Source organism: Streptomyces sp. NPDC002513 (assembly GCF_053595355.1).
In genome coordinates this window covers 1-112491 of sequence record NZ_JBSFXK010000009.1, presented here as the reverse complement: position 1 = coordinate 112491, position 112491 = coordinate 1, and the positions used below count along the sequence as shown (strand labels likewise).

Sequence of the window (112491 nt, the reverse complement as noted above, 5' to 3'; positions counted from 1 at the left end):
ATCGTGCGGGCGATGCCCGAACGCAGGACCAGCGCGTCGAGACGGCGCTCCAGCTCGACGATCAGGGCCTCGCCGGTCTTGCCCTGGACCTTGGAGGCACGGTCGTAGGCGCGCACCAGCTGGCGCTCGGAGATGTCGTACTGCGCGCGCAGGCGCTGCTTCTCCAGCAGACGGACCTTGTAGTCCGAGTTCTGCTTGCGGCCGCGGCCGTGCTCACCCGGCGGGTAGGGGCGGGCCTCGAAGTACTTGACGGCCTTCGGGGTCAGCGCGATGCCGAGGGCACGCGACTTCTTGACCTTGGGGCGGGACTGGTTCGCCATGAACCACACACCTCGTGTTTCTGTACGGAATCGGCTTCACCAGGGTTAGGGGAGGTCGCATCCGCAGCCGGGGAAACCCTGCGGGCCCCTGTGGGACCTGCCGGGCAGCCGCTCCCCTGGTCTGGGCACATACGTGCAGCACGCGAGTGGCCCACCGACCTGTCCCCGGATACCGGGTGGTGGTGGGCTGCCCGCGACACCGTTCGACGGTGCGCGACGCTCCTGGATCCCCGTGCCGTACGGCGACGGGGGTCCGGCTGGATGTCCCGCTCTGGTGGTGCCGGCCCCTCATTGCTGAGGTACCGGACACGGGACGCAGCGCTTCGCGCAAGTCTACAGGGTGCGGGGGCCGCCCTCGACCCCCGTCCGGCGCGGGCGTCAGGACCGTCGTCGGCCGAGGTGCTTGCGGGTCCACTCCACCGCGTCCGCGTACCGCGCCTCCGCGCCGTGCCGGGTCGGGGTGTAGTACTCGCGGTCCTTGAGCGCGTCCGGGGCGTACTGCTGGGGGGCGATGCCCTCCGGCAGGTCGTGCGGATACACATACCCCTGGGCGTGGCCGAGCTTGGCCGCGCCCTTGTAGTGCCCGTCGCGCAGATGCGGGGGCACGGGTCCGGCGAGGCCCGCGCGGACGTCGGCCATGGCCGCGCCGATCGCCGTGGTCGCCGCGTTGGACTTGGGGGCGAGCGCGAGGGCGATGGTGGCGTGGCTGAGGGTGAGGGCGGCCTCCGGGAAGCCGATCATGGCGACGGCCTGGGCGGCGGCGACGGCGATCGGCAGCGCGTGGGGATCGGCGAGGCCGATGTCCTCGCTGGCGGAGATCATGAGACGGCGGGCGATGAAGCGGGGGTCCTCCCCCGCTTCGATCATCCGGGCCAGATAGTGCAGGGCCGCGTCCACGTCGGAGCCGCGGATCGACTTGATGAGTGCGCTCGCCACGTCGTAGTGCTGGTCGCCGTCCCGGTCGTACTTCACCGCGGCGCGGTCGACCGTCTCCTCCAGCGTCGCGAGGCCTATCTCCGTCTCTCCCTTGTCCAGGGCGGCCCCGGCGGCGGCCTCCAGGGCGGTCAGGGCGCGCCGGGCGTCGCCGCCGGCGATCCGCAGCAGATGGGACTCGGTGTCCTCGGGCAGGGTGACGGCGCCGGCGAGGCCCCGCTCGTCGGTCACGGCCCGGCGCAGCAGACCACGCACGTCGTCGTCCGTGAGCGGTTCCAGGGTGAGCAGCAGGGAGCGGGACAGCAGCGGGGAGATCACCGAGAAGTACGGGTTCTCCGTGGTCGCCGCGATGAGCGTCACCCACCGGTTCTCGACGGCCGGGAGCAGGGAGTCCTGCTGGGCCTTGCTGAAGCGGTGGATCTCGTCCAGGAAGAGGACGGTCTCCTTGCCGAAGCCGCCGCTGGCGCGGCGGGCGCCGTCGATGACCGCGCGGACCTCCTTCACGCCCGCGGTGATCGCCGACAGTTCGACGAAGCGCTTGTCGGTGGCCTTCGAGACGACGTACGCCAGGGTCGTCTTGCCGGTGCCGGGCGGGCCCCAGAGGATCACCGAGGAGGGCCCGGCGGGCCCGCCGTTGCCCTCGCCGACCAGTCTGCGCAGCGGGGATCCCGGCTTGAGCAGGTGCTGCTGGCCCACCACCTCGTCGAGGGTGCGTGGGCGCATGCGGACCGCCAGGGGGCTTGCGGCCGGGTCCTTCTCCTGGCGTTCTTCTGCGGCGGCGGTGAACAGGTCGGGTTCCACGCTGAAACCCTATGTCACGCCACTGACAACGCCGCCGGGCCCGGCGGCGGGGCCGTGCGGCCCCCGGTCAGCGCCTGCGGATCAGGCCCAGAGCTGGCTGCCCCACCGGGTCAGGATCAGCATCGCGATGATGCCGACGTGGGTGACGGGGAGCACCCAGGTGAACTCGCCGAGGAACTTCTTCACGGGGCGCGGCGCGGGCAGGAAGTCGTTGCGGATGTTGAACGAGGTCACGTACCAGAACATGGTGATCGTGGCGACCCAGGCCAGCGAGCACCACAGGCACAGCGCGTTGATCCGGTACAGCGACTGGAACTGCAGCCAGGTGCAGAAGGCCACGCCGAAGAGCGTGCCGAAGTTGAAGGTCAGCCAGTACCACCGCGGGAAGCGGACCCGGGTGAGCAGGCTCACGCCGACGCAGATGACGATGCCGTAGCAGACGAGGCCGAGCATCGGGTTGGGGAACCCGAAGGCGGCGGCCTGCTTGCTCTCCATGACGCTGCCGCACGAGACGACCGGGTTGATGCTGCAACTGGGGGTGAACGTCTTCCCGCTCACCTTGCCCTCGAGGATCTTGAACTTGTCGAGCGTGATGACCCACGCGGCGAGCAGACCGGCCGCGCCGGTGATCACGAGCAGCAGGGCGAACGCACGGCTGCCGCCCACCGTCCGGGGGACATCCGCGCCGGCCGGCTCGGTGGACCCGGTGGAGACGTCCTTGACTGTCGTCTTGCTCATCACGCCGATTCCGATGCTCGAGGGAATGGACCTGCGGACCGTGGTCATTGTGCCGCACGCGCGCGTGCGACCACCGTTCGGTGCGCGTAAGGACGTACGGACCCGTCCCGGAGCGTTCGGTTCAGGCCGCACTCGTGGCCCTGGCCCCCTCGGGCGTCGCCCGCTCGCGACGGACGGTTCCGGGGCAGGCCGGGGCGGGGTGTCGGTGCCCGGGGCGGGGAGGTGCCGGTTGTGCGCGCCTGGCGCTCGGGCACCGGCATCGTCCGATGGGACGCGTCAGGTTGCGCGGGGTTGACGCTCACGGAGCGTCACCACACCACGCCGGAGGGGGATGGCCAGATCGTGGCACTCCCCGCGCCCGTGGGCACGCCCGGTCGGGGGCGAGCCGTCGCGGCCCGCCCCCGCCGGCTCAGCCCAGCCGGGACTCCAGCTCCGCCACGATCTCGTTCACCCCGACCGCCGTCTGCTCGCCGGACTCCATGTCCTTGAGCTGGACGACGCCCTCGGCCAGATCGCGTTCGCCGGCCACGATCGTGTAGCGGGCGCCACTGCGGTTGGCGTTCTTCATCGCGCCCTTGAGGCCCTTGCCGCCGTACGCGAAGTCCGCCGCGACACCGAGCTTGCGCAGCTCGGTGATCTTGCCGAACAGGATCCGGCGGGCCTCCTCGCCCAGCGGGACCGCGAACACGCTGGTGGACGCGGGCAGTTGGAGCTCGATGCCCTCGGCCTCCAGCGCGAGCACCGTGCGGTCGACACCGAGCGCCCAGCCCACGGAGGGCAGCGCGGGGCCGCCGATCATCTCCGAGAGGCCGTCGTAGCGCCCGCCGCCGCCCACCGCGGACTGGGACCCCAGACCGTCGTGGACGAACTCGAAGGTGGTCCGCGTGTAGTAGTCCAGGCCGCGCACCAGCTTCGGGTCGTCCTCGAAGGACACGCCCGCCGCGGTGATCAGCTCGCGGACCTCCTCGTGGTAGGCCTTGCACGCGTCGCACAGGTAGTCGCGCAGCAGCGGGGCGCCCGTCAGCTGCTTCTGGACCGACTCGCGCTTGTCGTCGAGCACCCTCAGCGGGTTGATGTCGACGCGGCGGCGCGTGTCCTCGTCCAGGTCCAGGCCGCGCAGGAAGTCCTGCAGCGCGGCGCGGTAGACCGGCCGGCACACCTTGTCGCCCAGGCTGTTGAGCAGGATCCGGAAGTCGCGCAGGCCGAGCGAGCGGTAGGCCTGGTCGGCCAGGATGATCAGCTCGGCGTCCAGGGCCGGGTCCTCGGCGCCGATCGCCTCGGCGCCCACCTGCGAGAAGTGGCGGTAGCGGCCCTTCTGCGGGCGCTCGTATCGGTAGTACGAGCCCGAGTACCAGAGCTTGACCGGGAGGTTGCCCGTCTTGTGCAGGTTGGCCTCCAGGGCGGCGCGCAGCACGGAGGCCGTGCCCTCGGGGCGCAGGGCGAGCCGGTCGCCGCCCTTGGTCTCGAAGGCGTACATCTCCTTCGTCACGATGTCGGTGGACTCGCCGACGCCGCGCGCGAACAGCTCCACGTTCTCGAAGCCGGGCGTCTCGATGTAGCCGTAGCCGGAGTTGCGCAGCGGGGCCGCGATCGCCTCGCGCACCGCGAGGTACTTGGCGGAATCCGGCGGGATCAGGTCGTACGTGCCCTTGGGGGCCTTGAAGGTGGTCACGGAGGTCTCGTCACATTCCTCGTCGGGGAGCGTCCGCATCCGCGCGGTGATCTCGGCGGCCGGTGGCCACTTGTCGCAGATACGGGTTGGCGGCGCGCTCCTGGCCGATGGTCGTCTGGGGGCCGTGGCCGGACAGCACCACGGTCGAGTCGTCGAGCGGCAGGCACACGCGGGCCAGCGAGTCGAGCATCTCGGCCAGGTCACCGCCGGGCAGGTCGGTGCGTCCGATGGAGCCGGCGAACAGCAGGTCGCCCGAGAAGAGGATCGGCGGGATGTCCGCCGCCTCGGGCAGGCCGAAGGTCACCGACCCCTTGGTATGGCCGGGCGCGTGCGCGACGGACAGCTCCAGACCGGCCAGCTCCAGCTTCGCGCCGTCGGCCAGCTCCTTGACGTCGTCCGGTTCGCCCACCGTCAGCTCGCCCATCAGCGGCATCCCGATGGAACGGCCGAGCGCCTTCTCCGGGTCGCTCATCATGTACCGGTCCTCGGGGTGGATCCAGGCCGGCACGTCGTGCGCGCCGCACACCGGGACGACCGAGGCCACATGGTCGATGTGACCGTGGGTGAGGACGACCGCGACAGGCTTGAGCCGATGCTTGCGGAGCGCCTCCTCGACTCCCCCGGCGGCCTGGTGGCCCGGGTCGATGATCACGCACTCCTCACCCGCTGCGGGGGCGACCAGATAACAGTTGGTCCCCCAGGCCCCGGCGGGGAACCCGGCAATCAGCACGATCGTCCTTAGGTATGTCGTACGGAGAGTGACTGTTTCGCGGTCAGAGCCTACCGGCGCTGCCGATTCCTCAGCGAACCCATATACGGTACGGGGCACACGCACGCGGACGACACACCAGACGCAGGCGTACCGGTCGGCGTACGAGACGCATGAGGAGACAACCCCGTGGTCAGCCAGGAACAGCGGCGGCGGCAGCTCGCCCGGGAGAAGTTCTTGCGGCAGCAGCAGCGGCGTACGGAGTCACGGCGCAAGTCGCGCCTGCGCAATTCGGTGGTCGGGGCCGTCCTCGGGGTGGTGCTCGTGGGCAGCGTGGTGTCCTACACGGCCGGGGTCTTCAAGGGTGACGACAAGAAGAACACCGCCTCCGACATCACGCCCAGCGCTACGCCGTCCAGCAAGGCCCCGGACCCGTGCGCGAAGCCCGCCGCGGGCACGGTCAAGCCGCTGAGCTGGAAGAAGGAGCCGGCGATGACCATCGACGCGTCGGCGAAGTACACGATGAAGCTGGCGACCACGTGCGGCGACATCGGCATCGCGCTGAAGACGGCGGCCCCGCACACCGTGAACTCGTTCAATTTCCTCGCGGCGCAGGGCTACTTCGACCACACCAAGTGCCACCGGCTCACCACCGAGGGCATCTACGTGCTGCAGTGCGGCGACCCGAAGGGCTCCGGCACCGGCGGCCCCGGCTACACCATCCCGGACGAGAACCTCAAGGACAAGAGCCTCAAGGGGAACGTCTACCCGGCGGGCACGGTCGCCATGGCGAACACCGGGCAGAAGCACACCGGCGGCAGCCAGTTCTTCCTGGTGTACCAGGACAGTCAGTTGCCGCCCAGTTACACGCCGTTCGGGACCGTGGACGCGGCGGGCATGAAGGTCCTGAAGAAGATCGCGGCCGCCGGCGCCCAGCCCGCGGATCCCACCACGGGCAACACCGCACCGAACGCAACTGTCGTGATCAACAAGGCGACGGTGACGAAATCCTGACCGTCAACTGCGGAATTTCGGTCGCGCGGGATGCGGACAGCCGCCCCGCCGGTCGCCTATGTTGGCGGTGACGAAACTGTGGACGATGCCCGGGGGCGCTGAGGCCCTCCGCAGGCATCATGTGGAGGAGGCGCTGTGAGCAGCGACCCGTGGGGCCGCGTCGACGAGACGGGGACCGTGTACGTGCGAACGGCCGACGGCGAGCAGGTCGTCGGTTCCTGGCAGGCCGGCTCCCCCGAGGAGGCGTTGGCCTACTTCGAGCGCAAGTACGAGGGCCTGGTGGTCGAGATCGGCCTCCTCGAGAAGCGAGTGCAGACCACCGATCTGTCGGCGAAGGACGCCCATGCCGCGGTCGGCCATCTGCGCGAGCAGGTGGACGCGCACCATGCGGTCGGCGACCTGGCCGCGCTGCGGACCCGTCTGGACAAGCTCCTGGAGACGGTCGAGACGCGCCGTGAGGAGCGCAAGGCGCAGCGGGCCCGGCAGTCCGACGAGGCGCGTCACGCGAAGGAGGCGCTGGTCGTCGAGGCCGAGGAGCTGGCGCAGTCCGACCAGTGGCGGGCCGCCGGTGAGCGGCTGCGGGCGCTGGTGGACACCTGGAAGGGGCTGCCGCGGCTCGACCGGAAGTCGGACGACGACCTGTGGCACCGCTTCTCGCACGCCCGGTCGGCGTTCTCCAAGCGCCGCAAGGCGCACTTCGCGCAGCTCGACGCGCAGCGCGAGGACGCCCGCAAGGTCAAGGAGAAGCTGGTCGCCGAGGCCGAGGCGCTGTCGGGCTCGACGGACTGGGGTCTGACGGCGGCGCGCTACCGCGAGCTGATGGCCGACTGGAAGGCGGCGGGCCGCGCCCAGCGCGAGCACGAGGACGACCTGTGGAACCGCTTTCGCGGCGCTCAGGACGTGTTCTTCGCCGCCCGCGGCTCGGTGTTCGCCGAGCGGGACGCCGAGCAGGCCGAGAACCTCAAGCTCAAGGAGGAGCTGGCCGAGGAGGCGGAGAAGCTGCTGCCGATCACGGACCTGAAGGGTTCCCGTGCCGCCTTCCGCTCGGTCAACGAGCGCTGGGAGGCCATCGGCCATGTGCCGCGGGACGCCCGGGCGCGGGTCGAGGGCCGGATGCACGCGGTCGAGCGGGCCATCCAGGAGGCCGAGGAGGCCGAGTGGCGCCGTACGAACCCCGAGGCGCGGGCGCGTGCCGAGGGCCTGACCGGCCAGCTGCAGGCTGCGGTGGACAAGCTGAGGGGCCAGATCGAGCAGGCTCGGGCCGCGGGCAACAACGCGAAGGCCGAGAAGCTGGAGAAGGAGCTGGAGGGCCGCCAGGCGCTTCTGGAGCAGGCCCTCAAGGGTTTGCAGGAGTTCGGCGGCTGATCCTTCCAGGCAGAAGCTGACCCTTCCGGGCAGAACAGTGGGCTCCCGTACGGTGCGTACGGGAGCCCCTTCGCGTGTGCCGGGCCGGGGCCCTGCCCGACACCGGCCGGTCCGGCGGCTCGGGCGGTGTCGGTCAGTCCGACGGCCTGCGGGCCGACGTCACGCGGTACACGTCGTACACGCCCTCGACGCCCCGTACGGCCTTCAGCACATGGCCCAGGTGTTTCGGGTCGCCCATCTCGAAGGTGAACCGGGAGGTGGCGACCCGGTCGCGGGACGTCTGCACCGCGGCCGAGAGGATGTTGACGTGCTGGTCGGACAGGACCCGGGTCACGTCGGAGAGCAGCCGAGAGCGGTCCAGCGCCTCCACCTGGATCGCGACCAGGAAGACGGACGACTGCGTGGGGGCCCATTCCACCTCGAGGATGCGCTCGGGCTCACGCGACAGCGACTCGACGTTCACGCAGTCGGTGCGGTGGACCGACACGCCGCTGCCGCGGGTGACGAAGCCGATGATGGGGTCGCCGGGGACGGGCGTACAGCAGCGGGCCAGTTTGACCCAGACGTCCTCGACGCCCTTGACCACCACGCCGGGGTCCTGGCTGCGGCGCCGCTTGCGGCCGCGGCTCCGGGTCGGCGGAACGGCCTCGTCGATCTCCTCGGTGGCGGCCTCCTCGCCGCCGAGCGCCTGCACCAGCTTCTGCACGACGTTCTGCGCCGCGACATGGCCCTCGCCGATCGCCGCGTACAGCGACGAGATGTCGGGGTAGCGCATCTCGTGGGCGAGGGTCACGAGCGAGTCACCGGTCAGGATGCGCTGGATCGGCAGGTTCTGCTTGCGCATGGCCCGCGCGATGGCGTCCTTGCCCTGCTCGATCGCCTCGTCGCGCCGCTCCTTGGAGAACCAGCCCCGGATCTTGTTGCGGGCGCGGGGCGACTTCACGAAGCCGAGCCAGTCGCGGGACGGGCCCGCGCCGGGCGCCTTGGAGGTGAAGACCTCCACCAAGTCGCCGTTGTCCAGGGTGGATTCCAGCGGCACCAGCCGGCCGTTGACCCGCGCGCCGATCGTCCGGTGGCCGACCTCCGTGTGGACCGCGTACGCGAAGTCCACCGGGGTGGCCCCGGCCGGCAGCGCTATCACGTCGCCCTTCGGGGTGAAGACGAAGACCTCGTTGCGCGACAGGTCGAAGCGCAGGGACTCGAGGAACTCGCTCGGGTCCTCGGTCTCCTTCTGCCAGTCGAGCAACTGCCGCAGCCACGCCATGTCGTTGACGGCGTCGTGGTCCTTGGCGTTCTTGGTGCTCGAACGGGGCGCGTCCGTACGGATCTTGGAGGCGCCCGCCACGGCCTCCTGCTTGTACTTCCAGTGCGCGGCGATGCCGTACTCGGCGCGGCGGTGCATGTCGAACGTGCGGATCTGCAGTTCGACGGGCTTGCCGTTGGGGCCGATCACCGTCGTGTGCAGCGACTGGTACATGTTGAACTTGGGCATCGCGATGTAGTCCTTGAACCGCCCCGGAACCGGGTTCCAGCGGGCGTGGACCGTGCCCAGTGCCGCATAGCAGTCGCGGACCGTGTCGACGAGGACGCGGATGCCCACCAGGTCGTAGATCTCCGCGAAGTCACGGCCGCGGACGATCATCTTCTGGTAGACGCTGTAGTAGTGCTTGGGCCGGCCGGTGACCGTCGCCTTGATACGGGCGGCGCGCAGGTCGCCCTGGACCTCGTCGGTCACTATCGCCAGATACTCGTCGCGCTTGGGCGCGCGTTCGGCGACCAGCCGGACGATCTCGTCGTACATCTTGGGGTAGAGGATCGCGAAGGCGAGGTCCTCCAGCTCCCACTTGATGGTGTTCATGCCCAGGCGGTGGGCGAGCGGCGCGTAGATCTCGAGGGTCTCGCGCGCCTTCTTCTCCTGCTTCTCGCGCTTGAGATAGCGCATGGTGCGCATGTTGTGCAGGCGGTCGGCCAGCTTGATGACCAGGACGCGGGGGTCCTTGGCCATGGCCACGACCATCTTGCGCACGGTCTCGGCCTGCGCGGCCTCGCCGAACTTGACCTTGTCCAGCTTGGTGACGCCGTCCACGAGGAGCGCGACGGTGTCGCCGAAGTCGCGGCGCAATTGGTCCAGGCCGTACTCGGTGTCCTCGACGGTGTCGTGCAGCAGGCCCGCCATCAGGGTGGCCGGGTCCATGCCCAGCTCGGCGAGGATCGTGGTCACCGCGAGCGGGTGCGTGATGTAGGGGTCGCCGCTCTTGCGCTTCTGGCCGCGGTGCCAGCGCTCGGCCACCTGGTAGGCACGTTCGACCTGCCGGAGCGTCGAGTTCTCGATCTTCGGGTCGTTGCTGCGCACTATCCGCAGCAGCGGCTCCAGGACCGGGTTGTACGGGTTGGCGCGCTGGACGCCGAGGCGGGCGAGGCGGGCGCGGACGCGGTTGGAGGAGCCGGAGCGGGCGGACGGGGCCGGAGCGGGACGGACCGCGGGGGTGCGCTCGGCGGGAGCCGGCTTGGGGCGCGGCCGCTCGGCGGCCGGCTCGACGGGCGCCGACTGGGCATGCTCCACCGGCCCGTGCGGGGCGTCCTTCGCGCTGCGCGCGGGCTGGACCGCGGCCTTCGACGACGGGTCGGGCTTGGCGGCGGTCAGATGCTGGGCCTCGTCTGGCAAGAGGGCTCCTCGTGCGCGATCCGGGTCCCCCGGTCAGGCTCCGGAGATCCCATGGTAGCGATCCCGGGCTCCGGGCTCGCCCTCAGGCCGCTGGCACGGTCTGCTACCGGATAAACGCACGAGGCGGGCGCCGGATTCCTCCGGACCCGCCTCGCGGTGTACGGCGGCCTTCCCTGGCCTTGCGCGGGGGTGTCCCGCGCGGGTCTCAGAGCTGTCTCAGACCTGAAGGAGCGCCTCCAGCGGCGCCCCGTCGAGGGCCGGTTCCAGCCGGGTCCGGCCGCCCAGGAAGCCCAGCTCCATGAGCACGGACACCCCGGCGACCTCGGCGCCCGCCCGGCGGATGAGCCGGAGCGAGGCCTCGGCGGTGCCGCCGGTGGCGAGGACGTCGTCGATGACCATCACCCGGTCGGCCGCGGTCAGGTCCTCGGCGTGCACCTCGATCTCGGCCGAGCCGTACTCCAGTTCGTAGGCCTGGCTCAGGGTGGCTCCGGGGAGCTTGCCCGCCTTGCGGACGGGGATGAAGCCGACACCCGCCCGGACGGCGACCGGGGCGCCGAGGATGAACCCGCGGGCCTCCAGTCCGACGATCTTCGTCGCGCCGTGCCGCGCGACGAGGTCCGCCAGTGCGTCGGTGAGCGCGGTGAAGGCGCCCGGGTCCGCGAGGAGCGGGGTGATGTCCTTGAACATCACGCCCGGCTCCGGGTGGTCGGGCACATCGCGGATACGGCTGAGCAGCAGGTCTTTTATGCCGGTGGTGGTGTCGGTCATCGACGCTTTCCTGAGGGTCGGCCGCGGCCGCGGCCACGGGACGCGGGCTGGTGGCGCTGGCCGACGACCGCGGGCATGGCGTCCTCCGGTTCGTCGGAGGTCCGCGTCTCGGCGATCTCGTCCTCGGCGGCGGCCTGGGCGCGCTTGGCGAGGACCCGCTTCCTGAGCGCCTTCATCTGCGGCTCGCGCTCCTTCAGGTCGGCGACGAGCGGCGTGGCGATGAAGATCGACGAGTACGCACCGGCCGCGAGGCCGACGAACAGCGACAGCGAGATGTCGTTGAGCGTGCCCGCGCCGAGGACGCCGCCGCCGATGAACAGCAGGCCGGCGACCGGCAGCAGCGCCACCACGGTGGTGTTGATGGAGCGGACCAGGGTGCTGTTGATCGAGCGGTTGGCCACGTCGCTGTAGGTCCAGCGGGTCTGCTTGGTGAGGTCCTTCGTCTGCTCCTTGAGGCTGTCGAAGACGACGACCGTGTCGTAGAGCGAGTAACCGAGGATCGTCAGCAGACCGATCACCGTACCCGGCGTCACCTCGAAGCCGACGAGGGCGTAGATACCGGTCGTGATGGTGATGTCGTGGATGAGCGCGACCAGGGCCGCGACGGCCATGCGCCACTCGAAGGCGATCGCCAGGTAGATCACCACGAGCACCATGAAGATCGCCAGGCCCTGCCAGGCCTTGCCTGCGATCTGCTCACCCCAGCTGGGGCCGACCAGGTCGGCGTTGATCTGCTCGGAGCCGACCTTCAGGTCCTTGGCCAGCGTGTCCTTGATCTGGTCGGACTTGTCGGTGTCGACCCCCGCGACCTGGATGCGCAGACCGCCCGTGCCGAGCTTCTGCACGACGGCGGGGTGACCGGAGGCGTCCTGGGCGTACGTCTCGGCCTGGGCCACCGAGACGCTCGTCCTCGGGGTGGTGAAGATCGCCCCGCCCTGGAACTCGATGCCCATGTTCAGACCGCGCACCGACAGGCCCACGATGGCCGTGATGGTGATCAGGATCGAGATGCCGTACCAGATCTTGCGGTTGGCGACGAAGTCGTAGCCGACCTCGCCTCGGTGGAGCCGGGCGCCGAGGTTGCCGAGCTTCGACATCTCTCACGCCTCCTTCGGGTCGACGGGGGCGGAGGGACGACGAGTGCGGCGCAGGGGCGGCTTGGCGCCGAGGCGCTTGGGGTCGAGGCCGGACCAGCTGTGTCCGTTCGCGAAGAACGAGCGACGCGCGAGGATCGCCATCAGCGGCTTGGTGAAGAGGAAGACGACGACCACGTCGAGGACCGTGGTCAGGCCCAGCGTGAACGCGAAGCCCTGGACCTTGCCGACGGTGACGATGAACAGCACCGCGGCGGCCAGGAACGACACGAAGTCGGAGACCAGGATGGTGCGCCGGGCGCGCGGCCAGGCACGCTCGACGGCGGGCCGCAGCGTACGGCCCTCGCGGATCTCGTCCCGGATGCGTTCGAAGAACACGATGAAGGAGTCCGCGGTGATACCGATCGCGACGATGGCACCGCACACCGCGGGCAGGTTCAGCGCGAAGTGGATCGTGGGGCCGAGCAGCGCCATGATCACGTACGTGAGGGTCGCGGACACCAGGAGGGACGCGACGGCCACGAGCGACAGACCGCGGTAGTAGACCACCAGGTAGATCACGACCAGGGCCAGGCCGATGGCACCGGCGATGAGACCGGCCTGCAACTGCTCGCCGCCGAGCGCCGCGGTCACCGTGGTCACGCTCGACTCCTTGAAGGTGAGCGGGAGCGCGCCGTAGGACAGCATGTTGGACAGGCTCTGGGCATCGGTCTGGGTGAAGCTGCCGGAGATCTCCGCGTTGCCCCCGGTGATCGCCGTCTGGACGTACGGGTGGGAGACGACCTCGTCGTCGAGGACGATCGCGAACTCGTTCTGCGGGGAGCTGTTCTTGGAGAGCTGGCCGGTGACGTCGGCGAACTTCTTCGCACCGCTGGAGTTGAAGGTCATCTGGACCTGCCAGCCGGCGGCGCCCTGGGTGTCGAAGACGGCCTGGGCCTTCTTGACCTCCGTGCCGTCGACCGCGACCGGGCCGAGGATGAACTTGTTCCAGACGTTGTCGTCCTTGCCGCAGGCAACGGTGGGATCGCCGGGCTTGGCGTCCTTGCCGGCGGTGGCGCGCTGCTCGGGCTTGCTGCAGTCGAGGGTGGCGTACTGGGCCTGCAGCTTGCTCGCGTCACCCGACGCGCCGCTCGCGGACGGCGACGGGCTGGCCGCGGCGTTTGCGGGCGCGGAACCGGTCGCGGAGGGGGTGGCGGCACCGGTCGCCGACGGCGTGGCCGAGCCGGCCTTCAGCGCGTCGGTGACGGGGCGGCCCTGCGTGGTGGCGGAGGCCGTCGGGGTGGCGGTGGAGCCGGAGGTCGCCTTGCCCGTGCTGCCCGCCTTGGCGCCGCTGCTCGACGCGCTCGGCTTGGCGCTGCCGCCGGCGCTCGGGCTGCCGCTCGGGCTGGCCGCGGTGGCGGGGCCGGTGGCCTCGCGCTGAAGAACCGGACGGAAGTAGAGCTTCGCGGTGGTGCCGACCTGCGCCCGGGCCTCCGTGGAGTTCATGCCCTTGGGGATGTTGACGATGATGTTGCGATCGCCCTGGGTCTGCACCTCCGCCTCGGACACGCCCAGACCGTTGACACGGCGGTTCATGATGTCGACCGCGGTGTCCATGTTGGTCTTGTTGATCGCGTTGGGCTGACCGGGCTGGTTGACCGCCGTCAGCGTGATGCTGGTGCCGCCGGCGAGGTCGATGCCGAGACGCGGAGTGGTGTGCCCGGAGGCGAACATTCCCCCGGTGAGCGCCACGATGGCGATCAAAATGAGGGCCAGCGAGCGCCCCGGCCTGCTCTGGGCGCTCGCGCTACGGCCCTTCTTCGGTGCTGCCACCTTCTCGTACTCCCTCTCGGGCCGGCCGGCGCCGGACGGGCGCGCGGTCGGCCATGACATGGTGTCGGGACTCCGTGGGGGAATGACACGTCCCGGAAGCCATGCGGCGCGAGCACTGCGCGCCGTGCTCCCGGGGCGTGACTACTTCGCGTCGGACTCGCCGTCGGTCTTCTTCGGCTCTGCCGCGTCGGTCTTCTTCGGCTCTGCCGCGTCGGTCTTCTTCGGCTCTGCCGCGTCGGCCTTCGCGCCGGGCGTCTCGTCGGCGTCGTCGTCGGCCGCGTCCTTCTTGCCGAGGTCGACGGGGGCGTCGGCGACGGGCTCGTCCGTCCCGGTGAGGGAGGAGATGTCGTCCGGCACGACGGCGCCGTCGGCCTTCAGGTCGTGCTCGATGCCGTGGACGATGCGGTTGTACTCGTCGTCGGTCAGGACGGCGCCGATCGCGTTCTTCGCGAAGAGCAGGTCCACGCCCGGGCCCGCGTCAAGGAGGACCGTGTCCTCGTTGACCTCCTTGACCGTCGCGTACATGCCCCCGATCGTGCGGACGCCGGAGCCGGGCTGCATCTCGTTCCGCATGCTCGCGGCCTGCTGCTGCTTCTTCTTGGCCGAGCGCGTCATCAGGAACATGGCCGCGATGAGCACAATGAACGGGAGAAGGGTCAAGGTATTCACGGGACGGAATTTCCTTCGCACGACCGCTCGATCGGCGGCCTGGTGGATGGGGGTGGTCGGCACCGCCCACAAGGGCGGCATCGGCGGAGTCTAAGCGAGTCCGCACGCATGGAACAACGCCCAGCATGGCACCCGGGTTCCTGCCCGTGCGAGTCCCGCGCCGTCACGCCCCGAACAGGTCCTGTTGTCCGTTTCCCCCGGTCGTGCCCCCGGTTCCGCCCCCGGGCGCGCCGTTCGGAGCGGTGAGGCCGAGGTGGGCCCAGGCGGCCGGCGTGGCCACCCGCCCGCGCGGGGTACGGGCGAGCAGGCCCTCCCTGACCAGGAAGGGCTCGGCCACCTCTTCCACGGTCTCACGTTCCTCCCCCACCGCGACCGCGAGCGTCGAGAGCCCCACGGGGCCGCCGCCGAACAGTTTGAGCAGGGCCTGCAGGACGGCCCGGTCGAGGCGGTCCAGGCCCCGCGCGTCCACCTCGTACACCCTGAGCGCCGCAGCGGAGATCTCGCGGTTGATCACTCCGTCGGCCTTGACCTGCGCATAGTCCCTGACGCGCCGCAGCAGCCGGTTGGCGATACGGGGTGTGCCGCGGGAGCGTCCGGCGATCTCCGCCGCGCCGTCGGGGTCGATCTCGACATCGAGCAGGCCCGCCGAGCGGTGGATCACGCGCTTCAGTTCGGCGGGTTCGTAGAACTCCATGTGCGCGGTGAAGCCGAAGCGGTCGCGCAGCGGGGGCGGCAGGAGGCCCGCGCGTGTGGTGGCGCCGACCAGGGTGAACGGCGGCAGCTCCAGGGGAATGGCGGTGGCGCCGGGGCCCTTGCCGACGATCACGTCGACCCGGAAGTCCTCCATCGCCATGTAGAGCATCTCCTCGGCGGGCCGGGACATGCGGTGGATCTCGTCGAGAAAGAGGACCTCGCCCTCCTGGAGGGAGGAGAGGATCGCGGCGAGGTCGCCGGCGTGCTGGATGGCGGGGCCGCTGGTGATGCGGATGGGGGCGCCCATCTCGGCCGCGATGATCATCGAGAGCGTGGTCTTGCCGAGGCCGGGGGCACCGGACAGCAGTACGTGGTCGGCGGTGGCTCCCCGGGCGCGTGCCGCGCGCAGCACGAGGTCGAGCTGTTCACGGACCTTCTCCTGGCCGATGAACTCGTCCAGGTCCTTGGGGCGCAGGGCGGCCTCGACGGCCTGGTCCTCGCGGTCGGCGACAGAGCCCACCAGCCGCTCGGAGGCGGCGGTGTCGGTCGTGTCGTCCCAGTTCATGGAGTGTGCCTCGCGGTCTCGTGGTGGCGCGGATGGTTCAGCGGGCGCGGTTCAGGGTCTGCAGGGCCGCCTTCAGGAGCGCGCCCACCTGGGGCGTGCCCTGACCGGCCTCGGCCTGCGGGGCGACCGCGGCCACGGCCTCGTCCGCCTCGCGGGTCGCGTATCCGAGGCCGATCAGGGCGGCGTGCAGTTGGTCGCGCCAGCCGGCGGTGACCGGCGCGCCGACCACGGGTGCGCCGGTCGGCTCGCCCAGGCGGTCCTTCAGCTCCAGCAGCAGTTTCTGGGCCCCCTTCTTGCCGATGCCGGGCACGGCCGTGAGGGCCTTCTCGTCGCCGGTGGCCACGGCGCGGCGCAGGGCGTCCGGGGCGTGGACGGCCAGCATCGCCTGGGCCAGGCGGGGGCCGACGCCGCTCGCGGTCTGCAGCAGCTCGAAGACCTGCCGCTCGTCGTCGTCCGCGAAGCCGTACAGCGTCAGGGAGTCCTCCCGGACGACCAGGGAGGTGGCGAGCCTGGCCGGCCGGCCCGTCCGGAGTCCGGAGAGGGTGTTCGGCGTGCACTGGACGGTGAGGCCGATGCCGCCCACCTCGACCACGGCGGAGTCCGGGGCGAGGGCGGCGACCGGGCCGCTGACGAAGGCGATCATGGGGTACGGCCTTTCGAGGCGTGCAGGGCGAGGGCCTGCTGGAGTCGGTTCTCGGCGGGGGCGCGCCAGATGTGGCAGATGGCGAGCGCGAGGGCGTCCGCGGCGTCGGCGGGCCGGGGCGGTGCGTCCAGCCGCAGCAGCCGGGTGACCATGGCGCCGACCTGGGTCTTGTCGGCTCGTCCGGTGCCGGTGACGGCGGCCTTGACCTCGCTGGGGGTGTGCAGGGCGACGGGGATGCCGCGGCGGGCGGCGCAGAGCATGGCGACGGCGCTGGCCTGGGCGGTGCCCATGACCGTCCGCACGTTGTGCTGGCTGAAGACGCGCTCCACGGCGACGAACTCCGGTTGGTGCGTGTCCAGCCAGAGTTCGATGCCCCGCTCCACGGCGACCAGGCGGTGGCCCAGGTCGGCGTCCGCCGGCGTACGGACGACGCCGACGCCGAGCATTGTCAGCGGCCGGCCGGGCACGCCCTCGACGACGCCGATGCCGCACCGGGTCAGTCCCGGGTCAACCCCCAGTACGCGCACCCCCGTGTCTCCCTTCGCTCTCCCCCCAGCCATCGCTGGGCGGTACCCCGGTTCGGGCAGGCTATCGGGTGCCACTGACAACGACCGGCAGAGCGACGGGCCGACGGGGGTGTCCCGTCGGCCCGTTCGGTTCGCGGCGGCGCTAGTGCTGCGACCGGAAGGGTTCACCGGCTCGCGGCGTCCGGTACGGCACCTCGCCGCGTTGTCGCATCACCCGAGTACATCCGGTACGCGGGCGATGCTCCGCCTTGCGATGCACCGCACCGGACGCCGCGAGCTTCCCGGCGAACCTTTCCAGCCACAGCACTAGACGCCGACCTTCTCCATGACCTCGTCGCTGACGTCGAAGTTGGCGAAGACGTTCTGCACGTCGTCGCTGTCCTCGAGTGCGTCGATCAGCTTGAAGATCTTCTTGGCGCCCTCTTCGTCGAGCTCGACCTGCATGGTCGGCACGAAGTTGGCCTCGGCGGAGTCGTAGTCGATCCCGGCCTCCTGGAGGGCGCTGCGGACCGCGACCAGGTCGGTGGCCTCGCTGATCACCTCGAAGGACTCACCGAGGTCGTTGACCTCCTCGGCGCCCGCGTCGAGCACGGCGCCCAGGACGTCGTCCTCGGTCAGCTCGCCCTTGGGGACGATCACGACGCCCTTGCGGTTGAACAGGTACGAGACGGAGCCCGGGTCGGCCATGGAGCCGCCGTTGCGGGTCATGGCGACGCGGACGTCCGAGGCGGCGCGGTTGCGGTTGTCGGTGAGGCACTCGATGAGTACCGCGACGCCGTTGGGGCCGTAGCCCTCGTACATGATCGTCTCGTAGTCGGCGCCGCCGGCCTCCAGGCCCGCGCCGCGCTTGACCGCCGAGTCGATGTTCTTGTTCGGGACCGACTGCTTCTTGGCCTTCTGGACGGCGTCGTAGAGTGTCGGGTTGCCGTCGAGGTCCGCGCCTCCCGTCCGGGCCGCGACCTCGATGTTCTTGATCAGCTTCGCGAAGAGCTTGCCGCGCTTGGCGTCGATGACGGCCTTCTTGTGCTTCGTCGTAGCCCATTTAGAGTGGCCGGACATCTGCCTGTCTCCTTCGCGTAACCCATCCTGTACGAACTCCCCCAGGCCTGAAGGACCAGGGGGGACCCCGGAGATCCTACAAGGACTCCGGCGTCCGGTCGGCGCGCACCATGTCGACGAACAGCGCGTGCACGCGGTGGTCGCCAGTCAGCTCCGGGTGGAACGACGTGGCCAGCGCGTTGCCCTGGCGTACGGCCACGATGTGACCGCCGTACTCGGCGAGCACCTCGGCCTGGGCGCCCACGGACTCGACCCAGGGAGCCCGGATGAAGACGCCCTCTACAGGATCGCCCTCGATGCCGGCGACGTCGACCGCCGCCTCGAACGACTCGTTCTGCCGTCCGAAGGCGTTGCGGCGCACGATCATGTCGATGCCGCCGACGGTCTCCTGGCCGGAGCGCGGGTCGAGGATCTTGTCGGCGAGCATGATCATGCCCGCGCAGGTGCCGTAGACGGGCATGTCCTCGCGCACGCGCGCGCGCAGGGGTTCCATCAGCCCGAAGAGAACGGCCAGCTTCGAGATGGTGGTGGACTCGCCGCCGGGGATGACGAGGCCGTCGACCTCGGCGAGTTCTTCGGGGCGTCGCACCGGCCTGGCCACGGCGTCGGCCGCGGCCAGGGCGATGAGGTGCTCCCGTACGTCGCCCTGGAGGGCCAGGACGCCTATGACGGGTGTGTCGGTCATGTACGTGATGTCCTCAGTGGGGTCGTGCGGTGTCCGGCCGAGGTGCGTCCTACCAGCCGCGGTTGGCGTAGCGCTCGCTCTCGGGGAGGACGTCGCAGTTGATGCCGACCATGGCCTCACCGAGGTTGCGGGACGCGTCGGCGATGACCTTGGGGTCGTCGTAGAAGGTGGTGGCCTTCACGATGGCGGCGGCACGCTTGGCCGGGTCGCCGGACTTGAAGATGCCGGATCCGACGAACACGCCCTCGGCACCGAGCTGGCGCATCAGCGCGGCGTCCGCGGGGGTGGCGACACCGCCGGCGGAGAACAGCACGACCGGGAGCTTGCCCAGCTCGGCGACCTCCTTGACCAGCTCGTACGGGGCGCGCAGGTCCTTGGCGGCGGCGTACAGCTCGTGGTTGTCGAGGCCGCGCAGACGGGCGATGTCACCCTTGATCTGGCGCAGGTGGCGCACGGCCTCGACGACGTTGCCGGTGCCGGCCTCGCCCTTGGAGCGGATCATCGCGGCGCCCTCGGCGATACGGCGCAGGGCCTCGCCCAGGTTGGTGGCACCGCAGACGAACGGCGTGGTGAAGGCCCACTTGTCGGAGTGGTTGACCTCGTCGGCCGGGGTGAGGACCTCGGACTCGTCGATGTAGTCGACGCCCAGGGCCTGCAGCACCTGCGCCTCGACGAAGTGGCCGATCCGGGACTTGGCCATGACCGGGATGGACACGGCGCTGATGATGCCCTCGATCATGTCCGGGTCGGACATGCGGGCGACGCCGCCGTCCTTGCGGATGTCGGCCGGGACCCGTTCCAGGGCCATGACGGCGACGGCGCCCGCGTCCTCGGCGATCTTCGCCTGCTCCGGCGTGACGACGTCCATGATCACGCCGCCCTTGAGCTGCTCGGCCATGCCTCGCTTGACGCGGGCCGTGCCGGTCTCGGGGGACTGGGGGGTGGAGAGCGTGCTGGACACGGGTTCGACCTCACTCAGGAAAAAGGCTGATTTCTGCTGGACCGAGGAAACGCCCGGTGAACGGACCACGGCAAGGGCCAATGGGGAGGCGGTGGATCGTTTTGGACGACCGCACAACCCGCGCCGCCCGCTACGGCACGGTCCGCCGTCCTTACACGATCAGCCGGTCCGTCAGCGCCGCCGGGGGCTCGTCGTCCATCTCGAAGGCCATCGGGAACGGGGCGTGGCCGGCCAGCCGGAACCAGCGCACCTTGCGGTGGCGGCGCAACGCCCGGGCCGCGCGTACGGCGTCGTTGTGGAACCTCCGGGCCATCGGCACCCGGCGCACGGCCTCGGTCAGCTCATGGGCCGCCGCCTCGCCGCCGGGCGCCTCCCGCACCGCCTCCACCTGCTGCGCCTCGCCGAAGACGGCCCGCAGCGCCTGGCTGAGCTCGCTCTCGGCGACCTCCCGCTGCTCCTCCTCCGCCTGCCGGGCCGCATGGGCGGCCTCGTACAGCACGATCGACGCGGCCGGATCGAGCACGCCCGAGGTCGCCAGCTCCTGGGCGACGGAGGCCCGGCGCAGCAGCTGGGCGTCGAGCGCGGCGCGTGTCGCGTCGATCCGGGAGTGCAGCCGGTCGAGGCGGCCCGCGGTCCAGCTCAGATAGAGGCCGATCGCGACGACGGCGACGAGGATCCAGATGAGGGTTGCGGTCACGGGCGGCAAGGCTACCGGGCGGCCCGGCCGCGGGGCCCGCGTGCCGGGCTCAGTCCCGGACCAGGCCCAGGCGGGCCCGCAGGCCCGTCCGTTCGTCCGCGGCCACCGCGGCCGCGCCGTCCGTCACCGTCTCGTAGACCGACAGGATGTCCGCACCGACCGTGGACCAGTCGAAGCGCCGCACGTGGGCGCTGCCGCGTGCTCGCAGTTCCGCGCGGCGTTCCGGGTCCGCCAGCAGCCGCAGGGCGGCGTCGGCGAGCGCGTCGGCGTCCTCGTTGGCGAACAGCTCACCGGCCGCCCCCTGGTCGAGGACCTGGGCGAAGGCGTCCAGATCGGAGGCGAGCACGGGCGCGCCCGCCGACATCGCCTCGACCAGGACGATCCCGAAGCTCTCGCCTCCGGTGTTGGGCGCCACGTACAGGTCGACGCTGCGCAGGAAGCGCGCCTTGTCCTCGTCGCTGATCATGCCGAGGAACTCCACGCGCGGGCGCAGCCCGGCGGGGAGCGTCGCCACCGCCTCCTCGGCGTCGCCGCGGCCGGCGACCAGCAGCCGGGTGTCCGGGCGTGCGGCCAGGATCTTCGGCAGGGCCTTCATCAGGACGGGCAGCCCCTTGCGGGGCTCGTCGATGCGGCCTATGAAGCCGATCGTGTTGCCCGCCGGGGTCCCACCGCCCTCGACGGAGCCCCGCGCCTCGTCCGACTGCCATTCGGCCTTGGCCTCGGCCTTCGCGAAGAAGTCGACGTCCACGCCGTTCGGGATCACCACGGCGTCGCCGCCGAGGTGTTCGACGAGCGTGCGCCGCGCGTACTCGCTCACCGCGATGCGCGCGCTGATCTTCTCCAGGGCCGCCTGCAGGATCGCGTAGGCGGCGACCATCGCCCGCGAGCGCGGGTTGGAGGTGTGGAAGGTCGCCACGATCGGGCCCTGCGCCGCCCAGCAGGTCAGCAGGCCCAGCGACGGCGAGGCGGGCTCGTGGATGTGGATCACGTCGAACTCGCCGTCGTGCAGCCAGCGCCGCACCCGGGCCGCGCTGAGGAAGCCGAAGTTCAGCCGGGCCACCGAGCCGTTGTACGGCACCGGGACCGCGCGGCCGGCCGAGACGACGTACGGCGGCAGCGGGGTGTCGTCGTCCGCGGGGGCGAGGACGGAGACCTCGTGCCCCAGGCGGATGAAGTACTCGGCCAGATCGCGGATGTGGAACTGGACGCCGCCCGGCACGTCCCAGGAGTACGGGCAGACGATGCCGATCCTCACTCCGCACCCTCCCGGGGGTCCTTGTTCCGGGGGTCCTTGCCGGGATCCAGGTCGGCGAGCCACAAGCGCTGAAGCATGTGCCAGTCCTCCGGATGCTCGGCGATCCCCGTGGCGAAGGCGTCTGCCAGCGCCTGTGTCATGACAGACGTCTTCTCGGCCCGGGTACCTGTCTCGGGTACCTCGATCGGGGGATGTACGCGCCCGCGCATGACGGGCGAGTCGTCGTACCAGAGTGTCACCGGCAGCAGCAGCGCGCCGGTCTGCTGGGCGAGCAGCGCCGGTCCCGCGGGCATCCGCGCCGTCTGGCCGAAGAAGGTGACCTCGACTCCGGAGGCCGACAGATCGCGGTCGGCGACCAGGCAGACGAGTCCGCCGTCGCGCAGCCGCCGGGCCAGGGTGCCGAACGCGGAGCCGCCGCTGTGCGGCAGCACCTCCATGCCGAGGCCCTCGCGGTAGGCGACGAAGCGGTCGTAGAGCGTCTCGGGCTTGAGCCGCTCGGCGACCGTCGTGAACGGCGTCCGCAGCTTGGTGGTGACCCAGGCGCCCGCCAGGTCCCAGTTGGCCAGGTGCGGCAGCGCGAGGACGACGCCCTTGCCCGCGGCCAGTCCGTCGGTGAGGAAGTGCAGGTCCTTGGGGTCGAAGCCGTCCTCGACGCGCGCCGCGCTCCAGGCCGGGAGGCGGAAGGACTCCATCCAGTAGCGCAGATACGAGCGCATGCCCGCCCGGGACAGCTCGGCCAGCCGCTCGGGACTCGCGCCGGGCACCACGCGCGCGTAGTTGCTCTCGAGCCGCAGTACGCCCTTCCCGCGCCGTCTCCAGGCGACGTCGGCGATGGTCCGGCCGAGCCGGGTGGCGACGGGCTCGGGCAGGGTCCTGACCGTGCTCCAGCCGAGTCCGTAGAGCCCGTCGGTGAGCCGCTCCCGCGGGCTGGTCACGTCGTCGCCCCGCTCTCCTGACCGTCCTTCACTGTGCCGTCCCGCTTCTGTGCGAGGCGTTCTGGTTCCGGTGGCCGGACGCCGCCGCGTCCGCCTCGGCGGACTCCCGGCGGACCGTGACGACCCGCTGGATCAGCGTGATCAGGCTGCCGACGGCGACGACCCACAGCGCGATCGGCAGCAGCACCTGGATGCCGGGCACGCCGAACGTGTGCAGACCCGCGAACCCGGCCGCGACCAGTGAGATGACCAGCCGCTCGGCCCGCTCGACGAGCCCGTTCACGGCGACGGGCAGGCCGATCGACTCGCCACGGGCCTTGGTGTACGACACCACCTGGCCGCTGGCCAGGCAGAAGATCGAGACCGCGCACAGGACGTTGTCGTTGCCGGTGCCCGCGTACCACAGGGCGAAGCCGCCGAAGATCGCGCCGTCGGCGACCCGGTCGAGGGTGGAGTCCAGGAAGGCGCCCCAGCGGCTGGAGCGGCCGAGCTGGCGGGCCATGTTGCCGTCGACGAGGTCCGAGAACACGAACAGGGTGATGACGACCGTGCCCCAGAAGAACGCGCCCCGGGGGAAGAAGACCAGCGCTCCCGCGACCACCCCGGCGGTGCCGATGAGCGTGACAGTGTCAGGACTCACGCCCCTGCGGATCAGAAACGCGGCGAACGGTGTGAGGACACGCGTGAAGAATGCACGCGCGTACTTGTTCAGCATGGCCTTCCCGACGGTCGGTGAGCCGCGCGGCCCCTGCTGGCCACCGGCGCGCCCATCGTAGCCACGCTCGTCCGTGCGCGACGGACGGGCACCCGCAGCCGGTGTCACGTCCCGGGGGCGCCGGGGCCCCCGGGGCGGACGCGGCGGGCGCTCCCTGCCCGGGTGGCGGGATCCCGTCCCTCGTATGGACGCACCGTGACGGGAGTGCAAAGCTCGAAGACACCGCGGGCGTCACCGGAGCCGCCTACCGCACGCGGGTCCGCATGTCCGCGCCCACAGTGACCTCACCGTGCACGGGAGGCAAGGCCATGGGCGACAAGGCGAACGCACACCCCGGAGCCGCCGGCAGGGCTACAGCGGCCGACCACCCCGCGTCCGTACGGAATGTGGTGCTGGTCGGCCACAGCGGATCGGGCAAGACGACTCTGGTGGAGGCTCTCGCGCTGACGGCGGGAGCGGTGAACCGGGCGGGCCGCGTGGAGGACGGCGGCACCGTCTCCGACTACGACGAGATCGAGCACCGGCAGCAGCGTTCGGTGCAGCTCTCGCTGGTCCCCGTCGAATGGGACGGGATCAAGATCAATCTGCTGGACACTCCCGGATACGCCGACTTCGTCGGAGAGCTGCGGGCCGGTCTGCGTGCGGCGGACGCGGCCCTCTTCGTGGTCTCGGCCGCGGACAGGGTGGACGGTTCCACCCGCATGGTCTGGGACGAGTGCGCGGCCGTCGGCATGCCGCGCGCCCTCGTGATCACGCACCTGGAGGCCGCCCGGGCCGACTTCGAGGAGATGACCCGGGTGTGCGCGCAGGAGTTCGGCGCGAACGACCCCGACGCCGTACTGCCCCTGTACCTGCCGCTGCACGGCCCCCAGGGTCCCGACGGGCACGCGCCCGTGACCGGACTGGTCGGGCTGCTGTCGCAGAAGCTGTTCGACTACTCCTCCGGCGAGCGCAAGGAGTCGGAGCCGGGGCCCGAACACCTGCCGCTGATCGAGGACGCCCGTAACCGCCTCATCGAGGGGATCATCTCCGAGAGCGAGGACGAGACCCTCATGGACCGCTATGTGGGCGGCGAGGACATCGACCTCGGCACGCTGGTGCAGGACCTGGAGCGGGCGGTGGCGCGCGCGGCCTTCTTCCCGGTGCTCGCCGCCGCGCCCGCCGCCGAGGGCGCCCGCCAGGGGCTCGGTACCGTCGAGCTGCTGGAGCTGATCACGGGCGGTTTCCCCACCCCGCTGGAGCGGGAGGCGGCCGCGGTCACCACCCCGGCCGGCCGGCCCCGTGAACTCGCGCTCTGCGACCCGTCGGGGCCCTTGGTGGCGGAGGTCGTCAAGACGTCCTCCGACCCGTATGTGGGCCGCGTCTCGCTGGTCCGCGTCTTCTCCGGCACCCTGCGTCCCGACGAGACGGTCCATGTCTCCGGGCACGGGCTGACCGACCGCGGCCACGAGGACCACGACGTCGACGAGCGCGTCGGCGCCCTGTCCGTCCCCTTCGGCAAGCAGCAACGGCCGCTGGCGCAGTGCATCGCGGGCGACCTGGCGTGCGTGGTGAAACTGAACCGGGCCGAGACCGGGGACACCCTCTCGGCCAAGGACGACCCGCTGCTCATGGCGCCCTGGGAGATGCCGGACCCGCTGTTGCCGCTCGCCATCCAGGCGCACAGCAAGCCGGACGAGGACAAGCTCAGCCAGGGGCTCTCCCGGCTGGTCGCCGAGGATCCGACCATGCGGCTCGAACAGAACCAGGACACCCACCAGGTGGTGCTGTGGTGCCTGGGCGAGGCACACGCGGACGTCGCCCTGGAGCGGCTTCGCAGCCGCTACGGGGTCCAGGTCGACGTGGTGCCGCACCAGGTCTCCCTCCGGGAGACGTTCGCGGGCGCGTCCGGCGGGCGCGGACGGCACGTCAAGCAGTCCGGCGGGCACGGCCAGTACGCGATCTGCGAGATCCAGGTGGAGCCGCTGCCCGGCGGCTCCGGCATCGAGTTCGTCGACAAGGTGGTCGGCGGGGCCGTGCCCCGGCAGTTCATCCCGTCCGTCGAGAAGGGCGTGCGTGCCCAGGCCGCCAGGGGCGTGGCCACCGGGAACCCCCTCGTGGACGTCCGGGTCACGCTCCTCGACGGCAAGGCGCACTCCGTGGACTCCTCGGACGCCGCCTTCCAGACGGCGGGCGCGCTCGCCCTGCGCGAGGCGGCGGCCGACGCGACGATCCACCTCCTGGAACCGGTCGCCGAGGTCTCGGTGCTCGTCGGCGACGACTACGTCGGCGCCGTGATGAGCGACCTGTCCACGCGCCGCGGCCGGGTCCTGGGCACCGAACAGACAAGTGGCGGCCGGACGCTGGTACGGGCCGAGGTGCCGGAGATCGAGATCGGCCGGTACGCCGTCGACCTCCGCTCCCTCTCGCACGGCACGGCACGCTTCAGCCGCTCCTACGCGCGGCACGAGCCGATGCCGCCGCAGCTCGCCCAGAAGATCCGCGAACAGGCGCAGCACACGTCGTAGTTGGGCCTGCGCGATGTGCTCCCTCCCTCCGGCGGGCGGCTTCTTGGCCGTCCGCCGACGCATGTCCGTGGCTGCGGATACGCTGATGACCTGATCAAGTTGAGACGCGATCACCACGATGACCTGTTCAACAGGTGTGCGGGGCAAGGGATTCGGGAAGGCCGCAGAAGCGGGTTCAGCGGCGAGGGGGCGGCAGTGACGGACGGATTCGATTTCAGCCCCGGGGCACAGGTGCCCCTCTCGGGCTCCGCGGGCCAGACGGCGGCGACCTACGCCCTGGCCTCGGCGGCCTACCGGGACGCGAAGGTGGAGACGATCCTCGACGCCAACAACGAATGGCACGAGTCGAAGGTCAGCCCTCCCCGTCCCTGGGCCAAGCTCTTCCGGCCGAACCTCGGCGAGGCCTTCTCGCTCGCGGTGCGGGACCGCATGCTGGGCGCCGGCCGCAAGCCGCTCATCCAGTCCTTCGGCACCGAGCCCCAGGTGATCGTGGAACACTGCCTGGCCGCCCACCGCATCCGCCGGGAGCGGGACAACTGGCTCTCGGCGGTGACCGTGCTGTGCGGGGTGCTGTTCCTGCCCGGGCTGCTGCTGTGGCTGCTGGTCTTCCAGATCCGCGCCACCATCGCCAAGCGGGACGACAAGCGCGGGTCCGCCCTCGGCACCGCGCTGCTGGTCGCGGTGGGCGCCGCCGCCGTGATCTTCCTGATCCGGATGCCGTTCACGGGCTTCTGGGCGTGGTACGGGCGCGCGGCCGTCATCGTGCCCGTGATCGGCTGGTACTGGGCGAAGCGGATCTGCGAGCGGACCGCGCAGGACCTGCGCGAGCGCTGGGCGAGCCTGCTCGCCGGCGGCGGCCTCGGCGCGAAGATCCCCGAGGCGGTGCCGGGCAGCCCCGGGGAGAACTCCGCCGAGCGGCTGCGCCAGGCGCTCGTCCGGCTGAGCGCCGAGCAGCGGTCCAACTCGGTCTTCTACGCGGGGCCGAAGGGCGTCCTCGGCATGGGCACGCGCTGGGGCAGCTGGCAGCTCGCCGAGGACCTGGTGCCGCGTGACGCGGGCAAGGAGATCCATCCGTTCCGCAGCTGGGACGTGATCAAGGCCATTTACGACCAGCTGAGCATGCTGGAGCGCGGCCCGCTGAACACCGGCGGCTTCCCGACCCCGTCGGTCAAGCACTGGATCGTCAGCCCGATCGGCGAAAAGGCCTCGGAGGTGTCCCGCCCCGAGGGCACGGACGTGGACGCGTACCAGATCAAACCGCACGCGATACAGGAGATCTGCAACAAGCAGCAGTTCGGCAGCGGTGAGCGGCACTACCTCGGGGTCCAGTGGACCCTGTGGGACGGCCAGCTCGTCCTCACCATGCTGATCACGGTGACGGTGCTGCACGAGACGCTGCGCATCGAGGTCACCGGGCACGCCCTGGGGCCGGTGAACTCGCTGTTCACGAGCAAGCCCTCGGCGCCGACCAAGAAGGTGCAGAAGCAGATCAGGTTCTGGGAGTCCCGCACGGTGAAGCTCCCGCTGGTCGACACGGACGAGGTGGTACGCCTGGCGGTCCGCGCCCCGCTCACCTGGTACCCGCCGGTGCTGAACTGGCTGGGCGGCTCGCTGACCCTGCCCGAGCCGTTCGGTCTGCGCCACGCCTGGGCGGACCAGCCCTGGCGGCACCGCTTCATGGCGGACGACGCGCTGCGGGCGGCCACGCCGGTGCTGCGGGTGGTGCACGCGGCGGCGCTCCGGGTGCTGGAGGAGAACGGGGTGAACACGGAGAAGTTCGGGACGCGGTCGGCGTTCCTCAGCTCGCAGGTGCAGGACCCGATGCCGCGGAAGGCCGACGTCTACGACGCCTAGCTGGGGCCGGTCTCCAAAGACACCCGACTATGCGATGGGCGGATGTGGGCCACGCCGGTACGCGCGACCGGGGCTTGTTCGGGTCGCCTGTGGCCCACATCCTCCAAACACTCCGCCGGCGACTGGCGGGACGGGTGAACTGCGCGTTCCTGCGCCAGCCGCAGGTGTCGCAGCCAAGGGTGCGCTGCATCCCGGCCCGCCGCACCCGCACCACGTGCTCGCGCCCGTGCCGGTCCTGGCTGCTGACCTTGCTCGTGTTGATCTGCGGCATGACGCCTCCAGGGAGTACCTGTCCGCTCGCGCAGCAAGGAGTGCGCAGCAACCGGAAGATCAACGGTGTGTAGGGGGCGCTTTCGCACGGCGAGTTGACGGACCGGCCGCAGCAGTTCACACCATCGCCCGTCGCATGGTTGGCTGCCGGTATGGCTGAAGACTTGGAGATCGTCGCATTCGAGTCCGCCGAGGCATTCGAGGAATGGCTCAGTGAGCGACACGCGTCCTCGGCCGGTCTGTGGCTGAAGATCAGGAAGAAGACGCCGGGAGCGGCTGCCCTCGACTACGCCCAGGCACTCGACGTGGCGCTGTGCTACGGCTGGATCGACGGGCAGAAGAAGAAGTTCGACGACGAGAACTGGCTGCAGCGCTTCACTCCGCGTACGCCACGGAGCAAGTGGTCCAAGGTCAACCGGGACAAGGCGAAGACACTCATCGAGTAGGGGCGGATGCGTCCCGCAGGGCTGGCCGAGGTGGAGCGAGCCAAGGCCGACGGTCGCTGGGACGCCGCCTACGACGGTGCGAAGACGGCGTCGGTACCGGAGGACCTCGCCCGCGCCCTGGCGGCCGACCCGGCGGCGGCGGAATTCTTCGCCACCCTGGACAGTCGGAATCGCTATGCGGTTCTCTACCGTGTCCAGGATGCCAAGAAGCCGGAGACGAGGGTGCGCCGGATCGAGAAGTACGTGGCGATGCTCGCCGAAGGGAAGAAGATCCGTCCCTGAGGAACGGCGGTTGAAACCCTGCCGCCCCTGATCCGCCAGGGGCTGTCCGGCGGATCAGGGAGCAGCCGGGCCACGACGCCTGGTCGGCCCCGGGTGAGCGGGACCCGGCGCGGCCGGCCGCGAGGCGCAGGAGGGCGTCGACGCGACGGGGCGAGCGTCGCGCCTGGGCACTAGAACCAGCACCCGAGGTCGTCCGGCCTCGGCCGGACGACCGGGCGGCGCGGCCGGACCCGGGGCTGGTGCCCCCGGGTGCCGTTTCCGGCGCTCTCGGTGCTCCGGGCTCGAGGGCCCCGGAGCACCGGACGGGCCGTGTTCCCCCGCCCTACGCGGTCGGCCAGGCCTCCGCCAGCATCGTGCGGGTGTCGGCCAGCAGCTGCGGCAGCACCTTCGTGTGGCCGACCACCGGCATGAAGTTCGTGTCTCCGCCCCAGCGCGGCACGACGTGCTGGTGCAGATGGGCGGCGATGCCGGCGCCGGCCACCGCGCCCTGGTTCATGCCGATGTTGAAGCCCTGGGCCCCGGAGGCCTGGCGCAGAGCGGTCATCGCCTGCTTGGTCAGCTCGGCCAGCTCCGCGGTCTCCGGCTCCGTGAGATCGGTGTAGTCGGCGACGTGGCGGTAGGGCACGACCATCAGGTGGCCGCCGTTGTACGGGTACAAGTTGAGGACCGCGTACACCTGCTCGCCGCGCTTGACGATCAGCCCGTCCTCGTCGGACTTGGCCGGAATGGCGCAGAACGGGCAGCCGTCGTCGGCCCCCGGACCGCTCGGCTTGTTCTCGCCCTGGATGTAGGCCATCCGATGGGGCGTCCACAGGCGCTGGAACGCGTCCTGCGTCCCCACTCCGATCTGCTGCTCCGGCTCACTCGTCATGAAGTGCAGCATATGGCTTCGCTCGTTCACGGCGTGTCGGCGGGGCTCGGACACAACGGTCCGAAGCGGTGACGGGCCGGGCAGTGGGCTTGGAGGACCACCGCGTCAGCGAAGGGGAGAACGAACCGCGGGGAGGACGACGAGGGCCCCTGGGGCGCTGAACTCCCCGGGGGCCCTCACCTCGCGTACGGGTCAGACGTACGCCTTGGACGTGCGGATCAGACCTGTGCCCGCTCCTCGACGACCTTCACGATCTTCGCGATGGCCTCGTCGAACGGGATGGCGTTCTCCTGCGAGCCGTCCCGGTAGCGGAAGGACACCGATCCGTTCGACATGTCCTCGTCGCCCGCGATGACCATGAAGGGCACCTTCTGCTTCTGGGCGTTGCGGATCTTCTTCTGCATACGGTCCGAGGAGGAGTCGACCTCGACGCGCAGGCCCTTCTTCCGGGCGGCCTCGGCGAACCCGTGCAGGTACTCGACGTGCGCGTCACCGATCGGGATGCCGATGGCCTGGACCGGCGCCAGCCACGCCGGGAAGGCACCCGCGTAGTGCTCCAGCAGCACCGCGAAGAACCGCTCGATGGAGCCGAAGAGGGCACGGTGGATCATCACCGGGCGCTGCTTGGAGCCGTCGGCGGCCGTGTACTCCAGGTCGAAGCGCTCCGGCAGGTTGAAGTCCAGCTGAACCGTCGACATCTGCCAGGTGCGGCCGATCGCGTCCTTGGCCTGGACGGAGATCTTCGGGCCGTAGAAGGCGGCGCCGCCCGGGTCCGGGACCAGCGGCAGGCCCTGCTTCTCGGCGACCTGGCGGAGGGTCTCGGTGGCCTCGGCCCAGGCCTCGTCGGAGCCGACGTACTTCTCCGGGTCCTTGGTGGACAGCTCCAGGTAGAAGTCGGTCAGGCCGTAGTCGCGCAGCAGGTTCAGCACGAAGGTGAGCGTCTTGTCGAGCTCGTCGGCCATCTGCTCGCGCGTGCAGTAGATGTGCGCGTCGTCCTGGGTGAAGCCGCGGGCCCGGGTCAGGCCGTGCACCACACCCGACTTCTCGTACCGGTACACGGTCCCGAACTCGAACAGGCGCAGCGGCAGTTCGCGGTAGGAGCGGCCGCGCGCGTCGAAGATCAGGTTGTGCATCGGGCAGTTCATGGGCTTGAGGTAGTAGTCCACGCCCTCGTCGAGCTGCATGGGCGGGTACATGCCGTCGGCGTACCAGTCCAGGTGGCCCGAGGTCTCGAAGAGCTTCCCCTTCGTCGCGTGCGGGGTGTAGACGAACTCGTAGCCCTCTTCCTCGTGGCGGCGCCGCGAGTAGTCCTCCATCACACGGCGGACGATGCCGCCCTTGGGGTGGAAGACGGCGAGGCCGGAGCCGATCTGCTCCGGGATGGAGAACAGGTCCAGCTCGCTGCCCAGCTTGCGGTGGTCGCGCTTCTCGGCCTCGGCCAGGAAGTCCAGGTACTCCTTCAGCTCGTCCTTGGACGGCCAGGCCGTGCCGTAGATGCGCTGGAGCATCGGGTTCTTCTCGCTGCCGCGCCAGTAGGCGGCCGCGTTGCGCATCAGCTTGAACGCCGGGATCAGACGGGTCGAGGGCAGGTGGGGACCGCGGCAGAGGTCCTTCCAGCACAGCTCGCCGGTCTTGGCGTCCAGGTTGTCGTAGATCGTCAGCTCGCCGGCGCCGACCTCGACGTCCGCGCCGTCCTCGCTGGACGCCGAGCCCTTGAGGCCGATCAGCTCCAGCTTGTACGGCTCGTCCGCCATCTCCTCGCGGGCGGCCTCGTCGGTGACGACACGGCGGGAGAAGCGCTGGCCGCGCTTCTGGATCTCCTGCATCTTCTTCTCGACGGCCTTGAGATCCTCGGGCGTGAACGGCCGCGCGACGTCGAAGTCGTAGTAGAAGCCGTCCTTGACCGGCGGGCCGATGCCCAGCTTGGCCTCGGGGAAGATCTCCTGCACGGCCTGCGCCAGCACATGCGCGGTGGAGTGGCGCAGGATGCCCAGACCGTCCTGGGAGGAGATCTCGACGGCTTCGACGGTCTCGCCGTCCTTCACCTCGTACGCGAGGTCCTTCAGTTCGCCCGCGACGCGCGCGGCGATGATCGAGCGCTCGCCGGCGAAGAGGTCGGCGGCCGTAGTGCCCGTCGTCACCACGCGCTCTTCCCGCTCGGAATCGCGTTGGATGATCACACGGACGTCTGACACCGGTCTCTCCTGACTGCTGGTGGATGCGGCGCCATACCTGGAGCGCGCGCATGACTGGGATCGTACCGACCCACGGCCGCCCTCCGCGAAACGGTCGTGGTCAGTCCCCGTCGCACCCCTCCTCGAAGAAGTCCGCGTCCTTCGTGTTCTCCTGGAGCGACTTCATCAGCCGGTCCCGCTCGGCCTCGTCCACCTGTACAGGGGCCACCCCGGACGCGTCCACCAGGCGCCGGAAGCCACCCCGGCTCTCCAGCCGCCCGTGCACCCGTACCGGCAGCCCGACGAGATGGGCGTGGCCGGCGATCCGGTACGCCTCCTCGTCCAGGGTCATCCGCAGGTGCGCCACCTCGGCCCCGGCGATGACCCGCAGCCGTACCGTCCCCGCACCGCGCGGCGCCGACCGGCGCAGGCGTACGACGGCGCCGGTGATCCGCACCGGCACGGACGGCTCCTCGCGCAGAAAGCGGGCCCCGGCCTCGCGCAGGACGGGCAGGTCGCCCGGCGAGAACTCGACCGGCTCGGCGGGCGGCGCACCCCCCTCGGGCACGCCCGCCGAGGGTGCCCACGCGATGGCGACGCGGGCGCCCTCGGAGCCGCGCACCAGGGCGACAAGGGCCTCGGTCAGCTCCCGGCTCACGCCCGCCTCGACGGCGGCGTCGAAGGCGTCCATGCCCCCGGTGGCGCGGTGGTAGTCGACGGCCTCCCGGGCCGCGTACAGCGCCTGGTGCAGACGTACCGCGAGCGGCCGGCCGGTGGCGACGGGCACGAAGGCGGTGAGCCGGCGGCCCCCGGGGGCGGCGCCGACCAGCACGTCCTCCAGGGCCGCGGCGGCGGGCCTGCGGTGCCGGGCGCCGTAGTAGCCCGCACGCGCGCGGGTGGCGAGCGCGCCGGCCAGCAGCACGCCGCGGGCGGCGGAGCGCAGCTCGTCCTCGACTCCCCAGGGCGCGGTGCCCACGGGCCCCGTGGGCACGTCCCGCCACCAGTGGATCTCGTCGCTGGGCACGGAAAGCCCGACCAGCACGTCACGGGCGGAGGGCGAGCCGCTGCGGGAGAGGGCGAGAAGGGCCTCGCCGAGCAGGTCGTCGCTGTCGGGGAAGGCCCGGCTCTCCGGTACCAGCAGGCTGGTACCGGAGCCGCCCGGACCGGGCGGCGTCCACCGGCCGTAGCGCCCGGGGGCGCCGCCGCGGCGCTGCCACCCGTGCCGGCGCAGCAGGGCGCCGAGCACGGCGGGATCGACCTGCTCCGCTGCGGGCGGCTGGTTCCACGGCGGTTCCGCCGGGTGCGGCCGGACGGCGCGGAGGGGCTCGTCGAGGGGACGGTGGGTCACGGTATGCCTCCCGTTCCGACCCGGGTCATGATCTCGCACAGGGCACGGTCGTCGAAGATGCGCGTGGTGGGGATGCGCACGGTGGTGCGGTGCCGGCCTGTGATCGGATGCCCGGCCAAATTGATCCAGTAGCAGCAGTGCCGCAGGTCGAGGCGGTCGTGGCCGGCCCGCAGCCACTGCTCCTGGGACCGGGGCACGATCATCACGACGAGGATCTTGTGCACGGAGACGGGGGTGCGGGCCAGCTTCGCCAGGTGCTCGTTGTCGAGCGTGAAGGAGAAGGAGGGGCGCATCTGGCGAGGCGGGGGCGCGGCCCCCTCCGTCGAGGGTGGTGGTGGGAGACGGGTGGGCACGTTCGGCGGAATCTGGTAGGTGCACTTGAGCTGCACCTTGATGGTGACCTCGTCGTCGACGGTGTGGCCGGGGGAGCTGTGGCTGACGTGCCAGTCGATGCCGTTGTCCGGAAAGGGCTGTGACAGCGAGCAGCCGGCCGCCGCGGCGACCGCGTGCAGATATCCCACCTGCAATGTCTCCATGCAGGCGGTGGTGGCGAGTGTGCCGCGAAGGGGGCCCGTGCGTTCGGGCAGCAGCCCGCCCCGCTCGGGCTGCGCTATCGCCATGACCAACAGCCTTCCCTGTCGGGCCGATCCCCGTGACGGGTCCGCTGAACTGCAAAGACCCGTACTGCTGTTGTGTCCTTCCGGCGTACGCCGCAAACAGCCCGGGTATCACCAAACAGGCAGAAGACGGTATGTCAACTGACGAAGGTGAACAAGGAGTTGAATGGGTATGGCGTGCTGGTACGAGGGCCCCCTGGCCGCGTTCGACACGGAGACAACGGGCGTGGACGTCGAGACCGACCGGATCGTGTCGGCCGCCGTCGTCGTCCAGAACGCACCGGGCACCCGGCCGAGGGTGAGCCGGTGGCTGGTGAACCCGGGCGTGCCGGTGCCCGCGGAGGCGACGGCGGTGCACGGGCTGACGGAGGAACATCTGCAGCGCAACGGCCGCTGGCCGTCGCCGGTGATGGAGGAGATAGCCCGGGAACTGGGCGAACAGGCCGCGCTGGGACGGCCGCTGGTGGTGATGAACGCGCCGTTCGATCTGACGCTCCTGGACCGGGAGTTGCGCCGCCACCGCGCCTCCTCGCTGGACCGCTGGTTCGCGTCGCAGCCACTGTGCGTGCTCGACCCGCGGGTCCTCGACAAACATCTGGACCGCTACCGCAAGGGCCGCCGCACCCTCACCGACCTGTGCGCGCACTACGGCGTCACGCTGGAGGGGGCGCATGACGCGGGGGCGGACGCGCTGGCCGCGCTGGAGGTCGTACGGGCGCTCGGGCGCCGTTACGCGGCCCGCCTGGAGCGGCTGACGCCGGTCGAGCTGCACACCCTGCAGACGGGGTGGCATGCGGCGCAGGCGCGGGGGCTGCAGGCGTGGTTCGCGCGCAGCGGCACGGAGGAGGTGGTCGACCCGTCCTGGCCGCTACGCCCGGAGCTGCCGGCGGCCGCCTGACCCGGGCCCACGGGGTGAGGGGCTGCTCCCCCGGCACCCCGGCATACGAAAGACCGGTCCGTCGACGACGGACCGGTCTTCTCCGGGTGGGCGATACTGGGTTCGAACCAGTGGCCTCTTCGGTGTGAACGAAGCGCTCTCCCACTGAGCTAATCGCCCGGGAACGCAGTGAACAATACAGGTCCGGTGCGGGTTCGTTCAAACCGCTCGCAGGTGCGCGCGCAGCCCCCGCCGTCCGGCCCGCATCATGAGCCAGTGGTTCGCGCGGAAGACGGGCCGCCCCGGCAGGGCCCAGCGCCTGAGCAACGGCTTGGTGACCTCGACCTCCTGGTCGTAGCGGGCGAGGGTGCCGGAGGCGGCCGCCGTGACCGTCCAGCGGGCCCAGCCCTCGAGGTCGCCGGAGAGCGCGGCCTGAAGGACCCCGGCCGCGGGATCGCGCCGCACCTCCCGCGCGGTGAAGGTGAGGTCGTACGGCAGCAGCGAGCGGACCCGGACGATCTCGGTGGTGTCGTCGAGCCGGATCACCTCCCGCACCTGGCGCCACCATTGCGGGTAGTTCTCGGCACGCTCCAGCGCCGCGTACACGGCGGCGGGGGGCGCGGGCAGCGGCCACAGGCTGCGGAAGCGGTAGTGGTTGCGGTCCATGGGCAGAGTCTGCCCATGGACCGCCCCCGGTGACTGAGTACACCTACTCATGCCATAGGCCGCGCGGCGGACCACACTTGCGGGTGCGAGCGCCGTCGCCCGTGCGGCGGCGCTCCCCGTCGGCCGCGAGTGATCCGGGAACAGCCACCATCACATTCCTGGTGCCCACGCGGACTTGAGGACGGGCGGAACGCCTCTTCCGCCGCACTCCCGAAGGAATCCGGCGGCTTGTGGAATACGTCTGGGGGATTTCCGCAGGCCGACCGGCCCGGGACTTCTTCCAAAAGGCCGCGCAATACCGGAAGTCCCTCTTCACCTCGGCCTTCGGGTACTTCTTTTCGAAGATCTCGACGAACTGATCGATCCTCTTCGCGCGCGACGGCACCCCACCGGACGCAGCGGATCGTGGCCATCCTCGCGGCAGTGCGCCGACGGGCGTGAATCGATTCGGGAAAGCGTTTGCCGGCACACGGCCCGATGAGGCCGGTCGGAGACCGTCGGCCGGCGGGAGTGAGCGCGTACGAGCGCAGCAACTGCATGCGCACGACAAGGGCGGCGGGCGCTCGCGCTGTCCGCGAACATCCGCCACCCTTGATGCTGTGGGCGATACTGGGATCGAACCAGTGACCTCTTCGGTGTGAACGAAGCGCTCTCCCGCTGAGCTAATCGCCCGGGCGCAGGAAGAACATTACCCCATGTCAGGGGTGCCTCCGACCAGGGGCCGGGTCACTCCTCCCTGATGTTCCACGGCGTCGCGAGGCCGAACTTCCAGACGTAGACCCCGACAAGGGTCGCGGCGATCACCACGCCCGCCGCCGTCAGGGCGACGTTCCGGCGGCGCACCCTCGGGTCGAGTGCCCGCTGGGCCGCCTCGGTGACCTTCCGCTTGGTCCAGCGGAGCACCAGTTGGGCCCAGACGAACTCCGTCGCCCAGAGCGCCAGACCCGCGAAGATCACCAGCCAGCCCGGCCCGGGCAGCGGAAGCATGATCACGCCCGCGCCGACCACCGCGAGGCCGGCCACGAAGACGCCCACCTGCCAGCTCAGATGCAGGGCCCGGCGCTCCCGGATGAATTCCGGGGCCCGGGAGCCCAGGGCCCGCTCGGGCCTCGGTCGCTCCTCGGACGCGACACTCTCACCCCGCTCGTCACTCCCCGTATTCATATGACCAAAGCCTACCCGAGAGAAACTGGTCACCGGAATGGACGTACCGCCTGAACTGTGTCTCGGCCGGATGAGCTACGTAAAGACAGGCAAAACACTCAGAGGGGTTTACAACGGCACCGTAGGTGGCATGTCGATTTCGCCGACGTGCGAATCCCCGAGCGCACACTGAGCGAAAGGCCCTGGCGCTTATGAACACCACGGTCAGCTGCGAGCTGCACCTGCGCCTCGTTGTGTCGAGCGAGTCCTCACTGCCTGTTCCCGCAGGACTGCGGTATGACACGGCCGATCCCTACGCCGTGCACGCCACCTTCCATACCGGAGCCGAGGAGACCGTCGAGTGGGTGTTCGCCCGCGACCTCCTCGCCGAGGGCCTGCACCGGCCCACCGGAACCGGCGACGTCCGCGTCTGGCCGTCCCGTAGTCACGGTCAGGGCGTCGTATGCATCGCCCTGAGCTCCCCGGAGGGCGAGGCCCTGCTCGAGGCCCCGGCGCGGGCACTGGAGTCGTTCCTGAAGCGGACGGACGCAGCCGTGCCGCCGGGCACGGAGCACCGCCACTTCGATCTCGACACGGAACTCTCCCACATCCTGGCGGAGAGCTAGCGCACGATCCGTAGCCGCCCGGCGCCGTCCACTCGGGGAGACGACTCGGGCCGGGACAACCGCATACGGCACACCCAGGCGCCGTCACCGCGAGCCCTCGTGGAGGCGGCGCCCAGGCGTGCGCACACAGAGTGACGATCCGACCGCATGCCGTCGCCCACATGTTCCACCGGGCGCCACGGGAGTCAACCGACGCCACGGCTTGGACCGTGACGGCCCCACGGCGGCGCTGAGCCGCTAGGCTCGGCCAGCATCGGCGGGCGTCCGCCCGACCCCCCAGGCCAGGGAGCGACACGTGCTGATCACCCACGACACCCGGTGCGCGCTCGACCTCGTGGTGGATCTGGTGAACACCACACCCGAGGGCGACGACACCGACGGGCTTCCGGACGTCGCCACCCTCGACCGTTTCGCACGCGAGCACGATCTGAGCGATGTCGGTGTGCTGTCGGAGATCGACCTCGCGGCGGTGCGCAGGATCCGCGTGCGGCTCGCCACGGTCTTCGCCGCACCCGACGCCCGGACCGCGGCCGGACTGATCAACGAACTGGTGGCGGCCGCCGGCACCACGCCCCAGCTCACCGATCACGACGGCTACGACTGGCACGTGCACTATTTCGCGCCCGGCGCCTCCGTCGCCGACCACATCGCCGCGGACTGCGGGATGGCCCTGGCGTTCTTCGTGGTGGCCGGGGAGCAGGAGCGGCTGCGGCACTGCGAGGCACCCGACTGCCGGCGTGCGTTCGTCGACCTCTCCCGCAACCGCTCCCGCCGCTACTGCGACAGCCGCACCTGCGGAAACCGCCTGCATGTGGCGGCGTACCGGGCACGCCGCAAGGAGGCGGCGGGCTGAGCCGAGCCCGGCCGCCGGGCATCGGCGCGCTCGCGGCCGGCCGGAAGCGGCCGCGGGACCACTGGCACCCTCGGGGTCACCGGGGTCACCGGGGCCGTCGAAGCCGAGGCTGGCGGAAATTTCGGCTCCGCTACTCTCCGCGAGCGCGGACATGGCTGGACATGGACCCCTCCGGCCCGTCCCGTGGCGGGGCTGACGGAGCCCTCGGCGGGTGGCGCCAGGGGCTCCGCGTACGGCTCAGAGCAGCAGCAGGTCGTGCAGCGATGCCATGAGCAGCAGGCAGCCGATCACCGCAAGGAAGATCATCAGCGGTGGCTGGGAAAGCGCGAAGAGACAACCCCGGCGCTCCTCGGGAGGAACACCGGTGTCGCTCTGGGTTCTGTCCAGCATCTCGCGGCGATGATGACGCAGCCCCCGCCCGCTCCGCGATCAACACGCCCGTAATGTCAGGGAGTTCGCCTATATCCGCTACACCGGGACCGAAGTTGATCTCGGCGTGGCCTCTCGTGATCGTCGCGCGCTCGCCATCCGACCACCGTGTCGTGCCATTCCCTCATATGCCGTGCTTCTTGAGGATGGCCTCGATATCGCTGAAGTCGTCGGCGGAATCGCTCCTGCGGGGGCCGCCCGCGGGCCGGGCCGCCGGGCGGGTCCCGGGGCCGAGGGCCGGCTCGGAGGAGGAGGGGGCGACCGCCTCGCGCCGCGCGCCCCGGTCCGCTCTGCGCTCCTTGCGCCCGCCGCTGCGGCGCTCCACGGCGCGGGTCGTCAGGAAGAGAAGCCAGGCGACACCGAGGACACCGAAGCCCGCCCAGGCCAGGGGGCTGAACGCGGTGTGGACCAGCCAGCCGACGACACCGGTCATGACCAGGCCGACGGGCACGAGCGCGTACGCGGCGATGCGGACGGCCGCGAGGAAGCGCTTGCGGTAGGCCGCGACGGCCGCGACGCCCAGGCCGGCCGCGGAGACGGCGGAACAAACTGTCTCGGCGATCATCCGGTCCTCCAGGCACTGCTCGGTCGGGTGGGGTCGTTTCGCCCCTTCCATCCTGCACCGTCCCGCGCCCCCTGTGCCACGGTCCGAGCGGACCTCAGGGACATCTCCGGGTCGTCTCCTCCTCAGGGAGCGGACGCGCCTCCACCCCTGACCGCACGGGCCCCCCTCTCCCGCGCCCCCCGCCGGCCGCACAGGCCCCGCCGGTCCCCGGCCCGGCTCCGCCCCGCGCCCCGGGGTTCCGTTTGGGCATGGTCCCGGGGGCTGGAAGACTGGTGACCATGAGCGACTCCTCCCCCGCACCCGCCGCCGCACCCGTCCTCGACATCTGGTGCGAACTCCAGTGCCCCGACTGCCACGGGGCCCTCGAGGACCTCCGCGCGCTGCGTGCCCGCTACGGCGACCGGCTGGAACTGCGGCTGCGGCACTTCCCGCTGGCCAAGCACCAGCACGCCTTCGCCGCCGCGCAGGCCGCCGAGGAGGCGCTGGAGCAGGGGCAGGGCTGGCCGTACGTCGAGGCGGTGCTCGGCCGGGTCGAGGAGCTGGGGCTGAAGGGGGAGCCGTTCCTGATCGAGGTGGCGCGTGAACTCGGCCTGGACGCCGAGGAGTTCGACACCGCGCTGATCGACGGCCGGCACATCCTCGTCGTCGACGCCGACCAGGCCGAGGGCAAGGCGATCGGCGTCACCGGCACCCCGACGTATGTCATCGGCGGCGAGCGCCTGGACGGTGGCCAGAGCCAGGAGGGGCTGCGCGGGCGCATCGAGGAGATCGCGGACCGGCTGCTGGCCGAGCAGCAGGCGTGAGCCCGGACCGGGTTCCTCGTGCAGACCTCAGACCAGTTCCTTGTACAGATGGGACGCGGTCGTCTCGTACCCCAGTGAGGCGTAGAGCCGTTCGGCCGGCGTGTTGCCCGCGAAGACATTGAGTTCGATGAGGTCCCTGCCGGCCCCGGCCGCCTGCGCCTCCGCCAGTGCCATGAGCGTGCGGCCGTGGCCGCGGCGCCGCTCCTGCGGGCGGACGTCGACGCCGAGCACGAACGCCGACTCGGGCCACAGCCCGAGCCACAGGCTGCCGACCGGATTCCCCTCCTGCTCCAGCACGCTGATGAGGGTGTTCTCGCTCGCCAGGCCGTCCGGCAGGAATCGGGCGTAGCCCCGGTCCGCCTTGACGCGGGCCTGGCTCTCCGGCACCCCTCGCTCGACCAGGTCGCGTACGAAGCCGTCCCGGTCGTGGGCGAGCCACGGCCCGTACTCCGCCTCGGTCATGGGCCGGGCGGCGCTGCCGGCGGGCAGCCGGGGCGGGGCGGAGGCCAGGCTCTTGGCCATGTTCCGGTTGCGCGGGACGTACCCGAGCGCCGTCAGGAACCCGAGGGCCGCCTCGGTGCCCCCGGACACCGACACCTCGATGCGCGCACAGCCCCAGCCCCGCACCACCTCCTCGGCGGCGAGCGCGGCCACGGTGCCCCGGCCCCTCCCGCGGTCCGGTTCCTCGATCCGCAGGTCTTCGAGCCGCGCCACGGTGGGCCCGTACTCGGGGTGCGTGGACAGCCGCAGGGCGCCCACCGGACGGCCGTTCACACACACGTGGTAGCGCCGTGAACGCGTTCCGTCCGCATGCTGTCGAAGCGGCTCGTCCGGCCGCAGGGTCGTGGTCATCAAGGATTGTTCTACCCGCTGCCGGGCCGCGGGTCAGCCGAATATCCCCGGCTGCCGGGGACCGGGCAGTCCCGGCTGTCAGGGGTCGAGGTCGTCGCCGGACCGCTCGGTGAAGATCCGCATGGCCTTGGCGGTCACCGGTCCCGGCGCGCCCGGCAGTTCACGGCCGTCCACCCGGTGCACGGCCTGGACGTCCCGCAGCGTGGACGTCAGGAAGATCTCGTCCGCGCGCTCCAGCACGTCCAGCGGCAGATCGGTCTCCCTGGCCCCGGCCCACTCGACGGTGAGCGCGCGGGTGATGCCCGCGAGAGCGCCGGAGGCGAGCGGCGGGGTGTGGATCTCGCCGCCGAGGACGACGAAGACGTTCGAGCCGGTGCCCTCGCAGAGCCGTCCGACGGTGTTGGCGAACAGCGCCTCGGAGGCGCCCTGTTCGGAAGCCCGGGCGAGAGCGACGACGTTCTCCGCGTACGAGGTGGTCTTGAGGCCGGCCAGCGCGCCGCGTTCGTTGCGGGTCCACGGCACGGTGATCACGGCGGTGGAGTCGGGACGCCGGGTGGTCTCGCCGAGGGCGACCACGAGGGTCGGGCCCTGCTCGCCCCGGTCGGAGCCCAGCGGACCGTAACCACCGGTGTAGGTGATGCGCAGGCGCCCGAGCGGCATCGGGTTGGCCTCCAGGACGGCGGCGCAGGCGCGGCGGACCTCGTCGAGGTCGGGGTCGGGCAGACCCAGGCCGCGCGCCGAGCGGGTGAGCCGGTCGAGGTGGCGGGTGAGCGCGAACGGCCGGCCGTCGGTGGCTTTGACGGTCTCGAAGATGCCGTCGCCGACGGTCAGTCCGTGGTCGAAGACGGAGACGCGGGCGGCGTCGATGTCCTGCAGCCCGCCGTCGAGCCAGAGCTTCACTGGTCTTTACCTCGCAAGATGGTGGCGGAAGCGTCGTCCGACGCTGGGATGCGGCCGGGAGTCCGGCCCGCGACCACGCCGCGCACGGATGCGCCGTCCCCCGGATGGGCACGGCACGGGAGGTGGCTCATGCCGGTCCCGTGTCCTGGTACTGCCCCGACGCTACCGCGAGCAGCCTGGCGGCCTTCAGTTCGGTCTCGTGCCATTCCCCCTCGGGGTCGGAGCCCCAGGTGATGCCCGCGCCCGCGCCGAAGCGCAGCACGGGGGCGTCCCCGGCGGTCCGGTCGATCCAGAACGTGCGGATACCGACGGCCAGCTCACCCACGCCCCGGTCCGCGTCGACCCAGCCGATGCCGCCGCAGTAGGGGCCGCGGGGTGCGGTCTCCAGGGCGTCGATGATCCGCAGGGCACTGGACTTGGGGGCGCCGGTGATCGACCCGGCCGGGAACGTGGCGGCGAGCAGCTCCGGCCAGCCCGCGTCCGTGCGCAGCTCACCGCGGACGGTGGAGACGAGATGGACCAGACCGGGGTGCTTCTCGACGGCGCAGAGGTCCGGGACGGTCACACTGCCCGTGGTGCAGACACGCCCGAGGTCGTTGCGCACCAGGTCCACGATCATCACGTTCTCGGCGTAGTCCTTGTCCAGGAGTTCCGCCTCGGTCCGCGCGGTGCCCTTGATCGGGCCGGATGCGACAGAGCGGCCCTCGCGGCGCAGAAACAGTTCCGGGGACGCCGTGGCGGTCTCCACTCCGTGCCGCGGCAGACGAATCGTTCCTGCATACGGTGCCGGGTTGCCCCGGGCCAGCACGGAGGTCAGGGCGTCCACGTCGGCGTCGGGCGCGATCGGCGCGGAGAGCACGCGGCACAGGTTCACCTGGTACACCTCCCCGGTCGCTATCTCCTCGCGGATCCTGCGCACACCGGCCGTGTACGCGGCGCGGTCGAGCGAGGACGTCCAGTCACCGACCGTCGGGCCCCGCCACCTCCCGGGCCGGGGCGCGGGCACCGGCTCCTGTCGTACGTCCGCGAAGCGGGCGCAGGTCAGACGCCCCTCGTAGGCCGCGCAGACGGCCCAGAAACCGGTGGAGTCGAGGGCCGCGGGATCACTGGTGACATCGAGGAGACCGGTGGCGACGCGGTCACCGAAACGCGCGAGAGGAGGGAGGTCGGACACACAGCCGAGTCTATGGCGGTGTCCCGGAGGTGGCCCACGCATGTCCCCGAGGGGCCCTGACCATGTCCGTGACCAGGCGCAGCGCAGCACGCTGCGCAAACGCGTTTTTGTGCTGGCCGGGGAATCCGCTAGAGTTCAACACGTCGCCGGGCCGCGGGAGCGGTCCGAAAAGACAAGCGGACGTAGCTCAGTTGGTAGAGCGCAACCTTGCCAAGGTTGAGGTCGCGAGTTCGAGCCTCGTCGTCCGCTCGAAGGAACCAGGGGATCTTCCCGAGCCCCTGCACTCCTGGTGGAGTGGCCGAGAGGCGAGGCAACGGCCTGCAAAGCCGTCTACACGGGTTCAAATCCCGTCTCCACCTCCAAGGACGATTAGCTCAGCGGGAGAGCGCTTCCCTGACACGGAAGAGGTCACTGGTTCAATCCCAGTATCGTCCACTGGACTCCGGCAGCGGATGTCCCACCGGCGCGATTAGCTCAGCGGGAGAGCGCTTCCCTGACACGGAAGAGGTCACTGGTTCAATCCCAGTATCGCGCACGCAGCACCCCCGACCGTCTCCCCGGAGCGGTCGCGGTCCCCAGGACGATTAGCTCAGCGGGAGAGCGCTTCCCTGACACGGAAGAGGTCACTGGTTCAATCCCAGTATCGTCCACACACCGAAGCCCCCCGGCCCTGCGGCCGGGGGGCTTCTTCGCGGGCTCAGCTGGAGAACAGCATATGGCCGAAGCTCTTGTGGCGGTGGTGGCCGTGGTGACCGTGGTCCCCCTGGTGACCGCCGTGCGGGGCACCCCAGGCGGGAGCCGCGGGGTAGGCGGCCGGGGCGGGCGGGGGCGGCGGAGCCGGCTGGGCCCACTGGGACTCCAGACGGGTCAGGGCCTCCAGTTCCCCGTAGTCGAGGAAGATGCCGCGGCAGCCGCTACACTGCTCGATCTGGACGCCGTTGCGGTTGTACGTGTGCATCGGCGCATGGCACTTCGGACACTGCATGGTCTGCTCAACTCCTCGCACTTCGGTGACCCTTCGCCAGGAAGGGACTCGGCCGGTAACCGATCGGTTGCAGCCTACTGGGCACTCCTTACGCCAACCCGGGCGGAATCGTACTCATTCGGACACAGGCGTCGACAACCGCCCGCTCCACCTCGTCCAAGGGGCGTTCCGCGGCGGCGGACTTGGCGATGGCCAGGGCCGCGGTCTGGACGGTGAGGGCGCGGGCGGGGACGTCGAGCACGGGCCAGGGGTCGCCGGCGGAGGGAACGGCCGGACCGCCTTCCTCCCGGTACGCGGCCAGGAAGCGGGACCACTCGTCGGGCGGGAGCAGACCGCAGGCGTACCAGGCGGCCGGGCGGGCCAGGTCCCAGGCCGGGTCGCCCACGCCGAGGTCGTCGACGTCGATGAGGAGCCACCCGCCGGTGTCCGCGGGGTGGCGTACGAGCTGGCCGAGGTGGAGATCGCCGTGGCACAGGGTCCGCGCTGCGGGCGCGGGAGCCTGTGCACGGGCCCAGGCCGGGAGGGCGGCCCAGGCGCGCAGGACGGGCTCGGCGGCGGAGTGGGAGCCGGCCGCGCGCAGCCGCCCGATGGCGCGGGCGGCCTTGGCGGGGCCGCGCATGGGCGGCAGCCCGGCGGGAGCGGGGGCGCGGTGCAGCCGGGCGAGAAGCGTGGCCGACGCCTCCCAGGGAGCGGCCTCGGGGGTGCCGGGATCGACCGGGGTGCCGTACGGCCAGAAGGTGACGAGACGGTCGTGGACCGGGGCGGGGGCCGGCCGGAGGGGCGCCAGGAGGATCCCGGGCAGCCGGGTGGCGGTGGCGAGCCGGCGGGAGAGTCCGGCGGGGTCGGTGCCGGGGGTGTGGGCCTTGGCGACGGTGTCGCCATGGCGGACGACGGCTGCGTCGTCGTCGCGCTCCGCCAGGACCGCGCCCGCGATCGCGCAGCGGCAGGTCCCGCCGACAGGATGCGCCGCGGCATGCGCGGTCGCGGCCAGCGCGGCCAGCAGTGCGTTCACGGGTCCCCTGGGGTGTGCGGACGGCTGTCTCGAAGCGTACGGGCCGGGGGGAGGCCGTAGAGGGAAGGGGGCCTGGTACTCCGGTACGGGCCCATCCTGTGGCGGGCGCCCGGCGCTGCGGCACCGGGCCGATGTCCCGGCTGGTGCCCGGCGTTTCTCCGGCCGCGCAGGGCCGGGATCCGCCGCCCCGCGGTCGACGGGTGCGCCCGCCACGAGCACGGTTCCTACCACTGCGGGCAGGGGTGCCCCGCCAAGTACAACGCCCGCGCAGCTCCCCAGCTGCGCGGGCGTCTGTGCCGTCCGCCGCACCCCCGTCCCCACGGGGTTTCATGGGTGGATGTCCCCGCCCGGACCGCTCTTCCGGGCCCGGGGCGCCGCTCAGCGCCCCAGCATCACGCCCACGGACGACGCTTGTGTGACCACTGCCTCCCAGCCGCCGAAGGCGTACACGAGCAGGGCCGCCAGGGGGAGGACCATCGCGGTCGCCACCAGCGGGTGGCGGCGGCCCGGGCGGCGGGTGCCGAGCGCGGCGTACGCCCTGCGTCCCCGCGTGCGGATCACTGTCCGCGGTGCCGTGTGGGCCATGGCCCCTCCCCTGACCGTGGTGCTGTCCTCGTTGGCGGCGGCGGGTGTCTGACCTCGGGGGACGAGTGCTCCACCCGCCGCCTGACCTCAAATCTAGGCTCCGGACGCCCTGGGGTCGTCATGCCCTCGTATTGATTGCCGGGCCTCCCGGAGGATGAGCGATGACCTGCGGCGTACTCCTCTGGGTGGAGATGTGGTCCTAGGTCTCAGGGTCTTCCCGGAGGGGCCCCCGGCGTGCCCCGTCCGCTCCGCACACCTCGTGGCCCTCACCGCGTGACTTCGCTCACTTCCGCACCTCCCCCGCGCACCGCGGCCGCCCCCCGGCGGTCCGCACCGTCGGTCACCACCGCGTAGCTGCGCGTCGGGGCCACGGCCGTACCGGCATGATCCTTCCTCACGAATCCAATCCCCCTGCACCGACCGCCGGTTGGGATCATGAACGGCGCTTGCGACCGCTCCGTTCACGACTCTCCTGACCGGCTTTCACGTTTCCCGCCCCGCACGGACAATCGATCGGACCGAGAGGGCGCGGCCTCTGCGCGGACGTGGCCGTGGAAACGTAAGCTGTGGCTCGTCAGACGGACCGGGCAGCGGGGATGGACATGGCGATGATGCGCCTGAGGCGTGAGGACCCGCGTGTCGTCGGCTCGTACAGACTTCACCGGCGGCTCGGCGCGGGCGGGATGGGCGTCGTCTACCTGGGCTCCGACAAGCGGGGCCAGCGGGTCGCCTTGAAGGTGATCCGGCCGGACCTGGCGGAGGATCAGGAGTTTCGGTCGCGGTTCGCGCGTGAGGTCTCGGCGGCGCGGCGGATTCGCGGTGGGTGCACGGCGCGTCTTGTGGCCGCCGACCTCGAGACGGACCGTCCCTGGTTCGCCACGCAGTATGTGCCCGGTCCCTCCCTGCACGACAAGGTCGCCGAGGAAGGACCCCTCACGGCCGCCGACGCGGCCGCCGTGGGTGCCGCCCTGTCCGAGGGCCTGGTGGCGGTGCACGAGGCCGGGGTCGTCCACCGCGACCTCAAGCCGTCCAACATCCTGCTGTCCCCCAAGGGGCCGCGGATCATCGACTTCGGCATCGCGTGGGCGACGGGCGCCTCGACGCTCACTCACGTCGGCACGGCCGTCGGGTCGCCCGGCTTCCTCGCTCCCGAGCAGGTGCGCGGGGCCGCCGTGACCCCGGCCACGGACGTGTTCTCGCTCGGGGCCACGCTGGCGTACGCGGCCACCGGCGACTCCCCCTTCGGGCACGGCAGTTCCGAGGTGATGCTCTATCGCGTGGTGCACGAGGAGCCCCAGTTGCACGGGGTGCCGGACGCGCTCGCCCCGCTCGTCCGCGCCTGTCTGGCGAAGGACCCCGAGGAACGGCCCAGCACGCTTCAACTCTCCCTCCGGCTCAAGGAGATCGCGACCCGGGAGGCGCAGGGTCTCACGGATGTGAGACCGCCCGCCCAGCGCGGTGAGCCGGACCGGCCGACCGGGCGGCTGGCGGAGCAGTACGCCGAACAGCGCACCGTGCGGCGCCCGCAGGGGCCCGGCACTCCCCCGCCCCGCAGCAATGGCTCCCGTCCCGGGGTACGCCCCACGCCCGCGCAGCGCAACACGACCCGCTCCGGCGGTCGGCCCGCACCGCGCAGCGGGGCCGGACGGCCGGCGCCCCGCACCACCGGGACCGGGCGCCGCCCGGCCAACCCACGGCTGCTGCGCCAGCGGCTGTTCGTGTTCGTGGTGGTGACGCTGCTGGTGGCGCTGGGCATCGCGGCCGCCCAGGGCTGCCAGGGCCCGGCGCGCGGACTGGACGACGGGCGCGTACGCAAGGACGTACGGCCCGAGTGGTCGTACGCCGCCCTGTCCGGGCCGTCGATGGCCGAGCAGTACCGAAGCCTGCTGAGCCGGAACGGCTGAGGACGGCCGCACCGGCGCCCGGGCGACTCCTGACCCGTCCGGGACCGGGCGGCGGTGGCCCGTCCAAGCGGTAGAGCGCCCGGTGGCCACCGCGCGTGACGTTGGGGTCTCAGGTCTCCGGGTGCTCGCTCAGAACAGTGCCAGGCCCTCGCCACTGGTGTCCGCGATGACCGGCCGGAACCGGGCGGGGAGGCCGTCCAAGCGGTCAGGACCGGCCGCGGCGGCCACGGCAGGGGCCGTCTCGGCCAACCAGATGCCGAACTGCGCGGCGGCTTCGCGGTAGGGGACTCGCGCCAGGACACGGTGCTCGCCGGAGGGGCAGAAGTCGACGGCGACGGTGAGCAGGCAGGAACGGGGCGCCTTCTGACTGCCCGTCCAGGACACGCGCAGGACACCGCAGGGCTTGCGACCGCGGGGGGCGCGGTGGGTCGGGCGCAGCGATCGGCAGGCTATGTGGGCGGTCCATGCGGCGAGGTGCGGCAGGGGCAGGGTGGTGCGTGCGCGGCAGCCGGGGCAGCGGTGCCAGTGGCGGAGCCAGTCGTCGGTGTCGGTGTGGAAGAGGCGTGTGTAGCGGTTCGCCACGCGGATGTCGTTGCTGTACAGGTGGTCGGGGCGTTCCTGTGTGTTGCAGGACTGGCAGACGGGGGCGCGGACGTAGCCGTGTTCGTGGCAGTGGTCGAGGACGGCGGCGGGTGCGATGCGGCAGACGGCGCACGCCCACCCAGCCACCCTGCGGGAGGTACCGGGCTTCCTGCTGAGCACCGAGTACAGCTGGCCTTCCAGCTCTGCGTTGTACGGGCGCAGTGAGGCGGTGGGGCCCTCGGGGCTCGTCGTCTTCCGACTGTCGGCGTCTCGGGCCTGCCGGGGGCGGGAGGGCGGCTCGGTGACGGCTGCGCCTGCCTGGCGGGTCCGCACGGCTCGCACCCACTGCGTTTCGGCGTGCTCGGCCGCGTCCAGCAGCCTGACCACGGCGCGCGGCAGCCACCACGTCCGCTGTGTCCCGTCGCGGGTCTGCTCCACGAGCATCTGTCGCCAGTCGATCCCCGCCAGATGGTACGGCCGGGCGTCTTCACGTCGTGCTCCCCGCTCGGGGCCGCCCAGCTCCTGCAGTTCCCGCGTGATGCGCCGGCGCCAACGCAGCGGCGTTTCCTCGTTGCGCTCCTGCCTCGGCGCCCCACGAGACGGGCCGACGCGGACGAGGTCTTGCCGATCCATCCCCATCGCGTTCAGTTCCGCGGCCGCGCGGCGCACCTCGGCCTCCGGAACGCTCCACTGACCGCCGCTCGCCCTCACCGTCGCCACCACATGGCCGCCGAGCAGGACGTACCCCGCCCGGGCGCGGGAAGGAGAACAGGTGAACGCCCCAGAAGCCGCCGGCACAGCGCCGTCGGCCGTCACATCGACCCACAAAGTGTCCGCGGCATCCAGGGTGATCAGGCCGTCCGTGCGACCGGGCATGACACGCTCCGACATACCGACAGGCTAGCGGCCCCACAACGCGGCAACGGGTCTCCCAGCACCTCGGTCGGCCGGGCCGCCGCCCACGCCGCCCCGCAACTCCTTGTTCCCGAGCATCTGGTTCGTCAGCACCTCCGTGCCGACCGCAGCCTCGCCACCGGAATGTCAAGAACCGGGCACGTCACCCTCGCACATCAACGGTCCCCGAGCCCAGACCGATTGAGCACCAAAGTCAGGGCCTTCCAAAGTCCGGCTGTTCAAGGGGATGTACCGCTCACGGCGTGGTGACGATGGGTGCGGGGGCCGTCACGAACGCAAGGAAGGACCCCACGGTCCGGGGGGATTGACCCTCTTTTACTGGAGCCTGGTCGCGTAGAAGGCCACCGCGGAGGCTGCGGCGACGTTGAGGGAGTCCACTCCTGCGGACATCGGGATCCGGACCCATTCATCGGCCGCGCGCAGGGCGTCGACCGACAGTCCGTCGCCTTCGGTGCCGAGCATCAGGGCCAGCCTCTCGTACCGGCGGGCGGCCAGTTCGTCCATCGTGATCGACTTCTCGTCGAGGCACAGGGCAGCCGTCACGAAGCCCTGCTCGCGGAAGAGCTCGACATCCTTCGGCCAAGAGGTCAGCCGGGTCCAGGGGACGTGGAAGACAGCGCCCATCGACACCTTCACGGCCCGCCGGTAGAGGGGATCAGCACAGCGTGGCGTGAGGAAGACGGCGTCCACGCCCAGAGCGGCTGCGTTGCGGAAGGCGGCTCCCAGGTTCGCGTGATCGACGATGTCCTCGAAGAGGGCGACGCGCCGACCTGCACCCTTTTGCAGACCCGAGGGCAACATCGTGCCGATGTCGGTGTGGTCGTCGACCGACTCCGTGATCACCACTGGGCGGGCGGTGGCCAGCAGCTCGTCCGCCGCCGGCAGCGGCCTGCGTTGCATGGAGGCGAGGGCGCCGCGGTGCACGTGGTACCCGGTGACCTGCTCGGCCAGTTCCGGGCTGACCACGTACACCGGGGCCGGGAGTTCGTCGATGACGTCCCGCATGACGTCGACCCACTTCGCGGACAGCAGCATGGAGCGCATCGCGTAACCCGCCGCCCTGGCCCGTCTGATGACCTTCTCGCCCTCGGCGATGAACAGGCCCTCGGCGGGTTCGCGCTTGCGGCGCAGCTCTACGTCGGTCAGGCCCGTGTAGTCACGAAGCCGCGGGTCGGTGGGGTCCTCGACGGTGATGAGATCGGCCACAGGGTGATACTGCCTTGTCCTGGGGGGCGGCGCCAACGGCTGGAACGTGCCGTGTTACCGCGGGTTACGAACGGCTGGAACAGGTCGGTGGGACCCGCGTCACGCGTCGGGACGCGGGCCTTCCTTCACGACCGGACCGATGACGATCACGGCCGGTGGCCGCACGTCCTCGGCGCGTACGGTCTCGGCGACGGTCGCGAGGGTGGCGTCGACCCGGCGCTGGGCGGCCGTGGTGCCCTCCTGGACCAGCGCGACCGGTGTGTCGGGCGCCTTGCCGTGGGCGACGAGCGTCTCGGCGATCTTCCCGATCTTGTCGACCCCCATGAGGATCACCAGGGTGCCGGTCAGCCTGGCCAGCGACGGCCAGTCGACCAGCGAGCGCTCGTCGTCAGGGGCGACATGGCCGCTGACCACGGTGAACTCGTGTGCGACACCGCGGTGGGTGACGGGGATACCGGCGGCGCCCGGCACCGAGATCGAGCTGGAGATGCCCGGGACCACGGTGCACGCGATGCCTGCCTCGGCGAGTGCCTGCACCTCTTCCATGCCACGGCCGAAGACGAAGGGGTCGCCGCCCTTGAGCCGGACGACGGACTTGCCCTGCCGGGCGTGCTCGATCAGTGCGTTGTTGATGGCCTCCTGGGCCATGAAGCGGCCGTAGGGGATCTTCGCCGCGTCGATCACCTCGACGTGCGGCGGCAGTTCGGTGAGCAGGTCGCGGGGGCCGAGCCGGTCCGCGATGACCACGTCGGCCTCGGCGAGCAGGCGCCGGCCGCGGACCGTGATGAGGTCGGGGTCGCCGGGGCCGCCGCCGACGAGCGCGACACCGGGGGTACGGGTGCGGTGGTGCGGGGCGACGAGCGTGCCGTCGCGCAGCCCCTCGACGACGGCGTCGCGGACGGCCGCGGTGTGCCGGGGGTCGCGGCCCTTCGCCTCGGTCGTGAGCACGGCGATCGTGACGCCCTCGCTGTGGCCCGTCGCGGGGGTCCAGGCGGTGGCCGCGTCGGCGTCGTCGGAGCGGACGCACCACACACGGTGGTGTTCGGCCTCGGCGGAGGCGGCCGCGTTGGCCTCGGGATCGCTGCTCGCGATGAGGGCGTACCAGGCGTCCGCCAGGTCCCCGGTCCGGTACGGGCGCCTGAGCCAGGTGACCTCACCCGCGTCCGCCATGGCCTCGACCGAGACGGTCGCCTCGGGGGACACGAGATGGACGTCCGCGCCGGCCGCGATCAGCGCCGGGAGACGGCGCTGAGCGACCTGGCCGCCGCCGAGGACGACCACGCGGCGGCCGGTGAGGCGAAGCCCTACGGGGTACGGAGGGTGTTCTGCCATGGAGGTGCGGCTCCTCGTCCAGGCGGTGTGGAAGGGGCCTCTACGGCATTGGAGCGGCCCTGACGTGGGGATTTTACGCGCGAGGCGTCAGCGGTGGACCAGCCGGGACCGAGCGGCCGGCCCGCCCGCCCCGGTGTCCCTCCGCTCCGGCCGGGCCGGGAGCGGAAAGACACCGGGAGAGCGGGGAAGGGAGAGGCCGGCCACGAGGCCGTGCGCCCGCTTCGGGGAGGCCTACTTCTCGGTCACTCCGGCCGAGTCGAACGTGGCCACCTCGTGCATCGCCCGCGCCGCGCTCTGCACGAGCGGCAGCGCGAGGAGCGCGCCGGTGCCCTCGCCCAGACGCAGATCCAGGTCGACCAGCGGGCGCAGGCCGAGCTTGTTGAGGGCGGCGACATGGCCGGGCTCCGCGCTGCGGTGACCGGCGATGCAGGCCGCGAGGACCTCGGGAGCGATCGCGCGGGCCACCAGGGCGGCGGCGCCCGCGCTGACGCCGTCGAGGATCACCGGGGTGCGCAGGGAGGCGCCGCCGAGCAACAGGCCCACCATCGCCGCGTGTTCGAGGCCGCCGAACGCCGCCAGGACGCCGATCGGGTCGGCCGGGTCCGGCTGGTGCAGTTCGATCGCGCGGCGCACGACCTCCGTCTTGCGGGCCAGCGTCTCGTCGTTGATGCCGGTGCCACGGCCGGTCACCTCGGCCGGGTCGGTGTCGGTGAAGACCGCGATCAGGGCGGCGGAGGCCGTGGTGTTCGCGATGCCCATCTCACCGGTGAGCAGCGCCTTGTTGCCGGCCGCCACCAGGTCGCGGGCCGTCTCGATGCCGACCTCGATCGCCTGCTTGACCTCGTCGCGGGTGAGCGCCGGTCCGGTCGTCATGTCCGCCGTACCCGCCCGGACCTTGCGCGGCAGCAGGCCCGGGGTCGCCGGCAGATCGGCGGCCACGCCCACGTCGACGACGCAGACCTCGGCGCCCACCTGATTGGCGAACGCGTTGCAGACCGCTCCGCCGCCGAGGAAGTTGGCGACCATCTGGCCGGTCACCTCCTGGGGCCAGGGGGTGACGCCCTGGGCGTGCACCCCGTGGTCGCCGGCGAAGATCGCGACGGCCGCGGGCTCCGGGATCGGCGGCGGGCACTGCCGGGACAGACCGGACAACTGCGCGGAGATGATCTCCAGCATGCCGAGCGCGCCCGCGGGCTTGGTCATGCGCTTCTGCCGCTCCCAGGCCTCGCCGAGCGCCTTGGCGTCCAGCGGGCGGATGCCCGCCACGGTCTCGGTGAGCAGATCGTGCGGGTCCTCGCCGGGCAGGGCGCGACGGCCGTAGGTCTCCTCGTGCACGACCCAGGACAGGGGGCGGCGCTTGGACCAGCCCGCCTGCATCAGCTCCGGCTCCTCCGGGAACTCGTCGACGTAGCCCACGCACAGGTAGGCCACGACCTCCAGGTGCTCGGGCAGGCCGAGGGCACGGACCATCTCGCGCTCGTCGAAGAAGCTGACCCAGCCGACGCCGAGGCCCTCGGCGCGGGCCGCGAGCCACAGGTTCTCGACGGCGAGCGCGGAGGAATAGGGGGCCATCTGCGGCTGGGTGTGCCGGCCGAGGGTGTGGCGGCCGCCGCGCGTCGGGTCGGCGGTGACCACGATGTTGACCGGGGTGTCGAGGATGGCCTCGATCTTCAGTTCCTTGAACTGCTTCGCCCGGCCCTTGGGCAGCGACTTGGCGTACGCCTCGCGCTGACGCTGGGCCAGTTCGTGCATGGTGCGTCGGGTCTCGGCGGACCGGATCACCACGAAGTCCCAGGGCTGGGAGTGGCCCACGGAGGGCGCCGTGTGGGCGGCCTCCAGGACGCGCAGCAGCACATCGTGGGGGATCGGGTCACTGCGGAAGCCGTTGCGGATGTCGCGGCGCTCGCGCATCACGCGCAGCACCGCCTCACGCTCGGTGTCGTCGTATCCGGGCGCCGCCGGGCCGGTGGACTCGGTTGCGTCTTCCACTGCGGCCGTGCTCTCTTCCTGGTCGGCGGCCCGGGTGTCCAGGTCCTCCGCCTGCTGTGCGACTACGTGCCCCGGGGCCGTGAGACGCGGCTCCCGGGCGGACGCCTCGCCCTCTCGGGGCGCGGGAACGATGGCGACGGGCTCCTCCGGCTGTGCCGCGACAGCTGTCGGCTCCTCCCGCTCGGCGCCGGCCGGAGCGGATGCCTCGGGGGCCCGCTGCTCCTCGCGAGGCCCCGGCGGCACGATCAGGGCGTGTGGCGGGGTGGGGGCCAGATGCGGACCGGCGGGCACGGTGCCCTCGACAGGCACGAAACGGCCGAGCGAGTGGTCCGCCGCGGACTCCGCCGGGACGGGGGCCGGCTCGCTGTGCGCCGACTGCTCGCCCAGAGCCTGTTCCGCGGCGGCTGCGAGCACCTCGGCCTGGGCGGCGACCACGGCCTGCACGGGCTCGGCGACCGTGGACTGCGCCTCCACCGCGACCAGCTCCGGAAGCGGGGGCGCGGTGTCCGGGACCTGGACCGGGAACGGGGCCGCCAGATCGGGAACCAGGTCCGCGGGATCGGGAACCGGGACCGGACCGTCGGTCAGCTCGACGAACGGGGCGACGTCCCCCGCCTCGGCCGGCGGCTGGTCCGGCGCGGGGACCACGGCCTGGTCCTGCGGGCGCGGGGCCGGGGCGGGCACGCCGGGCTCGGGGGCCGAAGCGGGCTGCTGTGCGAGACCGGAGGCCGCGGCGGCCTGGGCGTCGGGCGCCTGCGCGGGTACGCCCGCGGGGGCCGCGTCGTACACCGGCTGCGGTGCGTCCGGCACGGCGGCGAAGGAGGCGGCGGGCGGCAGCTCTGCGTCCGCTGCCGCGTCCGGGACCTGGGGGGCGAGCCCCGCCGGCGGTCCGTCCGGAGCATCCGGGGGGAGGGTACCGGCGGTCGAAGCGTCCGGTGCCGCTACGGCTTCGGGGGCCGGCTCGGCGGCCGGGAGCGGTGCGCCGCCTTCCGGGACCTCCACGCCCTCGGGGGCCGGTTCGGCGGCCGGGAGCGGTGCGCCGCCCTCCGGGGCCGGCTCGGTCCCGGCGGCCAGGTCCTCGGGGACGACGGGTGTTCCGCCGGGGGCGGGGACGACAGGGGCGGCGAGCGGCGGGTGGGGAGCCGCGGGCTGGACTGTGGACGGGGCGTGCGCGTCGTGCGACAGGCCCTGGAGGCGCTGCGGCCGGCCCGGAACGTGCTGCGCCGGACTCTGACCGTCCTGCGTCAGGCCCGGAACGTGCTGCGCCACGGAGCCGGTCGGCGTGCCATGCGCCGGGGTGCCCGGGGCGTGCGAGGCCGCGGGACCGACCGGAGTCACCAGCCCCTCGAACTGCCCCGAACCATCGGAGACCTGCGGTGCGGCCTCCGGTGCGAACGGCGCGGCCTCCGGGACGAACGCCACGGGCTCCGCGACCGTCACCGGCTCGGGCGCCGCTGCCGGAACGACCGTTTCCGTGGCGCTCCCCTCCTGACCCACCGGGGCCGGTGCCTGCGGCGGGGCACCCCACGGCACCGCTCCCTGCGGGACGTTGTCCCCGGGGTACGGCACGTCGAGGTACTCGGGGCCGGTCGTCGGCGGCCCCGCCGGGCGCGTCGGCGCGTCCGCCGGACCGCGGTCGGAGAGCGAACGCACCGGGCTCAAGGAGGCGTCGGGGGTGGGCGGGCCGAGGTGCAGCGGACGGCGCGGCGGGGCCGGCTGCGCCACGGGCGCCGGGGGCGGCATCCGGACCGCGCCGACGTCGATCGAGCCGCTGTCCCGGCCGGCCGTCTCGTGCGGTCCCGGCTCGTGGGGGTACGGCGCCGGGCCCGGGGCGGGCTGCGGCATCTCGTTGCCCCATGCGCCCTGCTGGCCGGGCATCAGGAGGAGGTCGTCGTCTTCGGCGGCGCTGTCGGAGGGGGCGAGGTAGGTGTACGCGCCCGGCGCGAGGACGCCCGGCTGATCCACCATGCCTGCGCTCTCCGGCAGTCCCTCGCCCGGGATCTGGCCGGTGTCGGTCATGCGTACCCCTCGCCCATCGGTTAGTGCTTCTACGACCAGCTCGCCCGGAACGGCGCGCCGACCGCCCGCAGTGAAGAACGAGCGTGCGTGCCCAGCGGCACGAACGACCCGCCAACAATGACGACAAAGCCATTCCATGGCATTGTCGCGGCCGTCCTGCCGTCGCGGCAGCCTGATCCACGACTCCCCGCTGTGGACTGCGCCACGTCGCGCGCCCTCCGGTTCTGCCGTACCACACTGCCCCCAAAAGAGGTGTGCTTTCCAGACATTGACTGATGAAGTGCCGGATCACCCATGTGCGGTACAACGGTCGGCCAGCCTACCGCGCCGGTACGACAACCGGATCACGGGGCGCGTTCGGCCAATCGCCCGCTGAGCAGGAACGCGACGCTCCGTTCCTTCTCCGTCCAGGCCCGTGTGTCGAGCTCCACGGACTGCAGCAGAGCGCACTCGACGTCGTAGCCGTGCTCCGTCAGATCCCGGCCGATGAGTTCGGCCGTGTCGCGGGTGGCCGCGTGCGCGACGATGCGCCGCGGGCGGCGGTCGGCCACGGCCGAGACGACCGCGACTCCCCCGCCTCCCACCCGTACCACGTCCGGCTCGGGCAGGTCCTCGAGGATGTGCGGGGCGGTGCCGTGCACGATCTGGAGCTGGACACCGAAGCGGCGGGCGGCGGCCGCCGTGCGGCCGCAGGCGTCCGGGTCCCGGTCCACGGCGAGGACGGCCGCCCCGCAGCGGGCGGCCTCCACGGCGAACGCGCCACTGCCGCTGCCGATGTCCCACACGAGGTCGCCGACCCGTGGTCCGAGACGGGCGAGTTGGACGGTGCGCAGCAGATCCGTCTCCCCTTCGCCGAGCCCGCCGCCGTACGCCTCGGCCGGCAGCGTCCAGCCGCGCGGTGCGGTGCCCGGGTCGCGGCCGGCGATCCAGCCGCCGTCGTCGGCCGCGGTCACCGGTCCCCCGATGACGATGACGACGTTGGGGTCGCGCCAGGTGTGGTCGGCGGCCTTGTCGGAGGTGACGACGGTGACCTGTTCGCGGTCGGTGCCGAGTTCCTCGCAGATGACGAAGGTGCGGTGCACGCCGTCCAGGAGCAGGCCCAGTTCGGCGGGTCCGGCCCCGGGCGAGGTGAGGACCGCGACCTTGGCGTGGGCGCGGCAGACGTTGACCGCGCGGCGCAGGGTGCGCCGGTGCGCGACGACCACTTGGGCGTCGTCCCAGGGCATCCCAGCACGCGCGAAGGCGGCGGCGACGGAGGAGACAGCGGGGACGACTTCGACCTCCAGGCCGAACTCGGGCGAACGCAGGGTCCGTACGACCCCGAAGAAGCCCGGGTCGCCGTCGGCGAGCACGACCGCGGTGCCGCGGTGGGCCGCGATGCGGCGGGCGGCCAGGGCGACGCTGCCCAGGCGGATACGCTCGGCGGTGCGGGGCACCTCGGGAAGCGCCAGATGGTGGGCCGCGCCCGCGACGAGCGTGGCGGCACCCAGGGCGGCGCGGGCCGCGGCGGTCAGCGGCGAGCCGTCCCAGCCGATCACCGTGACGCGGTCGGCCATCGTCGTCATTCTCCAGGGTGTTCGCGCAGGTCGTCGGGGTGGGCTCCGTGAGCGTACCTGTTCACTGAGGGGCACGGGGCAGGCGGCGGTCGCCCGGGGGGTCCGTACCCGTCAGTTCCAGTTGTCGAACGACGTGAAACCACCGGTATCGGCCAGTTGCTCGCCGGCGCCCGCGAGGTCCTCCGGCAGCAGGCTCCAGACGATCACGTCGGTGCGCAGGTCGACCCACTCGCCGCGCTCCGTTCTGCTGCGGACTATCCCGGCGCCACGCAGGACGCCCTCGCTGATGCAGCCGGTCTTCTGGGCGACCTGCTGGGAGGCGGTGTTGTCGGCGGCCGTGCGCAGTTCGAGGCGTTCGAACCGCTGGTCGTGGAAAAGCCAGTGGGCGGCGGCGAGCGCGGCCTCGGAGGCGTACCCCTCGCCGCGGGCCCAGGGCGCGACGACATAGGCGATCTCACTGGACCGGACACGCCAGTTGGTGTTCTGCAGGTGCACGATGCCGACGAGACGCTGGGTGAGGAACTCGGTGACCGCGAAGACGATGCCGCGGCCCTCGGCCCGTTCGGCGGGGGCCAGCTCGGTGATCCACTGCCGGGCGTCGGCCTCGGTGTAGGGGTACGGGACGGAGCTCCAGGCGGTGACCAGCTCGTCGTTCATCATCTCGGCGAAGGCCGGGATGTCCGGCTCCTCGAAGGGGCGCAGGACCAACCGCTCCGTGCTGATGGAGACGTTGGGGAAGGTGCCAGTCATGCGCCGCTCCGTAACCGTTGAAAACCCTCAGGGCCTGCTGAGCTGCTCAGCATGCAGCATGGAAGCACTGCACCGCACCACAGGGTCCACACCCGGTGAAGGCGTGGACCCCATGCCCGGCGATATGGGATCAGAACGACGCGATGACCGACCCCTGGTACTTGTCCTCGATGAACTTCTTCACCTCGGGGGAGGTGAGGAGCTTGGCGAGCTTCTTGACCCGCGGGTCGTTCTCGTTGCCCTTCTTGACCGCGAGGAAGTTGCCGTACGGGTTGTTCTTCGCGGACTCCAGGACGAGGGCGTCCTCGGCGGGCTTGAGGCCGGCGGAGATGGCGTAGTTGCCGTTGATCACCGCGGCGTCCACGTCGTCCAGGGAGCGCGGCGTCTGGGCCGCCTCGACCTCCTTGAACTTCAGGTCCTTGGGGTTCTTGGAGATGTCCTGCGGGGTCGCCTCGCTGCCGGCGCCGTCCTTGAGGGTGATGAGCCCCTTGGAGGCGAGCAGCTTCAGGGCCCGCGCCTCGTTGACGGAGTCGTTGGGGACGGCGATGGTCGCACCGCTCTTCAGCGCGTCGGCGCTCTTCACCTTGTGGGAGTAGAGGCCCAGCGGCTCCAGGTGCACCGTGACGACGGGCACGATGTGGGTGCCCCGCTTCGTGTTGAAGTCGTCCAGGTACGGCTGGTTCTGGAAGTAGTTGGCTCCCACGGAGCCGTCCTCGGTCGCCGTGTTCGGCGTGATGTAGTCGGTGAACTCCTTGACCTGGAGGTCCAGGCCCGCCTTCTTCGCGAGGTTGTTCTTCACGAAGTCGAGGATCTCGGCGTGCGGGGTCGGGCTCGCGGCGACGACCAGCGGGCCGCCGGCGTCGGCGGCGGAGGACGAGCTCTTGCCGGAGCCGCAGGCGCTGAGTCCGAGGGCGAGGGCTCCGGCGGCGAGGACAGCGGTGGTGATCTTGGCGGTGTTACGCACGAAAAGTGCCTTTCCTTATGGGTGGTGCGACCCCGTCTTGGGTGGGCGGGGAGTCAGTGGGGATCAGGGCGGCCTACGGGGGCTTCGGCGGCCCGGGGGGGCTCAGACGGCCCTGTTCACGCCCGTTGCGGCGGGCTTCTTCGCCTTGATCAGCCGCAGCTTCGGCACCGGGCCGGAGCGCCCGCCGCGCCGGTGCAGGGAGCGGGCCGCGTAGTCACCTGCGAACTGGATGAGCGAGATGACGACGGCGAGGATCGCCACGGTGATCCACATGAGCTGGGTCTCGAAGCGCTGGTAGCCGTAGCGGATGGCGATGTCGCCGAGGCCGCCGGCGCCGACCGTGCCCGCCATCGCGGAGTAGCCGATGAGAGCGACGACCGTGGTGGTGGCGGAGGAGATCAGCGACGGCAGGGCCTCCGGTACGAGGACCTTGCGCACGACGGTCCAGGTGTTGCCGCCCATGGCCTGCACGGCTTCCACGAGCCCGCCGTCCACTTCGCGGACGGCCGTCTCGACCAGGCGCGCGAAGAAGGGGATGGCACCGATGGCGAGGGGGACGATGGCCGCCTCGCGGCCGATGGTCGTGCCGGTGACCCAGCGGGTGAAGCTCATCAGGGCGACCATCAGGATGATGAAGGGCATCGAGCGGGCGATGTTCACGACCTGCCCGAGGGCCTTGTTGGCGACGACGTTCTGCACCAGCCCGCCCCGGTCCGTGAGCACCAGCAGGATGCCGAGCGGAAGTCCGCCGACAACGGCGATGAACGTGGACCAGCCGACCATGTAGAGGGTGTCCCAGGACGCCTGCGACAGCAGCGGCTGCATCTCGGACCAGGTCACTTGGCACCTTCCTCGACCGGCGCGGGCTCTTCGGCGACCCGGCTCACGACGTCGATCTGCAGACCCTGTTCGCGCAGGAAGCCGATCGGTACGACGTTCTCGTCGTAGCGGCCGGGCAGTTCGATGCGCATCCGGCCGACCTGCTTGCCGCCGACGGTGTCCATCGCGGCGCCGAGGATCGAGATGTCGATGTTGTAGGTGCGCGAGAGCTGCGAGATGACGGGCTGGGTGGCGGCGTCCCCGTGGAAGGTGACGTCGACGACGGCGCGGTCGTCGCCGGACGCGACGCCGGTGACCGGGAAGAGGGCGGCGGCCAGTTCGGAGCCCGCAGTGGCGAGCAGTTCGCTGACGGTGCCGGACTCGACGATGCGGCCCTTCTCCATGAGGGCGGCCGAGTCGCAGACGCTCTTGACGACGTCCATCTCGTGGGTGATGAGCAGCACGGTGAGGCCGAGCTGCCGGTTCAGGTCGCGCAGCAGTTGGAGGATGGAGCGGGTGGTCTCCGGGTCGAGGGCGCTGGTCGCCTCGTCGGAGAGCAGCACCTTGGGGTCGCCGGCGAGGGCGCGGGCGATGCCGACGCGCTGCTTCTGACCGCCGGAGAGCTGGGCCGGGTAGGCCCCGGCCTTGTCGGCGAGGCCGACGAGGTCGAGCAGTTCGAGGGCCTTGCGGGAACGTTCCTTCCCGGACTTTCCGAGAATCTCCAGCGGTAGCTCGATGTTGTCCTGGACCGTCCGCGAGGACAGCAGGTTGAAGTGCTGGAAGACCATGCCGATCCGGCTGCGCGCCTGACGGAGTTCCCGGCCGGCGCGCGGACCGCGGCCGGCGAGCGCGGTGAGGTCCTGGCCGGCCACGGTGACCGTGCCGGAGGTGGGGCGTTCCAGGAGGTTGACGCAGCGGATGAGCGAGGACTTGCCGGCGCCGGACTGGCCGATGACGCCGTACACCTCGCCCTCGCGTACATGCAGGTCGACGCCGTCGAGGGCGGTCACCTCGCGGCCGCGCGAGCGGTAGACCTTGCTGAGGCCCGATGTGGTGATCACTGGGGTTGGTTTCCGTCACTGTCGAGTGCAGGGCGTGGATGTGCGCCGGGCACGGGTGCGTGCGGGGGAAACGCGGCACGGTTCTCGCGATCGCGAGCGAACCGGAGGAGAACATGTGCGCGGTGGGGTTCCCTCACGCCGTGAGGGCGATGAGGGAGGCTCGGTCGCGTACGAAACGGGCGTACGGACAGGGCACGGCGGACTCGCTTCGGGGCGCGAGGCTCTGGATGGTGCGGGGGCCCTCTAGCAGGCGCACATTCGACGCATACAACGAGCACCGGGCGTCAAGGTCGCCTCGGTCGCAAGGGTGCGGCAGCTCGTCGTGGTCATGGGCCCCAGTAAAGCAGACCCACCGCCGGGGACCGCCCCGGATGTCCGCTATTCGGACAGCCGTGGACAGGGCCCGGTCGTGTCCGCGGGTCGTCGCGACGGGCTCATCGGCCAGTCCTGACAGGGCCGACGGGCTACGCACACGGGTACGCGTCCGAGGAGTGGACCGGACGGGCTGTGGTCAAGGCCACGATGACCGGCGCGGCCGGCACCCCGCGCCCGCTGTCCGCCGAAGCACCTGCCGGGGGCGAGCGCCGAGGGCCTTTTGGCCCGTAATAGGGTCACGGCATGCTTGATGCCCTGACGCTGGCGACCGGTGTCGCCGCGCTGCTGCTCGCCGCCTGGTGCGGCTGGGCGGCCTACCGTGACCAGCCCACGAAGGACTGGCACTTCATCGGCATGGCCGCGGTGACGCTGCTGACCCTGGTCCAGCTGATCGTCGGCCTCGTCCGGCTGGCGCGCGGCGAGAAGCCGGAGCAGGGCACGACGATCTTCGTGGCGTATCTGCTCGGCGCCTTCGCGTGCGTCCCGGCGGCGGGTTTCATGTCGCTGGCGGAGCGCACGCGATGGGGTTCGGTGACCGTCGCGGCCGGCGGCGTGGTCCTCGCCGTGCTGGAGGTGCGGCTCTATGACATCTGGGGAGGCTGAGATGGCGGCCACGGAGGAGAAGCCGGCCAAGGCACGGCTGATCAGCGGGCCCGGCATGCTGCTCGTCTGGCTGTACGGCGTGATGGTGGTCGGGGCGGTGGCGCGTTCGGCCGTGCAGATCTCGACGCAGTTCGACAAGGCCCCGCTGGCGTACTCGCTGTCCGCGGTGGCCGGGGTCGTCTACGGCTTCATCACCTACTCGCTGGTGCGCGGCGGCGAGACGGCCCGGCGGGCGGCGCTGGTGTGCTGCGCGGCGGAGCTGGCGGGCGTCCTCACCGTCGGCACCTGGACCCTGGTGGAGCCGTCCGCGTTCCCGGACGCGACCGTGTGGTCGGACTACGGGGCGGGGTACCTCTTCATCCCCGTGCTGCTGCCGCTGTCGGCCATGTACTGGCTGCGGAAGGCGCACGCGCGGCACCAGCAGGGCTGAGCCGCGCCCCACGCGGGGGCGCGGTGCCGGGCTCAGGCCGTCGTCGCGTACGTCGCCGCGGGGGCCGGCTTCTCCAGGACGATCATCGGTACGCCGTCGGCCCCCTGGGACGTGCCCGCGGTCTCGTAGCCGAGCCGGCGGTACAGCCGCAGATTGCCCTCGCTGCGGTGACCCGTGCTGAGGCGGAACCTCGTCGCGCCGCGTTCCTCGACCAGCGCCGCCTCCGCGGCCCGCAGCAGCCGGGCGCCGATGCCATGGCCCTGCAGCCGGGGGTGCACGCACAGCTTGCCGATGGACGCCGCGCCCTCCTCGGTGGCGGTGCCGCGTACGGAGCCGACCACCTCCTCGCCGAGGCGCGCCACGAAGACGCAGTCCGAGGCGACCTCCTCACGGACCGCGTCGAGGCTCTGGACGAGCGGGTCGATGCGGTAGTTGCCGTACAGCGCGGCCTCGCTCTGGAAGCACAGGTACTGCAGCCTGAAGATCTGTTCGGCATCCTGCTCGGTCGCCACAGTGATGGTCACACTCATGCCCATGTGCGCACGCCTCCCGCTCACCTGATCGCCGGTCGTCCCCCACTCCTATCCCCGCGGGTCGCGGCCCGCAACCTCCGCCGCCAGCAATCGCCGTAGACATCCAAGGCATTTGGAGCGTTCAGGACCAAGACTGCCCTGTGAGATACCCAACTCCCCTGCGATCTCACGGTAGGTCAGATCGTGGGGGGAGAGCAGCGCCGCCATGAGGCGGGGACAGCGGCCGGGGAGACGGCGTACCGCCGCGTACAGGGCCCGGCGGCGGGCCGCCATGAGGGCGTGCTGCTCGGGATCGGGCCCCGTGTCGTCTGCGGGCTCGGCCCGGTAGGGCAGTTCGAGACGGGCGGTGCGACGGCCGCGGCGCGCCTCGGCGCGGACGGCCCGGCGCAGCCACCCCCGCGGGTCGGCGGGCGGCCGGTCCCCCTCCAGCCGCTCCAGGAGCCGCAGCCACACCGCCTGTTCCAGATCGCCCGGCTCCATCCCCGCCGCGTGTGCCTCGGCCGACGCCTCGGCGGTGAGCAGCGGGCGCAGGGCCGTCAGCATCTCGTGGGTCATATGCGGCGGGACGAGGCCGCCCCGGCGACGGGTTGCAGGGGCGGCCGGGAATCACCCCCATCGGGGACCTCGCGTCACGCGTTGACGCCACGTCCGCGCAGGAAGTCCTCGCGGGCGAGCAGTCCGGTGTCGGCGTTGTCGGTGAAGACCCCGTCGATGCCGGTCGCGAAGTACGCCGCGAAGGCGCCGAAGACGTCCCCGTACGCCGCCGGGTCGGTGCCCTTGCGGAAGTCGGCGGGCAGGAAGGTGTTCTCGTTGCGCATCGTGTAGGGGTGCAGGATCAGGCCCGCGGCGTGCGCGTCGGCGACGAGCATGGACGGCCGTGTGAGACGGCCGTTCGCGTCCTTCGGGATGACCAGGTCGAGGGTCGGGCCGATGCCCTGCGCGTACCCGGCGATCTCCTTGAGCCCCTGGGGGGTGACGAGGTCGGCGACCGTACGCGCGTCGCCCGTCTCGACGAAGTCCCACGGGCGCGTGTTCGCGCCGGACAGCAGCACGACGAGCGGGTTGCCGACCAGCTTGTTCAGGCGCTGGATGCTGGTCGGCTCGAAGGACTGGATGATGACGGGCGCGTTCTTGCGGTCCTTGCCGTGCGCCCGCAGGACCTTCGCGAGCCGCTCCTCCAGGCCGAGGCCCAGCTTGCGGAAGTAGGTCGGGTGCTTGGTCTCGGGGTAGATCCACACCTGCTTGCCGCGCTTGCGGGTCTGCTCGTCCTGCCACCGGAGCACCTCTTCGAAGGTGGGGATCTCCCAGCGGCCGTCGTAGAGCGTGTTGCGCTGCCGGGTGGCCGGGATGCGCTCGATCGCGCGCAGGGTCTTCAGCTCGGCGAGGGTGAAGTCCTCGGTGAACCAGCCGGTGGTGGGGACGCCGTCCAGGACCTTGGTGGTCTTGCGGCCGGCGAACTCGGGGTGGTCGGCGACGTCGGTCGTGCCGCCGATCTCCGGCTCGTGCCGGCACACGAGGTGGCCGTCCTTGGTGGGCACCAGATCGCCGGCCTCCACGATGTCGGCGCCCAGGTCGAGGGCGAGCTGGTAGGAGCCGAAGGTGTGCTCCGGGCGGTATCCGCTGGCGCCCCGGTGCCCGATGACGGTCGGCACCGGCAGACCCTTCAGTCCCTCGCCGTGCCGCGCGTCCGCGCTCGCGGCGCCGGGCAGTCCGAGGACCGCCCCGCCCGCGCCCAGCACCGCGGCCCCGAGCAGCGCCCGCCGGCCCGTCCCCCGCCCCTGCTCGTACGACTCCTGCGTCCCCATGGGTTCCTCCCGCCACGCGTGTTCGAAAGCGGGTCGATCGTAGGTGCGGGCGAGTGGCGGCCGGGAGACGTAAAGGAGTCGCAAAGGAGACGCACACAGGAACGCCTGACGCGCGGGGCCGTGCTGCCGGACGCAGGGACGGGCCCGTGCGGGACACCCGTCACCACGACGGCGCGTGACGCCCCGTCACCCTCCCCGGACGCGCGATCTCCGTCACACCCGTCCGGCGGATGCCGGGCGTGCGACAGGACGCCGCCGCAGGTAAACAGTCGTCCATGACTCGTCTCGACCCACTACACCCGATGTGCGCCGGACCGGCCGCCACGAGTATCGTCCTCACCTGCACAGACACATACCGCATCCCTTGACACCGGAGGGCCCGTTGTCCCGCTTCGCGCTCATCAAGGCAGTGCTCGGACCGATCATGCGCCTGATGTTCCGCCCACGGGTGGAGGGCGCGGAACACATCCCGGGAGACGGCCCGGTCATCCTGGCCGGCAACCATCTGACGTTCATCGACTCGATCGTGCTGCCGATCGTGACCACGCGTCAGGTGTTCTTCATCGGCAAGGACGACTACGTCACCGGCAAGGGGTTCAAGGGCCGGCTGATGGCCTGGTTCTTCACGGGCGTCGGCATGATCCCGGTGGACCGGGACGGCGCGAACGGCGGTGTGGCCGCGCTGATGACCGGCCGCCGGGTGCTGGAGGAGGGCAAGGTCTTCGGCATCTACCCGGAGGGCACCCGCTCCCCCGACGGCCGTCTGTACCGCGGCCGCACCGGAATCGCCCGCCTCACCCTGATGACCGGCGCCCCGGTGGTCCCGTTCGCGATGATCGGCACGGACAAGGTCCAGCCGGGCGGCAGCGGTATGCCGCGTCCGGGCCGGGTCACCGTGCGTTTCGGTGAGCCGATGGAGTTCTCCCGCTACGAGGGGATGGACCGGGACCGGTATGTGCTGCGGGCGGTCACCGATTCCGTGATGACCGAGGTCATGCGGTTGTCGGGGCAGGAGTACGTGGACATGTACGCCACGAAGGCGAAGGCCGCGTAGCGCCTTCGGCGACGTGCCGGTCGCCTGGGTGCGGGCCCTTCGCGGGCGCTCGCACCCGGGCGGCAGTGCCGCATATCGGTCGCCCCGGTCCGAGCCGCGCCCCGATCGGGGCGCGGCTCCCGGGTCATGACGAGCTGTCCAGCCGCTGGCCCCGCAGCAGGAACCACGCCGCCACCGCCGTGGCGAGCAGGACCGCCGCGCCCACGCCCGTCGCCAGCCGCAGGCCCTCGACGAAGGTCTCACGGGCCGATGACAGCAGCGCCTCGCCGGTGCCCGCGGGCAGGTGCCGCGCCGCCTCGACCGCACCGCCCAGCGATTCACGGGCCGCGGCCGGGGTGCCCGCCGGGGCGGTGAAGTCGCGGTAGACGCCGGTCACGATCGAGCCGAGCACGGCGATACCGAGGGCCGCGCCGAGTTCGTACGCCGTCTCGGAGACCGCCGAGGCGGCTCCCGCCTGCTCCCGGGGCACGCTGGAGAGGATCACCTCCGCCGTCACGGTGAACGACAGTCCCGCGCCCACGCCCACCACCAGCAGTGCGGCCCCGATCGGGGGATAGCCGGTGGCGCGGTCGAGCAGGGTGAGCGCGGCCAGCGCCAGCCCCACCGCGGCGAGCCCGCCGGAGACGACCCCGCGCACGGAGAAGCGCCGGGCCGCCGCGCCCGCGACGAGACCCGCCGCCACCGCGCCGACGGCGGCGGGCAGTTCGGCGAGACCCGCCTCGAAGGGCCGCCTGCCCTGCACCAGTTGCAGATACTGCGAGAGGAAGAAGACCAGCCCGGCCATGCCGAGGACGGTCAGCAGGTCGGCGAGGACCGCGCCGCTGAAGCCGCGGCGGCGAAACAGCCGCATGTCCAGCAGCGGTACCGGAAGCGTGAGCTGGCGGCGTACGAAGCCGGCGAGCGCGGCGGCGCCGAGGACACCGATGGCCGCGTCCGGCCAGGTGAACCCGTGCGCGGCGGCCTGCTTGACCGCGTACACGACGCCGACCATGCCGATGAGCGACAGCACGACGCTGATCAGGTCCCAGGGGCCGGGGTTGGGGTTGCGGGACTCGGGCAGCGTGCGGATGCCGACGAGGACGAGGACCACCATCACGGGCACGTTGATGAGGAAGACCGAACCCCACCAGAAGTGTTCGAGCAGGAAGCCGCCGACGATCGGGCCGATCGCCGTACCGGCCGAGGCGGTGGCGCCCCAGATCCCGACCGCGAGGCTGCGCTCGCGCGGGTCGTGGAAGATGTTGCGGATCAGGGCGAGCGTGGCGGGCATCAGGGTCGCGCCCGCGACGCCGAGCAGCGCCCGCGCGAGGATCATCGTCCCCGCCGTCGCCGCGTAGGCGTTGAGGACGGATACCAGGCCGAAGGCCGTGGCGCCGCCGAGCAGGATCCGCTTGCGGCCGATGCGGTCGCCGAGGCTGCCCATGGACACGAGCAGTCCGGCGATGACGAACGAGTAGACGTCCCCGATCCACAGCAACTGGGTGCCGGACGGCTCCAGGTCCTCGCTGATGTAGGGGGTCGCGAGGCCGAGAACGGTCGCGTCCACGGCCACCAGCAGCACGGCGAGCACGAGGACGGAGAGCGCGAGCCACCGGCCCGGTCGCCGCTCCGCCCGCGAGGCGAGCTCGGGCTGCAGGGTACTGGTCATGGTTCCTCTCTCCTGAGGGCGCCGCCGAGGAACAGCTCGACGATCATGTAGGTGAAGGCCTTGGGGGCCAGGCGGCCCTCCGCCACGGCCCAGGCGCCGGAGGCCAGCAGGCCGTACAGCGCGTCGGTGAGCCAGTCCGGGGTGAGGTCGATGCGGAATGCGCCGCTCGTCTGGCCGCGCCGGAACAGCGCGGCCAGGCGGGCGTCGATCCGGGCCCAGCCCGCGTTCTGCTCCTCGCCCTCGTAGAGCTGGTTCTCGCTGTAGAGGAAGGCGAGCAGGGCCGCGGCGGGCTCGATCCGCGTCACGAACCGGCGCAGGGCCTCCTGGGCCGAGCCCTCGTCGAGCCGCGCGGCGTCCAGAGCCGCCTCGCACTCCTCGATGCCGAGCGTCTCCATGGCTCGTACGAGGGCGTCACGCCCGGCGAAGTGGCGGTGCAGCGTGGCCCTGCTGATCCCGGCGGCCTTGGCGACCTCGTCCATGGTGGCGGTGGACTTCCGGGTGAGCAGGGCGGCTGCGCTGCGCAGCACGTGGTCACGATCGACAGCCATGAGACAACCATAGCGCACATGAGACATTCTTGTCTCACAAGCGGCATGCGTGTCTCAGACCCTCGCGTTCGGCGGAAGAATCAGTGCCAGGGCAGCTGCCCGCGCCGCTCCCAGTACGCGCGCGGCTCCTCGGCGAGAGCCGACAGCCGGGCGAGCAGGCCCGCGTCGAGGTCGACGGCGGCGGCGTGCAGGTTGGAGGCGAGCTGCGCCGTGGTGGCGGCCCCGGAGAGAACGACACCGGCCCAGGGCTTGCACAGGATCGCCGCCAGGGCGACCGCGTCGGAGCCGAGCGACGTCTGCGCGGCCACGGCCTTCAGCGCCTCGGGCGCGTACGGATCCGCCAGCCGGCCGTTGGCCAAGCCCTCCTTGACGATCACCGTGAGGCCGGCGTCGTGGGCCTCGGCGAGGGCGGGGGCGGCCGAGGTCTCCAGGAGGTTGTACGTGGACTGGACGGTACGGAAGAGGGGCTCCCCGTCGACGGTCACGGCGAGCGCGGCGCGGATCGCGTCGGCCTGTGCCGGGCCGCTGGTGGAGAACCCGGTCGTCAGGCCCTCCGCGGCGGCCTGGGCGAGCTTCGCGTGGAGTTCCTTGTCGGTGAGTGCCGGGCTGTCGGGCGTCACCGAGTGGATCTGGTAGAGGTCGAGCCGGTCGCCGAGCAGGGCGTCGGTCTCGGCGCGCTGCCGCTCGTACGCGGCGGCGCTGTGGTCCTTGACCTCATGGCGCTCGGCGTCGACGGTCCAGTTCGCGGTGTAGGTGTAGCCCCATTTGCTGCCGACGACGACGTCGTCGATCTCGGGGTGCGCGTCGAGCCAGCCGGCGAGGAACTCCTCGGCGCGGCCGTAGGAGCGGGCCGCGTCGACGTAGCGGACGCCCTGGGCGTAGGCCGCGTCCAGCAGCTCATGGGTACGGGCGCGCAGGGCCTCCACGCTGCGGACGGGCGGGAGGTCCCGCTCACGGCCCAGGGTGATGTAGCCGGGGCGCCCGACGGCGGCCAGGCCCAGGCCGAGGTGGCAGGTGGGCGTGGTGGCCAGGGCCAGTCGCGCCAAGGACATGCGGGCTCCCGTTGGTCGGCTCCTTGCGGTTCGAAACAACGTAACCCGCGCCGCCCCTGCCCGTACGACCTACTTCTTCCGCTTCGCGGTGGCCCACGCGTGCTGCGCCGCCAGGTTCGCCTTCACCTCGGCGAGCTGGACCGCGACCGCCTCGGGTGCCGTGCCGCCGCGTCCGTTGCGGGAGGCGAGGGCACCGGGGACGTCGAGGACGGTGCGGACCTCGGGGGTGAGGTGGGCGCTGATCTTGGCGAACTGTTCGTCCGTCAGCTCGTCCAGCTCCTTGCCCTCGGCCTCCGCGGCCTTGACGCACTCGCCGGCGACCTCGTGCGCCACCCGGAAGGGCACACCCTGCTTGACCAGCCACTCGGCGATGTCGGTGGCGAGGGAGAAGCCGGCCGGGGCCAGCTCTTCCATGCGCTCGCGGTGCACGGTCAGCGTGGCCATCATGCCGGTGAAGGCGGGGAGCAGGACCTCCAGTTGGTCGATGGAGTCGAAGACCGGCTCCTTGTCCTCCTGGAGGTCGCGGTTGTACGCGAGCGGCAGGGCCTTGAGGGTGGCGAGCAGGCCCGTCAGATTGCCGATCAGACGGCCGCTCTTGCCGCGTGCCAGCTCCGCGATGTCCGGGTTCTTCTTCTGCGGCATGATCGAGGAGCCGGTGGAGAAGGCGTCGTGGAGGGTGACGAAGGAGAACTCCTTCGTGTTCCAGATGATGACCTCCTCGGCGATCCGGGAGAGGTTCACGCCGATCATCGCGGTGACGAAGGCGAACTCGGCGACGAAGTCACGCGAGGCCGTGCCGTCGATGGAGTTGGCCACGCTGCCGTGCTCGAAGCCGAGGTCCCTGGCGACCGCCTCCGGGTCGAGACCGAGGCTGCTGCCCGCGAGGGCGCCCGAGCCGTAGGGGGAGACGGCCGTGCGCTCGTCCCACTGGCGCAGCCGCTCGGCGTCCCGGGACAGCGCCTGGACGTGCGCGAGCACATGGTGGGCGAAGAGCACCGGCTGGGCGTGCTGCAAATGGGTGCGACCGGGCATCGCCACGTCCGGGTGCGCCTTGGCGAGCCCGACCAGGGCGTCCTGGAGGTCGGCGATCAGCCCGCCGATGACGCGGGCGTGGTCGCGCAGGTACATCCGGAAGAGGGTGGCGACCTGGTCGTTGCGGGAGCGGCCCGCGCGCAGCTTGCCGCCGAGGTCGGGGCCGAGGCGTTCGAGGAGGCCGCGTTCCAGGGCGGTGTGGACGTCCTCGTCGGCGAGGGTGCCCGTGAAGTCGCCCGAGGCCACGTCGGCTTCGAGCCGGTCCAGGCCGCGGGTCATCCGGGTGAGTTCATCGTCGGTGAGGAGCCCCGCCCGGTGCAGCACGCGTGCGTGGGCGCGGGAACCGGCGATGTCGTACGGCGCGAGCCGCCAGTCGAAGTGGACGGACGCGGACAGCCTGGCCAGGGCCTCGGCGGGACCGTCGGCGAACCGGCCGCCCCAGAGCCGTACGTCACCGCTGTTGCTGCTCACTGCGTTGCTCCTCAATGGTCTTGATGTGCCACCGCCTCCTCACCTTGGCAGGTGAGGAGGCGGCTGTCAGGCCGATGCGTGCGAGGTGACCCGTGGGGGTTACGCGAGGTCCCGCTTGGCGGCGATCTTCGACGACAGGCTGTAGATGTCGATGAAGCCCTTGGCCGCGGACTGGTCGAAGGTGTCGCCGGTGTCGTAGGTCGCGAGGTCGAAGTCGTACAGCGACTCCTGGGAGCGCCGGCCGGTGACGACCGCGCGGCCGCCGTGCAGGGTCATGCGGATGTCGCCGGAGACATGCTGGTTGGCCTCGTCGATGAAGCCGTCCAGGGCGCGCTTGAGCGGCGAGAACCACTGGCCGTCGTAGACCAGTTCGCCCCAGCGCTGCTCGACCTGCCGCTTGTAGCGGGCGAGTTCGCGCTCGACGGTGACGTTCTCCAGCTCCTGGTGGGCGGTGATCAGGGCGATCGCGCCCGGAGCCTCGTACACCTCGCGGGACTTGATGCCGACCAGCCGGTCCTCGACCATGTCGATCCGGCCGATGCCCTGGGCGCCGGCCCGCTCGTTGAGCTGCTGGACGGCCTGGAGGACGGTGACGGGCTTGCCGTCGACGGCGACCGGGACGCCCTCCTTGAAGGTGATGATCACCTCGTCGGCGTCACGGGGCTCGGCCGGGTTGGAGGTGTACTCGTAGATGTCCTCGATCGGGGAGTTCCAGATGTCCTCGAGGAAGCCGGTCTCGATGGCCCGGCCGAAGACGTTCTGGTCGATGGAGTACGGGGACTTCTTGGTGGTCGCGATCGGCAGGCCCTTGGCCTCGGAGAAGGCGATGGCCTTGTCGCGGGTCATCGCGTAGTCGCGGACCGGGGCGATGCACTTGAGGCCGGGGGCGAGGGCGACGATGCCGGCCTCGAAGCGGACCTGGTCGTTGCCCTTGCCGGTGCAGCCGTGGGCGACCGTGGTGGCGCCGTGCTTCTTGGCGGCGGCGACGAGGTGCTTGACGATCGTCGGCCGGGACAGGGCGGAGACCAGCGGGTAGCGGTCCATGTAGAGGGCGTTGGCCTTGATCGCCGGGAGGCAGTACTCGTCGGCGAACTCGTCCTTGGCGTCGGCGACCTCGGCCTCGACGGCACCGCAGGCGAGCGCGCGCTTGCGGATGACGTCCAGGTCCTCGCCGCCCTGGCCGACGTCCACGGCGACGGCGATGACCTCGGCCCCGGTCTCCTCCGCGATCCAGCCGATGGCGACGGAGGTGTCCAGACCGCCTGAGTAGGCGAGTACGACGCGCTCGGTCACGGGTTTCTCCCTCACAGTGCATTCGCTGATATGCATGAGTATGCAGGCTCCCGCATGATTCGTCAATCTCATCGGCGGCGTGGCGGGCGATTCCGCTCGACGGGAAGACATCCCGGAGAACGGGGAAGGGTCAATTCCTTAGACAGGCGAAAGACTTTTCCCGGATAATCGGCGGCATGGGAAAGAGCTACGCACGCATAGACGGCAGGCTGCGGTCGTTCATCGAGGCACAGCCCCTGTTCTTCACCGCCACCGCTCCCCTGGGGGCCCACGGCACGGTCAACCTCTCCCCCAAGGGGCTCACCGGGTCGTTCGCCGTCGTCGACGACCGCACCGTGGCCTACCTCGACTTCGCCGGGTCCAACGCCGAGACCATCGCCCATCTGCGGGAGAACGGCCGGATCACCCTGATGTGGTGCGCCTTCCAGGGCCCGCCCACCATCGTGCGGGTGCACGGCCGCGGGGAGCCGGTGTTCCGCGACGACCCGCGCTTCGGGGACCTCCTCGCGCACTTCCCGGACATCGACCCGGCCCCGCACGGTCTGCGCGCGGTCATCGTCGTGACGGCCGAGCACATCCGGGACACCTGTGGCTACGCGGTCCCCTTCATGGCGTACGAGGAGGACCGCGATCTGCACGCCCAGCGCTTCGCACGCGAGGACGACGCGTCCCTCGATGCGTACTTCCGAAGGAAAGACCACGTCGAAACCAGCCTCGACGGCCTGCCGGGACTGCCGTTGCCCCTGCCACCGTCTACGTTCTGAAGCCATGCGCTCCGGTGTCGTCGCCGCCCTCGTCTCCCTTGCTCTCCTCCCGCTGCTGGGTGCCGCGCCGCATCCCGTCGGGGAGGTCCCCCTGCCCCGGCGGATGGCGGACACCGGCGGCGGCACCCAGCTGATCACCGCGGAGGCTCCCACGACCGCCGCGGCCTCGGGCACGCTCACCTGGTGGGACCGCCGGGGCGGGCAGTGGGTGAAAGCCGGTTCGGCGGCCGCGCGGTTCGGCGCGCGGGGTCTCGTCGAGGGCGGCTCGCGCACGCAGGGCACCAGCACGACCCCGACGGGGCTGTACGACCTGCCGTTCGCGTTCGGCATCGCGGCCGCGCCCCCGGGGACGAAGGCACCGTACCGCCGGGTGCGCCAGGACTCCTGGTGGTGCCAGGACAACGACTCGCGCTCCTACAACCGCTGGACGGAGCCCCTCCCGGCCGACTGCCGGGCCTCGGAGTCGGAGCACCTCGCCGCCTACGACCCGCAGTACTCCCACGCCCTGGTCATCGGCTTCAACTACCACGCCCCGGTGCACGGCCGCGGGGCGGGCATCTTCCTGCACGTCAACGGCAAGGCCGCGACGGAGGGCTGTGTGTCGGTCCCCTTGGAGGCGATGCGGACGATCCTGGCCTGGGCGGACCCCGCGCGGGCGCCGCACATCGCGATCGGCACGACGAGCGGGACCACCGCGCTCACCCGCTACTGACCCCGGCCCGGCGGCCGGGCACCCCCGCGGTCACCCGGCACCGGCCCCGCCGGCCGGCAGCCGCACGGTGAACGCCGTCGCGCCGGGGCGGCTGTCCAGCTCCACCGTGCCGCCGTGCGCCTCCGTCACCGCCGCCACGATCGACAGGCCCAGCCCCGCGCCGCCGCCGTGCCGGCCGGGGCGGCGGCGGTGATCGGCCCGGGTGAAGCGTTCGAAGACGCCCGAGCGGAGGTCGCCCGGCACTCCGGGACCGTCGTCGTGGACCGTGAGGACGGCCTCCGGGCCCTCGGTCGCCAGCGAGACGAGCACCGTGGTGCCGGCCGGGGTGTGCACACGCGCGTTGCTCAGCAGATTGGCCAGTACCTGCTGGAGCCGGTGGGTGTCACCGGTCACCGTGACCGGCTCCTCGGGCAACTCCATCGTCCAGCGGTGGTCCGGGCCCGCGGCCCGCGCGTCCGTGACCGCGTCGAGGACCAGGCGGGTGAGGTCGACGGGACGGCGCTCCAGCGGGCGGCCCGCGTCCAGCCGGGCCAGCAGCAGCAGATCGTCGACCATCTCGCCCATCCGCGCCGACTCGGCGGCGATCCGCTCCAGTGCCCGGTGCACCTCGGGCGGGACCGGGCCCGGGTGCAGCAGCGCCAGCTCGGCGTGACCGCGCACCGAGGCGACCGGCGTGCGCAGCTCGTGACTGGCGTCGGCGGCGAAGCTGCGCAGCCGCTCCTCGCTCGCGTGCCGTTTGGTCAGCGCGTCCTCGACATGGCCGAGCATGCGGTTGAAGGCGGTGGCGACCCGGCCCACCTCGCTGCGCGGATCGCTCTCGGGGGCGCGCGGCGGCAGAGCGACCTCACCGCTGGCGAGCGGCAGCTCGCTGACCCGGGCGGCGGTGTCGGCGACCCGGCTGAGCGGCCGCAGGGACCAGCGCACCCAGACGGCGCCCGCGACACCGGTGACCGCGAGGGCCATGCCGAAGACGACGGCGGCGACGCTTTCCAGCCGGTGCACCGCCGCCTGCACCGGTTCCAGCGGCAGCCCGGTGAGCAGGACGTCGCCGTCCCGGCCGGCCGTCGCCAGCACGCGGTAGCCGCCGAGGGACGACAGACGGACGCTGTGGCCCCTGCCGTCCGTGGGGACCGCCGCGAGCGTGTGCTCGTCCCGGGCACTGAGCGGGGCGCGCAGATCGGTGCTCTCGTCGCCGGGGGGCACCACCGCCGCGTGGGTGACGGCGTCGCCGACCAGCCGGGCGCCGAAGGTGCCGGCGGACTGCTTGCGGGTGTCACCGTATTCGTCGCCGTCGTGGTCCGACGGTGTGACGCCGTGTTCGAGGCTCGCCGGGAACCGGGGGCCGGCATCGCGGAGCTGCTGGTCCAGCCGCCCGGTGAGGAAGCCGTCCAGCTCGACCACGGCGGCCACCCCGACGGCGGCGCAGCTGAGCGCGAGCAGCACGACGAGCCCGGCGGTGAGCCGGGCCCGCAGGGTGCGCGGCCGGGGCAGGCGCCACGCCCGCCGTGTCCCCGCCGTCCGCAGCGCCCTCACCGGACCACCGGCTTGAGCACGTAGCCGGCCCCGCGCACGGTGTGGATCATCGGCTCGCGGCCGGCGTCCACCTTCTTGCGCAGATACGAGATGTACAGCTCGACGACATGGGCCTGGCCGCCGAAGTCGTAGGACCACACCCGGTCCAGGATCTGCGCCTTGCTGAGCACGCGCCGTGGATTGCGCATCAGGAGGCGCAGCAGTTCGAACTCCGTGGGGGACAGCTCGATCAGCTCACCGGCCCGGGTCACCTCGCGGGCCTCCTCGTCCATGACCAGGTCGCCGACGGTCAGCCGGGGGCCTTCGTCGAGCTGCCGGGCCATGCCGGCGCGGCGCAGCAGTCCGCGCAGCCGGGCGACGACCTCTTCCAGGCTGAACGGTTTGGTCACGTAGTCGTCGCCGCCCGCGGTGATGCCTGCGATGCGGTCCTCGACGGCGTCCCGCGCCGTGAGGAACAGCACACAGACGTCCGGCTGCACACCGTGCAGGGAGCGCAGCACCGCGAAGCCGTCGGTGTCCGGCAGCATCACGTCCAGGACGACGGCGTCGGGCATGAAGGCGCGGGCCTCGGCGACGGCCGTGGCCCCGTCGCCGGCCGTGCGCACGTCCCAGCCCTCGTAGCGCAGGGCCCCGGACAGCACCTCGGCGAGGTCGGGGTCGTCGTCGACGACCAGGACGCGCACGGGTGTGCCGTCGGGGCGGGAGAGGGCGGAGCGGCCGGACAGGGGTGTGTTCATCGCACCACCAGGATCGCCCCTCCCCTGGGCGTCCGGTGCCGCGGGGGCCTCTGAGTTCCCTGTGAGTGCCCGGCGCTCCCTGTGAGTGCCAGGCGCCCCAGCCCTGGGTGACCTGCGCACCGCCCCCGCCGGCGGCGCCCTCTCAGGGCGCGCTCATGTTCTTCAGAGCGACCTCAGAGGTTTTCCCCGCATAGTTGCGTCCTCGACGCCCGAAAGGAACCTCTATGACCACGGTGTACCAGCAGCAGGCGCCGCCCGTGCCGCCGCTCGTCCGGCGCTCCCCGGCACCCTGGCTGCTGGCCGCTCTGTGGGCGGGGGCGGCCGCCGTGCTCGCCCTGTGGTGGCAGCACACCGGATCGGTGGTGGGCCCGGCCGGCTGGCTCACCGGGGCGGGGCGGATCGCCGGGTTGCTGTGCGGGTACGCCTGCGCGGTGCTCGTCGGCCTGATGGCCCGGGTGCCGCTGCTGGAGCGGCGGATCGGCTCGGACCGGGTGGCGCGCTGGCACGCCATGGCCGGGCGGTACACGGTCTGTCTCCTTCTCGCGCACATCGTGCTGATCCTGACCGGGTACGCGGCCCAGGACCGGACCTCGCTCGTGCACGAGACGACCACCGTCGTCTTCGACTACCCGGAGATGATCAAGGCCACCCTCGGCACGATCATCCTGTTCGCCGTCGGCATCACCTCGGCGCGGGCCGTCCGCCGCAAGGTCCGCCACGAGTTCTGGTACTACGTGCATCTGCTGACGTACGCGGCGGTCTTCCTCGCCTTCGGCCACCAGCTCGCGCTGGGCGCGGAGTTCCTCGGAAACCCGGTCGCGCAGAGCGCCTGGTACGTGCTCTACCTGGGCGTCGCCGCCTTGGTGGTGTGGTTCCGGATCCTCACCCCGGTGCGGCTGAACCTACGCCACCGGCTGCGGGTGGAGTCGGTGCACCAGGAGGCACCGGGTGTGTGGTCCGTCGTCATGCGCGGCCGGCGCCTGGACGAACTGGGCGCGGAGCCGGGGCAGTTCTTCCGCTGGCGGTTCCTCACCGACGGCCTGCGCTGGACGTCCACGCCGTACTCGCTCTCGGCACCGCCCCACCGCAGCCAGTTGCGCATCACCGTCAAGGCGCTCGGGGACCACAGCACGTCGGTGGCCCTGCTGCGGCCGGGCACCCGGGTGTGGGCGGAGGGCCCGTACGGGTCACTGACCGCCGACCGGCGGACCACCGGCCGGTCCCTGCTGATCGCGGGCGGCGTCGGGATCACCCCGCTGCGCGCTCTGTTCGAGACGCTGCCGGGCGAGGTGACGCTGCTGTACCGGGCGCGCTCGGCGGAGGACCTGGCACTCGGCGCCGAGCTGGAGGCCATAGCCCGCTGGCGCGGCGCCAAGGTGCTGTACGCCCTCAACGGCGAGGACGGTGCGCGGCCCCGCCTCACGCCCGGCGCGCTGCACGGCGCGGTGCCCGAACTGGCCGACCACGACGTGTATCTGTGCGGCCCGGCCCAGTTCGCCGAGGACATGTACGAGGCGCTGCGGGCGGCCGGGGTCCCCGACCACCGAATCCACCACGAGTCGTTCGAGCTGTGAGGCCGTCATGCACGCGTTGAGGAAGAAGAGCCCGCTGCGCCGGATCGTGCTGGCGAGCGCCGCGACCGTCTCCGGGATGGTGCTGCTGCTGTCGATGAAGCCGCACTCGTCGCCCGGCATCGCCGTGGCCGCGCCGGCGCCGTCGAGCAGCGCGGGCACGCCGGCCGGGTCCGGGGGGTCGAGCGGGTCCAGCGGCTCGAACGGGTCCGGCGGGTCCGGCGGGTCCAGCGGCTCGAACGGGTCCAGCGGCTCGAGCGGATCGGCCACGACCGGCACCAAGACCGTCACCGGCGCCTCCGTCCAGACCGCCTACGGGCCCGTCCAGGTCCGGATCACCGTGACGAACGGCAAGCTCACCGACGCCACGGCGGTCACCTACCCGCAGGGCAGCCCGAGGGACCAGGAGATCAACAGCTACGCCGTCCCGCAGCTGAACCGGGAGGTGCTGACGGCGCAGAGCGCGAACATCGACACCGTCTCCGGCGCCACTTACACGAGCCAGGGTTACCAGCAGTCCCTCCAGTCGGCGCTGGACTCCGTGAAGGGCTGAACGCATGGCGGCTCCACCACGTACCTCTGGGCCAAGGGGGCCACTGGCCTCACCCGTCCCATGGAGGAACACGGAGGAGACCGTGTCCACGATCGCCGGTGGCCGCGCCGCCCGGCGCCAGACGATGCGCGCCATCCGCCCACGCCGCTCCCCCGCCGTCCCGCTGCTGCTCGCCGTCTGGGCGGGCGCGGCGGGCGTCATCTGGCTGTGGTGGATGAACACGCCGTCCATCGCCGACAACAACAGCAGAATCCTCAACGCGGGGCGGATCACCGGCCTGCTCGCCGGCTATCTGATGGCCCTCGTGGTGCTCCAGATGGCCCGGGTGCCGGCGCTGGAGCGCCGGGTCGGCTCCGACCGGGTCGCCCGCTGGCACGCCATGACCGGCCGCTACACCATCTGCCTGGTCCTCGCCCACCTCTTCCTGACCATGTGGGGCTACGCCCTGCAGAGCGGCAAGGGGCTGGGCGGGATCGTCCAGCAGACCATCGACTCGGTCAACCGACTGCCGGACGTGGGCAAGGCCGCCATCGGCACGGGTCTGCTGGTGCTCATCGGCCTCATCTCGATCGGCCCGGTCCGTCGCAGGATCTCCTACGACCTCTGGTACCACGTCCATCTGCTCACCTACGCGGCCACGTATCTGTCGTTCTGGCACCAGCTCTCGACCGGCAACGAGTTCGCCGCCCAGCCGGAGGCCAGGACCGCCTGGTACGCCCTCTACGGCTCGGTGACCGCGCTGGTGATCTGGTTCCGGGTCCTCGCCCCGGTCCGGCTGAACATGCGCCACCGGCTGCGGGTCGAGGCGGTCATCGAGGAGGCGCCCGGCATCGTCTCGGTGCTGATGACGGGCCGGAGGCTGCACCGGATGGGCGCGGAGGCCGGGCAGTTCTTCCGCTGGCGCTTCCTCGCGCCCGGGATGCGCTTCAGTTCGCACCCGTACTCGCTGTCGGCGGCGCCCCGCCCCCATATGCTCCGTATCACGGTGAAGGCGATCGGCGACCACAGCTCCGCGCTGCGGGACCTCACGCCCGGCACCCGGGTGTGGGCGGAGGGACCCTACGGGGCGCTGACGGCGGACCGGCGCAGCCGCGGCAAGGTGCTGCTGGTGGCCGGCGGGGTCGGCATCACGCCGATGCGGGCACTGTTCGAGACGCTGCCGGGCGCGCCCGGCGACCTGACCCTCCTCTACCGGGCGAACACCACCCAGGACCTGGCTCTGTGGGACGAGCTGGCGCAGATCGCCGAGGAGCGCGGCGCCCGGCTGATGTACGCGGTCAACAGCCCGGAGGGGGAGCGTCCGGACATCTCGGCGGACACCCTGCGCCGGAAGCTGCCGGACATCGACCGCCACGACGTCTTCCTGTGCGGACCGCCCGGCTTCGCGCAGCAGGTGTACGAGGCAGTGCGCGGCGCGGGGGTTCCCGCCCGCCGCATCCATCACGAGTCGTTCGAGATGTGAGCGACGTGCCTGAAGTGGGAGCGATGAGAAAGAGCCACCCCGTACGGCGTGCCGTGCTCGTCGGCGCCGCCACCGTGTCCGGGATCGTACTGCTGCTGTCCCTGAAGCCGGCCTCGAATCCCGCCTCGGCCCAGGCGGGCGGTGCCGCACCGCAGCGGACGGCCGCGGCCCAGGCGGCGCCGCAGGGCGGCGGCGGACAGCGGCCGGGCACGCGGCCGGGCACGCGGACAGTCACCGGTGACGTCGCCAGGACACAGTACGGCCCCGTCCAAGTCCGCCTGACCGTGAGCGGTGGGAAGATCACCAGGGCCGAGGCCGTCCAGGCGCCCGAGGGCGGGCTCAGCGACCAGAAGACCGCCATGTCCGTACCCAAGCTCAACCAGGAGGCGGTGAGTGCACAGAGTGCGACCATCGACGCGGTCTCCGGCGCGACCTATACCAGCACCGGGTACAGGCAGTCCCTGCAGTCGGCCCTGGACAAGGCCGGTGGCTGAGTGGTGGGGCAGGTGACCGATCCCGCCGGGGCACCGCCCGTGCTGCGCCACGCGGAGGAGGTGATGGGCACCGTCGTCTCCTTCGATGTGCGCGGTGGCGAGCCCGAGGCGGTGCGCACCGCGCTGGAGGAGGCGATCGCCGGACTCCACCGGGTGGACGAGGTGTTCAGCACCTACCGGGAGCACAGCCAGATCGCGCGGCTCGCCCGTGGTGAGGTGACCCTCGAGGAGTGCGACCCGGAGGTCGCCGAGGTGCTCGCGCTCGGTGCCGAGGCGGAGCGGCTCAGCGACGGCTGGTTCAGCACGCGCTACGCGGGACGGACCGACCCGACCGGGATCGTCAAGGGCTGGGCGGTCGAGCGGGCGGCCCGGCTGCTGGCGGCGGCCGGGGCGAGCGGAGTGAGTGTCAACGGCGGCGGGGACGTGCAGCTGTACGGGATTCCCGGGCCGGACCGCCCCTGGCGGGTCGGTGTGGCGGATCCGCTGCGTCCCGGCGGGCTCGCCGCGGTGGTCTCCGCGGCCGGCGCCGGCGAACTGGCCGTGGCCACCTCCGGGACCGCGGAGCGCGGCGCGCACATCGTGGACCCGCGCACCGGGCGTTCGGCGGTGACCGACCTCGTCGCCGTGACCGTGGTGGCTCCTCGGCTGACGTGGGCCGACTGCTGGGCGACGGCCGCGTTCGCCATGGGCTCGCGGGAAGGGCTGGCCTGGCTGGAGTCGCTGCCGGACGTGGAAGCGCTGCTGATCACGGCGGGCGACGAGGTGCGGTGCACGGACGGGCTGGCGGCCCGGCTGGGCTGACCGCGCACGAGGAGGGCGCACCGGCCGCGGTGCGCCCTCCTCGTGTGTCCCGGTCCGGGTGGGCCGGCTCAGTGCCCGGTCTGCGCCAGCCTCAGCAAGTGGTCCGCCAGCGCCTGGCCCCCGGTCGGGTCCCGGCTGATCAGCAGCAGGGTGTCGTCACCCGCGATGGTGCCGAGGATGTCGTGCAGTTCCGCCTGGTCGATGGCCGAGGCCAGGAACTGTGCCGCACCCGGCGGGGTGCGCAGGACCACGAGGTTGGCGGACGCCTCCGCGGAGATCAGCAGCTCCTGGGACAGGCGCCGCATCCGCTCCTCCTTGGCCGACCCGCCGAGCGGTGCGCGCGGGGTGCGGAAGCCGCCCTCGCTCGGGACCGCGTAGATGAGGTCGCCGTCGGTGTTGCGGATCTTCACCGCGTTCAGCTCGTCCAGGTCCCGGGAGAGCGTCGCCTGGGTGACGTTCAGCCCGTCGTCGGCGAGGAGTTTCGCCAACTGGCTCTGGGAGCGCACCGGTTGCCGGTTGAGGATGTCCACGATCCGGCGGTGGCGCGCGGTGCGGGTCTGCGGCACGGCTGGTCCCGTGTGCTCATGGTCCTGCGCCTGGGTCATCGTCGTCTCATTCTCCGGATCGTCCGTCCCCGTTCACTGCGTCGAGGATGCCGGGAAACGCCCGGAGGAGCGCCGCCACATCGTCATCGCCGAGGTTCAGCGGCGGCATCAGCCGTACGACGTTCGGGGCGGGCGCGTTCACCAGGAAGCCGGCGTCCTGAGCCGCCTGCTGCGCCTGCTGTGCGAGCGGCTCGCTGAGCACGATACCCAGGAGCAGGCCCGCACCCCGGACATGGTCGATCAGCGGGTGCCCCAGCGACTCGATTCCCTCCCGCAGTCGCTCGCTCTGCCGCTTGACGTTCTCCAGCAGGCCGTCGGCCTCGATGGTGTCGAGAACGGCGAGCCCGGCGGCGCAGGCGACGGGGTTGCCGCCGAAGGTCGTGCCGTGCTGGCCCGGCTGGAGCAGTTCGGCGGCGCGGCCGAAGGCGACGGTGGCGCCGAGCGGCAGTCCGCCGCCGAGGGCCTTGGCGAGCGTGACCACATCCGGCAGGACGCCCTCGTGGGCCTGGTACTCGAACCAGTGTCCGGTGCGGCCGATGCCGGTCTGCACCTCGTCGAGCACGAGCAGCGCCCCGGTGGCGGCGGTGATCGCCCGGGCCGCCTTGAGGTAGCCGACGGGCGGGACGACGACCCCGTTCTCGCCCTGGACGGGCTCGATGATCACGAGGGCGGTGTCCTCGGTGACCGCGGCGGCCAGCGCCTGGGCGTCACCGTAGGGGACGTGGGTGACCTCGCCGGGCAGCGGCCGGAACGGCTCCTGCTTGCCGGGCTGGCCGGTGAGCGCGAGGGCGCCCATGGTGCGGCCGTGGAAGCCGCCGTGGGTGGCGACCATATGGGTGCGCCCGGTCAGCCGGCCGATCTTGAAGGCGCCCTCGTTGGCCTCGGCGCCGGAGTTGCAGAAGAACACCTTGCCGTCCCGGCCGAAGAGCTGGAGCAGCCGTTCGGCGAGGGCGACGGGCGGTTCGGCGATGAAGAGGTTGGAGACATGGCCGAGGGAGGCGATCTGCCGGCCGACCGCCTCGACGACCGCGGGGTGGGCGTGGCCGAGCGCGTTGACCGCGATGCCGCCGACGAAGTCGAGGTACTCCCTGCCGTCGGCGTCCCACAGCCGGGTGCCCTCACCGCGGACCAGGGGCAGCCTCGGGGTGCCGTAGTTGTTCATGAGCGCGCCCCGCCACCGCCGGGTCAGCTCCTGGCTGGCGGAGTGCGCGTCGCCTGCGGAGTCGGCGGCGGCATCGGTCGTACCGGTCATGCGGAGGCCCCCTGAGTGAAATCGTCGGGCACGACCATGGTGCCGATGCCCGAGTCGGTGAAGATCTCCAGCAGGATCGAGTGCTGGACCCGGCCGTCGAGGACGCGGGCGGTGGTGACGCCGTTGCGCACGGCGAACAGGCAGCCCTCCATCTTCGGGACCATGCCGGAGGACAGCTCCGGCAGCAGCTTCTCCAGCTGGGAGGCGGTGAGGCGGCTGATCACCTCGTCGGAGTCGGGCCAGTCCTCGTAGAGTCCCTCGACATCCGTGAGGACCATGAGGGTTTCGGCGCCCAGTGCCGCAGCGAGTGCCGCAGCCGCCGTATCAGCATTGACGTTGTAGACATGTCCGTCGTCCTGACTGCGGGCGATCGAGGAGACGACCGGGATGCGGCCGTCGGCGAGCAGCGCCTCGATCGCGCCCGTGTCGATCGCGGTGATCTCGCCGACCCGTCCGATGTCGACCAACTCGCCGTCGATCTCGGGCCGGTGCTTGGTGGCGGTGATGGTGTGCGCGTCCTCGCCGGTGAGGCCGACGGCGAACGGGCCGTGCTGGTTGAGCAGCCCCACCAGCTCGCGCTGCACCTGGCCGGCCAGCACCATGCGCACCACGTCCATGGCGTCCTCGCTGGTGACCCTGAGGCCCGCCTTGAACTCGCTCGGGATGCCGTACCGGTCGAGGGCCTCGCTGATCTGGGGGCCGCCGCCGTGCACGACGACGGGCTTGAGGCCGGCGTGCCGCAGGAACACGACGTCCTGGGCGAAGGCGGCCTTCAGCTCGTCGTCCACCATGGCGTTCCCGCCGAACTTGATGACGACGGTCTTGCCGTGGTGACGGGTCAGCCAGGGCAGCGCCTCGATGAGGATCTGGGCCTTGGGCAGGGCGGTGTGCTTGCGCGTCGTTCCGGTGCTCATGAGGAGTAGGCGCTGTTCTCGTGGACGTAGTCGGCGGTCAGGTCGTTGGTCCAGATGGTGGCGGTCTCGGTACCGGCGGCGAGGTCGGCGACGATGTGCACCTCGCGGTAGCGCATGTCGACCAGCTCGCGGTCCTCGCCCATGGAGCCGTTCTTGCAGACCCAGACGCCGTTGATGGCGACGTTGAGCTGGTCGGGCTCGAAGGCGGCCCGGGTGGTGCCGATCGCCGACAGGACGCGGCCCCAGTTGGGGTCCTCGCCGTTGATCGCGCACTTGAGGAGGTTGTTGCGGGCGATGGAGCGGCCCACCTCCACGGCGTCCTCCTCGGTCGCGGCGCCCACGACCTCGACCTTGATGTCCTTGCTGGCGCCCTCGGCGTCACCGATGAGCTGGCGGCCCAGGTCGGCACAGACCTCCCGGACGGCCTCGGCGAACTCCTCGTACCCGGGAGTGACACGCGAGGCCCCGGAGGCGAGCAACAGGACGGTGTCGTTGGTGGACATGCAGCCGTCGGAGTCGACCCGGTCGAAGGTGACCTTGGTGGCGGCGCGCAGGGACCGGTCCAGGGTCTCCTGGTCGACGTCGGCGTCCGTGGTGAGGACGACGAGCATGGTGGCGAGGCCGGGCGCGAGCATGCCGGCGCCCTTGGCCATGCCGCCCACGGTCCAGCCGTCCCCGGTCACCACCGAGGTCTTGTGCACGGTGTCGGTGGTCTTGATGGCGATGGCGGCCTTCTCGCCGCCGTGCTCGGACAGCTGGGCGGCGGCCGTGTCGATGCCCGGGAGCAGCTTGTCCATGGGGAGCAGGACGCCGATGAGTCCGGTGGAACAGACGGCGACCTCGATGGCGCCCCGGCCGAGGGCCTCGGCGGCCTTCTCGGCGGTCGCGTGGGTGTCCTGGAAGCCCTTCGGCCCGGTGCAGGCGTTGGCACCACCGGAGTTGAGGACGACCGCGGAGACCTGGCCCGACTTGAGGACCTGCTCGGACCAGAGCACCGGCGCGGCCTTCACACGGTTGGAGGTGAAGACGCCCGCGGCGGCGCGGCGGGGCCCGTTGTTGACCACGAGGGCCAGGTCCGGGGTGCCGTTCGCCTTGATCCCGGCGGCGACACCGGCCGCCGTGAACCCTTGTGCTGCCGTGACACTCACTGCATCTCCTTGGTGGCTTCTCCGCCCGTGCGGCACAGCGGTGCGGCCTTCTCCCCCAGCAGTGCCCCAAGGGCCTGGGCGGCGCTCCGGGTCTGCGGCCCGGCGGCTGCGTGTGCGGTGCTCACGGTGCGACTCCGATCGTGGAAAGCCCGGTGGTCTCGTCGAGCCCGAGGGCGATGTTCATGCTCTGGACGGCACCGCCCGCGGTGCCCTTGGTCAGATTGTCGATGGCGCTGATCGCGATGATGCGGTGCGCGGCGGCGTCGTACGCGACCTGCACCTGAACGGCGTTGGAACCGCAGACGGACGCGGTGGCGGGCCACTGTCCCTCGGGGAGCAGATGGACGAAGGGTTCGTCGGCGAGGGCCTTGGCGTAGGCGGCACGGAGGGTCTCGGCGGTGACGCCGGGCCCGGCCTTCGCGCTGCAGGTGGCCAGGATGCCGCGGGGCATGGGCGCGAGGGTGGGGGTGAAGGAGACGGTGACGGTCTCCCCGGCGGCCGCGCTGAGGTTCTGGATCATCTCGGGGGTGTGCCGGTGCAGGCCGCCGACGCTGTACGGGGACATCGATCCCATGACCTCGCTGCCGAGCAGGTGCGGCTTGGCCGTCTTGCCGGCGCCGGAGGTGCCCGAGGCGGCGACGATCACGGCCTCGTTCTCGGCGAGGCCCGCGGCGTACGCGGGGAAGAGCGCGAGCGAGACGGCGGTCGGGTAGCAGCCGGGCACCGCGATGCGCCGGGCCCCCTCCAGCGCGGTGCGGCCGCCGGGCAGTTCGGGAAGGCCGTAGGGCCAGGTGCCGGCGTGCGGCGTGCCGTAGAACCTCTCCCACTCGGCCGCGTCCGCCAGCCGGAAGTCGGCGCCCATGTCGATCACCAGCACCTCCGCCCCGAGCCGCTCGGCGACCGCGGCGGACTGCCCGTGGGGCAGGGCGAGGAAGACCACGTCGTGCCCGGCGAGAACCTCGGGGGCGGTCTCCTGGAGCACGCGGTCGGCGAGGGGCAGCAGATGTGGCTGCAGGGCGCCCAGCCGCTGGCCGACGCTGGAGTTCCCGGTCAGGGCGCCGATCTCGACCTCGGGATGGGCCAGGAGCAGACGCAGCAGCTCCCCTCCCGCGTATCCACTCGCTCCGGCGACCGCCGCACGTACCGTCATGGAACCTCCTCCTGGATGGCATGACTATACGTAGCTCTGCACGTTTATGCAATCCTGGAGATCGAGCCTCTCTTTCGATGGTGACGGCCGGAGCGCGTCACCGCAGCGGGGGACGCGCGGGAGCGGCTCCGCCCCCGGGAAGCATGATCGTGCGGGAGACGACGAAGGTCACGGGAATCGCCGCGGCGGAGGCGAGCAGCGGGGCGAACGCACTCCCGGCGTGGAGGACGTCGACGATCAGGCACACACCTGCCGTCGTGACCAGGAAATTGGTGGCATTCGTCAGGGGGAACAGCAGGAATTTCCGCCAGGTCGGCCGTGTCCGGTAAGTGAACCGCGCATTGATGAAAAAGGAACCGATCACACTCCCTGCGGGGTGGTGAAGGCGTGCCAGGCCAGGTGGGTCGGCGCCCACTGCAGGGACAGCGCCACCGCGACCACCAGCAGCGTCCACCCCGTGCGCACCCGCCCGGGCACCCCGCGGTGGAACGGCAGGGCGAGGGCGAGCAACAGCGCGGTGATGCCCACCGGGGCGAGTTCACCGTGCGGGACGCGGACCACTGGCGCACGGTGTGGCGCGTCGCCGGGCCCGCGAAGGACCTGGTGCTGACCACCGACTACACACGCGAGCGCCAGGTACCGCCCGGCCGCCCACGCGGAAGGTGAACGCGGCCGGCGGCTCGCCGCCGTGCGGCGTGGAGCGGGAGTCCGCGGGCCGGGCGTCCACCGCCGAGGGCTCCCGGTGGCACCCGGCCCACGGGATCAGGCGAGACCGAACCAGCCGAGGATCGTCTGGACGAGCAGGACGGTGGACATGGCGGCGACGCCGACGACCACGGCGGTCGCGGCGATGCGGTAGCGCGGGCTGTTGGCGGCCCGGCCGAGGACCGAGCGGCGGTTGGTCAGGACCAGCAGGTAGATCAGGACGATGGGGCTGATCAGGCCCTGCAGGACCTGGGTGCCGATGAGCAGCCGGATGACGTCGACCGGCGTCATCGCCACCGTCGCGCCCAGGACGATCTGGGCCGTGAACAGCCCCAGGAACAGCGGGGCGTCGCGGAAGCTGCGGGAGACGGAACGCTCCACGCCGGCGGCCTCTCCTATGGCGTAGCTGGCCGACAGCGGGACGACGGCTCCGGCCAGCGCGGAGGCGCCGATCAGGCCGAACGCGAAGAGGAGTTCGGCGTTCTGGCCGGCGACCGGCTTGAGGGCCTCGGCCGCCTGGGCGGCCGAGGCGAGCGGGCCGGTGCCGCCGATGGCGGAGGCGGTGGCGATGATGATGGTCAGGCTGATGAGGCAGGCGAAGACGGCACCGAGGACGGCGTCGGCGCGGATGAGGGGGTAGTCGGCGGGCTTGGCGCCCCGGTCGACGACGCCTGCGGCGGCGTAGAACTGCATGTAGGGGCTGACGGTCGTACCGATCAGGGCGACCGCGAGCAGGATGAAGCTCTTGTTCGGCTCGAGGTGCGGGACGACCAGGTGGTGGCCGACAGCTCCCCAGTCGGGATGGCCGAGGATCATCGCCACCGGGTAGGCGAAGAAGGCCAGCGACATGATCAGGAAGATGCGTTCGGCCCAGTGGTAGGAGCCGAACAGCACCAGCGCCCACAGGAGGATCGCGGCCGGCGGGATGACCGCCCACTTGGGGATGCCGAGGAGTTCGAAGGCGGCGCCGATGCCCGCGAACTCGCTGACGACCAGGCCCGTGTTGGCAAGCAGCAGACAGAAGACCGCGAGGGCGGTCAGACGGAGGCTGAACTGCTCGCGGATCAGGGCGCCGAGGCCCTTGCCGGTATGAGCGCCGAGGCGGACGGCCATCTCCTGCACCATCACCAGGGCGATGGTCACCAGCACCATGAAGAACAGGGTGCCGTAGGTGAATTGGGAGCCGGCCGAGGCGTACGTGGCGATGCCGGCGGCGTCGTTGCCGGCGTTCGCGGCGACCAGGCCGGGGCCCGCGACAGCCGCGATCATGGTGATGCGCCGCCAGCCGGTGCGGCGTGCGGGGGCGGGGGCCTGCGGTGCCGCGGTGGCGGTGTCGAGGTCGCGGGTCACTGCAGGATCCTCCGGAAGTGCAACCGCCCGCGTTCGGGCAGCATCGCGTCGAGCAGGTCGTCGGCCAGGATCCGGCCGATCGGGCGGTCGCTCACGTCGACCACCAGGAGTGAGGAGGCGCGGGCGGCGACCAGCTGGTCGGCGGCCTCTGCCAGGGACGTGTCGGCCTGGACGGTGTCCGGTGGGCCGAACTGCGCCCTCCACTCGGCCAGGTCGGCCATCACGGTCGTGTCCTCGGCCACCGCCAGGTCGAACAGCGCGATGTCGCCCAGCAGCCGGTCCTCGTCGTCCACGACGACGACCGCGTCGATCTCGGTTCGGTGCTCGGCCTGTTCGGCCAGCCGTCCCCGCACCTCGGCGACGGTCTCGTCCTGGCGGGCGGTGATCAGCAGTGTGGTCATGGCTCCGCCCGCGGTGCCCTCCCGGTGGGTCAGCAGTCGGCGCAGTTCCGCCGCCTCGCCCTTCGGTATCCGTGCCAGCAGGGCCTCGCGCTCCTCACGGGTGAGGTCGCGCAGGGCGTCGGTCGCTTCGTCGGGCTCCATCTCGTCGATCAGGCGGGCGGCGTGATCCGGCTGGGCCTCGCGCAGCAGGTTCTGCAGCTCGGCCGGTTCCATCTCCTCCAGCGCGTCGGCGGCCTGCTCCGGCCCCAGCCAGCCCAGCAACTGCTGGCGTTCGGTGCGGCCGAGGTCTTCGAGGATGTCGGCCAGGTCGGCGGGGCGCAGCCGGTGCAGCGCCGTCCGGGAGGCGCGCAGCCGCACCTCCGGCGGGCCCTCGGTGGCCTGTTCGGCGAAGGGGGCGACGGCCTGCCAGTCCAGGACCCGCTCCGGGGTCGGGCGGGCCTGCCAGCGGCGCGGGCCGAGGCGGCGCAGCAGGGTGGGCAGGGAGACGTCCACCCCGACCAGTACGACCTGATCCACCAGGGGCGCCAGGTACAGGTCGGCGGCCCGGGTGACCTGCACGCCGTCGACGTCGACGAGCTGGTGGTCGAGTACGTCCTTGGCCAGCAGGACCTCGCCCGGGCGGCGGACGAAGTCCCGCAGGTCGACGCGGGCGGTGCGCAGCCGTACCTGTCCGGCGTGCACCTTGCCGATGGCGTCGGCGGGCACGAAGGTAAGGCGCCGGCCGATGCGCAGGATCAGGCCGGTGACCGGCGGGTACGCGTCAGCCCCGTAGAGGCGGGCGACGACGTCGACGACGCGGCCGACCTCCTCGCCGGACTGGTTGGCGGCCGGGCCTCCGATCAGCCCGGCCAGGGAGACCAGCGAGGCGCGGACCGCCTTGGAGGCGGTGGCACGGCGCTCCAGATGGACGCGGCGGTCGCGCAGACGGGCCGAGGTGGACATGAACAGAGTGTGGGCAGCCAAGGTGAACACCTCCTTGCCCCGGTATGGCGGGGCTACGGGCGGCCCACAGCAGCACGCTTCCTCCCCGGGCCCGGCCACAAGACATTCCGCACACACACCGACTCACGGCCTGGCAGGCCGTGAGCTGGACGGGGATCAAGGAAGAGAAGGCTGCTCCGGGCCGCGGAAGGACGGCACGGACAACACGAAGAGGGGCCGACTATGGCCCGGACTACTGTCCATGTCGCCTCCTCCCGGTCACGGCCGCGCACAGAGATGTCGCGGTCCTGCGGCGAGGGGCAGCCGGAGCCGACTCGGCCCGGCGCACCCCAACTCGTCAGAGCTTTGGCACTCCACGGCGTGATCCCCCGCGGGGGAAGCCACCTGGGGTCACCCCTTGAGCCGGGGAGACCTGTCCTGATCCGGAGCGTCTCTCGACGGGTGGGATCAGTGGCCTGTGTCCGTGAAGACGCCTCACCGAACGAGGTGTCCGTTAAATCCGCGCCAAGAGTACGCCCGCCCGGACCGCCTTCCCAACCCATGACCGGCCCTTGACCTGCGCACTACGCGACGGAGACCGCCTCGGCCGTCTTCGTCTCCCCCGCCGCTGCCGCGAGGGCGCGGTTGCGGCGGACGGAGGACCAGAAGGAAGAGGCGATGAGGACGACTCCGACCAGACCGGTGATGATCTCGTTGATCTCGTACTGGATGGTGACCATGAGGATCACGGACAGCGCCCCGATCGCGTAGTGGGCGCCGTGCTCCAGGTACACGTAGTCGTCCAGGATGCCCTGGCGCACCAGGTAGACCGTCAGCGACCGCACATACACCGCGCCGATGCCGAGGCCGAGCGCCATCAGGACGATGTCGTTGGTGATGGCGAAGGCGCCGATCACGCCGTCGAAGGAGAACGACGCGTCCAGGACCTCCAGGTAGAGGAACATGAAGAACGCGGCCCGGCCGGCCAGGACGACCGCCGAGCGCCGCTTCCCGCTGCGGGTGGCCTCCTGTTCCCGCTCCTCGTCCCGCTCCAGCCTGTTCTCGAAGTGGCCGGACAGGCCGCCCACGACCAGGTACGTGATCAGGCCCGCGATGCCGGAGACCAGAACGGACTGTGCCTTGTCGACGTGGGCGCCGCCGTGCTGGTGGGCGTGCGTGGCGAAGGTGAAGGACGTGATCAGCAGGACGATCAGGGAGATGCAGACCGGCAGCATGTCGATCCTGCCGAGCTTGGCCAGCGGGCGCTCGATCCGGCGCAGCCACTGGATGTCCCGGTCCTCGAAGAGGAAGTCAAGGAAGATCATCAGCAGGAACATCCCGCCGAACGCGGCGATCGCCGGGTGGGCGTCGGTGACCAGCTGCTGGTACCGGTCCTTGTCGGTGAGCGCGAGGTGGACCGCGTCGTACGGGTTGAGCCCGGCGGTGACCGCGACGATGACGACGGGGAAGGCGAGCCGCATGCCGAAGACGGCGATAAGCACGCCGACCGTGAGGAAGATCTTCTGCCAGAAGGCGTCCATCTTCTTCAGGATTCCGGCGTTGACCACCGCGTTGTCGAACGACAACGAGATCTCCAGCACGGCCAGGATCGCCACGACACCGAACGCGGTCCAGCCGCTGTACAACACGCCTGCGGCCAGGCCGAGCGCGGTGACCGCGAACGCCCAGCGGAAGGTCTTCAGAATCACTGATCCCCTGTTCCTGTCGTGGCGCGGCCGTCAACGCCCCGCACCGTCATCGGCGTTGTGTACCACGGTCAGCGGTCGCCGGGATGTCCTGGCGGGAACGGGCCACGATCCACCCGTGCACGACCGCCCGGGGCAGACGCCCGCCGGCGGCGATGACGTGCTCGGCTATGCCGGCAAGTCCTAGCGGGTCCCGAGCACCTCGTCGCAGGCGGTGCGCAGGCGCCGTACGCCCTCCATGATCTCCCCCGTCCCGGCGACGGCCGCGAAGCTCAGCCGGAGGTGGGCGGCGGGAGGTTCGGCGCTGAAGTAGGGGCGGCCGCGGGTGACCGCGACGCCCGCGCGCAGGGCGCCCGCGACGAGGGAGGACTCGTCGGTGCCGTCGGGCAGCCGGGTCCAGAGGTGGTATCCGCCCGAGGGGACGTGCGGCAGGGCGAGTTCGGGCAGGTGCAGGCCGAGGGCCGCGGTCATCGTGTTCCGGCGGTGCTTCAACTCGGCGGCCACGGCGCGCAGATGGCGGGGCCACGCGGGCGAGCCCACGAGTTCGAGCGCGGCCTCCTGCAGCGGGCGCGGCACGAAGAAGGTGTCGACGACCTGGATCGCGCGCAGCCGCTCCAGGACCGGGCCGCGTGCGGCCAGCGCGCTGACCCGGAAGCTGGGCGAGGTGGCCTTGGTGAGCGAGGAGACGTGCACGACGACCCCGTCGGGATCCTCCGCGGCCAGCGGAGCCGGCAGCGGACCGGCGTCCTCGTGCGCCAGGCGTCGGACGAAGTCGTCCTCGATGACGAACGCCCCGGCCTCGCGCGCGATGTGCAGCACCTCGCGGCGGCGCTCCGGCGCGAGGACGGCTCCGGTCGGGTTCTGGAACAGCGGCTGGCAGACGACGACGCGGGCCCCGCTCGCCCGGAAGGCGTCCGCGAGCAGGGCCGGTTTCATCCCGTCCGGGTCGACCGGCACGGGCACGGGCCGCAGGCCCGCCGCGCGGGCGATCGCCAGCATGCCGGGGTAGGTGGGCGACTCGACCAGGACGGGCGCGCCGGGCGGTGCCAGTGCCCTCAGCGCGGTGGTCAGCGCGGACTGGCCGCCCGCCGTGATCAGCACGTCGGCCGCGGTGATCGCGCCGCCGATCCCGCGTGCGAACCACTCGCGCAGCTCGGTGACGCCCTCCACCGGCGGCCGGGCCCACACTCCGGGGCGGCGCCCGGCCCGGGACAGGGCCGCGCCCATGGCACGTTCCGGTTGCAGGACCGGATGCAGATAGCCGCCGTTGAACCCGACGACGCCGACGGGCGGGGCAGCCAGCGAGTCCAGCACGCCGGAGGCGTCGACACTCCGGGGCACCAGCTCGGCGGCGGCCTCCGCGCTGAGGGCGACCTCCTGCCAGGCGGTGTCCCCCACCGCCGGGGCCGCCGCACGCGGCTCGGTCCGGAAGGCGCCGGCGCCGGGCCGCGTCACCACGAGCCCCTCGGCGGCCAGCTGCGCGAGTGCCCGCGACACGGTCACCGGGCTGACCCGGAACCGCTCGACAAGTGCCCGACTGGCCGGCAGCTTTTCGCCGGGAGAGTAGCGGTTCACCTCGGACCGCAGCCGGTTCGCCAGCTCGGTGACGCTGCTACGCTCTTGCATGAGAGCAGAGGATAGCGCTACTGGTGGCACGTCGATAGCGGCCGCACAGCCGAACGGCGGCTCGACCACGGGGCCGAGGCCCCCGCATGGGGCGCGGTGGGGCAAAACGGCGGGAACGGCCCTGCGGTACGGCGGCACGCTCCAGGCCGCCCTCGGGGTCGTCGCCTTCTCCCTCACGTTCCCCGCCACCGCCTGGGGACTGGAGGGGTTCGGCCCTTGGTCGCTCGTGGCGGTGCGCAGCACGCTGGCCGCCGTCATCGCCGGCGGCTGTCTGCTCGCGCTGCGGGTCCCCCTGCCCGCGCGGCCGCACCGGGCGGGGCTCGCCGTGGTCGCGGCCGGGGTCGTGCTCGGCTTCCCGCTGCTGACCACCCTCGCGCTGCGGACCTCCACCACCGCGCACGCCGCGGTGGTCGTCGGACTGCTCCCGCTCACGACGGCCCTCTTCTCCGCCCTGCGCGTCGGCACCCGCCCCTCCCGTACCTTCTGGCTCGCCGCCCTGGCCGGCGCCGCGGCCGTCATCGCGTTCACCGTGCAGCAGAGCGGCGGTGCGCTGACCGGCGCGGACGCCTACCTCTTCGGGGCGCTGCTGGTCTGCGCCGCGGGCTACACCGAGGGCGGCCGGCTGGCCCGGGTCATGCCCGGCTGGCAGGTCATCGGCTGGGCGCTGGTGCTGTGCCTGCCGCTCAGTGTGCCGGGCGCGCTCATCGCCCTGTCCTACGAGCCGGTCCACCCCACCGTGCACGCCCTGGCGGGACTGCTGTGGGTGGCGGCCGGCTCCCAGTTCCTCGGCCTGGTCGTCTGGTACCGGGGCATGGCGGCCATCGGAATACCCCGGGCCAGCCAGTTGCAGCTGGCACAGCCGCTGCTCACACTGGTGTGGTCGGTACTGCTCCTCGGCGAGCATCTCACCCCGGCCGCTCCGCTGACGGCCGCCGCGGTGCTGGTGTGTATCGCGGTCACCCAGCGGGCGCGGGCCTGACCGGGGCGGGGCGCGCGGACCGGGTCGACCGGCGCCACCGGCCGTACACCGCGGCCACGGACCGATACTCCCGCACGTGACGAGGAGGCCCCCCAGATGCGCGCGACTGTAGGCGACAAGCTGGTGCAGCACGGCAGGATCGTCGGGCAGCACGACAAGATCGGCGAGATCGTCGAGGTGATGGGCTCGGACGGCAACCCGCCGTACCGCGTCCGCTTCCAGGACGGGCACGAGGGTGTGTGCTCCCCCGGACCCGACACCGAGATCCGCCACAGGGAAATGGGTCAGCAGATCGGACAGTAGGGCGAGGACCGGACGGCGGGGCCCGGTCGGAGCGGGTCCCGTCCTCGTGCCGTGATCCGGGCACGGTGATCCGGGCACGGTGATCCGGGCACGGTGATCCGGGCACGGTGATCCGGGCACGGTGATCCGGGCACGGCGATCCGGGCACGGTCTCAGCGCGGGGCCTCGTCGGCTACCCGTAGTGGTCGGCGACGACCCGCTCCATCGCCCCGGCCGGATCCGCCCCCACCTCCGTCGCGGCGAAGAAGACATGACCGCGCACCTGCGGGTACCGCGCGGCCAGGCTGAGGTGGCGCGAGAGTTCCGCCGGGTCCTGCCAGGCGTCGGACTGCGCCGGGTCCCCGGCCTTGTAGAGCGCCTCCCCCACGTACAGCTGCACGCGCGTGCCCCGGGTCACCCCCGCCCACCAGGACACGAGCGTCGCGTAGTCGGCGGCGGGGAAGCCGATGGGCCAGTAGATCTGCGGGCAGATGTAGTCCAGCCAGCCGGACCGTACCCATGTCCGGGTGTCCGCGTACAGGTCGTCGTACGTCTGCACCCCGGCCCGGGTGTCCGAGCCGCGGGGGTCGGTGGCGGCGTTGCGCCAGACCCCGAAGGGGCTGACACCGAAGCGCGCGGCGGGCCGGAGCATGCGGACGCGCGTCGCGGTCTCCCGCACCAGGAGGTCGATGTTGTGCCGCCGCCAGGCGGCCCGGTTCGTGAACCCGCCGCCGTGGGCCGCGTACGCCTCGTCGTCGTCGAAGACCGCGCCCTCGACGGGGTACGGGTAGAAGTAGTCGTCGAAGTGGACCCCGTCCACCGCATAGCGGCGTACGGCGTCGAGGATCGCGTCCTCGACGAACACGCGCACCTGTGGCAGCCCGGGGTTGTAGTAGAGCTTGCCGCCGTAGGGCACCACCCAGTCCGGGTTCCGGCGGGCGGGGTGCCCGGCGGCGAGCCGCGTCAGGTCGGTGTGGGAGGCCACCCGGTACGGGTTGAACCAGGCGTGCAGTTCAAGGCCCCGGGCGTGTGCCTCCTCGACCGCCGTGCCGAGCGGGTCCCAGCCCGGGTCCTTGCCCTGGGTGCCGGTCAGGAACTGGGACCACGGCTCGAAGGGCGAGGGCCACAGCGCGTCGGCCGAGGGGCGCACCTGGAAGAAGACGGTGTTCAGCCGGCGCCGTACCGCCTGGTCGAGGCGGGCGCACAGCTCGGCGTGCTGCACGGCGGCCGGCAGTCCGGCCCGGGAGGGCCAGTCGCGGCGGAACACGGTCGCCAGCCACATCCCCCGCATCTCCCCGGCCGCCGCGCGGGACGGCTGCGCACGGACGTCGCCCGCCGTCACCAGGGTCGACAGGGCGGCCACCGTGAACGCCCGGCGTGACACTCGCCGCATACATGCCCCCCATACGTTTCGCATCCGTTCGGTCACGGATCGTATCCCCTGGGGATGGGCTCGACCCGGCCGATCGATCACCGGCACGCCGGGGGTAACGTGCAGAGTCGAAAGCAGGCACCGAACCACGGGGGACCTGCCCGAGGGTGTCCTGCGAGCGCGCGAGCCGGCGTGGTGCGCAGGCTCCCTCCAGGCCCGATGATCAGCGAAAGGGACGATGTGACCGACATCGAACGCGTCGGAGTGGTGGGCAGCGGCCAGATGGGAGCGGGCATCGCCGAGGTGTGCGCCCGCGTCGGACTGGACGTGAAGGTCGCCGAGACCACCGGCGAGGCCTTGGAGATCGGCCGGACCCGCCTGCTGAACTCCCTGTCCAAGGCGGTCGAGCGCGGCAAGATGTCCGAGGAGGAGCAGGCGGCGACGCAGGCGCGCCTCACCTTCACCACCGACCTCGGCGAGTTCGCGGACCGCGACCTGGTGATCGAGGCCGTCGTCGAGAACGAGCAGGTGAAGACGGAGATCTTCCAGGTGCTGGACCAGGTGGTGACCCGCCCGGACGCGATCCTCGCCTCCAACACCTCCTCGATCCCGCTGGTCAAGCTCGCGGTCGCCACCTCGCGGCCGGACCAGGTGGTCGGCATCCACTTCTTCAACCCTGCCCCGGTGCAGAAGCTCGTCGAGCTGATCCCGGCGCTGACCACCTCCGAGGGCACGCTCAGCCGGGCCCAGCTATTCACGGAGAAGGTCCTCGGCAAGCACGCGATCCGCGCCCAGGACCGCTCCGGTTTCGTGGTCAACGCGCTGCTCGTGCCCTATCTGCTCTCGGCCATCCGGATGTTCGAGTCGGGCATCGCGGGCCGCGAGGACATCGACAACGGCATGGAGCTGGGCTGCGCCCACCCGATGGGCCCGCTGAAGCTCTCCGACCTGATCGGCCTGGACACCATCGCCTCCATCGCCGATTCGATGTACGAGGAGTACAAGGAGCCCCTGTACGCCGCTCCCCCGCTGCTCCAGCGCATGGTGGAGGCGGGCCGGCTCGGCCGCAAGACGGGCTCGGGCTTCTACACCTACAGCTGACCCGGGGGGGGGCTTCCCCTCCACCTGGTCACGGACCGTGAGTCTTCGGCCCGGACGGGCCCGGCGCCGTCTCCGGTGCCGGGCCCGTGCCGTTCACACGCCGTGCGCGGCGGGGGCACGCATATGCCGTTCAGGCGGCCGCGGTGGAGCACACGCGCCGGCCGCTGCCCGCGGTGGGCGCCCTCACGACGGTGGGCGCCCTCGTCGTGGCGGTCTGGCAGGCACCGGGTCGCCAGGCAGTGGGTCCTGCCCGAGCCTGAGGTGGTGCAGCAGGAGTAACGCGGCCGCCATGGTGGCGGCCGGGACCTCTCCGCGGGCGACCAGGTCGGGGACGAGCTTGAGGGGAACCCATTCCCGGCGGTCCGACTCGAAGTCGTCCACGGGGTGTCCGACGTACTCTCCCTCGTCGGCCCAGTAGACGTGGTGCCGGGCGTCGGTGAGTCCGTTGGAGGGCTCGGCGCTCATGAGATGGCGCAGTGGTCCCGGCCGCCAGCCGGTCTCCTCCTCGAGTTCGCGGGCCGCCGCGGCGACGATGTCCTCACCGTCCTCCACAACTCCGGCCGGGAGCTCCCACCCCCAACTGTCGGTGATGAAGCGGTGCCGCCACAGCAGCAGCACCTCGCCCGCCTCGTTCACGACGGTGGCCACGGCGACGGGCCGCAGCCGGATCAGGAAGTGGTCGAGGTGCCGGCCGTCCGGCACCTCGACATCCGCCAGATTGACGCTGAACCAGCGGTTTGCATACACAGTTTGTTCGTTCAGTTTCGTCCACTGCACGGTTCTGCCACCTTCCGCTGAGTAAGTGGCAATATCGCAGCAGGAGGGACCACTCAGCAGGCTCACAGCGGTGCACGCCCGGCGCAGCGGCAGACGCGGCGGCCCGCGCCGCCAGTCGGCCCGGTGGGCCGACGGGTCTCTACAGCGGTACGCGCAGTGCGCCGTCGATGAGTTCGGCTGCCTCGGCCGTTCCGGCGCAGCCGCTGCGCACCAGGTGCTCGCGTACCGCGCGCAGTCGGTCGCGCAGCCGCATGGACTCCATCCCCCGCGCCCGCTCCGCCATTTCGACCGCGGTGGCCGCCGCTCTGTCGGCGTTGCCCTGCCGCAGGTCGATCTGGCTGAGCATGGCGAGCCGGTGCACCCGGCCACGGTCGTGCGCGGGGGTGTCGACGGCGGCCGCGGCGTGCTCCCCCGCCGCCGTCAGATCACCGAGGCTGAACAGCGCCTCGGCGACCTGGACGTTGACGAGGCCCGGCTGGACATAGCCCGTCTCGTCCGGTTCGTGGCCGCGCCGGATGCGCTCGGCGGCCGACTCGGCCCGCCGGATGCAGGCCAGCGCGCTCGTCGCGTCGCCGAGATGCGCGTACGCCTTCGCCTGCATCGCGTAGAGGTCGGAGGCCAGCGCCGGGGTGAGGTGCTTGCCCGCGGCGCGCAAGGCGGCCTCGGCGAAGGCGACGGCCTGCCGGTACTCCTTCATGAACAGGGACTGGTTGACCAGCAGCGCTATCACATACGCGCCGAGCCCCCGGTCGCCGCTGGCCTTCGCCAGGCGCAGGGCCTGGTGGAAGTAGCGCTGGGCGAGACCGTGGGCGTCGGAGTCGTACGCGCAGATGCCGGCGATCGCCACCAGGCCGCCGGTGGCGCGGTGCAGTTGGCGGCCCATGGCGTCGGTGTAGCTGCCGCGCAGCAGCGGCGCGGTCTCGGAGTTGAGGAAGCCGACGATCCGGCTGCGGGTCGCGATGCCGCCCGCCTTGCGGTACATCTGCTCGTAGTGGGCCCGGGCGGCGCGCAGCATCTCGACGTCGGCGGGGGTGACCCGGTGCCGGCCGCCGCGCGAGACGTCCACGTCCTCGGGCGGGTTCTCCCACTCCCACACCGGCATCACGGCGGGCGTGCCCGTGACGGCGGGGGCGTCGAGTATGTGCGGGCGCTGCTGCTCGTCGGAGCGCCACAGGGCGGTGGCCCGTTCGACGAAGCCCGAGAGGGCGGAGCCGTGCGGCGCGGCCGGTTCGCCGGGCACGCCGAGGCCGATGTCGTCGAGGGTCACGGGGCGGCGCAGCCGGGCGGCGAGCACCTCGCAGATCAGATCGGGCACCTGGCCGCGTGGCCGCTGGCCCTTCAACCACCGTGCCACAGCGGTGTGTTCGTACCGGAGCACGAGTCCGCGCGCCCGTCCCGCCTGGTTGACATGTGCGGCAAGTCCCGCGTGGGAGATCCCGGCCTCGTCGAGAATCGCGTCGAGCAGGGTGTTGGGCTGCATGGAAGGCCCTCCGGTGGCTCGGTGCGGACAGCGTAGTGCGTCCGCGTTCACACGGGGTGTGAACGGAGTGCGCGCATCCGGGCTGTGCGTGCGCTGTTGCGCAGAGTTTCCGGCCGGTTGACTGAAACCCCTCGTAAGGGGCCGGCGGGCCGCCGGCTCCCCCTCGTACAGTGCGGCGGCCCCACTCCGCGCCGTCCGCCCCGCTGCCTGCCCGATACTCCGTGGCGGGGCGGACGGCGCGTCGGCGCTCCGCGCGGAAGGCCGGGTGACTACCCGTGGTTCGTCGGGCGGGGATCCGTCCTGATGTGCCGTGTGGTCCCCCGCGCTCCCGACGGGGCGTCCCCGTGGCGGTCGTTGCGCACCACGAGCAGGGCCACGTCGTCGGTGAGGCGTGCGCCGGTGTGGCGCTGGAGGCCGGTGAACACGGTGCGCAGCACCCTCTGGGGTACGACGTCCTCGCGGACGGCCTCCGTCAGGATGGCGGCCAGGAGGAAGAAGCGCCCCTGGGGATCCCGGGCGTCCTCGGCCCCGTCGGTGTACAGGAACAGCGCCTGTCCGGGCGCCAGCCGTCCGCAGTCGAGGGCGGGCAGATCCTCCGGCAGGGGGAACGGCCCGAGCGGAGGCAGGGGTTCGGCGCTGCTCAGGAGGTCGGCTTCGCCCCGGTCGAGCAGATACGGCCACGGATGGCCGCAGTTGAGGACGCGCAGCTCTCCCTCGCGGCCGATCTCCAGGAGCAGCAGGGTCACGAACTCCTCCGCGACCGGGTTGTCCGGCTCCCCGCCGGACGAGGGGTGTTCCGCCCTGAGCCGCTCACGCAGGTGCCGGGCCAGCGTCCGGTCCAATCGGCGCAGCACCGGGGCGAGTTCGGGCTCGTCGTGCACGGCTTCGCGGAAGCTGCCGAGGACGGCGGCGGCGGTGGCGAGGGCCGCGAGTCCGTGTCCGCGCACATCGCCCATCACGATGCGCACCCCGTGCTCGGTGGCGATCACCTCGTACAGGTCACCGCCCACGGTGGCGCCACGGTCCGCGGACACCTGCGCGGCGGCCACGCGCAGCCCGTCGATCCACTGCGGCAGCGGGCGCAGCAGCACGCTCTGGGCCGCGCCCGCGACCTTCCGGGCCTGTCGCAGCTCCCGCAGGCAGGCGTGGCGGACGTGCAGCAGCAGGCCCGCGCCGGCCGCCAGGAACACGGCGCTGCCCACGATCCGCGCACCGAGCGCGTACTGCTGGTACGTGACCGCGGTCGCGCCCCACACGGTGGGAAGTCCGACCGAGAGCGCCCGTCGCAGACGCCGGGGGCCCCTGCGGACACGGTGCCCGACTCCTCGGGCGACGACCGTGCCCCACCGGCTACGGGAAGGTACACCTGGCCGCGGCCCGCGAGGGGGCCCCGCCTTGATACGGATCATGCCGGCCCCCCATGAGAGCCCCGAGTGCTCAGAATCGGCCCGCGGAGTCTCACCTCACGCCCCTGAGCCGGTCCGATTCTGTCGACCGGACCGCTCACCGGCCGGGGTGATCCAGACTTGCCACCCTAATGAGTGAGGTGGCACAGGGAGTACGGAGCGCGCCCCGCCAGGGGTGAGGGGAGTCGCCCGGTCTCCGGCCACGGGCTGTCCGTGGCCAAAGATGCGCGACTCCCCTCGCTCCCGGTACAGGACATCAGCTGCGCAGCGCCGCCCCGGTGCGTTCGGCCGCCAGTGCGACCGCCGCGTCACGGGCCGCGGAGGCCTCGTCGACGGTCAGGGTGCGGTCGGGGGCGCGGAAGCGCAGCGCGTAGGCCAGCGACTTCTTGTCCTCGCCGAGCTGTGCGCTCTCGTAGATGTCGAACAGCCGGATGGACTCCAGCAGTTCACCGGCGCCCTCGCGCAGCGCGGCCTCGACGTCCGCGTGCGGGACCGCCCTGTCCACGACCAGGGCGACGTCCTGCGTGGCGACCGGGAAGGTGGAGATGTGCGGCGCCTGCGGGGTGCCGTTGCCCATCTGCTCCAGGACGTCCAGGTTCAGCTCCATGGCGCAGGTGCGCTCCGGCAGGCCCAGTGCCTTCACCACGCGCGGGTGCAGTTCGCCCGCGTGGCCCACGATCCGCTCGGTGCCGTCCACGGCGACCGCCAGCTCGGCACAGCGGCCCGGGTGCCATGGCCCGTACTGGCCCTTGCGGACGGTCAGCTCGGCCCCGGCCTCGCGGGCGACGCTCCGTGCCGCCTCGACGGCGTCGGCCCAGTCGGCCGGGCGGCCCTTGCCCCACCAGCCCGCCTGTTCCCGGGCGCCCGCGAGGACGACGGCGACATGACGCGGCTGCTCGGGCAGCACGGCGTTCAGCTCCGCGATCTCCTCGTCGGTCGGACGCCGGTCGACGGACAGGTGCGGGGCGACACGCCGCTGCGGCGGGTTCTCCCCTGCCCGAGCGGAGTCCTCGGCCCGGGGATGGAAGACCAGGCCGGTCTCGAACAGCGCCAGGTCGTGGCTGCCGCGGCCGTCGTTGCGGCGCAGCGCGCCGAGCAGACCCGGCAGCAGCGTCGTACGGAGCGCGGGCTCCTCGTCGTTGAGCGGGTTGACCAGCGTGACGACCCGGCGGGCCGGGTCGTCGTCCGCCAGGCCGAACTGGTCGAAGACCTGCTCGCTGACGAACGGGTGGTTCGGCGCCTCGACATAGCCCGCCCCGGCCAGGCTCCGGCCGACGCGGCGGTGCAGCCGCTGCCGATGGGTCAGCCCGCGGCCCGAGGGGAGCTTGGGCAGCGTGGAGGGCAGGTCCTCGTAGCCCTCCAGGCGGATGACCTCTTCGGCCAGGTCGTTGGGGTCGGTGAGGTCGGGCCGCCAGGACGGGACGGTGACGATCAGCTCGTCCTGCCCGTACACGTCGCAGCCGACCTCCTGGAGGCGGCGGACGACGGTCTCCCGGCCGTAGTCGACGCCCGCGACCCGGTCCGGGTGGTCGGCGGGCATGGCGATGGTGTGCGGCGCGGACGGCGCGATGACCTCGGTGACGCCGGCCTCGGCCGTGCCGCCCGCGAGCAGCACCAGCAGGTCGGCCGTGCGCTGGGCCGCCGCGGAGGCCGCCTGCGGGTCGACGCCGCGCTCGAAGCGGCGGGACGCCTCGGTGGACAGCTTGTGGCGGCGGGCGGTACGCGCGACGGAGACCTGGTCGAAGTGCGCGGCCTCGATGACGACTTCGGTGGTCGCGTTCTCCGGGTCCTCCGCGTCGAGAGCTCGGGGGAGGTCCGCGATCTCCGTGTCGGCGCCGCCCATGACGCCCGCGAGGCCGATGGGGCCGCGGTCGTCGGTGATCACGAGGTCCTCGGCGTGCAGCGTACGCGTCACACCGTCGAGGGTCGTGAGCTTCTCGCCCTCCTCGGCCCGGCGCACGCCGATCGTGCCCTGCACCAGCGTGCGGTCGTAGGCGTGCAGCGGCTGGCCGATCTCCATCATCACGTAGTTGGTGATGTCGACGGCGAGCGAGATCGGGCGCATGCCGACCTTCTGCAGTCGGCGCTGCAGCCAGATCGGGGAGCGCGCCTGGGGGTCCAGACCGGTCACCGCGCGGGCGGTGAAGCGGTCGCAGCCGCGCGGCTCGGAGATCTTCACCGAGGGGCCGAACGCGTTGGGGGCCGGGACGTCGAGCAGCGCCGGGTCGCTCAGCGGCAGGCCGTAGGCGATGGCGGTCTCGCGGGCGACACCGCGGATGGACAGGCAGTCGCCGCGGTTGGCGGTGACGGCGATGTCGAGGACCTCGTCCACCAGCTCGAGCAGCTCGATGGCATCCTTGCCGACCTCGGTCTCCGGCGGCAGCACGACGATGCCCTTGGTGCCGTCGTCACCCATGCCCAGCTCCTCGCTGGAGCAGATCATGCCGTGCGAGTTGCGGCCGTACGTCGTGCGCGCGGAGATCGCGAAGCCGCCGGGGAGCACCGCGCCCGGCAGGACGACGACGACCTTGTCGCCGACGGAGAAGTTGCTGGCGCCGCAGACGATCTCCTGGGGCTCGCCGGTGCCGTTGGCCTGGCCCACGTCGACGGTGCAGAAGCGGATCGGCTTCTTGAAGCCCTCCAGCTCCTCGATGGTCAGCACCCGGCCGACGACGAGCGGCCCCTTGAGGTCGGCGCCGAGCTGCTCGACGGTCTCGACCTCGAGGCCTGCCGAAATGAGCTTGGCCTGGACGTCGCGCCCGGTCTCCGTCGCCGGCAGGTCGACGTACTCCCGCAGCCAAGAAAGCGGGATCCGCATCAGATCTCCATCCCGAACGGCCGGGTGAACCGGACGTCACCCTCGACCATGTCTCGCATGTCTTCGACGTTGTGGCGGAACATCAGCATCCGCTCGATGCCGAACCCGAAGGCGAAACCGCTGTACTTCTCCGGGTCGACGCCGCAGGCGGTGAGCACCCGCGGGTTGACCATGCCGCAGCCGCCCAGCTCGATCCAGCCCTCGGACGAGCAGGTGCGGCAGGGCCGGTCGGGGTTGCCGACGGACGCGCCCTTGCAGACGTAGCAGAGCATGTCCATCTCGGCGCTCGGCTCGGTGAACGGGAAGAAGTTCGGCCGCAGCCGGGTCTTCATGCCCTCGCCGAACAGCGACTGGACCATGTGGTCCAGGGTGCCCTTGAGGTCGGCCATGGTCAGGCCCTCGTCCACGGCGAGCAGCTCGACCTGGTGGAAGACGGGGGTGTGCGTGGCGTCCAGCTCGTCGGTGCGGTAGACGCGGCCGGGGCAGATCACGTAGACCGGCAGCTCGCGCTCCAGCAGGGAGCGGATCTGCACCGGCGAGGTGTGCGTGCGCAGCACGACACCGGAGTCGCCGCCGCCGTCGGGGCCCCGCACGAAGAACGTGTCCTGCTCGCCGCGGGCCGGGTGGTCCGGGCCGATGTTCAGGGCGTCGAAGTTGAACCACTCCGCCTCGGCCTGGGGGCCCTCGGCGACCTCGTAGCCCATGGCCACGAAGACGTCCTCGATCCGCTCGGAGAGCGTGGTCAGCGGGTGGCGGGCGCCGGCCGGGACACGGTCGTGGGGCAGGGTGACGTCCACCGACTCCTCGACCAGTACCCGGGCGTCCCGCTCGGCCTCCAGTTCGGCCTGGCGGGCGGCTAGGGCCTTGTTCACGGCGCCGCGGGCCATGCCGACGCGCTTGCCCGCGTCGGCCTTGGCGTGCGGGGGCAGGGCGCCGATCTCGCGGTTGGCGAGGGCCAGCGGCGAGGCGGGGCCGGTGTGAGCGACCTTGGCCTCGTGGAGCGCGTCAAGGGAGTCCGCGGCGGTGAAGGCGGCGAGCGCCTCGTCCCGCATGCGCTCGATCTCTTCCGGTTTCAAGGCCTCGACCTCGACAGGGTCGTACGACTTATTGGGTGCCGACATCTCTTCCCGTGCTTCCGATTGGCTGGCTGAGGGTCCCCGTCACCGATTCGTGGACGAATCGTCTTTCGTCTTCGGGACGCAAAGGTGCCAAAGGTCGAGTCTAACGGTGCCGGGGAAAGCGGATGCGCCCATGGGGCTCGAACGGCGCCTACAGCAGGTACGCCGGGGTCCCCACGGGCAGGGTAAATCGGAACTGCGCGCCGCCGCCGCGGGCGCGGCCGACCGTGATGGCGCCGCCGTGGGCCTCGACGATGCCCTTGACGATATAGAGCCCGAGCCCCGTGCCACCGCGCTTGCTGCCCCGCCAGAAGCGGGTGAAGACGCGGTTCATGGATTCCTCCGGGATGCCGGGGCCCTCGTCGCTCACGGTGACCGACGTGGCGGTGTTCTGTTCGTCCTCCCCTTCCCGGGGGGACACCGCGGGTGTGACATCGATCGTGACGGTTCCCTCGCCGTGGCGCACGGCATTTTCGATGAGGTTGCTGAGCACCTGGTCGATCTTGTCAGGGTCCGCCCACAGGGCGGGCAGGGGCTGCTCGATGCGGAGCAGGAAGCGGTCCGCGGGCAGGCCCGCGGCGACGTAGGCCTGGATGTGCCGGCCGACCGCCGCGCCCATGTCGACGGGCTGCCGGCGCACCTCCAGCCGCCCTGAGTCGATGCGGGAGATGTCGAGCAGCTCGGCGATGAGCCGGGTGACCCGGTCAGCGTCGGCGTCGACGGTCTCCAGCATCAGCCGTTTCTGGTCGTCGGTGAAGCGTTCCCACTTGGCCAGCAGCGTGGCCGTGAAGCCTTTGACGGAGGTGAGGGGGGAGCGCAGTTCATGGGCCACGGTGGCGATCAGCTCGGCGTGGCTGCGCTCGGTGCGGCGCCGTGCCTCGGTGTCGCGCAGGGAGACGACGACCCGCCGGATCGGCCCGGTCGGGTGGGCGCGCACATACCGGGCCGAGACGAGGACCTCGCGTCCCTGGGGCAGCAGCAGATTGCGCTCGGGCTGCCGTACCCGGGTCGCGAGCCCGCCGTAGGGGTCGGTGAGCTGCCACCAGCGCCGCCCCTCCAGGTCCTCCAGGGGCAGCGCGTGCTCCAAAGGCCTGCCGAGGGCCTCGGCGGCGGGGACGGCGGTGATGCGGGCGGCCGCGGCGTTGAAGCAGATCACCCGGCCCTGCTCGTCGGCGACCACGAGTCCGTCGGGGAGTTCGTCGGGGTCGATGCCGAGTTCGGCGAGATCACCGCGCCGGGACGCGGGCGCGCGGTGCGCGTCCCGTGCTCCCGGTGCTCTGCTCGTGCCGACACCCATCCCCGCACCTCACCTCTCGTCCGGCGTGGGGAACCTGCCTCCCCGCTCAAGCCGAGAGCTGGGGAAAGAACCCCCGAGCCCGCCACCCTACTAGCCGGTGGTGACGGAACGGCACCCTCCGTAGGCGCGCTGTGCCCGGGCGGACGCATAGAGACATACGGCGGCGGCGGTCGCGAGGTTCAGGCTCTCGGCCTTTCCGTGGATCGGCACGCGTACGACGGCGTCCGCGAGCGCGCGCGTCTCCTCCGGCAGCCCCCAGGCCTCGTTGCCGAACACCCAGGCGGTGGGGCCGCCCATGGTGCCCTGGTCCAGCTCGTCGTCCAGGTCGCGGTCTCCGGCCCCGTCGGCGGCCAGGATCCGCACACCGGCCTGCTTCAGGCCCGCCACGGCGCGTTCGACGGGGACGCCGACGGCGACCGGGAGGTGGAAGAGGGACCCGACGGAGGCGCGGACGGCCTTGGGGTTGTAGAGGTCGACGGAGGCGTCGGTGAGGACGACGGCCTCGGCCCCGGCGGCGTCCGCGCACCGCAGCACCGTTCCGGCGTTGCCGGGGTCGCGGACGTGGGCGAGGACCGCGACGAGCAGGGGGCGGCGGCCGAGGATCTCGTCGAAGGGGGTGTCGAGGAAGCGGCAGACGCCGACCAGCCCCTGCGGGGTGACGGTGGTGGAGATGTCGGCGATCACCTCCTCGTCCGCGAGGTGGACCCGGGCGCCGGCCTCCAGGGCCCGCGCCACGATGCCGGCGTACCGCTCCGCCGCCTCCGGGGTGGCGAACAGCTCCACGAGGGTGGCCCCGGCGGCGGTCCGGTGCCCGGCGGCCTCGCGCACCGCCTGCGGTCCCTCGGCGAGGAACAGCCGCTCCTTCCCCCGGAAGTTCCGCTTGGCAAGCCGTCGCGCCGCGCTGACGCGGGGCGAGCGGAGGGAGATCGGCTCGGGGGCGGCGGGGGGCATGTGTGTCACCTTCGGGAGTTCAGGGGTCTGTGTGCGGCGACGGCCGCGCGGCGCCGGCGGTGCGGGGCGCCGAACACAGTCGGACCCGCAGGCTGCACAAGCCTGCGGGTCCGCTCAGTCACGCCGACGGGGCCGGCGCGGCGTTCAGGCCGCCTTGGGGGCGTTCACGTCCGCCGGCAGCGCCTTCTGGGCGACCTCGACGAGCGCGGCGAACGCGCTCGCGTCGTTGACGGCCAGCTCCGCGAGGATCTTGCGGTCGACCTCGACGTTGGCGGCCTTCAGACCCTGGATGAAGCGGTTGTAGGTGATGCCGTTGGCGCGGGCAGCGGCGTTGATGCGCTGGATCCACAGCTGACGGAAGTCGCCCTTGCGCTTCTTGCGGTCGTTGTAGTTGTAGACCAGCGAGTGGGTGACCTGCTCCTTGGCCTTGCGGTACAGACGCGAACGCTGACCGCGGTAGCCGGAGGCCTGCTCGAGGATCGCCCGGCGCTTCTTGTGGGCGTTGACTGCCCGCTTGACGCGTGCCACTTGTTAACTCCTTGTAGCGGGGCCGCGGTGGAACTCACACGGCCCGGATTCGATTGGGTCCCGGTTCAGACGCGCGGCGCTCGAGGAGCGCCGCCGCGTCACTTGCCGAGAAGCTTCTTGATCTTCTTGGCGTCGCCCGGGGCCATCTCGGCGTTGCCGGTGAGGCGACGCGTCACGCGGGACGACTTGTGCTCGAGCAGGTGGCGCTTGCCGGCGCGCTCACGGAGCACCTTGCCGGAGCCGGTGACCTTGAAGCGCTTGCTGGCACCGCTGTGCGACTTGTTCTTCGGCATAGCGCCGTTCTCTCCTCGTCGGTGGCGCTCCGGTGCCCGGTTGCAGAACCGGGCACGAAGGAGCGTCGCTCTTGTATCGGTTACATCCTGGGACTGCCGTCCCGGGCTTTCCGGGGCCCGTACGTCCGCCTCGCGGCGGCTCGTACGTCCGTACGTCCGGTGTTCCCCCGGGGCCACGGCCCTGGGATCACGCCTCGGCGGAAGCCTCGGCCGGGGCCTCAGTGGTCTCGGCATCAGCGGAGTTCTGCGAGCGGCCGGGGTTGGCCTTCGCCTCCGCCTTGCGGGCCTCCTGCGCCTGACGGGCCTCGGCCATCGCCTCGGTCTTCTTCTTGTGCGGACCGAGAACCATGATCATGTTGCGGCCGTCCTGCTTCGGGTTCGACTCGATGAAGCCGAGGTCCTGGACGTCCTCCGCGAGACGCTGCAGCAGTCGGTAGCCCAGCTCGGGCCGGGACTGCTCGCGGCCACGGAACATGATCGTGATCTTGACCTTGTCGCCCTGCTTGAGGAACCGGACGACGTGACCCTTCTTGGTGTCATAGTCGTGCGGGTCGATCTTCGGCCGGAGCTTCATCTCCTTGATGACCGTGTGCGCCTGGTTCTTGCGCGCCTCACGGGCCTTCATGGCCGACTCGTACTTGAACTTCCCGTAGTCCATGAGCTTGCACACGGGCGGACGGGCGTTCGCCGCGACCTCGACCAGGTCCAGGTCGTACTCCTGCGCAAGCTCCAGGGCCTTGGCAAGCGGCACAATACCGACCTGCTCGCCACTGGGACCGACAAGTCGCACCTCGGGAACGCGAATCCGGTCGTTGATGCGGGGCTCGGTGCTGATGGATCCTCCTCGGTAGCACCATGCGGCCGCCTGGCGGACAGCCGCGTATGTCCGGTTGACATAAGGACCAACCACCGCAGCACATGAAAAATGCCCCGGACGGTACACAGGCGGGACTCCGAATACTCCGGAGCACCGCCGCGGTGACCGCGGGGCGCACTCTCGGGCGACTCCACCGTCCGTACGGAACGGTGGTGGTCGCCTGACCGGTGACCCGCCGCCCCGAGGGGCAGTCAGGTGGGAGATCGGAGCCTCCACTTGTGGGCCGGGCACAGCCGTGCTCGGCCGGTCGTCACACAAGGTTAGCAGCTCCCCGGGAGAGGTGCGAACCGGCGTGCACCGGGCATCCGCGGCCCCGGCCGCCGGGCCTCCCCCGCGCGGGCGGGGGCGCGCCGGGGCCTATCGTGTGGGGCATGAGTGACACGTCCCCCGAGGAATTCCCGGCTGCCGCGGAACCCACGGCTGCCGCGGAATCCACGGCTGCCGCCGAATCCACGGCTGCCGCCGAGAGCCCCGACTTCGACGCCATGGCCCGTGACATCGCGGAGGTCCCCGCCGTCGAGGTGATCGTGACCGTCGCCGTCAATCTGATGAGCGCCGCCGCCGTGAAGCTCGGTCTGACCGAGGAGGGCGACGCGTACAAGGACCTGGACGAGGCCCGCAAGCTGGTGCACGCGCTCGCCGGTCTGCTCGACGCGAGCGCGACGGAGATCAGCTCCTTCCACGCGGCTCCGCTGCGCGACGGCCTGAAGTCGCTCCAGCTGGCGTTCCGCGAGGCGTCGATCGTCCCCGACGAGCCGGGCCAGGGTCCGGGCGAGAAGTACACCGGAGCGGTCTACGGCTGACCCGGCCCCCTCGTCACGGCTGATTCATCCCCGTACGTACAAGGGCTCGCCCGGAGGCGTCACCCCGGCCGGCAGCAGTGCCAGGTCGAGACCGCGCACCAGGCGGGCCCTGAGCGTTTCGTCGGCCGCCAGCCGGCCCGCCACGGCGCGCGCGGCCTCGGCCGGGGGTGCCGACGGGTCGAGGACGAGCGCCAGGGTGCCGTCGGCCTCGCCGGGCCCGAGATGGGCGCGGACCACCGACGGTTCCCCGGCGACGGCGGCACGCACGGCCTCGCGCACCGCGGGGTCCGCGAGCGGGTCGACGCCGGCGCGTCCCTCGGCGAGCGCCAGCAGCGCGGGGCCCGTCAGCTCGAAGGGCACCGGCCCGGACATGTCCAGCACGATCGTGTCGGCCTTCTCGTGCGCCGCCGCCTGCAGGGCCCGGTGCAGGGGTACCGCGACGGGGCGGGCGGCCGGGTCCCAGCGCGCCAGGGCGTCCGTGGACGTGAAGGCGGGCAGCGCGGTGCGGTCCCCGGCCCTGAGCGTCGGCACGGCCATGTCACTGGTCTTCTCGCGGCGCAGGCCGTTCTCGTCCTCCTCCACCTCCCCGAGGACCGCGACGACGGGCACGAGGAGCCGTGCGCCCCGCAGCGCCTCCAGAACGGGCCCCACGGCGGCGCGGTCCTCGGCCCACGCCGCGAGCGCCGCGCCGAGCCGGGGGTCGGCCGTGCCGTCGTCGTCGGAGAAGCCGGAGTCGGGAATGTTCTTGTTCGCCACGGTCACCGACCCTATCGAGGGGTCTTCGCCACCCCGGTGCCGCCCCTGACGCACGGCGGCGACCGGATCCGGAAGGGCGTTTCCCCGGTGGAGCCGGCCGCGCGGGCGGCCATCTCCGCGTTCGCGGACGCCCCGTCCTCGAGCGTCGGCGCGCACCGCCGTCACAGACCCCGGGGGCGGGTTCTGGTACGGCCTCGCCACAGCACCACCGACACCGCCAGCAGCACCGCGCCCAGTCCGCCCGCCAGCGGGACGGCCCAGTCCGGGGAGCCGGTGCCGTCGTCGGCCGTGCCGGGGCCGGGGCCGAAGTACTTCCTGGCGTACTGCGCGGCCCGGGGGTCCTCCGGCTTCAGCTTCGCCGCCGCCTCGACGGCCGCCGCGGGATCCACGAGGCCGAAGCCGCGGGAGTCGTCGCGCCCGCCGGCGGGGGCCTCGCGGGCCGTACGCTCCAGGAGTCGCTTGATCTGGGCCGGTGTGAGGCCCGGCCGGGCCGCCTTGATCAGCGCGACGACGCCCGAGACGAAGGCGGAGGCCGCGCTCGTGCCCCAGCCCTCGTAGTACTCGCGGTCGGGGTCGGCGATGACGACGTCGACGCCGGGCGCGCTCACCGTGGCGTACCAGCGGCGGGTGGAGAACGAGGCGCGGGTGCCGTAGTGGTCGACGGCGGTCGCGGCGATGACACCCGGGTAGGCCGCCGGATACGAGATGTGGTCGCCCTTGTCGCCGCCGTTGCCGGCCGAGGCCACGACGACGGCGCCCTTCTTCAGGGCGTACTGCACCGCCTCGTCCTCGGCCGCTTCGGGGTGCGCGGAGTCGGAGTCGTCGCCGAGGGAGAGGTTGATGACGTCGGCGCCGTGGTCGGCGGCCCAGCGGATGCCCTCGGCGAGGGCGTTGCCCCGGGTGTTGCGGGCCTTCGCACGGGCCGGGTCGCCCTCCTCGAGGATGACGCGGACCGGGAGGATCTTCGCCTCGGGGGCGATGCCCATGACGCCGTCGGAGTCGCCGAGGCCATGGCCGTGACCGGCGATGAGGCCGGCCATGGCGGTGCCGTGCCGGGCCCAGGGGCGGTCGCCGCGCCGGGCGCCGAAGCCCACCAGGTCCTTGTCGGGGAGCACATTGCCCGCGAGGTCGGGATGGGTCGCGTCCACGCCGGTGTCGAGGACGGCGACGGTGATGCCCCTGCCCTTGGTCGTCTGCCAGACCTGCTGGGCGTGCAGGGCGTCCAGGGCCCACTCCCGGGCGCGGATGCCGTCGGCGTGCGCGGCGGTGGACGGCAGCAGGGCCAGGGAGCCAGCGAGCAGGACGGTCAGCAGGCGGGCGCCGGTCCGGCGGCGCGCCGTGGCGGCGCCTTCGGCGCGGGTGCGGGGCCCTGGGCGGGCGGCCGTAGGGGGGGTCATGACGGCTGCTCCGTGGCCGCGGTGACGCTCCTGCGGAGGGCGGCCGCGATGCGGTCGGCGAGGCCCGTCGCCTCGTAGCCGAGACCCGCCTGGGCGGGGGCCGTGGTCGCGCCGGTCTTCATGGCGGCCGCCGCGGGCTGCGGTTCGGTGACGGTACGGCCGTCGGCGAAGCCGGAGACGGCGTAGACGACGACGGGGAGGTCCGTGCGGACCGAGATCGTCCAGGAGGCGCGCTGGTCGTCGCCGAAGCCCGCCGCGACGGTGCCCGCGGCGCCGTACGGGCGGGGCATCAGGTCGGTACGCCGGTCGAGGCCCTCCTTCTTGAAGCGGCCGGCGAGGGCGGCCATGGCGGCGGAGTCGGCCCGGGTGAACAGCAGGCCGACGGTGGTGACCTGGCTGCGGGTCGCGTCGGTGTAGGTGGCGCGCAGCAGCCGCAGACAGCCGACGGGGGCGAGGGCCTTGCGCAGCAGCGGGTCGAAGGCGTCCGCGCAGCCGCCGTCGGGGGCGACGGCGACGCGTGTCCAGGTGCGGTCGGCACCGCCGGGGCCGGCGCCCGGGCCGTGGACGGTGGGCGGGAAGAGCCGGTCGACGGGCACGTCGTGCCAGAGGCTTCCGGTGACGGCGAACGCGCCCCTCGCTCCTTCTCCCGGACCGTCACCGATGAGCCAACCGCCGGTCACGGCACCGCCGATGAGCCCGAGGCCGAGGACCAGGCAGATGGCGGCCCCGGCGCTGCGGTGGCCCGCCAGGGCGCCCAGGAGCCGCGGGCGCGCGGTGTCGGCGTCGCGGATGTCGGGCTGGGCGAGGGTGACGACGGGGCGCGGCGCGACGACGGGGCGGGCCTCGTCGGGGCCGGGCCGCAGGCGCGCGGTCGTCTCCACGATGCCCCCGACGGGCCCCGGCGGTGCGAGGTCCGTCGCGGCGACCGGCAGGGAGTTGCTCACGGTGGGCGGCGCGTCCGGAAAGCGCGCGGAGGCCACCGGCGGGGGCGGGGCGGCGGGCTGGGCCTGCGGGTCCAGACGAGGGATGTCCCGCCCGGGTGCGGTCCCCGGCGCGGGCGGCTGCCCGGGGCCGGGCGGGACCCCGGCGTGGTCGCGCGGCGCCGGCAGGGGCGGGACCTGTGGAGCGGGAGGCGTGCGCTCGGGCTCCGCAGGCACCGTGCCCGACGGGTGGGGCGGGTGTGTGGGGCGCGGAGGGATGGAGGCGCGGCGCGCTTCCATGCTCATGCACCCCCCGTTTCGTCGTGGCCGGGCCGCCCCGGGGTCTCCCGGGGAGTTCGACCGCCCGTGGGGAGCGGTCCGTACGCGCGGTGCACGACGCGGCGCCCGTCCCTGGGCAGGCATACCCGCGTGGACGGACACCATCCCGGCGTACGCGCCCGGGCGGCGCCTGTCACGTTCCACGTGCGCGTCACTCTACGGGCTGATGCCCTTCGAACGGGAACCGGTCGCCGGCACCGGGGCATCTGCCCCGGATCGTCCCTCTACCCTGTGGAATTCGCTTCTGGCAGGCTTCGTTCATGACTGCCCGCGCCGCAGACCGGGCCCGCTACGACCGGGCCACCGCCCATCTCGACGCCCCCGTCGCGATCGTGGACCTGGAGGCGTTCGACGCCAACGCCGGCGACCTGCTGCGCAGGGCCGGCGGCAAGCCGGTCCGGGTCGCCAGCAAGTCCGTGCGCTGCCGTGCCCTGCTCGAACGCGTCCTGTCCCGGGAGGGTTTCGCGGGCGTCATGTCCTTCACGCTCGCCGAGTCCCTGTGGCTGGCCCGGTCCGGATGCGACGACGTGCTGCTCGCCTATCCGTCGGCCGACCGCCGGGGCTTCGCCGAACTGACGGGCGATCCCAAGCTCGCCGCCTCCGTCACGGTGATGATCGACGACCCGGCCCAGCTGCGTCTGATCGACGACGCCCGTGACGGCGGCACCGAAGTGGTGCGCGTCTGCCTGGAGTTGGACACCTCGCTGAAGCTGCTCGGCGGGCGCGTGCGGGTCGGTGCGCGGCGCTCGCCGCTGCACTCGGCCGCCCAGGTCGCGGAGATGGCCCGCGTGGTGGCGCGCACGCCCGGCTTCCGGCTGGTGGGCCTCATGGCGTACGAGGGCCATGTCGCCGGCGTCGGCGACGCGGTGGCGGGCCGGCCCGCGCGGTCGCGGGCCATCCGGCTGATGCAGGCCACGGCACGCAGGGAGCTGGCCCGGCGGCGCGCCGAGGTGGTGCGTGCCGTCCGGGCCGTGGCGCCGGACCTGGAGTTCGTCAACGGCGGCGGAACCGGCAGCGTGCAGTACACGGCCGCCGAGGACGCGGTGACCGAGATAGCGGCGGGTTCGGGGCTGTACGTGCCCCGGCTGTTCGACAACTACACCTCCTTCCGGGGGCGGCCGGCCGCGCTGTTCGCGCAGCCGGTCGTACGCCGGCCGGGGGTGGGCGTGGTGACCGTGCTGGGCGGCGGCTACCCCGCCTCGGGTGTGGCGGGAAGCGACCGGCTGCCCGTCCCGTATCTGCCCGAGGGACTCGCCTACGATCCGCAGGAGGGTCCGGGCGAGGTGCAGACGCCGCTGCTGGGCGCACCCGCCGACGACCTGCTCCTCGGCGACAAGGTGTGGTTCCGGCACGCCAAGGCGGGCGAGCTGTGCGAACGGTTCGACGTGCTGCACCTCGTTGAGGGCGACGAGGTCACCGCGACCGTGCCGACCTACCGGGGCGAGGGACACACGTTCCTGTGAGCGCCGCCGCCCCGCGCGGGCCCCGGTCGCGGCCGCCGGGGAGGCGGCCGCGAC

General features: G+C 72.0%; 101 protein-coding genes, 7 tRNA genes, 4 pseudogenes and 1 riboswitch (1 of these 113 only partly in view). Of the genes and pseudogenes, 31 read left to right on the top strand and 81 right to left on the bottom strand.

Annotation, left to right across the window (positions count from 1 at the left end; genetic code table 11):
- The 5 genes from rpsD to ACWD5Q_RS09285 all read right to left on the bottom strand — a co-directional run.
- Nucleotides 1-320 carry the 5' portion of a 30S ribosomal protein S4 gene (gene rpsD / locus ACWD5Q_RS09305; RefSeq protein ID WP_451426399.1) on the bottom strand. Its footprint begins 295 nt before the window's first position, so only the first 320 of its 615 coding nucleotides appear in the window; the start codon lies at nt 318-320; the stop codon falls past the left edge of the window.
- 378 nt (nt 321-698) lie between these two features.
- Nucleotides 699-2054, bottom strand: coding sequence for a replication-associated recombination protein A (locus tag ACWD5Q_RS09300; RefSeq protein WP_451426398.1), 1356 nt, complete (start codon nt 2052-2054; stop codon nt 699-701).
- A gap of 81 nt (nt 2055-2135) precedes the next feature.
- On the bottom strand, nt 2136-2792 hold the full coding sequence (locus tag ACWD5Q_RS09295) for a vitamin K epoxide reductase family protein (protein WP_451426397.1): 657 nt from the start codon (nt 2790-2792) through the stop codon (nt 2136-2138).
- A 409-nt stretch (nt 2793-3201) separates the two neighbouring features.
- Nucleotides 3202-4464: a histidine--tRNA ligase gene (hisS, locus tag ACWD5Q_RS09290; RefSeq protein ID WP_451426449.1), complete on the bottom strand. Its 1263-nt coding sequence runs from the start codon at nt 4462-4464 to the stop codon at nt 3202-3204.
- A gap of 10 nt (nt 4465-4474) precedes the next feature.
- Nucleotides 4475-5194, bottom strand: a complete 720-nt coding sequence (locus ACWD5Q_RS09285; protein WP_451426396.1) for an MBL fold metallo-hydrolase — start codon at nt 5192-5194, stop codon at nt 4475-4477.
- Between the two features lie 168 nt (nt 5195-5362).
- Here ACWD5Q_RS09285 and ACWD5Q_RS09280 point away from each other — a divergent pair, with 168 nt between their 5' ends.
- Nucleotides 5363-6187 carry a peptidylprolyl isomerase gene (locus tag ACWD5Q_RS09280; protein WP_451426395.1) on the top strand — a complete coding sequence of 275 codons (825 nt, stop codon included), beginning with the start codon at nt 5363-5365 and terminating at the stop codon, nt 6185-6187.
- A 135-nt stretch (nt 6188-6322) separates the two neighbouring features.
- A complete protein-coding gene (locus ACWD5Q_RS09275) occupies nt 6323-7552 on the top strand; it encodes a DUF349 domain-containing protein (protein WP_451426394.1) in 1230 nt (409 codons plus the stop codon).
- A gap of 133 nt (nt 7553-7685) precedes the next feature.
- On the opposite strand, the gene ACWD5Q_RS09270 is transcribed toward ACWD5Q_RS09275, so the two are convergent.
- The 15 genes from ACWD5Q_RS09270 to pgsA form a co-directional block, all read right to left on the bottom strand.
- The gene (locus ACWD5Q_RS09270; protein ID WP_451426393.1) at nt 7686-10217 is read right to left on the bottom strand and encodes a RelA/SpoT family protein; all 2532 of its coding nucleotides are present in this window, start codon (nt 10215-10217) and stop codon (nt 7686-7688) included.
- Between the two features lie 216 nt (nt 10218-10433).
- Nucleotides 10434-10985: an adenine phosphoribosyltransferase gene (locus tag ACWD5Q_RS09265; protein WP_451426392.1), complete on the bottom strand. Its 552-nt coding sequence runs from the start codon at nt 10983-10985 to the stop codon at nt 10434-10436.
- Nucleotides 10982-12082 (bottom strand): protein translocase subunit SecF, encoded by a 1101-nt coding sequence (gene secF, locus ACWD5Q_RS09260; RefSeq protein WP_451426391.1) that lies wholly within the window; start codon nt 12080-12082, stop codon nt 10982-10984. Before secF ends, ACWD5Q_RS09265 begins: the two co-directional genes overlap by 4 nt.
- 3 nt (nt 12083-12085) lie before the next feature.
- Complete coding sequence (gene secD / locus ACWD5Q_RS09255; RefSeq protein ID WP_451426448.1) at nt 12086-13891, bottom strand: protein translocase subunit SecD; 1806 nt, start codon at nt 13889-13891, stop codon at nt 12086-12088.
- 141 nt (nt 13892-14032) lie between these two features.
- Nucleotides 14033-14560, bottom strand: a complete 528-nt coding sequence (yajC, locus tag ACWD5Q_RS09250; protein ID WP_451426390.1) for a preprotein translocase subunit YajC — start codon at nt 14558-14560, stop codon at nt 14033-14035.
- A 163-nt stretch (nt 14561-14723) separates the two neighbouring features.
- A complete protein-coding gene (gene ruvB, locus ACWD5Q_RS09245) occupies nt 14724-15818 on the bottom strand; it encodes a Holliday junction branch migration DNA helicase RuvB (RefSeq protein ID WP_451426389.1) in 1095 nt (364 codons plus the stop codon).
- A gap of 37 nt (nt 15819-15855) precedes the next feature.
- Complete coding sequence (ruvA, locus tag ACWD5Q_RS09240; RefSeq protein WP_451426388.1) at nt 15856-16461, bottom strand: Holliday junction branch migration protein RuvA; 606 nt, start codon at nt 16459-16461, stop codon at nt 15856-15858.
- Nucleotides 16458-16988: a crossover junction endodeoxyribonuclease RuvC gene (ruvC, locus tag ACWD5Q_RS09235; protein WP_451426387.1), complete on the bottom strand. Its 531-nt coding sequence runs from the start codon at nt 16986-16988 to the stop codon at nt 16458-16460. Before ruvC ends, ruvA begins: the two co-directional genes overlap by 4 nt.
- Before the next feature lie 306 nt (nt 16989-17294).
- Entirely contained in the window at nt 17295-18047 is a 753-nt protein-coding gene (locus tag ACWD5Q_RS09230) for a YebC/PmpR family DNA-binding transcriptional regulator (RefSeq protein WP_451426386.1), read from the bottom strand.
- A gap of 76 nt (nt 18048-18123) precedes the next feature.
- Nucleotides 18124-18732 carry a pyridoxal 5'-phosphate synthase glutaminase subunit PdxT gene (pdxT, locus tag ACWD5Q_RS09225; RefSeq protein ID WP_451426385.1) on the bottom strand — a complete coding sequence of 203 codons (609 nt, stop codon included), beginning with the start codon at nt 18730-18732 and terminating at the stop codon, nt 18124-18126.
- Nucleotides 18733-18781: 49 nt separating this feature from the next.
- The gene (gene pdxS / locus ACWD5Q_RS09220; RefSeq protein ID WP_451426384.1) at nt 18782-19693 is read right to left on the bottom strand and encodes a pyridoxal 5'-phosphate synthase lyase subunit PdxS; all 912 of its coding nucleotides are present in this window, start codon (nt 19691-19693) and stop codon (nt 18782-18784) included.
- A 151-nt stretch (nt 19694-19844) separates the two neighbouring features.
- Entirely contained in the window at nt 19845-20390 is a 546-nt protein-coding gene (locus ACWD5Q_RS09215; RefSeq protein WP_451426383.1) for a hypothetical protein, read from the bottom strand.
- Between the two features lie 49 nt (nt 20391-20439).
- The gene (locus ACWD5Q_RS09210) at nt 20440-21645 is read right to left on the bottom strand and encodes a glycosyltransferase family 4 protein (protein ID WP_451426382.1); all 1206 of its coding nucleotides are present in this window, start codon (nt 21643-21645) and stop codon (nt 20440-20442) included.
- Nucleotides 21642-22580, bottom strand: coding sequence for a phosphatidylinositol mannoside acyltransferase (locus tag ACWD5Q_RS09205; protein WP_451426381.1), 939 nt, complete (start codon nt 22578-22580; stop codon nt 21642-21644). The genes ACWD5Q_RS09210 and ACWD5Q_RS09205 overlap by 4 nt, the downstream gene beginning before the upstream one ends.
- Before the next feature lie 28 nt (nt 22581-22608).
- Nucleotides 22609-23295 carry a phosphatidylinositol phosphate synthase gene (gene pgsA / locus ACWD5Q_RS09200; protein ID WP_451426380.1) on the bottom strand — a complete coding sequence of 229 codons (687 nt, stop codon included), beginning with the start codon at nt 23293-23295 and terminating at the stop codon, nt 22609-22611.
- A gap of 308 nt (nt 23296-23603) precedes the next feature.
- Here pgsA and ACWD5Q_RS09195 point away from each other — a divergent pair, with 308 nt between their 5' ends.
- From ACWD5Q_RS09195 to ACWD5Q_RS09185, 3 genes and pseudogenes are all read left to right on the top strand, one after another.
- Complete coding sequence (locus tag ACWD5Q_RS09195; protein WP_451426447.1) at nt 23604-25802, top strand: elongation factor G-like protein EF-G2; 2199 nt, start codon at nt 23604-23606, stop codon at nt 25800-25802.
- Nucleotides 25803-25997: 195 nt separating this feature from the next.
- Nucleotides 25998-27656, top strand: coding sequence for a hypothetical protein (locus ACWD5Q_RS09190; RefSeq protein WP_451426379.1), 1659 nt, complete (start codon nt 25998-26000; stop codon nt 27654-27656).
- A gap of 422 nt (nt 27657-28078) precedes the next feature.
- A pseudogene (locus ACWD5Q_RS09185) lies at nt 28079-28654 on the top strand (YdeI/OmpD-associated family protein).
- Between the two features lie 322 nt (nt 28655-28976).
- On the opposite strand, the gene ACWD5Q_RS09180 reads toward ACWD5Q_RS09185, so the two are convergent.
- The 4 genes from ACWD5Q_RS09180 to ACWD5Q_RS09165 form a co-directional block, all read right to left on the bottom strand.
- Nucleotides 28977-29537 carry an HIT family protein gene (locus ACWD5Q_RS09180; protein WP_451426378.1) on the bottom strand — a complete coding sequence of 187 codons (561 nt, stop codon included), beginning with the start codon at nt 29535-29537 and terminating at the stop codon, nt 28977-28979.
- Nucleotides 29538-29743: 206 nt separating this feature from the next.
- Nucleotides 29744-31720 (bottom strand): threonine--tRNA ligase, encoded by a 1977-nt coding sequence (gene thrS / locus ACWD5Q_RS09175; RefSeq protein ID WP_451426377.1) that lies wholly within the window; start codon nt 31718-31720, stop codon nt 29744-29746.
- A gap of 100 nt (nt 31721-31820) precedes the next feature.
- Nucleotides 31821-33047: a hypothetical protein gene (locus tag ACWD5Q_RS09170; protein ID WP_451426376.1), complete on the bottom strand. Its 1227-nt coding sequence runs from the start codon at nt 33045-33047 to the stop codon at nt 31821-31823.
- Nucleotides 33044-33667 carry a DUF4365 domain-containing protein gene (locus tag ACWD5Q_RS09165; protein ID WP_451426375.1) on the bottom strand — a complete coding sequence of 208 codons (624 nt, stop codon included), beginning with the start codon at nt 33665-33667 and terminating at the stop codon, nt 33044-33046. Before ACWD5Q_RS09165 ends, ACWD5Q_RS09170 begins: the two co-directional genes overlap by 4 nt.
- A gap of 169 nt (nt 33668-33836) precedes the next feature.
- Here ACWD5Q_RS09165 and ACWD5Q_RS09160 point away from each other — a divergent pair, with 169 nt between their 5' ends.
- The gene (locus tag ACWD5Q_RS09160) at nt 33837-34562 is read left to right on the top strand and encodes an exonuclease domain-containing protein (RefSeq protein ID WP_451426446.1); all 726 of its coding nucleotides are present in this window, start codon (nt 33837-33839) and stop codon (nt 34560-34562) included.
- Nucleotides 34563-34649: 87 nt separating this feature from the next.
- On the opposite strand, the gene ACWD5Q_RS09155 is transcribed toward ACWD5Q_RS09160, so the two are convergent.
- From ACWD5Q_RS09155 to ACWD5Q_RS09140, 4 genes are all read right to left on the bottom strand, one after another.
- Nucleotides 34650-34721 (bottom strand) — tRNA-Val (locus ACWD5Q_RS09155).
- A 39-nt stretch (nt 34722-34760) separates the two neighbouring features.
- Entirely contained in the window at nt 34761-35207 is a 447-nt protein-coding gene (locus tag ACWD5Q_RS09150; protein ID WP_451426374.1) for an SRPBCC family protein, read from the bottom strand.
- Nucleotides 35208-35807: 600 nt separating this feature from the next.
- A tRNA-Val gene (locus ACWD5Q_RS09145) sits at nt 35808-35879 on the bottom strand.
- A gap of 54 nt (nt 35880-35933) precedes the next feature.
- Complete coding sequence (locus tag ACWD5Q_RS09140) at nt 35934-36371, bottom strand: TIGR02611 family protein (protein ID WP_451426373.1); 438 nt, start codon at nt 36369-36371, stop codon at nt 35934-35936.
- Between the two features lie 191 nt (nt 36372-36562).
- Here ACWD5Q_RS09140 and ACWD5Q_RS09135 point away from each other — a divergent pair, with 191 nt between their 5' ends.
- Both ACWD5Q_RS09135 and ACWD5Q_RS09130 read left to right on the top strand, forming a co-directional pair.
- Nucleotides 36563-36976: an SsgA family sporulation/cell division regulator gene (locus ACWD5Q_RS09135; protein WP_003959770.1), complete on the top strand. Its 414-nt coding sequence runs from the start codon at nt 36563-36565 to the stop codon at nt 36974-36976.
- Between the two features lie 295 nt (nt 36977-37271).
- Nucleotides 37272-37829 carry a CGNR zinc finger domain-containing protein gene (locus tag ACWD5Q_RS09130; protein ID WP_451426372.1) on the top strand — a complete coding sequence of 186 codons (558 nt, stop codon included), beginning with the start codon at nt 37272-37274 and terminating at the stop codon, nt 37827-37829.
- A 237-nt stretch (nt 37830-38066) separates the two neighbouring features.
- On the opposite strand, the gene ACWD5Q_RS09125 is transcribed toward ACWD5Q_RS09130, so the two are convergent.
- Both ACWD5Q_RS09125 and ACWD5Q_RS09120 read right to left on the bottom strand, forming a co-directional pair.
- A complete protein-coding gene (locus tag ACWD5Q_RS09125; RefSeq protein ID WP_402427321.1) occupies nt 38067-38219 on the bottom strand; it encodes a hypothetical protein in 153 nt (50 codons plus the stop codon).
- A 163-nt stretch (nt 38220-38382) separates the two neighbouring features.
- A complete protein-coding gene (locus tag ACWD5Q_RS09120) occupies nt 38383-38874 on the bottom strand; it encodes a Yip1 family protein (protein WP_451426371.1) in 492 nt (163 codons plus the stop codon).
- Nucleotides 38875-39101: 227 nt separating this feature from the next.
- On the opposite strand from ACWD5Q_RS09120, the gene ACWD5Q_RS09115 reads away from it, so the two are divergent.
- Entirely contained in the window at nt 39102-39626 is a 525-nt protein-coding gene (locus ACWD5Q_RS09115) for a DsbA family protein (protein WP_451426370.1), read from the top strand.
- A 27-nt stretch (nt 39627-39653) separates the two neighbouring features.
- On the opposite strand, the gene ACWD5Q_RS09110 is transcribed toward ACWD5Q_RS09115, so the two are convergent.
- From ACWD5Q_RS09110 to ACWD5Q_RS09100, 3 genes are all read right to left on the bottom strand, one after another.
- Complete coding sequence (locus ACWD5Q_RS09110) at nt 39654-40478, bottom strand: GNAT family N-acetyltransferase (RefSeq protein ID WP_451426369.1); 825 nt, start codon at nt 40476-40478, stop codon at nt 39654-39656.
- A gap of 78 nt (nt 40479-40556) precedes the next feature.
- Nucleotides 40557-41378, bottom strand: a complete 822-nt coding sequence (locus tag ACWD5Q_RS09105) for an aminotransferase class IV (protein ID WP_451426368.1) — start codon at nt 41376-41378, stop codon at nt 40557-40559.
- A 127-nt stretch (nt 41379-41505) separates the two neighbouring features.
- Nucleotides 41506-42552, bottom strand: a complete 1047-nt coding sequence (locus tag ACWD5Q_RS09100) for a chorismate-binding protein (RefSeq protein ID WP_451426367.1) — start codon at nt 42550-42552, stop codon at nt 41506-41508.
- 176 nt (nt 42553-42728) lie between these two features.
- On the opposite strand from ACWD5Q_RS09100, the gene ACWD5Q_RS09095 reads away from it, so the two are divergent.
- From ACWD5Q_RS09095 to ACWD5Q_RS09075, 5 genes are all read left to right on the top strand, one after another.
- A tRNA-Gly gene (locus ACWD5Q_RS09095) sits at nt 42729-42801 on the top strand.
- 39 nt (nt 42802-42840) lie between these two features.
- Nucleotides 42841-42914: transfer RNA gene (locus ACWD5Q_RS09090), tRNA-Cys, on the top strand.
- A 1-nt stretch (nt 42915) separates the two neighbouring features.
- Nucleotides 42916-42987, top strand: a tRNA-Val gene (locus tag ACWD5Q_RS09085).
- A 28-nt stretch (nt 42988-43015) separates the two neighbouring features.
- Nucleotides 43016-43087 (top strand) — tRNA-Val (locus tag ACWD5Q_RS09080).
- A 43-nt stretch (nt 43088-43130) separates the two neighbouring features.
- Nucleotides 43131-43202: transfer RNA gene (locus tag ACWD5Q_RS09075), tRNA-Val, on the top strand.
- 47 nt (nt 43203-43249) lie between these two features.
- On the opposite strand, the gene ACWD5Q_RS09070 is transcribed toward ACWD5Q_RS09075, so the two are convergent.
- The 3 genes from ACWD5Q_RS09070 to ACWD5Q_RS09060 form a co-directional block, all read right to left on the bottom strand.
- On the bottom strand, nt 43250-43537 hold the full coding sequence (locus ACWD5Q_RS09070) for a TFIIB-type zinc ribbon-containing protein (RefSeq protein WP_451426366.1): 288 nt from the start codon (nt 43535-43537) through the stop codon (nt 43250-43252).
- Between the two features lie 88 nt (nt 43538-43625).
- A complete protein-coding gene (locus ACWD5Q_RS09065; RefSeq protein WP_451426365.1) occupies nt 43626-44549 on the bottom strand; it encodes a phosphotransferase family protein in 924 nt (307 codons plus the stop codon).
- A gap of 378 nt (nt 44550-44927) precedes the next feature.
- Nucleotides 44928-45134 carry a hypothetical protein gene (locus tag ACWD5Q_RS09060; protein WP_451426364.1) on the bottom strand — a complete coding sequence of 69 codons (207 nt, stop codon included), beginning with the start codon at nt 45132-45134 and terminating at the stop codon, nt 44928-44930.
- Nucleotides 45135-45730: 596 nt separating this feature from the next.
- Between ACWD5Q_RS09060 and ACWD5Q_RS09055 the strand changes: the two genes are divergently transcribed.
- Nucleotides 45731-47038 (top strand): serine/threonine-protein kinase, encoded by a 1308-nt coding sequence (locus ACWD5Q_RS09055; RefSeq protein ID WP_451426445.1) that lies wholly within the window; start codon nt 45731-45733, stop codon nt 47036-47038.
- Nucleotides 47039-47167: 129 nt separating this feature from the next.
- On the opposite strand, the gene ACWD5Q_RS09050 is transcribed toward ACWD5Q_RS09055, so the two are convergent.
- The 9 genes from ACWD5Q_RS09050 to ACWD5Q_RS09010 form a co-directional block, all read right to left on the bottom strand.
- Entirely contained in the window at nt 47168-48511 is a 1344-nt protein-coding gene (locus ACWD5Q_RS09050) for an endonuclease domain-containing protein (protein ID WP_451426363.1), read from the bottom strand.
- A gap of 339 nt (nt 48512-48850) precedes the next feature.
- Nucleotides 48851-49741 (bottom strand): TrmH family RNA methyltransferase, encoded by an 891-nt coding sequence (locus tag ACWD5Q_RS09045; RefSeq protein ID WP_451426362.1) that lies wholly within the window; start codon nt 49739-49741, stop codon nt 48851-48853.
- Nucleotides 49742-49840: 99 nt separating this feature from the next.
- Complete coding sequence (cobA, locus tag ACWD5Q_RS09040; protein WP_451426361.1) at nt 49841-51073, bottom strand: uroporphyrinogen-III C-methyltransferase; 1233 nt, start codon at nt 51071-51073, stop codon at nt 49841-49843.
- A 231-nt stretch (nt 51074-51304) separates the two neighbouring features.
- Entirely contained in the window at nt 51305-55081 is a 3777-nt protein-coding gene (gene cobT, locus ACWD5Q_RS09035) for a nicotinate-nucleotide--dimethylbenzimidazole phosphoribosyltransferase (RefSeq protein ID WP_451426360.1), read from the bottom strand.
- 344 nt (nt 55082-55425) lie between these two features.
- Complete coding sequence (cbiE, locus tag ACWD5Q_RS09030; protein WP_451426359.1) at nt 55426-56637, bottom strand: precorrin-6y C5,15-methyltransferase (decarboxylating) subunit CbiE; 1212 nt, start codon at nt 56635-56637, stop codon at nt 55426-55428.
- A gap of 111 nt (nt 56638-56748) precedes the next feature.
- Nucleotides 56749-57387: a GNAT family N-acetyltransferase gene (locus ACWD5Q_RS09025; RefSeq protein ID WP_451426358.1), complete on the bottom strand. Its 639-nt coding sequence runs from the start codon at nt 57385-57387 to the stop codon at nt 56749-56751.
- Nucleotides 57388-57517: 130 nt separating this feature from the next.
- Nucleotides 57518-58351, bottom strand: a complete 834-nt coding sequence (locus tag ACWD5Q_RS09020) for a MetQ/NlpA family ABC transporter substrate-binding protein (protein WP_451426357.1) — start codon at nt 58349-58351, stop codon at nt 57518-57520.
- A 102-nt stretch (nt 58352-58453) separates the two neighbouring features.
- Nucleotides 58454-59191 carry a methionine ABC transporter permease gene (locus tag ACWD5Q_RS09015; protein ID WP_451426356.1) on the bottom strand — a complete coding sequence of 246 codons (738 nt, stop codon included), beginning with the start codon at nt 59189-59191 and terminating at the stop codon, nt 58454-58456.
- Entirely contained in the window at nt 59188-60231 is a 1044-nt protein-coding gene (locus ACWD5Q_RS09010) for a methionine ABC transporter ATP-binding protein (protein WP_451426355.1), read from the bottom strand. Before ACWD5Q_RS09010 ends, ACWD5Q_RS09015 begins: the two co-directional genes overlap by 4 nt.
- A 618-nt stretch (nt 60232-60849) precedes the next feature.
- On the opposite strand from ACWD5Q_RS09010, the gene ACWD5Q_RS09005 reads away from it, so the two are divergent.
- Nucleotides 60850-61209 (top strand): hypothetical protein, encoded by a 360-nt coding sequence (locus tag ACWD5Q_RS09005; protein WP_451426354.1) that lies wholly within the window; start codon nt 60850-60852, stop codon nt 61207-61209.
- A 1-nt stretch (nt 61210) separates the two neighbouring features.
- On the top strand, nt 61211-61639 hold the full coding sequence (locus tag ACWD5Q_RS09000; protein ID WP_451426353.1) for a hypothetical protein: 429 nt from the start codon (nt 61211-61213) through the stop codon (nt 61637-61639).
- 32 nt (nt 61640-61671) lie between these two features.
- Here ACWD5Q_RS09000 and ACWD5Q_RS08995 read toward each other — a convergent pair whose 3' ends face one another.
- The 3 genes from ACWD5Q_RS08995 to ACWD5Q_RS08985 form a co-directional block, all read right to left on the bottom strand.
- Nucleotides 61672-62175 carry a GNAT family N-acetyltransferase gene (locus ACWD5Q_RS08995; protein ID WP_451426352.1) on the bottom strand — a complete coding sequence of 168 codons (504 nt, stop codon included), beginning with the start codon at nt 62173-62175 and terminating at the stop codon, nt 61672-61674.
- 45 nt (nt 62176-62220) lie between these two features.
- Nucleotides 62221-62727 (bottom strand): RNA polymerase sigma factor, encoded by a 507-nt coding sequence (locus ACWD5Q_RS08990; RefSeq protein ID WP_451426351.1) that lies wholly within the window; start codon nt 62725-62727, stop codon nt 62221-62223.
- A 74-nt stretch (nt 62728-62801) separates the two neighbouring features.
- Nucleotides 62802-63977 (bottom strand): glycerophosphodiester phosphodiesterase, encoded by a 1176-nt coding sequence (locus tag ACWD5Q_RS08985; protein ID WP_451426350.1) that lies wholly within the window; start codon nt 63975-63977, stop codon nt 62802-62804.
- Between the two features lie 364 nt (nt 63978-64341).
- Here ACWD5Q_RS08985 and ACWD5Q_RS08980 point away from each other — a divergent pair, with 364 nt between their 5' ends.
- Nucleotides 64342-65031: a lysophospholipid acyltransferase family protein gene (locus tag ACWD5Q_RS08980; protein WP_451426349.1), complete on the top strand. Its 690-nt coding sequence runs from the start codon at nt 64342-64344 to the stop codon at nt 65029-65031.
- Between the two features lie 124 nt (nt 65032-65155).
- Here ACWD5Q_RS08980 and ACWD5Q_RS08975 read toward each other — a convergent pair whose 3' ends face one another.
- The 5 genes from ACWD5Q_RS08975 to ACWD5Q_RS08955 all read right to left on the bottom strand — a co-directional run bounded on the left by ACWD5Q_RS08975 (nt 65156) and on the right by ACWD5Q_RS08955 (nt 71075).
- Nucleotides 65156-66679 carry an MFS transporter gene (locus ACWD5Q_RS08975; protein ID WP_451426348.1) on the bottom strand — a complete coding sequence of 508 codons (1524 nt, stop codon included), beginning with the start codon at nt 66677-66679 and terminating at the stop codon, nt 65156-65158.
- Nucleotides 66676-67227 carry a TetR/AcrR family transcriptional regulator gene (locus ACWD5Q_RS08970; RefSeq protein WP_451426347.1) on the bottom strand — a complete coding sequence of 184 codons (552 nt, stop codon included), beginning with the start codon at nt 67225-67227 and terminating at the stop codon, nt 66676-66678. Before ACWD5Q_RS08970 ends, ACWD5Q_RS08975 begins: the two co-directional genes overlap by 4 nt.
- 80 nt (nt 67228-67307) lie before the next feature.
- Nucleotides 67308-68279, bottom strand: a complete 972-nt coding sequence (locus tag ACWD5Q_RS08965; RefSeq protein WP_451426346.1) for an aldo/keto reductase — start codon at nt 68277-68279, stop codon at nt 67308-67310.
- A gap of 69 nt (nt 68280-68348) precedes the next feature.
- Nucleotides 68349-69782, bottom strand: coding sequence for an argininosuccinate lyase (gene argH / locus ACWD5Q_RS08960; protein WP_451426345.1), 1434 nt, complete (start codon nt 69780-69782; stop codon nt 68349-68351).
- A 99-nt stretch (nt 69783-69881) separates the two neighbouring features.
- A complete protein-coding gene (locus tag ACWD5Q_RS08955; RefSeq protein WP_451426344.1) occupies nt 69882-71075 on the bottom strand; it encodes an argininosuccinate synthase in 1194 nt (397 codons plus the stop codon).
- Nucleotides 71076-71251: 176 nt separating this feature from the next.
- Between ACWD5Q_RS08955 and ACWD5Q_RS08950 the strand changes: the two genes are divergently transcribed.
- Both ACWD5Q_RS08950 and ACWD5Q_RS08945 read left to right on the top strand, forming a co-directional pair.
- Nucleotides 71252-71839 carry a pyridoxamine 5'-phosphate oxidase family protein gene (locus ACWD5Q_RS08950; protein ID WP_451426343.1) on the top strand — a complete coding sequence of 196 codons (588 nt, stop codon included), beginning with the start codon at nt 71252-71254 and terminating at the stop codon, nt 71837-71839.
- Nucleotides 71840-71843: 4 nt separating this feature from the next.
- Entirely contained in the window at nt 71844-72551 is a 708-nt protein-coding gene (locus ACWD5Q_RS08945) for a L,D-transpeptidase family protein (protein ID WP_451426342.1), read from the top strand.
- A gap of 30 nt (nt 72552-72581) precedes the next feature.
- Here the strand turns inward: ACWD5Q_RS08945 and ACWD5Q_RS08940 are convergent, their stop codons facing one another.
- Together ACWD5Q_RS08940 and ACWD5Q_RS08935 are read right to left on the bottom strand one after the other, a co-directional pair.
- A complete protein-coding gene (locus tag ACWD5Q_RS08940) occupies nt 72582-74084 on the bottom strand; it encodes a sensor histidine kinase (RefSeq protein WP_451426341.1) in 1503 nt (500 codons plus the stop codon).
- A complete protein-coding gene (locus ACWD5Q_RS08935; protein ID WP_451426340.1) occupies nt 74081-74821 on the bottom strand; it encodes a response regulator transcription factor in 741 nt (246 codons plus the stop codon). Before ACWD5Q_RS08935 ends, ACWD5Q_RS08940 begins: the two co-directional genes overlap by 4 nt.
- Nucleotides 74822-75045: 224 nt before the next feature.
- On the opposite strand from ACWD5Q_RS08935, the gene ACWD5Q_RS08930 reads away from it, so the two are divergent.
- The 5 genes and pseudogenes from ACWD5Q_RS08930 (at nt 75046) to ACWD5Q_RS08910 (ending at nt 79702) form a co-directional block, all read left to right on the top strand.
- Entirely contained in the window at nt 75046-76395 is a 1350-nt protein-coding gene (locus ACWD5Q_RS08930) for a ferredoxin reductase family protein (RefSeq protein ID WP_451426339.1), read from the top strand.
- Nucleotides 76396-76402: 7 nt separating this feature from the next.
- Nucleotides 76403-76945 carry an FMN-binding protein gene (locus ACWD5Q_RS08925; RefSeq protein ID WP_451426338.1) on the top strand — a complete coding sequence of 181 codons (543 nt, stop codon included), beginning with the start codon at nt 76403-76405 and terminating at the stop codon, nt 76943-76945.
- A 124-nt stretch (nt 76946-77069) separates the two neighbouring features.
- Nucleotides 77070-78407 carry a ferredoxin reductase family protein gene (locus ACWD5Q_RS08920; RefSeq protein ID WP_451426444.1) on the top strand — a complete coding sequence of 446 codons (1338 nt, stop codon included), beginning with the start codon at nt 77070-77072 and terminating at the stop codon, nt 78405-78407.
- Nucleotides 78408-78430: 23 nt separating this feature from the next.
- Nucleotides 78431-78889: pseudogene (locus ACWD5Q_RS08915) on the top strand (FMN-binding protein); the annotation flags it as partial.
- A gap of 24 nt (nt 78890-78913) precedes the next feature.
- Complete coding sequence (locus tag ACWD5Q_RS08910; RefSeq protein WP_451426337.1) at nt 78914-79702, top strand: FAD:protein FMN transferase; 789 nt, start codon at nt 78914-78916, stop codon at nt 79700-79702.
- Nucleotides 79703-79770: 68 nt separating this feature from the next.
- Here the strand turns inward: ACWD5Q_RS08910 and ACWD5Q_RS08905 are convergent, their stop codons facing one another.
- The 8 genes and pseudogenes from ACWD5Q_RS08905 to ACWD5Q_RS08870 all read right to left on the bottom strand — a co-directional run bounded on the left by ACWD5Q_RS08905 (nt 79771) and on the right by ACWD5Q_RS08870 (nt 85332).
- The gene (locus tag ACWD5Q_RS08905) at nt 79771-80307 is read right to left on the bottom strand and encodes an arginine repressor (protein ID WP_402427421.1); all 537 of its coding nucleotides are present in this window, start codon (nt 80305-80307) and stop codon (nt 79771-79773) included.
- Between the two features lie 7 nt (nt 80308-80314).
- Nucleotides 80315-81559, bottom strand: coding sequence for an acetylornithine transaminase (locus ACWD5Q_RS08900; RefSeq protein WP_451426336.1), 1245 nt, complete (start codon nt 81557-81559; stop codon nt 80315-80317).
- The gene (gene argB / locus ACWD5Q_RS08895; protein WP_451426335.1) at nt 81556-82473 is read right to left on the bottom strand and encodes an acetylglutamate kinase; all 918 of its coding nucleotides are present in this window, start codon (nt 82471-82473) and stop codon (nt 81556-81558) included. Before argB ends, ACWD5Q_RS08900 begins: the two co-directional genes overlap by 4 nt.
- Nucleotides 82470-83621 (bottom strand): bifunctional glutamate N-acetyltransferase/amino-acid acetyltransferase ArgJ, encoded by a 1152-nt coding sequence (gene argJ / locus ACWD5Q_RS08890; RefSeq protein WP_451426334.1) that lies wholly within the window; start codon nt 83619-83621, stop codon nt 82470-82472. The genes argB and argJ overlap by 4 nt, the downstream gene beginning before the upstream one ends.
- A complete protein-coding gene (locus tag ACWD5Q_RS08885) occupies nt 83618-83746 on the bottom strand; it encodes a hypothetical protein (protein WP_451426333.1) in 129 nt (42 codons plus the stop codon). The genes argJ and ACWD5Q_RS08885 overlap by 4 nt, the downstream gene beginning before the upstream one ends.
- A complete protein-coding gene (gene argC / locus ACWD5Q_RS08880; protein WP_451426332.1) occupies nt 83743-84771 on the bottom strand; it encodes an N-acetyl-gamma-glutamyl-phosphate reductase in 1029 nt (342 codons plus the stop codon). Before argC ends, ACWD5Q_RS08885 begins: the two co-directional genes overlap by 4 nt.
- Before the next feature lie 97 nt (nt 84772-84868).
- Nucleotides 84869-85138: pseudogene (locus tag ACWD5Q_RS08875) on the bottom strand (GtrA family protein); the annotation flags it as partial.
- Nucleotides 85132-85332, bottom strand: a complete 201-nt coding sequence (locus ACWD5Q_RS08870) for a hypothetical protein (RefSeq protein WP_451426453.1) — start codon at nt 85330-85332, stop codon at nt 85132-85134. The pseudogene ACWD5Q_RS08875 and the gene ACWD5Q_RS08870, both read right to left, overlap by 7 nt.
- Between ACWD5Q_RS08870 and ACWD5Q_RS08865 the strand changes: the two are divergent.
- Nucleotides 85291-85437, top strand: a pseudogene (locus ACWD5Q_RS08865) (DUF6314 family protein); the annotation flags it as partial. The gene ACWD5Q_RS08870 and the pseudogene ACWD5Q_RS08865 overlap by 42 nt on opposite strands.
- A 96-nt stretch (nt 85438-85533) precedes the next feature.
- Here the strand turns inward: ACWD5Q_RS08865 and ACWD5Q_RS08860 are convergent.
- From ACWD5Q_RS08860 to ACWD5Q_RS08845, 4 genes are all read right to left on the bottom strand, one after another.
- Nucleotides 85534-86826 carry an NRAMP family divalent metal transporter gene (locus ACWD5Q_RS08860; protein ID WP_451426331.1) on the bottom strand — a complete coding sequence of 431 codons (1293 nt, stop codon included), beginning with the start codon at nt 86824-86826 and terminating at the stop codon, nt 85534-85536.
- Nucleotides 86823-88199 carry a magnesium transporter MgtE N-terminal domain-containing protein gene (locus tag ACWD5Q_RS08855; RefSeq protein WP_451426330.1) on the bottom strand — a complete coding sequence of 459 codons (1377 nt, stop codon included), beginning with the start codon at nt 88197-88199 and terminating at the stop codon, nt 86823-86825. The genes ACWD5Q_RS08860 and ACWD5Q_RS08855 overlap by 4 nt, the downstream gene beginning before the upstream one ends.
- Before the next feature lie 291 nt (nt 88200-88490).
- Nucleotides 88491-88662: riboswitch (M-box (ykoK) riboswitch) on the bottom strand.
- 70 nt (nt 88663-88732) lie between these two features.
- The gene (locus ACWD5Q_RS08850) at nt 88733-89857 is read right to left on the bottom strand and encodes a DUF475 domain-containing protein (protein WP_451426329.1); all 1125 of its coding nucleotides are present in this window, start codon (nt 89855-89857) and stop codon (nt 88733-88735) included.
- A 180-nt stretch (nt 89858-90037) separates the two neighbouring features.
- Nucleotides 90038-91480 carry an aminotransferase-like domain-containing protein gene (locus ACWD5Q_RS08845; protein WP_451426328.1) on the bottom strand — a complete coding sequence of 481 codons (1443 nt, stop codon included), beginning with the start codon at nt 91478-91480 and terminating at the stop codon, nt 90038-90040.
- Here ACWD5Q_RS08845 and ACWD5Q_RS08840 point away from each other — a divergent pair.
- Nucleotides 91479-92459, top strand: coding sequence for a DMT family transporter (locus tag ACWD5Q_RS08840; protein WP_451426327.1), 981 nt, complete (start codon nt 91479-91481; stop codon nt 92457-92459). The two genes, ACWD5Q_RS08845 and ACWD5Q_RS08840, sit on opposite strands and share 2 nt — an antisense overlap.
- 96 nt (nt 92460-92555) lie before the next feature.
- Entirely contained in the window at nt 92556-92762 is a 207-nt protein-coding gene (locus ACWD5Q_RS08835) for a DUF1918 domain-containing protein (protein WP_451426326.1), read from the top strand.
- Between the two features lie 172 nt (nt 92763-92934).
- On the opposite strand, the gene ACWD5Q_RS08830 is transcribed toward ACWD5Q_RS08835, so the two are convergent.
- On the bottom strand, nt 92935-94134 hold the full coding sequence (locus ACWD5Q_RS08830) for a glycoside hydrolase family 10 protein (protein WP_451426325.1): 1200 nt from the start codon (nt 94132-94134) through the stop codon (nt 92935-92937).
- Between the two features lie 198 nt (nt 94135-94332).
- Here ACWD5Q_RS08830 and ACWD5Q_RS08825 point away from each other — a divergent pair, with 198 nt between their 5' ends.
- Nucleotides 94333-95214, top strand: coding sequence for a 3-hydroxybutyryl-CoA dehydrogenase (locus tag ACWD5Q_RS08825; RefSeq protein WP_451426324.1), 882 nt, complete (start codon nt 94333-94335; stop codon nt 95212-95214).
- A 183-nt stretch (nt 95215-95397) separates the two neighbouring features.
- Here the strand turns inward: ACWD5Q_RS08825 and ACWD5Q_RS08820 are convergent, their stop codons facing one another.
- From ACWD5Q_RS08820 to infC, 10 genes are all read right to left on the bottom strand, one after another.
- Nucleotides 95398-95991, bottom strand: coding sequence for an NUDIX domain-containing protein (locus ACWD5Q_RS08820; RefSeq protein ID WP_451426323.1), 594 nt, complete (start codon nt 95989-95991; stop codon nt 95398-95400).
- Nucleotides 95992-96130: 139 nt separating this feature from the next.
- Entirely contained in the window at nt 96131-97471 is a 1341-nt protein-coding gene (locus ACWD5Q_RS08815; protein WP_451426322.1) for a transcriptional regulator, read from the bottom strand.
- Nucleotides 97472-97740: 269 nt separating this feature from the next.
- Nucleotides 97741-98727 carry a PP2C family protein-serine/threonine phosphatase gene (locus ACWD5Q_RS08810; protein WP_451426321.1) on the bottom strand — a complete coding sequence of 329 codons (987 nt, stop codon included), beginning with the start codon at nt 98725-98727 and terminating at the stop codon, nt 97741-97743.
- Nucleotides 98728-99133: 406 nt separating this feature from the next.
- Nucleotides 99134-101695 (bottom strand): phenylalanine--tRNA ligase subunit beta, encoded by a 2562-nt coding sequence (gene pheT, locus ACWD5Q_RS08805; RefSeq protein ID WP_451426320.1) that lies wholly within the window; start codon nt 101693-101695, stop codon nt 99134-99136.
- Nucleotides 101695-102816, bottom strand: a complete 1122-nt coding sequence (gene pheS, locus ACWD5Q_RS08800; RefSeq protein ID WP_451426319.1) for a phenylalanine--tRNA ligase subunit alpha — start codon at nt 102814-102816, stop codon at nt 101695-101697. Before pheS ends, pheT begins: the two co-directional genes overlap by 1 nt.
- 148 nt (nt 102817-102964) lie before the next feature.
- Nucleotides 102965-104110: an ATP-binding protein gene (locus ACWD5Q_RS08795; RefSeq protein WP_451426318.1), complete on the bottom strand. Its 1146-nt coding sequence runs from the start codon at nt 104108-104110 to the stop codon at nt 102965-102967.
- Nucleotides 104111-104200: 90 nt separating this feature from the next.
- Nucleotides 104201-105061, bottom strand: a complete 861-nt coding sequence (locus ACWD5Q_RS08790) for a TrmH family RNA methyltransferase (protein ID WP_451426317.1) — start codon at nt 105059-105061, stop codon at nt 104201-104203.
- Between the two features lie 144 nt (nt 105062-105205).
- On the bottom strand, nt 105206-105589 hold the full coding sequence (rplT, locus tag ACWD5Q_RS08785; protein WP_067134332.1) for a 50S ribosomal protein L20: 384 nt from the start codon (nt 105587-105589) through the stop codon (nt 105206-105208).
- Between the two features lie 98 nt (nt 105590-105687).
- Nucleotides 105688-105882 (bottom strand): 50S ribosomal protein L35, encoded by a 195-nt coding sequence (rpmI, locus tag ACWD5Q_RS08780; protein WP_015661694.1) that lies wholly within the window; start codon nt 105880-105882, stop codon nt 105688-105690.
- 187 nt (nt 105883-106069) lie between these two features.
- On the bottom strand, nt 106070-106717 hold the full coding sequence (gene infC / locus ACWD5Q_RS08775) for a translation initiation factor IF-3 (protein WP_451426443.1): 648 nt from the start codon (nt 106715-106717) through the stop codon (nt 106070-106072).
- Nucleotides 106718-107130: 413 nt separating this feature from the next.
- Here infC and ACWD5Q_RS08770 point away from each other — a divergent pair, with 413 nt between their 5' ends.
- Complete coding sequence (locus ACWD5Q_RS08770) at nt 107131-107562, top strand: DUF1844 domain-containing protein (protein WP_451426316.1); 432 nt, start codon at nt 107131-107133, stop codon at nt 107560-107562.
- A 24-nt stretch (nt 107563-107586) separates the two neighbouring features.
- On the opposite strand, the gene ACWD5Q_RS08765 is transcribed toward ACWD5Q_RS08770, so the two are convergent.
- The 3 genes from ACWD5Q_RS08765 to ACWD5Q_RS08755 all read right to left on the bottom strand — a co-directional run bounded on the left by ACWD5Q_RS08765 (nt 107587) and on the right by ACWD5Q_RS08755 (nt 110941).
- Nucleotides 107587-108318 carry an SseB family protein gene (locus tag ACWD5Q_RS08765; protein WP_451426315.1) on the bottom strand — a complete coding sequence of 244 codons (732 nt, stop codon included), beginning with the start codon at nt 108316-108318 and terminating at the stop codon, nt 107587-107589.
- Between the two features lie 161 nt (nt 108319-108479).
- Nucleotides 108480-109715, bottom strand: coding sequence for a type VII secretion-associated serine protease mycosin (mycP, locus tag ACWD5Q_RS08760; protein WP_451426314.1), 1236 nt, complete (start codon nt 109713-109715; stop codon nt 108480-108482).
- On the bottom strand, nt 109712-110941 hold the full coding sequence (locus ACWD5Q_RS08755) for a hypothetical protein (RefSeq protein ID WP_451426313.1): 1230 nt from the start codon (nt 110939-110941) through the stop codon (nt 109712-109714). The genes mycP and ACWD5Q_RS08755 overlap by 4 nt, the downstream gene beginning before the upstream one ends.
- Nucleotides 110942-111234: 293 nt before the next feature.
- Here ACWD5Q_RS08755 and ACWD5Q_RS08750 point away from each other — a divergent pair, with 293 nt between their 5' ends.
- Nucleotides 111235-112437, top strand: coding sequence for an amino acid deaminase/aldolase (locus tag ACWD5Q_RS08750; RefSeq protein WP_451426312.1), 1203 nt, complete (start codon nt 111235-111237; stop codon nt 112435-112437).
- Nucleotides 112438-112491 lie beyond the last annotated feature (54 nt).

Bases quoted from the DNA above. Each gene is read 5' to 3' on its own strand.
- ACWD5Q_RS09295 (WP_451426397.1), bottom strand. From the start codon at position 2,792: ATGAGCAAGACGACAGTCAAGGACGTCTCCACCGGGTCCACCGAGCCG.
- ACWD5Q_RS09265 (WP_451426392.1), bottom strand. From the start codon at position 10,985: ATGACCGACACCACCACCGGCATAAAAGACCTGCTGCTCAGCCGTATC.
- secF (WP_451426391.1), bottom strand. From the start codon at position 12,082: ATGTCGAAGCTCGGCAACCTCGGCGCCCGGCTCCACCGAGGCGAGGTC.
- ruvB (WP_451426389.1), bottom strand. From the start codon at position 15,818: ATGAACTGGGACGACACGACCGACACCGCCGCCTCCGAGCGGCTGGTG.
- ruvA (WP_451426388.1), bottom strand. From the start codon at position 16,461: ATGATCGCCTTCGTCAGCGGCCCGGTCGCCGCCCTCGCCCCGGACTCC.
- ACWD5Q_RS09230 (WP_451426386.1), bottom strand. From the start codon at position 18,047: ATGTCCGGCCACTCTAAATGGGCTACGACGAAGCACAAGAAGGCCGTC.
- pdxT (WP_451426385.1), bottom strand. From the start codon at position 18,732: ATGACCGACACACCCGTCATAGGCGTCCTGGCCCTCCAGGGCGACGTA.
- pgsA (WP_451426380.1), bottom strand. From the start codon at position 23,295: ATGCTGAACAAGTACGCGCGTGCATTCTTCACGCGTGTCCTCACACCG.
- ACWD5Q_RS09195 (WP_451426447.1), top strand. From the start codon at position 23,604: ATGGGCGACAAGGCGAACGCACACCCCGGAGCCGCCGGCAGGGCTACA.
- ACWD5Q_RS09180 (WP_451426378.1), bottom strand. From the start codon at position 29,537: ATGCTGCACTTCATGACGAGTGAGCCGGAGCAGCAGATCGGAGTGGGG.
- ACWD5Q_RS09165 (WP_451426375.1), bottom strand. From the start codon at position 33,667: ATGGCGATAGCGCAGCCCGAGCGGGGCGGGCTGCTGCCCGAACGCACG.
- ACWD5Q_RS09160 (WP_451426446.1), top strand. From the start codon at position 33,837: ATGGCGTGCTGGTACGAGGGCCCCCTGGCCGCGTTCGACACGGAGACA.
- ACWD5Q_RS09150 (WP_451426374.1), bottom strand. From the start codon at position 35,207: ATGGACCGCAACCACTACCGCTTCCGCAGCCTGTGGCCGCTGCCCGCG.
- ACWD5Q_RS09140 (WP_451426373.1), bottom strand. From the start codon at position 36,371: ATGAATACGGGGAGTGACGAGCGGGGTGAGAGTGTCGCGTCCGAGGAG.
- ACWD5Q_RS09135 (WP_003959770.1), top strand. From the start codon at position 36,563: ATGAACACCACGGTCAGCTGCGAGCTGCACCTGCGCCTCGTTGTGTCG.
- ACWD5Q_RS09125 (WP_402427321.1), bottom strand. From the start codon at position 38,219: ATGCTGGACAGAACCCAGAGCGACACCGGTGTTCCTCCCGAGGAGCGC.
- ACWD5Q_RS09120 (WP_451426371.1), bottom strand. From the start codon at position 38,874: ATGGAAGGGGCGAAACGACCCCACCCGACCGAGCAGTGCCTGGAGGAC.
- ACWD5Q_RS09115 (WP_451426370.1), top strand. From the start codon at position 39,102: ATGAGCGACTCCTCCCCCGCACCCGCCGCCGCACCCGTCCTCGACATC.
- ACWD5Q_RS09110 (WP_451426369.1), bottom strand. From the start codon at position 40,478: ATGACCACGACCCTGCGGCCGGACGAGCCGCTTCGACAGCATGCGGAC.
- ACWD5Q_RS09070 (WP_451426366.1), bottom strand. From the start codon at position 43,537: ATGCAGTGTCCGAAGTGCCATGCGCCGATGCACACGTACAACCGCAAC.
- ACWD5Q_RS09060 (WP_451426364.1), bottom strand. From the start codon at position 45,134: ATGGCCCACACGGCACCGCGGACAGTGATCCGCACGCGGGGACGCAGG.
- ACWD5Q_RS09055 (WP_451426445.1), top strand. From the start codon at position 45,731: ATGGACATGGCGATGATGCGCCTGAGGCGTGAGGACCCGCGTGTCGTC.
- ACWD5Q_RS09050 (WP_451426363.1), bottom strand. From the start codon at position 48,511: ATGTCGGAGCGTGTCATGCCCGGTCGCACGGACGGCCTGATCACCCTG.
- cobA (WP_451426361.1), bottom strand. From the start codon at position 51,073: ATGGCAGAACACCCTCCGTACCCCGTAGGGCTTCGCCTCACCGGCCGC.
- cobT (WP_451426360.1), bottom strand. From the start codon at position 55,081: ATGACCGACACCGGCCAGATCCCGGGCGAGGGACTGCCGGAGAGCGCA.
- cbiE (WP_451426359.1), bottom strand. From the start codon at position 56,637: ATGGCCGACCGCGTCACGGTGATCGGCTGGGACGGCTCGCCGCTGACC.
- ACWD5Q_RS09025 (WP_451426358.1), bottom strand. From the start codon at position 57,387: ATGACTGGCACCTTCCCCAACGTCTCCATCAGCACGGAGCGGTTGGTC.
- ACWD5Q_RS09005 (WP_451426354.1), top strand. From the start codon at position 60,850: ATGCTTGATGCCCTGACGCTGGCGACCGGTGTCGCCGCGCTGCTGCTC.
- ACWD5Q_RS09000 (WP_451426353.1), top strand. From the start codon at position 61,211: ATGGCGGCCACGGAGGAGAAGCCGGCCAAGGCACGGCTGATCAGCGGG.
- ACWD5Q_RS08995 (WP_451426352.1), bottom strand. From the start codon at position 62,175: ATGGGCATGAGTGTGACCATCACTGTGGCGACCGAGCAGGATGCCGAA.
- ACWD5Q_RS08990 (WP_451426351.1), bottom strand. From the start codon at position 62,727: ATGACCCACGAGATGCTGACGGCCCTGCGCCCGCTGCTCACCGCCGAG.
- ACWD5Q_RS08985 (WP_451426350.1), bottom strand. From the start codon at position 63,977: ATGGGGACGCAGGAGTCGTACGAGCAGGGGCGGGGGACGGGCCGGCGG.
- ACWD5Q_RS08975 (WP_451426348.1), bottom strand. From the start codon at position 66,679: ATGACCAGTACCCTGCAGCCCGAGCTCGCCTCGCGGGCGGAGCGGCGA.
- ACWD5Q_RS08970 (WP_451426347.1), bottom strand. From the start codon at position 67,227: ATGGCTGTCGATCGTGACCACGTGCTGCGCAGCGCAGCCGCCCTGCTC.
- ACWD5Q_RS08965 (WP_451426346.1), bottom strand. From the start codon at position 68,279: ATGTCCTTGGCGCGACTGGCCCTGGCCACCACGCCCACCTGCCACCTC.
- ACWD5Q_RS08950 (WP_451426343.1), top strand. From the start codon at position 71,252: ATGGGAAAGAGCTACGCACGCATAGACGGCAGGCTGCGGTCGTTCATC.
- ACWD5Q_RS08945 (WP_451426342.1), top strand. From the start codon at position 71,844: ATGCGCTCCGGTGTCGTCGCCGCCCTCGTCTCCCTTGCTCTCCTCCCG.
- ACWD5Q_RS08935 (WP_451426340.1), bottom strand. From the start codon at position 74,821: ATGAACACACCCCTGTCCGGCCGCTCCGCCCTCTCCCGCCCCGACGGC.
- ACWD5Q_RS08930 (WP_451426339.1), top strand. From the start codon at position 75,046: ATGACCACGGTGTACCAGCAGCAGGCGCCGCCCGTGCCGCCGCTCGTC.
- ACWD5Q_RS08925 (WP_451426338.1), top strand. From the start codon at position 76,403: ATGCACGCGTTGAGGAAGAAGAGCCCGCTGCGCCGGATCGTGCTGGCG.
- ACWD5Q_RS08920 (WP_451426444.1), top strand. From the start codon at position 77,070: ATGCGCGCCATCCGCCCACGCCGCTCCCCCGCCGTCCCGCTGCTGCTC.
- ACWD5Q_RS08905 (WP_402427421.1), bottom strand. From the start codon at position 80,307: ATGACCCAGGCGCAGGACCATGAGCACACGGGACCAGCCGTGCCGCAG.
- ACWD5Q_RS08900 (WP_451426336.1), bottom strand. From the start codon at position 81,559: ATGACCGGTACGACCGATGCCGCCGCCGACTCCGCAGGCGACGCGCAC.
- argB (WP_451426335.1), bottom strand. From the start codon at position 82,473: ATGAGCACCGGAACGACGCGCAAGCACACCGCCCTGCCCAAGGCCCAG.
- argC (WP_451426332.1), bottom strand. From the start codon at position 84,771: ATGACGGTACGTGCGGCGGTCGCCGGAGCGAGTGGATACGCGGGAGGG.
- ACWD5Q_RS08840 (WP_451426327.1), top strand. From the start codon at position 91,479: ATGAGAGCAGAGGATAGCGCTACTGGTGGCACGTCGATAGCGGCCGCA.
- ACWD5Q_RS08845 (WP_451426328.1), bottom strand. From the start codon at position 91,480: ATGCAAGAGCGTAGCAGCGTCACCGAGCTGGCGAACCGGCTGCGGTCC.
- ACWD5Q_RS08835 (WP_451426326.1), top strand. From the start codon at position 92,556: ATGCGCGCGACTGTAGGCGACAAGCTGGTGCAGCACGGCAGGATCGTC.
- ACWD5Q_RS08830 (WP_451426325.1), bottom strand. From the start codon at position 94,134: ATGCGGCGAGTGTCACGCCGGGCGTTCACGGTGGCCGCCCTGTCGACC.
- ACWD5Q_RS08825 (WP_451426324.1), top strand. From the start codon at position 94,333: ATGATCAGCGAAAGGGACGATGTGACCGACATCGAACGCGTCGGAGTG.
- ACWD5Q_RS08815 (WP_451426322.1), bottom strand. From the start codon at position 97,471: ATGCAGCCCAACACCCTGCTCGACGCGATTCTCGACGAGGCCGGGATC.
- pheT (WP_451426320.1), bottom strand. From the start codon at position 101,695: ATGCGGATCCCGCTTTCTTGGCTGCGGGAGTACGTCGACCTGCCGGCG.
- pheS (WP_451426319.1), bottom strand. From the start codon at position 102,816: ATGTCGGCACCCAATAAGTCGTACGACCCTGTCGAGGTCGAGGCCTTG.
- ACWD5Q_RS08795 (WP_451426318.1), bottom strand. From the start codon at position 104,110: ATGGGTGTCGGCACGAGCAGAGCACCGGGAGCACGGGACGCGCACCGC.
- ACWD5Q_RS08790 (WP_451426317.1), bottom strand. From the start codon at position 105,061: ATGCCCCCCGCCGCCCCCGAGCCGATCTCCCTCCGCTCGCCCCGCGTC.
- rpmI (WP_015661694.1), bottom strand. From the start codon at position 105,882: ATGCCGAAGAACAAGTCGCACAGCGGTGCCAGCAAGCGCTTCAAGGTC.
- ACWD5Q_RS08770 (WP_451426316.1), top strand. From the start codon at position 107,131: ATGAGTGACACGTCCCCCGAGGAATTCCCGGCTGCCGCGGAACCCACG.
- mycP (WP_451426314.1), bottom strand. From the start codon at position 109,715: ATGACCCCCCCTACGGCCGCCCGCCCAGGGCCCCGCACCCGCGCCGAA.
- ACWD5Q_RS08755 (WP_451426313.1), bottom strand. From the start codon at position 110,941: ATGAGCATGGAAGCGCGCCGCGCCTCCATCCCTCCGCGCCCCACACAC.
- ACWD5Q_RS08750 (WP_451426312.1), top strand. From the start codon at position 111,235: ATGACTGCCCGCGCCGCAGACCGGGCCCGCTACGACCGGGCCACCGCC.